At 32.3% G+C, this 115,343-nt stretch carries 101 protein-coding genes, 5 tRNA genes, 1 riboswitch and 4 other annotated features (2 of these 111 cut by a window edge); of the genes, 17 read left to right on the forward strand and 89 right to left on the reverse strand.

Annotation, left to right across the window (positions count from 1 at the left end; genetic code table 11):
- The 6 genes from bsdE14_RS00555 to bsdE14_RS00580 form a co-directional block, all read right to left on the reverse strand.
- Window positions 1-36 carry the 5' portion of a 2-thiouracil desulfurase family protein gene (locus tag bsdE14_RS00555; RefSeq protein ID WP_264847966.1) on the reverse strand. The gene continues 438 nt to the left of window position 1, outside the view, so 36 of the gene's 474 nt are visible here — the first part of the coding sequence; it begins with the start codon at window positions 34-36; the stop codon falls past the left edge of the window.
- A gap of 33 nt (window positions 37-69) precedes the next feature.
- The gene (locus tag bsdE14_RS00560; protein ID WP_264852192.1) at window positions 70-2,430 is read right to left on the reverse strand and encodes an endonuclease MutS2; all 2,361 of its coding nucleotides are present in this window, start codon (window positions 2,428-2,430) and stop codon (window positions 70-72) included.
- 1 nt (window position 2,431) lies between these two features.
- Complete coding sequence (locus tag bsdE14_RS00565; RefSeq protein WP_264847967.1) at window positions 2,432-4,789, reverse strand: U32 family peptidase; 2,358 nt, start codon at window positions 4,787-4,789, stop codon at window positions 2,432-2,434.
- 181 nt (window positions 4,790-4,970) lie between these two features.
- On the reverse strand, window positions 4,971-5,963 hold the full coding sequence (locus bsdE14_RS00570; protein WP_264847968.1) for a glycosyltransferase family 4 protein: 993 nt from the start codon (window positions 5,961-5,963) through the stop codon (window positions 4,971-4,973).
- 16 nt (window positions 5,964-5,979) lie between these two features.
- Entirely contained in the window at window positions 5,980-7,560 is a 1,581-nt protein-coding gene (locus bsdE14_RS00575; RefSeq protein WP_264847969.1) for a YncE family protein, read from the reverse strand.
- Between the two features lie 96 nt (window positions 7,561-7,656).
- A complete protein-coding gene (locus bsdE14_RS00580) occupies window positions 7,657-9,195 on the reverse strand; it encodes a hypothetical protein (RefSeq protein ID WP_264847970.1) in 1,539 nt (512 codons plus the stop codon).
- 165 nt (window positions 9,196-9,360) lie between these two features.
- Here bsdE14_RS00580 and bsdE14_RS00585 point away from each other — a divergent pair, with 165 nt between their 5' ends.
- A complete protein-coding gene (locus tag bsdE14_RS00585) occupies window positions 9,361-10,137 on the forward strand; it encodes a hypothetical protein (RefSeq protein ID WP_264847971.1) in 777 nt (258 codons plus the stop codon).
- 197 nt (window positions 10,138-10,334) lie between these two features.
- Here bsdE14_RS00585 and bsdE14_RS00590 read toward each other — a convergent pair whose 3' ends face one another.
- The 10 genes from bsdE14_RS00590 to ytxC all read right to left on the reverse strand — a co-directional run bounded on the left by bsdE14_RS00590 (window position 10,335) and on the right by ytxC (window position 19,972).
- Window positions 10,335-10,931, reverse strand: a complete 597-nt coding sequence (locus tag bsdE14_RS00590) for a cell division protein ZapA (protein WP_264847973.1) — start codon at window positions 10,929-10,931, stop codon at window positions 10,335-10,337.
- An 85-nt stretch (window positions 10,932-11,016) separates the two neighbouring features.
- The gene (gene pheT / locus bsdE14_RS00595) at window positions 11,017-13,395 is read right to left on the reverse strand and encodes a phenylalanine--tRNA ligase subunit beta (RefSeq protein ID WP_264847975.1); all 2,379 of its coding nucleotides are present in this window, start codon (window positions 13,393-13,395) and stop codon (window positions 11,017-11,019) included.
- A 43-nt stretch (window positions 13,396-13,438) separates the two neighbouring features.
- Window positions 13,439-14,458, reverse strand: a complete 1,020-nt coding sequence (gene pheS / locus bsdE14_RS00600) for a phenylalanine--tRNA ligase subunit alpha (protein WP_264847976.1) — start codon at window positions 14,456-14,458, stop codon at window positions 13,439-13,441.
- Window positions 14,459-14,510: 52 nt separating this feature from the next.
- Window positions 14,511-14,722, reverse strand: a binding site (T-box leader).
- A 29-nt stretch (window positions 14,723-14,751) separates the two neighbouring features.
- Window positions 14,752-15,546 carry a TrmH family RNA methyltransferase gene (locus tag bsdE14_RS00605; protein WP_264847977.1) on the reverse strand — a complete coding sequence of 265 codons (795 nt, stop codon included), beginning with the start codon at window positions 15,544-15,546 and terminating at the stop codon, window positions 14,752-14,754.
- 12 nt (window positions 15,547-15,558) lie between these two features.
- Window positions 15,559-16,221: a potassium channel family protein gene (locus tag bsdE14_RS00610; RefSeq protein WP_264847978.1), complete on the reverse strand. Its 663-nt coding sequence runs from the start codon at window positions 16,219-16,221 to the stop codon at window positions 15,559-15,561.
- Between the two features lie 11 nt (window positions 16,222-16,232).
- Window positions 16,233-17,579, reverse strand: coding sequence for a TrkH family potassium uptake protein (locus bsdE14_RS00615; RefSeq protein ID WP_264847979.1), 1,347 nt, complete (start codon window positions 17,577-17,579; stop codon window positions 16,233-16,235).
- A 102-nt stretch (window positions 17,580-17,681) separates the two neighbouring features.
- Window positions 17,682-18,041 carry a 50S ribosomal protein L20 gene (gene rplT, locus bsdE14_RS00620; RefSeq protein WP_264847980.1) on the reverse strand — a complete coding sequence of 120 codons (360 nt, stop codon included), beginning with the start codon at window positions 18,039-18,041 and terminating at the stop codon, window positions 17,682-17,684.
- 34 nt (window positions 18,042-18,075) lie between these two features.
- A complete protein-coding gene (gene rpmI / locus bsdE14_RS00625; RefSeq protein ID WP_264847981.1) occupies window positions 18,076-18,273 on the reverse strand; it encodes a 50S ribosomal protein L35 in 198 nt (65 codons plus the stop codon).
- A gap of 19 nt (window positions 18,274-18,292) precedes the next feature.
- The gene (infC, locus tag bsdE14_RS00630; protein WP_264847982.1) at window positions 18,293-18,814 is read right to left on the reverse strand and encodes a translation initiation factor IF-3; all 522 of its coding nucleotides are present in this window, start codon (window positions 18,812-18,814) and stop codon (window positions 18,293-18,295) included.
- A gap of 44 nt (window positions 18,815-18,858) precedes the next feature.
- Window positions 18,859-18,970 (reverse strand) — a sequence feature (ribosomal protein L20 leader region).
- A gap of 102 nt (window positions 18,971-19,072) precedes the next feature.
- The gene (gene ytxC, locus bsdE14_RS00635; RefSeq protein ID WP_264847984.1) at window positions 19,073-19,972 is read right to left on the reverse strand and encodes a putative sporulation protein YtxC; all 900 of its coding nucleotides are present in this window, start codon (window positions 19,970-19,972) and stop codon (window positions 19,073-19,075) included.
- A gap of 154 nt (window positions 19,973-20,126) precedes the next feature.
- On the opposite strand from ytxC, the gene bsdE14_RS00640 reads away from it, so the two are divergent.
- Window positions 20,127-20,825 carry a DUF6873 family GME fold protein gene (locus tag bsdE14_RS00640; protein WP_264847985.1) on the forward strand — a complete coding sequence of 233 codons (699 nt, stop codon included), beginning with the start codon at window positions 20,127-20,129 and terminating at the stop codon, window positions 20,823-20,825.
- Window positions 20,826-20,927: 102 nt separating this feature from the next.
- Here bsdE14_RS00640 and bsdE14_RS00645 read toward each other — a convergent pair.
- From bsdE14_RS00645 to bsdE14_RS00730, 18 genes are all read right to left on the reverse strand, one after another.
- Window positions 20,928-21,001 (reverse strand) — tRNA-Cys (locus bsdE14_RS00645).
- 5 nt (window positions 21,002-21,006) lie between these two features.
- A tRNA-Gly gene (locus tag bsdE14_RS00650) sits at window positions 21,007-21,082 on the reverse strand.
- 7 nt (window positions 21,083-21,089) lie between these two features.
- Window positions 21,090-21,165, reverse strand: a tRNA-Phe gene (locus bsdE14_RS00655).
- Between the two features lie 33 nt (window positions 21,166-21,198).
- A tRNA-Asp gene (locus bsdE14_RS00660) sits at window positions 21,199-21,275 on the reverse strand.
- Between the two features lie 6 nt (window positions 21,276-21,281).
- Window positions 21,282-21,357: transfer RNA gene (locus bsdE14_RS00665), tRNA-Val, on the reverse strand.
- Between the two features lie 226 nt (window positions 21,358-21,583).
- Complete coding sequence (gene hslO, locus bsdE14_RS00670; protein ID WP_264847986.1) at window positions 21,584-22,468, reverse strand: Hsp33 family molecular chaperone HslO; 885 nt, start codon at window positions 22,466-22,468, stop codon at window positions 21,584-21,586.
- A 35-nt stretch (window positions 22,469-22,503) separates the two neighbouring features.
- Window positions 22,504-23,241: a class I SAM-dependent DNA methyltransferase gene (locus tag bsdE14_RS00675; RefSeq protein WP_264847987.1), complete on the reverse strand. Its 738-nt coding sequence runs from the start codon at window positions 23,239-23,241 to the stop codon at window positions 22,504-22,506.
- An 89-nt stretch (window positions 23,242-23,330) separates the two neighbouring features.
- Entirely contained in the window at window positions 23,331-23,618 is a 288-nt protein-coding gene (locus bsdE14_RS00680) for an alpha/beta-type small acid-soluble spore protein (RefSeq protein WP_264847988.1), read from the reverse strand.
- Window positions 23,619-23,735: 117 nt separating this feature from the next.
- On the reverse strand, window positions 23,736-25,400 hold the full coding sequence (locus bsdE14_RS00685) for a peptide ABC transporter substrate-binding protein (protein WP_264847989.1): 1,665 nt from the start codon (window positions 25,398-25,400) through the stop codon (window positions 23,736-23,738).
- 63 nt (window positions 25,401-25,463) lie between these two features.
- A complete protein-coding gene (locus bsdE14_RS00690) occupies window positions 25,464-26,441 on the reverse strand; it encodes an ABC transporter ATP-binding protein (RefSeq protein WP_264847990.1) in 978 nt (325 codons plus the stop codon).
- Window positions 26,434-27,450 (reverse strand): ABC transporter ATP-binding protein, encoded by a 1,017-nt coding sequence (locus bsdE14_RS00695; protein ID WP_264847991.1) that lies wholly within the window; start codon window positions 27,448-27,450, stop codon window positions 26,434-26,436. The genes bsdE14_RS00690 and bsdE14_RS00695 overlap by 8 nt, the downstream gene beginning before the upstream one ends.
- Before the next feature lie 9 nt (window positions 27,451-27,459).
- Window positions 27,460-28,380 carry an ABC transporter permease gene (locus bsdE14_RS00700; RefSeq protein ID WP_264847992.1) on the reverse strand — a complete coding sequence of 307 codons (921 nt, stop codon included), beginning with the start codon at window positions 28,378-28,380 and terminating at the stop codon, window positions 27,460-27,462.
- A gap of 8 nt (window positions 28,381-28,388) precedes the next feature.
- Window positions 28,389-29,309: an ABC transporter permease gene (locus bsdE14_RS00705; protein ID WP_264847993.1), complete on the reverse strand. Its 921-nt coding sequence runs from the start codon at window positions 29,307-29,309 to the stop codon at window positions 28,389-28,391.
- 176 nt (window positions 29,310-29,485) lie between these two features.
- Window positions 29,486-30,442 carry an ABC transporter ATP-binding protein gene (locus bsdE14_RS00710; RefSeq protein ID WP_264847994.1) on the reverse strand — a complete coding sequence of 319 codons (957 nt, stop codon included), beginning with the start codon at window positions 30,440-30,442 and terminating at the stop codon, window positions 29,486-29,488.
- Window positions 30,442-31,461 (reverse strand): ABC transporter ATP-binding protein, encoded by a 1,020-nt coding sequence (locus bsdE14_RS00715; protein ID WP_264847995.1) that lies wholly within the window; start codon window positions 31,459-31,461, stop codon window positions 30,442-30,444. Before bsdE14_RS00715 ends, bsdE14_RS00710 begins: the two co-directional genes overlap by 1 nt.
- A 19-nt stretch (window positions 31,462-31,480) precedes the next feature.
- Complete coding sequence (locus bsdE14_RS00720) at window positions 31,481-32,401, reverse strand: ABC transporter permease (RefSeq protein ID WP_264847996.1); 921 nt, start codon at window positions 32,399-32,401, stop codon at window positions 31,481-31,483.
- An 11-nt stretch (window positions 32,402-32,412) separates the two neighbouring features.
- On the reverse strand, window positions 32,413-33,345 hold the full coding sequence (locus bsdE14_RS00725) for an ABC transporter permease (RefSeq protein ID WP_264847997.1): 933 nt from the start codon (window positions 33,343-33,345) through the stop codon (window positions 32,413-32,415).
- A gap of 79 nt (window positions 33,346-33,424) precedes the next feature.
- Window positions 33,425-35,143, reverse strand: coding sequence for a peptide ABC transporter substrate-binding protein (locus tag bsdE14_RS00730; RefSeq protein ID WP_264847998.1), 1,719 nt, complete (start codon window positions 35,141-35,143; stop codon window positions 33,425-33,427).
- An 822-nt stretch (window positions 35,144-35,965) separates the two neighbouring features.
- On the opposite strand from bsdE14_RS00730, the gene bsdE14_RS00735 reads away from it, so the two are divergent.
- From bsdE14_RS00735 to dapB, 3 genes are all read left to right on the forward strand, one after another.
- Entirely contained in the window at window positions 35,966-36,961 is a 996-nt protein-coding gene (locus tag bsdE14_RS00735) for an aspartate-semialdehyde dehydrogenase (RefSeq protein WP_264847999.1), read from the forward strand.
- A gap of 109 nt (window positions 36,962-37,070) precedes the next feature.
- Window positions 37,071-37,958 carry a 4-hydroxy-tetrahydrodipicolinate synthase gene (gene dapA / locus bsdE14_RS00740; protein ID WP_264848000.1) on the forward strand — a complete coding sequence of 296 codons (888 nt, stop codon included), beginning with the start codon at window positions 37,071-37,073 and terminating at the stop codon, window positions 37,956-37,958.
- A 115-nt stretch (window positions 37,959-38,073) separates the two neighbouring features.
- Window positions 38,074-38,835, forward strand: a complete 762-nt coding sequence (dapB, locus tag bsdE14_RS00745; protein WP_264848001.1) for a 4-hydroxy-tetrahydrodipicolinate reductase — start codon at window positions 38,074-38,076, stop codon at window positions 38,833-38,835.
- Window positions 38,836-38,887: 52 nt separating this feature from the next.
- On the opposite strand, the gene bsdE14_RS00750 is transcribed toward dapB, so the two are convergent.
- Both bsdE14_RS00750 and bsdE14_RS00755 read right to left on the reverse strand, forming a co-directional pair.
- Window positions 38,888-40,039, reverse strand: a complete 1,152-nt coding sequence (locus bsdE14_RS00750; protein ID WP_264852193.1) for a pyridoxal phosphate-dependent aminotransferase — start codon at window positions 40,037-40,039, stop codon at window positions 38,888-38,890.
- A 19-nt stretch (window positions 40,040-40,058) separates the two neighbouring features.
- Complete coding sequence (locus bsdE14_RS00755; RefSeq protein ID WP_264848002.1) at window positions 40,059-40,598, reverse strand: cob(I)yrinic acid a,c-diamide adenosyltransferase; 540 nt, start codon at window positions 40,596-40,598, stop codon at window positions 40,059-40,061.
- 207 nt (window positions 40,599-40,805) lie between these two features.
- On the opposite strand from bsdE14_RS00755, the gene dapD reads away from it, so the two are divergent.
- Window positions 40,806-41,516: a 2,3,4,5-tetrahydropyridine-2,6-dicarboxylate N-acetyltransferase gene (gene dapD / locus bsdE14_RS00760; protein WP_264848003.1), complete on the forward strand. Its 711-nt coding sequence runs from the start codon at window positions 40,806-40,808 to the stop codon at window positions 41,514-41,516.
- 43 nt (window positions 41,517-41,559) lie between these two features.
- Here the strand turns inward: dapD and bsdE14_RS00765 are convergent, their stop codons facing one another.
- A complete protein-coding gene (locus tag bsdE14_RS00765) occupies window positions 41,560-42,222 on the reverse strand; it encodes a single-stranded DNA-binding protein (protein WP_264852194.1) in 663 nt (220 codons plus the stop codon).
- 166 nt (window positions 42,223-42,388) lie between these two features.
- Window positions 42,389-43,150, reverse strand: coding sequence for a polysaccharide deacetylase family sporulation protein PdaB (gene pdaB / locus bsdE14_RS00770; protein WP_264848004.1), 762 nt, complete (start codon window positions 43,148-43,150; stop codon window positions 42,389-42,391).
- 189 nt (window positions 43,151-43,339) lie between these two features.
- Between pdaB and bsdE14_RS00775 the strand changes: the two genes are divergently transcribed.
- Both bsdE14_RS00775 and bsdE14_RS00780 read left to right on the forward strand, forming a co-directional pair.
- A complete protein-coding gene (locus tag bsdE14_RS00775; protein WP_264848005.1) occupies window positions 43,340-43,573 on the forward strand; it encodes an alpha/beta-type small acid-soluble spore protein in 234 nt (77 codons plus the stop codon).
- 80 nt (window positions 43,574-43,653) lie between these two features.
- On the forward strand, window positions 43,654-44,181 hold the full coding sequence (locus bsdE14_RS00780; RefSeq protein ID WP_264848006.1) for a DUF4364 family protein: 528 nt from the start codon (window positions 43,654-43,656) through the stop codon (window positions 44,179-44,181).
- Here bsdE14_RS00780 and bsdE14_RS00785 read toward each other — a convergent pair.
- Window positions 44,178-45,062 carry a YncE family protein gene (locus tag bsdE14_RS00785; RefSeq protein ID WP_264848007.1) on the reverse strand — a complete coding sequence of 295 codons (885 nt, stop codon included), beginning with the start codon at window positions 45,060-45,062 and terminating at the stop codon, window positions 44,178-44,180. The two genes, bsdE14_RS00780 and bsdE14_RS00785, sit on opposite strands and share 4 nt — an antisense overlap.
- Before the next feature lie 124 nt (window positions 45,063-45,186).
- Between bsdE14_RS00785 and bsdE14_RS00790 the strand changes: the two genes are divergently transcribed.
- Window positions 45,187-45,441 (forward strand): TIGR03905 family TSCPD domain-containing protein, encoded by a 255-nt coding sequence (locus bsdE14_RS00790; RefSeq protein WP_264848008.1) that lies wholly within the window; start codon window positions 45,187-45,189, stop codon window positions 45,439-45,441.
- Between the two features lie 104 nt (window positions 45,442-45,545).
- On the opposite strand, the gene bsdE14_RS00795 is transcribed toward bsdE14_RS00790, so the two are convergent.
- The 3 genes from bsdE14_RS00795 to bsdE14_RS00805 all read right to left on the reverse strand — a co-directional run bounded on the left by bsdE14_RS00795 (window position 45,546) and on the right by bsdE14_RS00805 (window position 51,281).
- Window positions 45,546-46,865, reverse strand: a complete 1,320-nt coding sequence (locus bsdE14_RS00795; RefSeq protein ID WP_264848009.1) for a bifunctional folylpolyglutamate synthase/dihydrofolate synthase — start codon at window positions 46,863-46,865, stop codon at window positions 45,546-45,548.
- 138 nt (window positions 46,866-47,003) lie between these two features.
- The gene (locus tag bsdE14_RS00800) at window positions 47,004-49,646 is read right to left on the reverse strand and encodes a valine--tRNA ligase (RefSeq protein ID WP_264848010.1); all 2,643 of its coding nucleotides are present in this window, start codon (window positions 49,644-49,646) and stop codon (window positions 47,004-47,006) included.
- A gap of 111 nt (window positions 49,647-49,757) precedes the next feature.
- Window positions 49,758-49,979: a binding site (T-box leader), on the reverse strand.
- 102 nt (window positions 49,980-50,081) lie between these two features.
- On the reverse strand, window positions 50,082-51,281 hold the full coding sequence (locus bsdE14_RS00805; RefSeq protein ID WP_264848012.1) for an acetate kinase: 1,200 nt from the start codon (window positions 51,279-51,281) through the stop codon (window positions 50,082-50,084).
- A 389-nt stretch (window positions 51,282-51,670) separates the two neighbouring features.
- Between bsdE14_RS00805 and bsdE14_RS00810 the strand changes: the two genes are divergently transcribed.
- A complete protein-coding gene (locus tag bsdE14_RS00810; RefSeq protein WP_264848013.1) occupies window positions 51,671-52,108 on the forward strand; it encodes a GtrA family protein in 438 nt (145 codons plus the stop codon).
- A gap of 128 nt (window positions 52,109-52,236) precedes the next feature.
- Here the strand turns inward: bsdE14_RS00810 and bsdE14_RS00815 are convergent, their stop codons facing one another.
- The 10 genes from bsdE14_RS00815 to bsdE14_RS00860 all read right to left on the reverse strand — a co-directional run bounded on the left by bsdE14_RS00815 (window position 52,237) and on the right by bsdE14_RS00860 (window position 63,596).
- A complete protein-coding gene (locus bsdE14_RS00815) occupies window positions 52,237-56,523 on the reverse strand; it encodes a 2-hydroxyacyl-CoA dehydratase (protein ID WP_264848014.1) in 4,287 nt (1,428 codons plus the stop codon).
- 261 nt (window positions 56,524-56,784) lie between these two features.
- Window positions 56,785-57,183: an ATP synthase F1 subunit epsilon gene (gene atpC / locus bsdE14_RS00820; protein ID WP_264848015.1), complete on the reverse strand. Its 399-nt coding sequence runs from the start codon at window positions 57,181-57,183 to the stop codon at window positions 56,785-56,787.
- A 15-nt stretch (window positions 57,184-57,198) separates the two neighbouring features.
- Window positions 57,199-58,599 (reverse strand): F0F1 ATP synthase subunit beta, encoded by a 1,401-nt coding sequence (atpD, locus tag bsdE14_RS00825; RefSeq protein WP_264848016.1) that lies wholly within the window; start codon window positions 58,597-58,599, stop codon window positions 57,199-57,201.
- Window positions 58,600-58,696: 97 nt separating this feature from the next.
- Complete coding sequence (gene atpG, locus bsdE14_RS00830; protein WP_264848017.1) at window positions 58,697-59,554, reverse strand: ATP synthase F1 subunit gamma; 858 nt, start codon at window positions 59,552-59,554, stop codon at window positions 58,697-58,699.
- Between the two features lie 23 nt (window positions 59,555-59,577).
- A complete protein-coding gene (gene atpA, locus bsdE14_RS00835; RefSeq protein ID WP_264848018.1) occupies window positions 59,578-61,092 on the reverse strand; it encodes a F0F1 ATP synthase subunit alpha in 1,515 nt (504 codons plus the stop codon).
- A gap of 10 nt (window positions 61,093-61,102) precedes the next feature.
- Window positions 61,103-61,642 carry a F0F1 ATP synthase subunit delta gene (locus bsdE14_RS00840; protein WP_264848019.1) on the reverse strand — a complete coding sequence of 180 codons (540 nt, stop codon included), beginning with the start codon at window positions 61,640-61,642 and terminating at the stop codon, window positions 61,103-61,105.
- Window positions 61,643-61,644: 2 nt separating this feature from the next.
- The gene (locus tag bsdE14_RS00845; protein WP_264848020.1) at window positions 61,645-62,124 is read right to left on the reverse strand and encodes a F0F1 ATP synthase subunit B; all 480 of its coding nucleotides are present in this window, start codon (window positions 62,122-62,124) and stop codon (window positions 61,645-61,647) included.
- 54 nt (window positions 62,125-62,178) lie between these two features.
- Entirely contained in the window at window positions 62,179-62,400 is a 222-nt protein-coding gene (atpE, locus tag bsdE14_RS00850) for an ATP synthase F0 subunit C (protein WP_264848021.1), read from the reverse strand.
- A gap of 126 nt (window positions 62,401-62,526) precedes the next feature.
- On the reverse strand, window positions 62,527-63,210 hold the full coding sequence (locus bsdE14_RS00855; RefSeq protein WP_264848022.1) for a F0F1 ATP synthase subunit A: 684 nt from the start codon (window positions 63,208-63,210) through the stop codon (window positions 62,527-62,529).
- Between the two features lie 17 nt (window positions 63,211-63,227).
- Complete coding sequence (locus bsdE14_RS00860) at window positions 63,228-63,596, reverse strand: ATP synthase subunit I (RefSeq protein WP_264848023.1); 369 nt, start codon at window positions 63,594-63,596, stop codon at window positions 63,228-63,230.
- Window positions 63,597-64,170: 574 nt separating this feature from the next.
- Between bsdE14_RS00860 and bsdE14_RS00865 the strand changes: the two genes are divergently transcribed.
- The gene (locus tag bsdE14_RS00865; RefSeq protein WP_264848024.1) at window positions 64,171-64,527 is read left to right on the forward strand and encodes a tetratricopeptide repeat protein; all 357 of its coding nucleotides are present in this window, start codon (window positions 64,171-64,173) and stop codon (window positions 64,525-64,527) included.
- A 26-nt stretch (window positions 64,528-64,553) separates the two neighbouring features.
- Here the strand turns inward: bsdE14_RS00865 and bsdE14_RS00870 are convergent, their stop codons facing one another.
- The 14 genes from bsdE14_RS00870 to bsdE14_RS00935 all read right to left on the reverse strand — a co-directional run bounded on the left by bsdE14_RS00870 (window position 64,554) and on the right by bsdE14_RS00935 (window position 83,923).
- Window positions 64,554-65,477, reverse strand: a complete 924-nt coding sequence (locus bsdE14_RS00870; RefSeq protein WP_264848025.1) for a polysaccharide deacetylase family protein — start codon at window positions 65,475-65,477, stop codon at window positions 64,554-64,556.
- A gap of 88 nt (window positions 65,478-65,565) precedes the next feature.
- Window positions 65,566-66,735, reverse strand: coding sequence for a transglutaminase-like domain-containing protein (locus bsdE14_RS00875; RefSeq protein ID WP_264848026.1), 1,170 nt, complete (start codon window positions 66,733-66,735; stop codon window positions 65,566-65,568).
- Between the two features lie 58 nt (window positions 66,736-66,793).
- Window positions 66,794-69,709 carry an ATP-binding protein gene (locus bsdE14_RS00880; protein WP_264848027.1) on the reverse strand — a complete coding sequence of 972 codons (2,916 nt, stop codon included), beginning with the start codon at window positions 69,707-69,709 and terminating at the stop codon, window positions 66,794-66,796.
- A gap of 1 nt (window position 69,710) precedes the next feature.
- Window positions 69,711-71,054: a metallophosphoesterase family protein gene (locus bsdE14_RS00885; protein WP_264848028.1), complete on the reverse strand. Its 1,344-nt coding sequence runs from the start codon at window positions 71,052-71,054 to the stop codon at window positions 69,711-69,713.
- Between the two features lie 134 nt (window positions 71,055-71,188).
- Window positions 71,189-72,574 carry an alkaline phosphatase family protein gene (locus bsdE14_RS00890; RefSeq protein WP_264848029.1) on the reverse strand — a complete coding sequence of 462 codons (1,386 nt, stop codon included), beginning with the start codon at window positions 72,572-72,574 and terminating at the stop codon, window positions 71,189-71,191.
- A 123-nt stretch (window positions 72,575-72,697) separates the two neighbouring features.
- Window positions 72,698-73,936 carry a dihydroorotase gene (locus tag bsdE14_RS00895; RefSeq protein ID WP_264848031.1) on the reverse strand — a complete coding sequence of 413 codons (1,239 nt, stop codon included), beginning with the start codon at window positions 73,934-73,936 and terminating at the stop codon, window positions 72,698-72,700.
- 98 nt (window positions 73,937-74,034) lie between these two features.
- Entirely contained in the window at window positions 74,035-75,114 is a 1,080-nt protein-coding gene (locus tag bsdE14_RS00900; RefSeq protein WP_264848032.1) for a 4Fe-4S dicluster-binding protein, read from the reverse strand.
- Window positions 75,115-75,198: 84 nt separating this feature from the next.
- Window positions 75,199-76,533, reverse strand: a complete 1,335-nt coding sequence (gene ssnA / locus bsdE14_RS00905) for a putative aminohydrolase SsnA (protein WP_264848033.1) — start codon at window positions 76,531-76,533, stop codon at window positions 75,199-75,201.
- A gap of 4 nt (window positions 76,534-76,537) precedes the next feature.
- Window positions 76,538-77,539 carry an ornithine carbamoyltransferase gene (locus tag bsdE14_RS00910; protein ID WP_264848034.1) on the reverse strand — a complete coding sequence of 334 codons (1,002 nt, stop codon included), beginning with the start codon at window positions 77,537-77,539 and terminating at the stop codon, window positions 76,538-76,540.
- Between the two features lie 40 nt (window positions 77,540-77,579).
- Window positions 77,580-78,779: a YgeY family selenium metabolism-linked hydrolase gene (locus tag bsdE14_RS00915; RefSeq protein WP_264848036.1), complete on the reverse strand. Its 1,200-nt coding sequence runs from the start codon at window positions 78,777-78,779 to the stop codon at window positions 77,580-77,582.
- A 64-nt stretch (window positions 78,780-78,843) separates the two neighbouring features.
- Window positions 78,844-80,283 carry a sigma-54 interaction domain-containing protein gene (locus bsdE14_RS00920; RefSeq protein WP_264848037.1) on the reverse strand — a complete coding sequence of 480 codons (1,440 nt, stop codon included), beginning with the start codon at window positions 80,281-80,283 and terminating at the stop codon, window positions 78,844-78,846.
- Window positions 80,284-80,466: 183 nt separating this feature from the next.
- Window positions 80,467-81,822: a PLP-dependent cysteine synthase family protein gene (locus bsdE14_RS00925; RefSeq protein WP_264848038.1), complete on the reverse strand. Its 1,356-nt coding sequence runs from the start codon at window positions 81,820-81,822 to the stop codon at window positions 80,467-80,469.
- 21 nt (window positions 81,823-81,843) lie between these two features.
- Window positions 81,844-83,085 carry a threonine synthase gene (locus bsdE14_RS00930; RefSeq protein ID WP_264848039.1) on the reverse strand — a complete coding sequence of 414 codons (1,242 nt, stop codon included), beginning with the start codon at window positions 83,083-83,085 and terminating at the stop codon, window positions 81,844-81,846.
- A 112-nt stretch (window positions 83,086-83,197) separates the two neighbouring features.
- Window positions 83,198-83,923 (reverse strand): M48 family metallopeptidase, encoded by a 726-nt coding sequence (locus tag bsdE14_RS00935; protein ID WP_264848040.1) that lies wholly within the window; start codon window positions 83,921-83,923, stop codon window positions 83,198-83,200.
- A gap of 260 nt (window positions 83,924-84,183) precedes the next feature.
- Between bsdE14_RS00935 and gltX the strand changes: the two genes are divergently transcribed.
- Window positions 84,184-85,647, forward strand: a complete 1,464-nt coding sequence (gene gltX / locus bsdE14_RS00940) for a glutamate--tRNA ligase (protein WP_264848041.1) — start codon at window positions 84,184-84,186, stop codon at window positions 85,645-85,647.
- A gap of 72 nt (window positions 85,648-85,719) precedes the next feature.
- On the opposite strand, the gene bsdE14_RS00945 is transcribed toward gltX, so the two are convergent.
- On the reverse strand, window positions 85,720-86,184 hold the full coding sequence (locus bsdE14_RS00945; RefSeq protein WP_264848042.1) for a pyridoxamine 5'-phosphate oxidase family protein: 465 nt from the start codon (window positions 86,182-86,184) through the stop codon (window positions 85,720-85,722).
- 179 nt (window positions 86,185-86,363) lie between these two features.
- Window positions 86,364-86,566, forward strand: a binding site (T-box leader).
- Window positions 86,567-86,619: 53 nt separating this feature from the next.
- Here bsdE14_RS00945 and proS point away from each other — a divergent pair.
- Together proS and bsdE14_RS00955 are read left to right on the forward strand one after the other, a co-directional pair.
- Window positions 86,620-88,056, forward strand: a complete 1,437-nt coding sequence (gene proS / locus bsdE14_RS00950; protein WP_264848043.1) for a proline--tRNA ligase — start codon at window positions 86,620-86,622, stop codon at window positions 88,054-88,056.
- Window positions 88,057-88,195: 139 nt separating this feature from the next.
- Window positions 88,196-88,744: a TetR/AcrR family transcriptional regulator gene (locus bsdE14_RS00955; RefSeq protein ID WP_264848044.1), complete on the forward strand. Its 549-nt coding sequence runs from the start codon at window positions 88,196-88,198 to the stop codon at window positions 88,742-88,744.
- A gap of 237 nt (window positions 88,745-88,981) precedes the next feature.
- On the opposite strand, the gene bsdE14_RS00960 is transcribed toward bsdE14_RS00955, so the two are convergent.
- A complete protein-coding gene (locus bsdE14_RS00960; protein WP_264848045.1) occupies window positions 88,982-89,485 on the reverse strand; it encodes a hypothetical protein in 504 nt (167 codons plus the stop codon).
- A 196-nt stretch (window positions 89,486-89,681) separates the two neighbouring features.
- Here bsdE14_RS00960 and bsdE14_RS00965 point away from each other — a divergent pair, with 196 nt between their 5' ends.
- A complete protein-coding gene (locus bsdE14_RS00965; protein ID WP_264848046.1) occupies window positions 89,682-91,001 on the forward strand; it encodes a helix-turn-helix transcriptional regulator in 1,320 nt (439 codons plus the stop codon).
- A 10-nt stretch (window positions 91,002-91,011) separates the two neighbouring features.
- Here the strand turns inward: bsdE14_RS00965 and bsdE14_RS00970 are convergent, their stop codons facing one another.
- The 21 genes from bsdE14_RS00970 to bsdE14_RS01065 all read right to left on the reverse strand — a co-directional run bounded on the left by bsdE14_RS00970 (window position 91,012) and on the right by bsdE14_RS01065 (window position 113,785).
- The gene (locus bsdE14_RS00970) at window positions 91,012-91,578 is read right to left on the reverse strand and encodes a nucleotidyltransferase family protein (RefSeq protein WP_264848047.1); all 567 of its coding nucleotides are present in this window, start codon (window positions 91,576-91,578) and stop codon (window positions 91,012-91,014) included.
- A gap of 5 nt (window positions 91,579-91,583) precedes the next feature.
- Window positions 91,584-93,281, reverse strand: a complete 1,698-nt coding sequence (gene ade / locus bsdE14_RS00975; protein ID WP_264848048.1) for an adenine deaminase — start codon at window positions 93,279-93,281, stop codon at window positions 91,584-91,586.
- Entirely contained in the window at window positions 93,274-94,230 is a 957-nt protein-coding gene (locus bsdE14_RS22340) for a xanthine dehydrogenase family protein molybdopterin-binding subunit (RefSeq protein ID WP_309298104.1), read from the reverse strand. Before bsdE14_RS22340 ends, ade begins: the two co-directional genes overlap by 8 nt.
- 15 nt (window positions 94,231-94,245) lie before the next feature.
- Window positions 94,246-95,496, reverse strand: coding sequence for a xanthine dehydrogenase family protein molybdopterin-binding subunit (locus bsdE14_RS22345; protein ID WP_309298105.1), 1,251 nt, complete (start codon window positions 95,494-95,496; stop codon window positions 94,246-94,248).
- Between the two features lies 1 nt (window position 95,497).
- Complete coding sequence (locus tag bsdE14_RS00985; RefSeq protein ID WP_264848049.1) at window positions 95,498-95,968, reverse strand: (2Fe-2S)-binding protein; 471 nt, start codon at window positions 95,966-95,968, stop codon at window positions 95,498-95,500.
- Window positions 95,961-96,836 carry an FAD binding domain-containing protein gene (locus bsdE14_RS00990; RefSeq protein WP_264848050.1) on the reverse strand — a complete coding sequence of 292 codons (876 nt, stop codon included), beginning with the start codon at window positions 96,834-96,836 and terminating at the stop codon, window positions 95,961-95,963. The genes bsdE14_RS00985 and bsdE14_RS00990 overlap by 8 nt, the downstream gene beginning before the upstream one ends.
- An 11-nt stretch (window positions 96,837-96,847) precedes the next feature.
- Window positions 96,848-98,188, reverse strand: coding sequence for a 5'-deoxyadenosine deaminase (locus bsdE14_RS00995; RefSeq protein ID WP_264848051.1), 1,341 nt, complete (start codon window positions 98,186-98,188; stop codon window positions 96,848-96,850).
- A 37-nt stretch (window positions 98,189-98,225) separates the two neighbouring features.
- Window positions 98,226-99,059 carry an FAD binding domain-containing protein gene (locus bsdE14_RS01000; protein ID WP_264848052.1) on the reverse strand — a complete coding sequence of 278 codons (834 nt, stop codon included), beginning with the start codon at window positions 99,057-99,059 and terminating at the stop codon, window positions 98,226-98,228.
- A gap of 4 nt (window positions 99,060-99,063) precedes the next feature.
- Entirely contained in the window at window positions 99,064-99,534 is a 471-nt protein-coding gene (locus bsdE14_RS01005) for a (2Fe-2S)-binding protein (RefSeq protein ID WP_264848053.1), read from the reverse strand.
- Window positions 99,535-99,555: 21 nt separating this feature from the next.
- A complete protein-coding gene (locus bsdE14_RS01010; RefSeq protein WP_264848054.1) occupies window positions 99,556-100,032 on the reverse strand; it encodes a (2Fe-2S)-binding protein in 477 nt (158 codons plus the stop codon).
- Between the two features lies 1 nt (window position 100,033).
- A complete protein-coding gene (locus tag bsdE14_RS01015) occupies window positions 100,034-100,870 on the reverse strand; it encodes an FAD binding domain-containing protein (RefSeq protein WP_264848055.1) in 837 nt (278 codons plus the stop codon).
- On the reverse strand, window positions 100,845-103,100 hold the full coding sequence (locus tag bsdE14_RS01020) for a xanthine dehydrogenase family protein molybdopterin-binding subunit (RefSeq protein ID WP_264848056.1): 2,256 nt from the start codon (window positions 103,098-103,100) through the stop codon (window positions 100,845-100,847). The genes bsdE14_RS01015 and bsdE14_RS01020 overlap by 26 nt, the downstream gene beginning before the upstream one ends.
- 29 nt (window positions 103,101-103,129) lie before the next feature.
- Window positions 103,130-105,376, reverse strand: coding sequence for a xanthine dehydrogenase family protein molybdopterin-binding subunit (locus bsdE14_RS01025; protein ID WP_264848057.1), 2,247 nt, complete (start codon window positions 105,374-105,376; stop codon window positions 103,130-103,132).
- A 135-nt stretch (window positions 105,377-105,511) separates the two neighbouring features.
- The gene (locus tag bsdE14_RS01030; RefSeq protein WP_264848058.1) at window positions 105,512-106,186 is read right to left on the reverse strand and encodes a ribonuclease H-like domain-containing protein; all 675 of its coding nucleotides are present in this window, start codon (window positions 106,184-106,186) and stop codon (window positions 105,512-105,514) included.
- Window positions 106,187-106,200: 14 nt separating this feature from the next.
- Window positions 106,201-106,929 (reverse strand): HAD-IB family hydrolase, encoded by a 729-nt coding sequence (locus bsdE14_RS01035; protein ID WP_264848059.1) that lies wholly within the window; start codon window positions 106,927-106,929, stop codon window positions 106,201-106,203.
- 191 nt (window positions 106,930-107,120) lie between these two features.
- Window positions 107,121-107,942 carry a MetQ/NlpA family ABC transporter substrate-binding protein gene (locus bsdE14_RS01040; RefSeq protein WP_264848061.1) on the reverse strand — a complete coding sequence of 274 codons (822 nt, stop codon included), beginning with the start codon at window positions 107,940-107,942 and terminating at the stop codon, window positions 107,121-107,123.
- Between the two features lie 18 nt (window positions 107,943-107,960).
- Entirely contained in the window at window positions 107,961-108,617 is a 657-nt protein-coding gene (locus bsdE14_RS01045; protein ID WP_264848062.1) for a methionine ABC transporter permease, read from the reverse strand.
- Entirely contained in the window at window positions 108,607-109,575 is a 969-nt protein-coding gene (locus bsdE14_RS01050) for a methionine ABC transporter ATP-binding protein (protein WP_264848064.1), read from the reverse strand. The genes bsdE14_RS01045 and bsdE14_RS01050 overlap by 11 nt, the downstream gene beginning before the upstream one ends.
- Window positions 109,576-109,723: 148 nt before the next feature.
- Window positions 109,724-109,831: riboswitch (SAM riboswitch) on the reverse strand.
- Between the two features lie 117 nt (window positions 109,832-109,948).
- A complete protein-coding gene (gene pflA, locus bsdE14_RS01055; protein ID WP_264848065.1) occupies window positions 109,949-110,674 on the reverse strand; it encodes a pyruvate formate-lyase-activating protein in 726 nt (241 codons plus the stop codon).
- 132 nt (window positions 110,675-110,806) lie between these two features.
- Window positions 110,807-113,029 (reverse strand): formate C-acetyltransferase, encoded by a 2,223-nt coding sequence (gene pflB / locus bsdE14_RS01060; protein ID WP_264848066.1) that lies wholly within the window; start codon window positions 113,027-113,029, stop codon window positions 110,807-110,809.
- A 381-nt stretch (window positions 113,030-113,410) separates the two neighbouring features.
- The gene (locus bsdE14_RS01065) at window positions 113,411-113,785 is read right to left on the reverse strand and encodes a PilZ domain-containing protein (protein WP_264848067.1); all 375 of its coding nucleotides are present in this window, start codon (window positions 113,783-113,785) and stop codon (window positions 113,411-113,413) included.
- Between the two features lie 150 nt (window positions 113,786-113,935).
- Between bsdE14_RS01065 and bsdE14_RS01070 the strand changes: the two genes are divergently transcribed.
- Both bsdE14_RS01070 and feoB read left to right on the forward strand, forming a co-directional pair.
- A complete protein-coding gene (locus tag bsdE14_RS01070; protein WP_264852195.1) occupies window positions 113,936-114,175 on the forward strand; it encodes a FeoA family protein in 240 nt (79 codons plus the stop codon).
- 1 nt (window position 114,176) lies between these two features.
- Window positions 114,177-115,343 carry the 5' portion of a ferrous iron transport protein B gene (gene feoB, locus bsdE14_RS01075; protein ID WP_264848068.1) on the forward strand. Its footprint extends 606 nt past the window's final position, so the window shows 1,167 of its 1,773 coding nt (coding positions 1-1,167); its start codon is at window positions 114,177-114,179; its stop codon lies off the right edge, out of view.

Below are 115,343 nucleotides of genomic sequence, written 5' to 3' on the forward strand. Positions count from 1 at the left end.
ATTTACACCGCATAAGCATGCACTGACTATTATCAATATACCACCTACTTACTTTAATTAAAATACAAACTATTTAAGTTCAACAACTGTTACCCCAGATCCGCCTTCCCCATATTCTCCAAGCCTGTAATTCTTAACATGTGGATGTTTTTTCAACATATCGTTTATTGCTTTTCTTAATATGCCAGTTCCCTTTCCATGTACAATAGTAACTTCACCTAGGCCTGCTAGATATGCATCATCCAGGTATTTATCTACTGTATAAATAGCCTCTTCAGAATCCATTCCTCTTAAATCTACAGAAGAAGCAACTGAAGCAACTCTTAACTTAAGTTCTCGCTTCTTAATTTTCTTTTTTTCCTCATTTGATACTTTAGAAGCTCTTAAATCCTTTATCTTAACACTTATTTTCATAATTCCAGCTTGAACTTGTACTTCCCCTTTATTATCTGGCTTTGATAAAACTATAACCTTTTGATTTAAGGATGGAAGAAAAACCTCATCTCCCTCATTTACTTTTTTAAGCTCTTCTCCTTGATTTAAGTTCTCGCTACTGATTACATCCTCAGCCTTATCTAATCTATCTTTCAGCCTTTTTCTTTCTTCCTCAAGTTTTTGTCTTGCTTCAGAAGAATATCCTAATCGTTCAAGCTCTCTCATATTTTTTAAAATTGTGTCAGCTTCTTCTTTTGCATCTTTAATAAGCCTCTTAGCCTCTCTTTGCGCATTAATAAGTGCATTTTCTCTTGACTTCTCCAGATTATACAGCTTTTCTTCATACTTACCCTTATACTTTTCAGCTTCAAGTTTTAGTATCTCAACTGCTCGTGCATCATTTTCTGCTTTTATACTCTTTTCTTGAAGACTCTGAATTAATTCTTCAAACTTTAAGGTATCTGTTGATATATTTTCTCTAGCAGCATCAATAATATAATCGGCAAGTCCTAATCTTTTTGATATTTCAAAAGCATTTGATTTACCTGGTACACCTATAAGCAATCTATATGTTGGTCTTAAGGTTTCTACATCAAATTCTACAGAAGCATTTTCTACTCCCGCAGTTCTTAATGCATACCCCTTAAGTTCACTATAATGTGTTGTAGCTACAATACGTGTACCCCTTTTTCTCAAGTTTTCCAGTATTGACATTGCAAGGGCTGCTCCCTCTGTAGGGTCTGTTCCTGCACCAAGTTCATCAAATAAAACTAAGGAATTATTATCAGCTTCATTAATTATATTTACAATATTAGTCATGTGAGAAGAAAATGTGGATAAACTTTGCTCTATACTTTGCTCATCTCCAATATCCGCAAAAACTTCATTAAATAAACTCACAGTAGAATTTTCCCTGGCAGGAATCATAATTCCACTCATTGCCATTAGGTGAAGCAGCCCAATAGTTTTAAGCGTAACAGTCTTTCCACCAGTATTCGGTCCAGTGATAACTAGTGAGGTAAATTCTCTACCAAGATAAATACTTGACGGAACAACAACCTTTGGATCAATAAGAGGATGCTTTCCCTCTATAATATCTATAATTCCATCTTCATTTACATATGGGCAAACTGCATTTATTTCGCTGGCATATTTTGCTTTTGAAAAAATAAAATCCAGCTCCCATAATATATTTCCGTTATTTTTTACAGCTATTATGCTATCATATACCCTTGATGATAATTCTGATAATATTCTTTCAACTTCAGCCTTTTCCTTTAGCATTAGCTCTTTTATTTCATTATTCAAATTTACTAGACTCATAGGTTCAATAAATAATGTAGCTCCAGTAGCACTTTGATCATGTACAAGTCCTGGCACAGATCCTTTATGTTCTGCTTTAACAGGAATTACATATCTATCTCCTCTAATAGTGTACAAATTATCTTGAAGATATTTAGAATTCGATCTTATCAAAGAATTAACCTTATCTTTTATGGATGCATTTTTATCTTTCAAACTTCTTCTAATGTTACTCAAAGTTGTACTTGCTTTATCTGATATCTCATCTTCGCTTACAATTGCAAGCAATATATCATCTTCTAGCTTTTTTAATGGAATTAAGCCTTCACAAATATCTTCAATCACTCTAAAGTTCTCTTCTTCTTCTTTTCTATTTACATAGTCCTTGAATCTTCTAGCACATCTTAGCATTTGAGCAATTCTCAATAATTGACCTGGCATAAGACTTGAGCCTTTCTCAACTCTTGAAATTGCCTCTCTCACGTCATATATTCCTTCAAATGGAGGACTTCCTTTTTTGATTAGGAGCATAAATGCTTCCTTGGTTTCTTCTAGATGTTCTCTAACTTCGAAAATATTATCATAAGGCTCAAGCCTATCAATTAATTCTTTTGCTGCCCCTGTATTTGCGTAATTTTTGATTTTTTCTTTTATTTTATTAAATTCTAATACCCTTAACGCCTTTTCATTCACTTTATTCAACTCCTCTTTTGAAATGGCCTCTGGTGTAACTACTAAATTCACCCTGCCACTTACCACTTATAAATGCATTTAATATTTCTATGCATTCATTATAACTCTCATTGATAAAATCAATTCTAAATGACTCTATACCTAAGTTCTTTATTTCATCTAAGTTTGATATTAAATTTGTTGCATTCACATTATAAATATAGCTTCTGCAAAATTTATCGGTCTTAATAACAAATTCTTCATTTTTTCTATCTCTTAAAAAATATTCTCCACTTTCGCAAATACTCTTGCAGGTTACTCCATTGGATTTTCCTCCAATCATACTTCCAATAGGGCAATACTCAGAAACCATTAATTCTGTTCTCCCATATATTATATATTGAACAGGCAAATTATTATTTTCCATTAGTTCTTTTAGCTCTTTTTTATTCAATTCTACACTTGGAACTACGGCATCTAAATAAGGTTCAAAAAAACTTGCGGCATAACTATTAAATATGTTCAGTTTATAATCACCAATTAACTTTGTTTTCCCTTGAAATTTTCTTATTATTCCAAGGTTAGATGTGATTATGCCTTTTATATAAGGAAGAATATCATTAATTCTTCTGCATACTAAATCAAATTCTTTTTTTATTATGCTAGGAACCTTAATATAAAAATCAACATTTTCTATTTGTTTTATATCCTCTAATTCTGGATAATTTCCTCTCATAAACGGATTAAAAGATATACTTTTAACACTCTTATCTAAAGCAGCCTTCATTTGTTCCTTATTGCTTACATTAACTAAAAGCTTAGGACAATTAAAATCCCTAGTAAGTTTTTGAGGCTTAAATTTAAAATCTATTTTCCCCACAACATCTCTTTTATACCTACTATTAATGTAGCTTTGAATCTTATCAATTAATTCTCTTCTAATGGAATTAATATCTGCAATAGGTAAGAATCCATTCTCAAAATACTCAAACTTAACATTATCAAATTTGAATGATGTGTCTCCACTTTTCTTAATATTTTCTGCTAGCTTTTCCATTGTAAGGGGTTTATTAATTGCATTCTCTACTACTTCTCCTTGTACATTGAAGCTAATGCCATCAAAAATTGTGCTTAATTCAATAGGTTCACTAATTTTAAATTTAACACTTGCAGTTAAGTTAATCTTTTTGTTATATGCATTTTTATAGCTTTCTTTAAGATTTAATAACAAAGAATTATCAGCAGTTTTGTATAGATTATCTCCCTGCTTATATTTTGTTGGAATAAGTTGTACTATTTCACCCTTTGAAGCTGACTCAACTTCTTTATTATCTTTTATAATTCTTGAAATTGTGAAGCCTTCTTCCCTTACTCTAATTCCATCTCTTACCGCTATACTTTCTTCAAGTATAATTGAAGCATCTTTATTTGCCTTTCCAATTAATATCCCAGTATTTTTAGGATATCTGTAAGCCATCATATCCTTTCCGCTATTTCCAAACAGGTATGCTTTAGAAAAACCTTCTCTATTAAAAAGCTGTAAAAGCTTTTTATTTTCAGATATATAATCAAACTCTTTACCTGAATATACGCTATCAATTGCCTTTCTATAACTTTCCACTACTCCAGCCACATATTCTGGACGTTTCATTCTTCCTTCTATTTTTAATGAAGATGTGCCAGAATTTATTATTTCTTCTATATGTTCTAAAGTACAAATGTCCTTAGGACTTAAAGCATATCCTTGTTTTTCTATACCTTTTTTTCGTTCTATTAAAGTATACGGTAGTCTACAAGGCTGCGCACACCTTCCTCTATTGCCACTCCTGCCCCCAATCATACTGCTCATAAGACACTGTCCTGAATAACATATACATAGAGCGCCGTGTACAAAAATCTCAGTTTCTATTCCAAGCTCTTTAGATATAAACTCAATTTCATTTAAGGACAATTCCCTGGACAATACAATTCTTTTGAATCCAAAATCCCGCAGTAAAATAGCACCTTCTCCATTATGTATAGTCATCTGAGTAGAAGCATGTATCTCAAAGTCAGGAAAATTCCTCCTTATAATATTAGCTAAACCCAAGTCTTGGATTATAAGTGCATCTACTCCAATTTCATACAAAAATTTTACATACTTCACAACTTCATCTATTTCATTTTGCTTTATTAGGATATTTAAAGTTATATATATTTTTACACCATAACTATGACAATAGTTAATTGCTTTTATCATATTTTCTTCATCGAAATTTGAAGCATATGCTCTAGCGGAGAATTTACTACCTCCCATATAAACTGCATCTGCTCCCATTTGTACTGCTGCGTATAAGCTCTCAATGCTTCCCGCAGGCGCTAAAAGTTCTATCTTTTTCATAAGCATCTCCCCTAAAACATTCTAAATCTTATTATACATTATAAATTGCTGTTATAAAACTTTATTTCTAGTATTTGTTGATATAAAAATATTAGGCGATAATAATGCCTAAAGTTTTTATCAATGGATCTTTTTCTAGTCCATTTTTCATCTTAACATTATATCGCCAATTTTATTATATTTATTCATTCAATATTTTTTTATAGCTTTCATAAAGTTCTTTAATAGAATTCTCCCAGCTGTAATTTGATATTACATAATTTTTAAGTTTTGAGTCCTTTCTTTTGTTATAGCCTTTTTCAACTGCTTCAATTATGCTCTTTTCATCATAAGGATTACAAAATAGAGCGTAATCTCTAAAGTATTCCTTTGAACTTCCTTCTAATGTAGAAACAATATTACACCCGCAAGCTGCTGCCTCTAGTGAAGTCAACCCCGATGCTTCCACAAAACTTGGAAGTACATGAAGTTTTGCAAACCTATAAGCGTTGTAGATATTATAACTATCTATAAATCCAAGGTACAATACATTTTTAAATGCTTTGCACTGCTCTAAATAAGCTCTATCATTTACAACCCCTATCAATACAAGGTTTACCCCTAATTCATTACATGCCTTCGCCAGTCCAAGCTGGTTTTTTTGAGGATTAATTCTTCCAACGCTGAGTACATAATTATTTAAATTGTATCTATCCTTTAAATTATATAGTGGTGTTTCATCATGTTCTACTTCTACACCATTATATATAACTTTAATAGGAAGTCTTTGTCCATACCTAGAAATTATAATATTCTTTTCTGTTTCGCTGTTTGGGAATATCATTTTACTACCCTTTAATACTTCCTCTCTATAAGGCATGCACTTTTCCCAAAGCCTTAAATTTTCAAATTCTCTATTTTGCTCATAATACTTGGTTAAATCCCAATATATTGGAGTTATTACGATATTTTTTTTGTATCTATGCGCATCCCTATAGTACTTGTAAATCTCTCCTGTTCTTGATAGATTAAACAGATGCACTATATCATAAGGTGAATAATCAGTAATATCTCCTATATTTATCTGTACCTCTGCTCCAAGTTTAGTTAAGTACTTTGCCGTTTTAAGTACAATCTTTGAATCACCCGCAAAATTTTTCTTATAGTCCTCTCTAGTGCAAAGTAATACTTTCATATGAAATCCCCCTATATTAATCATTATCTTCTATTGAAATTGAAAATAAATTTAAAGGAAAAGGAGTATTATTAAAATCTAAAAATGCTTCAAAAATTTCCTCTTCACTTGGTTCAATATATTCCTCGCATTCTATTAATTTCGAATTACAATTATATACTGGAATTTGTACCTCTTGCTCACCTATGGCTCTTATCAATAAAAAAAATCCAGCACTGAACTTTATAAAATTTTTATATATTTTGGGACTGTTTAAAAGTTCTCCCTTGGATTTGATGATAATTTCATAATCGTTTACATTTTGTGTTTCAGACATATGCATCACTAAGTCTTTTTTTTCATCCAAGAAGGCTTCGATACAGCGCGTTGACATATTATTTCCCTTCAGCGTAATGCTATATGGAATTCGCAGGGTAAATTTAACTCTGCAGTTTTCATGGTTATCCTTCAAAATGTCCATTTTCAAAGAACCCTCAATAATGAAGGCATTTTTGAAAATTATATTTTCAAAGCTATACTCGCTAGCTCCATCCTTAATTTCGCATGTAACATCTGTAACACACATTTTCTGCTTATAGCTTGCAAAAATTCTTTTAACAAGAATGGACATTGGCTTTAAATCATAACTAGAGGTTTTTGAAAGACACAAAAAATCTTTGGAAGAATAATCATGTTCAATGAAAGCACTTATTATGCATCTTGACTTTATATTCTTGCTCCCAACAATGGTAGTTCTGCTACTCTTACAATTATGCAAATCTATTATTTCAATTAGTTCATTATCGTTATCATCTTCTTCAACAATATAAAGCTTTGTATTATCATTATTTATTTCAACCATTTCTGGAATTTTATTACCAATCTCTATGGACTTAAATACTCGCATTGTTATTATATTAATCATTTCTATACGTTTTAGACTTCTATTGACTGCATACAATATATTCCCTCTAGAAGCTAAGCTAGTTATTGCCGAACCTTTTGGAAATTCCAACAGTTTAACCTCATAGTTACGTAAATCAACTATTGTTATACCTGAACCCCTACCTTCATTTTCTATACCTTCATTTGCAATAAATACATAATCAAACTCCTCTAAACCTAGAATGCTCCTCGGTCTAAGTCCTAAATTATTAATTGATATAATTAGTTCAAGGTTATTCTTATTATAAATATTAAGCTGATTTAATATAGAATCAATTGCAAACAATTTTGTTCCTTGTTTTTCTACAAAAATATATTCTATTCCCAAACCACTATTAACGGTATTAATTATCTTTTTATTCTTAAGGTTGTAAAGAATTATATTCATTCCGTCAGATATATACATTAAACTATTTTCTTCATCTATGTCCATAACTCCATTATTTGAAATATTTATAATATCTTTATTAAAGGTTAAAAGATCAATAATTTCTACTTGCTCTCTTCTATCACAAGCTACATAAAGCTTGTTTTCCATTGACTTTTTTATATTGAAAGGCCTGTCTGCAACTTTTATAGATTGAATTTGCATTCCAGTATTGGCATCAATAACCTTTACAGCGTTTTCTTCTACACAACTTATGAAAATATATTCATTTTTCATTTCGTTCATTATTTATTCAACCTTTCAGCTTATAGCTTTTAATAAAAAAATATGCGTCTCATATAGATAATATGCAATATAAAATAAGTGACCTGGAATTTCAGGTCACTTATCTTCACATTTATCACTTTTTTTTAACAATCTACCAAAAATTGATTTATTACGTTCCTCACTTAATTTATCTAGTAATAATCGGTTTTCAATTTTTAATTCATCCACTTTTTTCTTCAGTATTTCATTATCAGAATTGTATACATATAGCTTTTCCCTGTTAGCTTGCAATATATCATTAAGAGACTCTACCTCACTTCTCAGTGAGGTAACTATATATCTTTCATCTTTTAGCTGGAGCATTGCAGTATCAAGCTGCTTCTTGGTTTCTTGCTGAAGTTTAATAAAAAACTCAATTTTTTCCTCCATAATCCTCTTTTGCTCTGCTATTTTATTTTCTTTCTCTATCAATTCATCAACGGTTCTTTCCTTTACCTGTAACTGCATTTGAAGTGTTGCAATTCTTTTCTGAAGCATTCTTATATAATTATCATCTTCCTGCTTATTAATTTTTATATCAGAATAAGTATCTTCTTTATATACTGAAAGTTCTTCCACTCCTATCAATTTTTCCTGAATTTTTACTTTTTCTTTACTACATATATACTTAGGCATAAAGAGTTTTAAATCCGGATAATTTGTCCCAAATACAACCTTGATTTTTGTATTATTATCGGGTATTATTGACGTCTTGTACCTATAAATATTAATTTTTGAAAGTTCTTCATTAATGGCTTGTGGAATATTCCACTTTTCATCAAAGTATGTATATTTAATTGTATTATTTCCTTCAAGCCACTGTGCCCATAAAGTTTTATTGTATATAAAAAAATTTGCTTCTCTAATTTTTTCTTTAGTTTCATATATTGTTTCGCTATTTATTTCCCCTTGATAATCTACAAATGCTCTTTCTAAAACAACTGATGAATCATCCTCTGAAACATTCAGAATGTTAAATTCATTATCTCTTTCTAAAGTAAAAATTTCTATGTTCCCACCAGTAATTCCATAAAGTTTTTTAGGCTCACTCCAGGTTCCATTAATGTAGCCACAATTCATAACTGCTGCTTCAATACCATCCTTAGTTAAAAAGAATAAATATAAAACACTTTCTGAAGCAATTTCTACTGTAAAATGCCTTTCTGTAAAAGGCAGCAATTCAATGTTATAAATATTAGTACTTGTCCCTTCTTCACCACTCCATACATAATGTATTAGCTTTGCTTTTTTTGTCTGTCCATTTTTACAAAATAAAAATACAATATGAATTTCCTTGCCCAATAATTTCAAGTCTATTTCTTTAATATTAAATAAACTCTTATCATAGCTGTAGATAGTTTTCCCTGCCCACTTCTTATCTTTATAAATACAGTATTTTAATTCTCCATTTAAAGTTGTATATACTATGTGAAAGTTACATTCATTATCTAGCTCGATACAAAATTCTTCAACATTTGAATCCAATCTCATTTCTTTAGTCCATTTATTTTCACTATACATTATTCTATAAATAAACGTTCCATACTGATCTATATAAAATTGCCATAAATTATTTTGAAAATCTCGAACAATGCATTCTTCTTTACTCCCCATTTCTTCACCCCCTTCTTAAATTATATTTATTTTTAAAAATATATATACTTAATATATACTTATATCCACTACATTTTCTATCACATATTTTCTTTCTTTGCATAAACTGTATATTGAAAGCTAATTTAATAATGTGTACAAAGTATAATTAGAGGAGGATATAAAATGTCCATTAATCACAACAAATTCATATCACGTCCTGGTATTGTTAACAAACAAGGATATTTGCCTGATCCAACAGAGCTAGTTTGTATTGAAGTTCCTAAAATTTTTGATCAAGTACTGATTAAGAGATGTCTCATATATGGTGAAGGACCAGATACAGATACCACTGACGAAGAACTAAGAAGTAATGCTCTTAATAGTCCTAAAAGATATTTAGGTTGCAGAGATTTTAGTGTAAAAATAACATCTGTAGATAAAACTCCTTTAAAAAAGGACCCAAACTATAAAAAAGTAATTGCAGGATTTGTAATAAGCTTCTATATGGATTATATAGATGGAGCTGGAGTAAACCAATCCGAGCTATTTGAAATAAACAGAACTGAGATTATTCCTAAAATGTACTGTCCTGATTCAGTAGCGCAAATTTCAGCTAGCTTCTTACCAGTACAGCAGGCTCTAGATCTCAATCCTGAGATAGTCAAACTTGAAATGGTAGCTGAATGTTTAGATGGAAAGATAGCAACCAATTCCCTTAGTCAAGAAGTTATAGATTTGACACTTGGCTTCCATCTTATAGTAAAATGTGAGCTTATTGCACAAGTGCTAATCCCTTCTTATGAATACATTCCTTCTCCTACTTTATTTGAAGCAGAGGTTGAAGAAGCACCAAGTGAGAGATTTGAAAAACAACCTATTCCAAAATTTTATCCTGATTTGAATTTAAAGCCTCTATTTCCTGAATGCACTGACTGCGCTGATTTTGATGATAAAGAATAAATAATCTTTATTTGCATTCTTTCTTATACTTCTAATTAATATTATTCTATGTAAATTAACATAGTAATCTTATTTCACTTTAAAGATTAAATCTAATTCATAAAAAAACACTATCATATTTGATAGTGTTTTTTTACTTATTTCATTTTTGACTTCTCAAATTAAACAAAAAGCTGAAAATAGTAATTATAAAAAATTTAATCCTCACTTAGTAGCGAATTCTCTAGACTTTTTTTGGCCTTTACTAAATCAATCTGATTATCAATTAGCTTATGCTGCAAATCTATCAACTTATATTTAGTAGATTGAAGCTGGAATTTCAAATCTTTATTCTCTGATTTTAGCTTATTTTTCTCATCTAAAGATAAAGCTTCGGTTTGTTTGATTTTTTCTAACTCCCCATTGAGCCTTTCGATTTCAAGATCCTTTTCCCTTAATAAATCATTATTGCTGGCTTTAATAAGTCTTTCATCTAATTCTTTATTTTTCTGTTCACTTTCTGCAAGCTGTTTCATTAATTCTGCTGTTTCTTTTTTATAATTTCCCTCACTTTTTTCTAAAGCTTCAAGTTCCTTGTCAAGCTTTTCAAATTCCTCATAGCACTTAAACAACTCATCTACTGCATTTAATGCAGTTAAAACAGCTGCCGAAGTAGTACTGAGCTTATTGTTACCTTCCATAAAATGATTTATTTTTTTGTCAACATAGTTTGCAACCCTTTGTAAATATTCCTCTTTTTCCTCACCTTTAAGATGATAATCAATTCCATTTATATTAACCGTAACCACGTTCATGGCATCACCCTCTTAGATAGAATAAAACTTTAATAATTTTATTTTAACATATTTTTCATATGCAGAAAACAAAATTATTATTATTCTATCTTAATTGAGCACCTAATTGGTATTCTAATGAACGTAAAATCTTTTCATGTACTTTATTTACTTCTTCATCAGTAAGAGTTTTATGCTCAAGTCTGTAAACCAATGAATATGCTATGCTTTTTTTATCGGCTGGAATTTGTGATCCTTTGTAAACATCGAATAGCTTGAAGCTTTCAAGCATACTTCCACCTTGTTTTTTGATTATATCTTGTATTTGTTGTACAAGTACATTTTCATCAACAATAATAGCCATATCCCTTGTCACAGCTGGGAATTTTGGTAATGAGCTATACTTTTTATCTAAGTTCGCAGCATTAAATAATACATCTAAATTTATTTCTGCCACAAAGCATCGAGAATCAATTCCATAATTATCACTAACATCTGGATGAACCTCGCCTAGTATTCCTACTAATTCCTTTCTTATATATAATGCTGCAGTTTTTCCAGGATGATAGCTCACATTGCTGCTTTCTCTTTGGAAAGAAACATTGTTTATTCCTAGAATATCTATTATATTTTCTACAATTCCCTTTAAATCAAGATAATCAACATTTCCATACATTCCTATTGTAGCTATATTTCTCTCCTCTGGAAGTTTGCTGCTGTCATTACTGGGAATGTATACTTTTCCAATTTCAAATAATCTTGCTTCTTCATTATTTCTTGAGTAATTTCTAGCTAAAGCTTCCATCATTGAAGGCAAGGAAGTTGTTCTCATAATGCTATAATCTTCACCTAGTGGGTTTCTAATAACTACTGCATTTCTTAACGTAGAATCTTTTGGCAAAAGAATTTTATCAAAAACCTTTGGGCTAACAAAAGAATAGCTAATTGATTGATTTAGTCCATTGCCTATTAAAGCTGATACAAGTTTATCTTCTAAATGCTGCTTCTTATTCTTGCCGCCTCTTGTACTGCTTCCACTGAGTAAAGTAATAGGGATATTATCATATCCATAAATTCTTGCTACTTCTTCAGCCACATCTTCTTTTATGTTGATATCACTTCTAAAAGTTGGCACTGTAATTATAAGCATATTTTCTTGAATCTCAGTTATTAATTCTAACCTATCCAAATATTCTTTCATATCATTTGCTGATATTTCTGTACCTAGGAATCTGTTAATCCACTTATAGTCTACTTCTAAGGTATGTGATTCTATTTTTTCATTATAAATGTCTATGGTTCCTTCCATAACTTCACCTGCACCTAATTGTTGTACTAGGTAACATGCTCTATCCATGGCAAGCTCTACAAGATTTGGATCTAAGTCCTTTTCAAATCTCGAGGAGGCTTCAGTTCTTAATCCTAATCTTTTTGAAGATATTCTTATATTAGTTCCATCAAAATTAGCAACTTCAAATATTACAGCCTTTGTATCTTCTTTTACCTCTGAATTTAGGCCACCCATAATACCTGCTAAACCAACAGTTCTTTCTCCATCCTTAATGTTAAGCACATTGGAATCTAAAGTTCTTTCAATTTCATCAAGAGTTATGAATTTCTCTCCATCCTTTGCTCTTTCAACAACTATGGTTGAACTAGTTATTTCTCTTGAATCAAAGGCATGCATTGGCTGCCCAAGTTCTAGCATTACAAAGTTAGTTATATCAACAATATTATTAATTGGTCTTACTCCTGCATCCATAAGTTTTTCCTGCATCCAAGCTGGTGATGGAGCTATGGTAATATTTTTTACTCCTCTAGCCATATATCTTCTGCATAGATTATCTCTTACTTCTATCTTTAAGCTTTCTTTAATATTGTCCTTGCTTAAAGGAGTAAATACTGATTCTGGAACTCTGTATGGCACTCCCAAAGTAGCTGCAGTTTCTCTAGCCATACCAACCACACTTAAACAATCTGGTCTATTTGATGTAATTTCAAAATCAATTACAGCACTATCAAGTCCAAGCACCTCTTTAATATCTTTGCCTAATGGAGTATCTTGAGGTAGTATCATTAGCCCATGAACAGGCTCATCTCCTGCAATACCAAGTTCCTCTTCAGAGCACATCATTCCATTTGATACTATGCCTCTTAATTTTCCTTTTTTAATTTTAACTCCACCTGGCAGTGATGAACCATGTAGAGCTACAGGAACTATATCCCCTTCTTTCATATTGTTTGCTCCTGTAACAATTTGAATTAGTTCCTCAGAGCCGACATTTAACTGACAAATTACTAATTTCTCAGCATCTGGATGGGGTTCAATTTTCATTAGTTTTCCTGTTACTACATTTTGAATTTCATCTCCCGAGGTAATAACTTCTTCTACTTTAGAACCTGACAAGGTCAATTTGTCTCCTAATTCCTTAGGTGCTATATCAATATTAACATAATCTTTAAGCCATTTTACTGGAACCTTCATTTTTATTCCTCCTACATATTAGTTTAAATTAAAACTTAAATTTCTAAAATTGATTCAAAAATCTCATATCACTTTCATATAAAAGTCTTATATCGTCAATTCCATACTTTAACATTACTATTCTATCCAGGCCAAATCCAAATGCAAAGCCACTATAAACTTCAGGATCTATACCACAATTTCTAAGAACCTGAGGATGAACCATTCCTCCACCAAGAAGTTCAATCCATCCACTTCCTTTACAAACTTTACAACCCTCACCATTGCATACGAAGCAAGTAGCATCCATTTCACAAGATGGCTCAGTGAAAGGAAAATGGTGTGGTCTAAATTTAGTTTGAACTTTTTCTCCAAACATCTTTCTAGCAAAAAGATCAAGAGTACCCTTTAAATCTGAAAAAGTTATACCCTTGTCAACTACCAGCCCTTCTATTTGGTAGAATATTGGTGAATGTGTTGCGTCAACTGCATCAGACCTATAAACCTTACCAGGTCCTAAAATTCTTATTGGTGGTTTTTCCTTTTCCATAGTTCTTATTTGAAGAGGTGAAGTTTGAGTCCTTAAAACTACATTGTCATTTATATAGAAAGTATCCTGTTCTCCTCTAGCAGGATGATTTTTAGGTATATTAAGTGCTTCAAAATTATAATAATCAAGTTCTACTTCTGGTCCTTCAACTATTGCGAACCCCATGGATATAAAAATATCCTTGATTTCTTCTAAGCATAAATCAATAGGGTGTCTCTTTCCAATAACCTGCTTTTTACCTGGCATAGAAATATCAATAATTTCACTCTGCAGCTTCATTTCTTTTTCCTTTTTCTTTATTGCTTCTGCAGCTTCATCTATATGATTCTCTAAAGCTATTCTAACATCATTAGCAATCTTACCAACTATTGGCCTTTCCTCTGCTGATAATGCCCCCATACCTCTTAGGATTTGTGTTAATTCACCCTTTTTACCCAGATACTTAACCCTAATATTTTCTATTTCTGTTTTAGTAAGCACAGATTTAAGCTCTTCTAAGGCACTACTTTTTATTATTTCTAACTTTTCCTTCATTTAATTTTCTCCTCTCTTTAATATAAATTTAAACGACAAAAAATCCGTCCCTAAAAGGGACGGATTGTATCCGCGGTACCACCCTAATTGACAACAAGTGTCCTCTTAGTTGAAACTATCGGTTCTACCCGCTAACTGCTACTATCTTCACAATTAGAACTCCAGAGTGAACTTCAATACAAAAATACTTAAAAAGGCTTTCAGTCCATGACCTTTTCTCCCTGGAAGTTTTTTAATATCTACTCTCTCTTTCATAGTTTAAGTTTATAAAGTTTTATAGCCTATATTATAGTTTACTTGCTCGAAGTTGTCAATCTTTGTCTTACAGCTTCGAACATCATAATTGATGCTGCCACACCGGCATTTAGGGATTCTGCATTTCCAGGCATAGGTATCTTAACCCTTATATCTCCTAAAGCCATCAGTTCATCACTTATACCATTTCCTTCGTTACCAACAGTTAAAATAAATCTATCTGTAAATTTAACATTATAAAAATTTTCTGATTCCTCAAGTGTGCTGACTATAAGTTTGAATCCCTTATCCTTTAATTCTTTCACTGTGCTCATATCTATACTCTCAATTATAGGAATATGAAATATAGAGCCCATTGTAGACCTTAAGGTTTTCTCATTATATACGTCCGCTGTTCCTTTTGTAGCAATTACACCCAGAGCTCCTGCCGCATCTGCAGTCCTAATAATGGTCCCCAGATTTCCAGGATCTTGTATCTTATCAACAAGTATGTAAAATCCTTCACTATTGACTATGTGATTTTTTTTAATCTTTACAACAGCTGCTATTCCCTGAGGATTTTCCGTGCTGCTCAATATTTTTAAAATCTGATCAGTAACCCAATATACCCTTGTTTCCTTTTGAGTATATGAAGCAACCTTATATTTTTCCCATCTTTCCTTTTCTTTCTCAGAAATAAATACGGCTTTAACTTCAAAGTCTGACTGCAATGCTTCAACTACAAACCTAAATCCCTCAGCAATAAACTCAGAATTTTCAAGCCTATACCTCTTTTCTTTAAGTTTTTTCGCTTCTTTTATTAGCGAATTGTCTTTACTTTGAATTGTATCCAATATATTCACCCTTTATCTTGATATCAAGTTTTCAAATTTACTTAATTCATCAGCTCCACCGATAGCAATAATAACATCTTTTACTTCAACCATATCATCAGCTCTAGGAGCTATATTTATATTATGCTCTTTCTTAATAGCTATTACACTTATTCCATAATTAGCTCTCATATCTATTTCCTTTATAGTCTTTCCATACCATTCCTTAGGGCATTCAATTTCAGCTATATTATAATCAGGAGAAAGTTCAATATAATCTAGAATATTTGAAGATACAATACTATGAGCAACCCTAATTCCCATATCTCTTTCTGCAAATATAACTCTATCTGCTCCCACTTTATATAGCACCTTGCCATGAAGCTCATCTCTTGCCTTTGCAATTACATATTTTACTCCTAGATCCTTCACTATTATTGTAGCCATAATACTTGCTTGTATATCACTTCCGATTCCAATTACAGCCACATCAAAATTACTTATTCCTAAATCTCTTAAGCTTTTTTCATCTGAAGTATTCACTTGAGCAGCATGAGTAACATAATCAGCAATTTCATTAACCGCTTCTTCCTCAGAATCGATTGCAAGCACATCATATCCTAGATCAAATAAAGTTCTAGCAACAGATGCCCCAAAATTGCCTAAGCCAATCACAACAAATTGTCTATATTTCACAGAAAACACCCCTATCCTACTAAAATTCTATCTTCTGGGTATCTAATAGAATTTTTACTACTATTTTTAGCTAGTGCTAATGCTATTGTCATTGGACCAACTCTACCACAATACATAGTAAATGATATTAATATCTTTCCAATAAAAGTTAGCTTAGTTGTGAGTCCAAGAGTAAGTCCAACTGTGCCAAATGCAGAAGTTGCCTCATAAATTATATATTCTAAACTTGCGCCTACTTCAGTTATGGATAAAATCATTGTTACAACAAGAACCAGAGCAAAACTTATCATAGTTATTGCCATAGCTCTATATATTAAATCCTTGCCAACTCTTCTTTCAAATATTTCTGTATCATCTCTTCCTTTTATAACAGAAACAACTGTCATAATTAGAAGTCCTATAGTAGCTGTTTTAATACCACCTGCTGTAGAACCAGGCGAGCCTCCTATAAACATTAATATTACAGTTAAAAATCTTCCAGCTCCAGTCATATCCGATGTAGATATCGAATTATACCCAGCAGTTCTTGGCGTAACTGCTGCAAAAAACGATGATAAAACTTTTCCTTTTACACTCATATTCTTTATTGTCCCTGGATTATTTAACTCAAATAAAAGCATAAAAATTGATCCCCCAATAACTAATATTGCAGTTACAGCAAGTACAACTTTTGAATGAAGTGATAATTTTTTTGTTTTTCTATAATTATAGATTTCATACCAAACAGAAAATCCCAACCCACCAAAAATAATCAAAACCGCAATTGTTAATATTATTATTGGATTATCAGAATAAGGCGTTAAACTTCTAAAGTTTCCAATCAAATCAAAACCTGCATTACAAAATGCGGATATAGAGTGGAATACACTATAATATGTCCCTTTTAAGAGCCCGAATTCAGGTATAAAAGTTATTGACATTATCAGTGCACCTATACCCTCTATTAAAAAGGTAAAAATCAATACAAGTTTAGCCATTTTTACTATACCTTGAATTGAAAAAGAGTTCATAGCTTCTTGCATTACCAGTCTTTCCTTTAGTGTTATTCTCTTTCCAATCACTAGTGATATTAAAGTGGCAAAAGTCATGAATCCCAATCCACCAATTTGTATAAGGATTATTATTACTGTCTTACCAAAGTATGTCCAATGGGTTCCCGTATCCAAAGTAACAAGTCCAGTAACACAAACTGCGGATGTGGATGTAAAAAGGCAATCTATGAAAGGTGTAGATATACCATCCTGAGCTGCAATAGGAAGTTTAAGCAAAAAAGCTCCAGCTAAAATTACTACTGCAAAACCAATAGCTAATATCTGTACAGGAGAAAAGCTCATTAATTTATTAAATTTAATTTGCATATACTTCACCTCATATTCTATTATATTCCTTCAAGAATTAATTTATGGGCGAAATTTGTAGAATATAAAAATAAAAATGCAGCATAAAACTGCACTTTTATATTAAGCGTTTATTTGTTTTTTAGCTATTTCTACTAATTCTGCAAAAGCTTTTGGATCATTTATAGCTATTTCAGAAAGCATCTTTCTGTTGATGTCAATTCCTGCTAGCTTTATTCCATTCATGAATCTAGAATATGAAAGTCCATTTTGTCTTGCACCTGCATTTATTCTAGCTATCCATAGTTTTCTAAAGTCTCTTTTCTTTAACTTTCTTCCTACATATGCGTTTCTTAAAGCTCTAACTACAGTTTCATTAGCTGTTTTAAATAACTTGCTTTTTCCACCATAGTATCCTTTTGCAAGCTTTAATACTTTTTTATGATATTTACGAGCATTCATAGCTCTTTTTACTCTTGCCATTTAAAAAAACCTCCTTTTTAAGCACCTTTATCTATTATAGGTATGGTAATAATTTCTTCATTGTTTTTTCTTGAGTAACAGAAACATAAGATGTTTTTCTAAGATTTCTCTTTCTCTTTGAACTCTTCTTAGTTAATATATGGCTCTTGAAAGCGTTAGCTCTCTTAAACTTACCTGTTCCTGTTTTCTTAATTCTTTTTGCAGTACCTCTGTGAGTCTTCATTTTTGGCATAATAAATTCCTCCTCTCGATTATGCTCTTTTAGGAGCTAATATCAATATCATATTCTTTCCTTCTAATTTAGCTTGTTTTTCTACAACACATATGTCTTGTATTTTAGCTACAAAAGAATCTAATATTTTGTTTCCAATGTGAGAATGTTCAGCTTCTCTACCTCTAAATCTTACAGTGACTTTAACTTTGTCTCCATCCTGTAAAAACTTTCTAGCATTATTAGCTTTTATAGTTATGTCATGATCTTCTATGCTAGGGCTAAGTCTGATTTCTTTGATACTTACAACTTTTTGCTTCTTTTTTGCTTCTTTATCCTTTTTTGATTGCTCATAAATGAATTTACCATAATTCATTATTCTGCAAACTGGCGGATTAGCTGTAGGTGCAATAAGAACTAAATCTAATTCGCTCTCTTCAGCCATTTTCAAAGCTTCTTTAGTTGAGAGAACTCCAAGTGGTGCGTTGTCTTCACCAATTACTCTTACCTCTTTCTCTCTAATTTCTTCATTTAAAAGGTAATCTTTGCTAATAATTTTCACCTCCAGAAAGGATTTATCACAAGGTAGTATATAAACCTTTATAAATAATTAAAAAAGGACGGCAAACGCCGTCCTTATATTAAACACGAAAAAGTTTAATTGCTAACCTTACTAGCATTGCTGTAAGGTGAGAAACGGCTGTTTCTTCTTAACACAAGTAGTATTTTACCACTCAAACATTTCTATGTCAATAATTTTTTCTAAAATATTCATTTTTATGACACTATATCTGTGTTAATTTATAAACTGGCTAATTTCCTATACCTTTAACGTATTTTTTATACCCTCACATATCTTACATGAAGAACAAAATGTTACCCTGTCCAGGAAAACATTTTTTATTGTATCAAGAAGTTCCTTATTGTCACAGTTTTCTTCACAGTGAATAATAACCCTTTGAGGAGCATTTGTTATGAGCCCGCTGATTAGCATATCTTCAACACTTACAGTTCCAGTGTACCTAGCTTCTGACAATTCACTAAATAATTGTTCAAGTATATCATTACCATTTTCATCTTGGATCAAATATTCTCCATTTCCCTTTACAATAATATTAACCTCATCTATTTTACTTTCTTGAATTTCAACAAAGTATTTTAATAATTTTATAAATTCATTGTATTCTTTTTCTACCATATAATTCTCTACTATTTTATCAATTATACACTCTAAATCTTTTCTTAGTTCCTTCATTCTAAATGTGATAAATCCCTTTATATTAATTTCTTTATTTTCTTCTATACAATTAATTATTTTTTTAAGAATTGCATTTTTCTTATTCATGCAGAACACTAAGTTTTCATCCATGAATAAACCTTCATCCTTTAATGATCTAGCACTAATTTCCTTTATATCCTTCATTTCATCATATTTAAGAAAAAAATAAGTATCTGCTATAAAACTTTGTAAATCCCTTTTGCAGTACTCTTCAACAACAACATTATATAGTATATTCGAAATATATATATTAAACATATTTATTATTTTTTCATTTATATCATCAGCTTCACAATACAATTTCAAGAAGTGAGTATTTTCGCTTTTGCTTTCAGATAACCCAATTAATATGTTCTTCGATGCGAAATATTCTTTCATTTCTGAAACGTCCTCAATTATGTCTATAATGCCGCTATCATATGCAATAGTTAAAAGTAGCATATCTCACACTCCCTTCTACAAATAGTATGTGTTTAAACTTTGTGTATATGCAATATAATTAAAGCAATTATCGACAACATGGGAAAACCTATCCAAATTCATTGACACAATAGGACTCTATATATAAAATTTAAAAATATAGGAGCTGATTATTTTGAAAACTCTTTTAACTGATTACAGAATTTCAATAGAGGAAGAAAATACACTTAAAAATTTAAATTTTAATATTTTAAAAGTACCTCCATGTAAAAATCTGTATACTGCAGTATGCGGACATCCTGATATGCTTTTAAACATTGTTGAAGATAACACCATTGTACTTCATAAAGATATTGATAAAAACTTTAGCGATTATCTATCTTCAAAGTATAAAAATGTTATTTTTTCAAGTAAAAGTTTATCTAATAATTATCCAGATGATATTATGCTAAATGCCTTGAACCTAACTGAGATTTTTCTTCATTTATTAAAATATACAGATGCAAATTTACTTAATCTTGTTTCAAATAAAAAAATGATAAATATAAAGCAAGGCTACTCAAAATGTTCCACTGCTATAATCAATCATAATGCAATTATTACTAGCGATACTGGCATTGCAAAAGCATTATATACTGAAAAACTTGATGTATTATTACTTCCACCTGGCGATATCTTGCTTCCAGGGCTTGATTATGGTTTTATTGGGGGATGCTGTGGACTAGTTGAAGATAATTTACTGGCATTTTACGGTAATCTTCAATTTTATAAATACGGTTATGAAGTAATAAGTTTTCTTAAAAAACATAAAGTGGAGCCTTTATTTCTTAGAAATGGAAAGTTAATAGATAGAGGAAGCATCTTCAAACTATAATTATTCAATCTATTTTCAAGAAACTGCTTTATTAAAATGAACAAAAGCATAAAAATAGCTTAGATATTATTAATTAATATCTAAGCTATTACAGACACATTTTGGAGGCGCCACCCAGATTTGAACTGGGGATAAAGGTTTTGCAGACCTCTGCCTTACCACTTGGCTATAGCGCCATATTTGGAGCGGGAGACGGGACTCGAACCCGCGACATTCACCTTGGCAAGGTGACGCTCTACCAACTGAGCCACTCCCGCATAATTTTGGTGGCCAGACCAGGAATCGAACCAGGGACACGAGGATTTTCAGTCCTCTGCTCTACCGACTGAGCTATCTGGCCATAAAATTTATCTTAAATAGTGTATTATATAATTGGCGACTCAGAAGGGGCTCGAACCCTCGACCTCCGGCGTGACAGGCCGGCACTCTAACCAACTGAGCTACTGAGCCGCAATATGGTGGGCACAACAGGGATCGAACCTGTGACCCTCTGCTTGTAAGGCAGATGCTCTCCCAGCTGAGCTATGCGCCCATATCACTTAACACATGTTTTATTATATATTACATCTTTTTGCCTGTCAACCCTTTTTTACTTTAATTATATATTTTAGAAAGTATTCTCAAGCGGGTGACGCACTATTATATTATAAGAATTTTATTTTAATGTCAATCATTTTTAAGTCTATTAAGCTTGATTATGTGAAGATATAGCAAGACTGCTTAATATTAAGCAGTCTTGCTCAGAATAACTCATTGTTTTATCTTGAAGACTTTTCTAAAAGTTTTCCTATCTCTTCATTAGTAAATTTATAGGCTTTATTACAAAAGTGACATTTTAGTTCCTCTTCTTTACCTTCATTATATAATGCATCTAGTTCTTTTTTTCCTATACTAATTAAAGCTCTTTCAACCTTATCTCTAGAGCAATCACATGAAAACTTTGGAGTCATACTACCGACAATGTTATAATCCATACCCTCAAATATGAAATCTACTATCTGCTCAATACTCATTCCCTTAACAATTAAATCCGTTATAGAAGGTATTTCCTCAAGTCTATATGTAAGCAAATCGGCAACAAGTTCATCTGCGCCAGGCATCATCTGAATGATAAAACCTCCTGCAGCTTTTATGCTTAAATCTTTTTCTACAAGCACTCCAAGTCCAACAGCAGATGGAGTTTGCTCAGATGCAGTAAAATAATATGCTAAGTCATCTCCTATTTCACCAGACTGTATAGGGACTTGACCTACATATGGTTCTTTAAGTCCCATATCCCTAATAACTAGGAGACTTCCGTTTATTCCAATTGCTCCTCCTACATCTAGCTTGCCTTTGCTATTTAAAGGCAAGTCCACATTAGGATTACCAATATAACCTTTTACTCTAGCATCAGAATAAGATGTTGCTACAACTGTCCCAGCTTCTCCTCCTCCTGACATTTGAATGGTTATTACATCCTCTTCTGATTTAAGCATTGCTCCCATAATGCTGCCTGCAGTTATTAATCTTCCAAGTGCAGCGGCAGCAGTTGGTGCACAATTATGTATCTTTGTTGCTTCGTTTACCAAATCTGTAGTTATAGCTGCAATAATTCTTATATCTCCATTGTGAGCTGTCGCTCTTATTAATTTATCACTCATAATATCCTCCTACTCCATCTTCATTTGCTAATTTTTTATTTTTTTAAAACATAAACAATTCTTTCAGTATTCTCTTTAACATCCTTATACTCATAATTATCTAGTCTTTTAATAACACTAAATCCAACTTTTTTAAGATAATATTCAATTGTTTCTTCTTTATAGGCTCTCTCTTCATGCTCTTCATCGAACCTTTTATATAGTTCATCCTGCTTAATAAAAAAAGTTAGATACATATTTACTATGTCATCTTCAAGACTATTCTCCCATACATAGACAACATCATCACTATTATAAGTAAATATATTGTCTCCAAGAACTTCTGTAAGTTTATAATAGGAATTTATATCAAATATGAATATACCGTTTTCCTTAAGATGCTTATATACTCCAGAAAAATATAGTTCTAGCTGTTCCTCATCAATAATGTAATTTGTAGAATCCAAACAACATGTAATCAAATCAAACTTTCTATTTAACTGCAAAGATGTTATGTCCTGACAAATAAACTTAGCTTTTTTACGCTCACCTCTAAGTTTAGCTTCAGCTTCAGTTAGCATTTCCATAGACAAATCAACTGCCCAGGTATTTTTAAAATTGCAGGATAACTCTTTAGTAAGATTTCCAGTCCCGCATGCTATATCTAAATAATCTTCAAAATTAACATTTAGTTGCTTTGTTAATTCAAGTATAACATTAGCCCATCTTTTATAATCTATATCTGTATTTATAAGTTCATCGTATATTTTAGCAAAATCCTTATAGCGATTCAATTAAAATACTTCCTCTCTTTGTATTTCTTCTATAATTATTCCTATTCAAGCTAATATTATATATTTTTATCATAATAGTCAATATGAAATTATTTTTCTATATCATCTGTATTTTGTAGAGATAGCTGCGCTCCATCCATTATCTCCTTATTTTTAGGAAGGTGCATATCCTTTTTTCTCTTTGTCATAATTCCTCCTATTCTTCCAGTTTCTTCTGCAGTTAAACCACTCCATCCATATTTATCAACTTTATCTCTAAGACCTAATTCATCTGCTATTTCATATTTTATTTTTTCCCTTACTTTTTCTATTTCTGTTAATTCTTTGTTAGATTTTAACTTTGCTTTTATAACTTTTTTTAATGGTGTCTTTCCCATAAAAAACCCTCCTAATAATACTATCTGATATTTTTAACCTTAGGAGTGTTTATTATTCATAATTTAAGCATAAATAAAAGCCAGAGAAACATTTCTCTAGCTTCTACTTTATTTTATTTATTTAGCAGCAGTTTTACCTTCTATATAAGCTTTATCAAAATATATCATACCATTTGATACTCTTACTGTGCCTTTTAAGTATGGCTTAATACATACATCATCAACATAAAATGCTAGTGGTATTATTGCCATATCATCCATAAGTATCTTTTCAGCATCATGAATCATCTGCATTCTCTTTTCTGGATCCTTCTCCTTCTTTGCATTTAATACCAATTCGTCGTACTTCGGATTACTGTAATGTGCGTCATTATTTCCATCCTTAGTAACTAATATATCCATAAATGTCATTGGATCAAAGTAGTCTCCTACCCACCCATTTCTAGATAATTCAAAGTTACCTTCTTTTCTTTGAGGTACAAATACCTTCCAGTCTACTTCATTTAGTTTTATATTTATATTAAGATTCTTCTTCCACATATCCTGTACTGCTTGAGCAATTTTTGCATGGGTTTCACTCTTGTTATAAGCATATTCAAATACTGGGAAGCCCTTTCCGTCAGGATATCCAGCTTCGGCCAGAAGCTTTTTAGCTTGCTCAACATCAGCCTTATCAGTATAGAAGTCGCCCCCTACTTCTCTAAACGCCTTTCCTTCTTTAGCGTCATTAATACCATAAGGTACCCATCCTGTAGCTGCTTTTCTTCCATCTTTCCATACTGCTTCGATTAACGCTGATCTATCAATTGCTAGTGCCAAAGCTTTTCTAACCTTTGGATTGTCAAGAGGAGCTTTCATATCATTAGCACAAATATAGTAAGTTCCTATATTGGGTGTAGTTACCATCTTCTTATCTTGCACTAATTTAGGTATCTCATTGTTTGGTACTATGTCTATATAATCTGCCTCACCAGTTTCAAAAGCTGACAATGCTGAACTGTTTATAGCTATCATTGTAAACTTCATTTTCTCTATCTTTACATTTGCCTTATTCCAATAATTATCATTTTTAACAAATTCCATTTTTGAATCATGTTCCCAAACTGTCATCTTAAATGGACCATTTCCTAAATAAGTTTGAGGGTTAAGAGTCCATTTATCTGGGTCTTTTTCAACTATATCCTGTCTTACAGGCATAAGTGTTGGAAGTCCACATAATTGAAGGAAGTATGGAGTTGGATTTTCTAATTCAACTTGTAAAGTATAATCATCAGTTGCCTTTACCCCAACATCTTCTGCTTTAGCCTCTTTAGAATTGTATTTTGCACCATTCTTCAAATAGTACAATTGATTAGCATAATCTGATGCAGTAGCAGGATTTAAAACTCTCTTCCATGAATATTCAAAATCTTTTGCAGTTACTGCCTTTCCATCAGACCACTTAGCGTCTTTTCTTAAATGAAAAACATATTTAGTAGGATTTGCCTGATCAAAGTCAACTTTTTCAGCTACGGCACATTCAAGCTTGTTTTCAGCGTTAAATTTCATAAGTCCTTCAAAGTTTTGATTTGCAACTGTTGCAGCAGTTATAGTTGTTGATAATCCTGGATCGATAGTATCTGGTTCCTGTCCAAGATTATATACAAGTGATTGCTCTTCTTTTGGCTTATCTGCACTTGGTGAAGCTGGATCTTTTTTGCCTCCACAACCTGCAAATAGACTCGCTGTTATAGCAATAGTAGTAAGCATAGCTAACAGTTTTGATAAATGCCTTTTAGTCACTTTTATTCCCCCTACTTTGTTTTTTTTATTTTTTCAAAGCATAGCTTTGAAATAAATCAATTATTATTGTACCAAGTGGCAGGCTACAAAATGATTACCACCAATATCCTTTAATTCTGGATCAACTTCCTTACATACTTCCTTAGCATATCTGCATCTTCCTCTAAATCTGCATCCTGGAGGTGGATCAATAGGACTTGGTACGTCGCCCTCCAGTACTATTCTCCTTCTAGCCTCAGCCTCATCAGGATCGGGAAGTGGGATAGCTGATAAAAGAGCCTGTGTATATGGATGCATAGGTCTCGTATATAACTCATTACTTTCCGCTATTTCAACCATCTTTCCAAGATACATAACCCCAACTCTGTCAGAAATATGTTTAACCATGGACAAGTCATGTGCTATAAAAAGGTATGTCAATCCAAGGGCCTGTTGTAAATCTTCTAGCATATTAACTACCTGTGCTTGTATTGATACATCCAAAGCCGAAATAGGTTCGTCACAAACTATAAATTCCGGTTGTACAGCCAATGCTCTTGCAATCCCAATTCTCTGTCTTTGCCCTCCAGAAAACTCATGAGGATATCTATTCATGTGTTCCATATTTAAGCCTACAACATCCAGTAAGTTTTGAATTCTTTCCCTTCTCTCATTTCCTGACATTAGTTTATGAATATCTATTGATTCACCAATTATATCTCCTACAGTCATTCTAGGGTCTAAGGAAGCATATGGATCTTGAAATATTATCTGCATCTTTCTTCGATAATTAATAAGCTGTTTTTCCTGAAGATTCTCTATATGTTCTCCCCTATAGAGTATTTCTCCAGCTGTTGGTTCATATAACTTTAATAGAGTTCTTCCACAAGTTGTCTTTCCACATCCAGATTCTCCTACAAGCCCTAGTGTTTCTCCCCTTTTAATATCAAAGGAAACATCATCTACTGCCTTTACATAACTAGTTTTCTTTTCAAACATCCTTTTTTTTACTGGAAAGTATTTTTTTAAGTTTTTTACAGATAATAAATATTCTTCACTCATGCCTTTCTCTCCTTATCACTTTTGCTTGGACTACAGGTGCTCCAGGATGATTTAGCCAACAAGCTGCACTATGAGTATTGCTTAATTTAAACTCTTCAGGCATTTTATTCAAACAAATATTCATAGTATATGCACACCTAGGCGCAAACGGGCATCCCATTGGAGGTTTTAAAAGATCTGGCGGCTGCCCTTCTATAGGTTTCAGCCTCTCTTTGATTAATGTATTAGGATTTGGTACACTCTCAAGCAACCCCCATGTATACGGATGTCTTGGATTGTAGAAAATATCTCTTTTATCACCTTTTTCTACAATTCTTCCTCCATACATAACATTTATCTTATTACATACATCAGCTACCACGCCTAAGTCATGAGTAATCAAAATGATGGATGTATTTAATTTTTCTTTAATGTCTTTTAAAAGTTCAAGTATTTGAGCTTGAATTGTAACATCTAGGGCAGTGGTAGGCTCATCTGCAATTAAAAGTTTAGGTTGACATGATAATGCCATAGCTATCATAACCCTCTGCCTCATTCCACCTGAAAACTCATGAGGATATTGTTTTAATCTTTTTTCAGGACTAGGTATACCTACCAATTTAAGCATATCAATCGACACACCTCTTGCTTCTTCTTTAGATAAACCCTTATGTAATCTTAATGCTTCAAGCATTTGAGTTTCAACCTTTAATACAGGATTTAAAGAAGTCATAGGATCCTGAAAAATCATTGCAATTTTGTTTCCTCTTATCTTCTTCATTTCTTTTTCCTTCAGAGCTGTTATTTCCTCTCCATCAAACAATATACTTCCCTCTGTAATCTTCCCCGTATCAGTAAGAAGCTTCATCATAGACATCATAGTTACAGACTTGCCGCTTCCCGACTCTCCTACTATACCTACTGCTTCTCCCTTTTGTAGTGTAAAGGATATGTCTCTTACTGCTTTAACTTCACCAACATGTGTAAAGAAAGAAGTACTTAAATTTCTTATTTCCAATAAATTATCCATATATCCCACCTACTTTCTCATCTTTGGATCTAAGGCATCTCTAAGCCCATCTCCAAACAAATTAAAAGCTACCATAGTAATACATATCGCTAGTGCAGGTATAAATATCTGATAAGGATAGCTTCTATAGGTCGATAGTGCATCATTACAAAGTGTTCCTAGACTTGACATAGGTGATGCAACACCCAATCCAATAAAACTTAAGAAAGCTTCTGTAAATATTGCCTCTGGTATTGACAACGTCAATGTTACTACTATTTGACCCATACAGTTTGGAATTAGATGTCTTAAAATAATTCTTTTTTTAGATGCGCCTGAAGCTTTAGCAGCTAGCACAAATTCTTGTTCCTTAAGGGATAGCACTTGACCTCTAACTATTCTTGCCATGCCAACCCAATAAATAATTCCTAGTGTAATAAATACATTTATAAGCCCTTTTCCCAAAACCACCATTAGTAAGATAACGTATAACATCATAGGTACACTGTAAAGTACGTCAACTATACGCATCATAACGTTATCAACGTTGCCTCCGTAATAGCCTGCAACTCCGCCGTATATTACACCAATTGTAAGATTAATAAAAGCAGCCACTAACCCTACTGACAAAGATATTCTTGCTCCATACATAACCCTAACAAAAATATCTCTTCCTAAATCATCAGTTCCAAACCAATGAATTTTATCTGGCCATTTATTAGCATTTAATAGTTCATTAGTAGCGTAATCAAATTTAGATATAAACGGCCCAACTACTGCCATAACTAAAACTAATATAATAACTACCAAAGAAATCATTGCAACTTTATTTTCTTTTAATCTCCTCTTAGCATCTTGCCAATAAGTTTCACTAGGTCTCACAATTTCATTTGCTTTTTTATCTTTGCCCTCTACAAAAGCAAAGTCTGTTTTATTATAAGAACCTTCCATTGTACTCCCTACCCTTCCAATTTTATTCTTGGATCTACTAAAGCATATAGAATATCAACTACTAAATTACAGATAACCAAGAACAAGCTGTAAAATACAGTAACACCTAAAATAGCTGTATAATCTCTATTTCCTATGCTATCTACAAAGAATCTTCCAAGGCCAGGAATAGTAAATACTCTTTCAATAACAAAACTTCCAGTCAAAACCCCTGCTACCAACGGTCCTAAATAAGTTACTACAGGTAAAATTGCATTTTTCAAAGCATGCCTTAGAATTACGCTTCCTTCAGAAAGTCCTTTAGACTTGGCAGTTCTTATGTAGTCCTGTCTTACTACATCAAGAAGACTTGACCTCACAATTCTTGAAATGAATGCCATAGAAAAACCAGATAGAGCAATTGCAGGAAGCACATAATGTCTTGGACTAGTTAGTCCAAATACCGGAAACCATCTTAACTTCTCAGCAAAGACATATATAAATAGGGTAGCAATTACAAAGCTCGGAATAGTAACCCCAAGGGTACTAAGAAGCATAGTTGCATTATCCTGCCATTTTCCCTGCCTAAGAGCGGCTATTATTCCTAATACTAAACCTATTGTGAGCGCTAGAATTATTGCTACGGTACCTAATCTTGCAGAAACAGGAAAACCTCTATTTATAATATCATTAACACTAACTCCTCTCTGTTGAAAAGAGGGGCCTAAATCTAGCTTCGCTAGATTTTTAATATAATCTCCGTATTGCCACCATATAGGCTTATTTAGATTATATCTTTCTTCTATGTTCTTTTTCACCTCTGGAGGAAGAGGCTTTTCCCTATCAAAAGGTCCTCCTGGAATGGCATGGGAAAGTATAAAGGTTACAGTTACTACAACCCACAAAGTTATTAAACTAGCTCCCAGCCTTTTGAGTATGTATTTAAGCATCTCACCAACTCCTTTTCTAATAGTAATAATTTATTTACATTCTGTTAACATACTCATATATATGAATAAAAAAATTACTATATGCTAGGTTTCACACTTTATGAAATGTAAAATAGTTGTATCAAAGTTATTTCAAAAAATAAAAAAAGACGGTGGGAGATAATTCTCCCAACCGTCTAGTAGAGATGACAAGCCACAAAATGTTCTTTTTCTACTTCCTTAAATACAGGTGACTGTTCGCTGCAAATAGGTTTTGCATATTTACATCTAGCCGCAAATCTACATCCTGGTTTAGGATTGATAGGACTAGGAACTTCACCTTCCAGCATGATTCTTTGTCTATTCTTTTCCACTTCTGGATCTGGAATAGGAATCGCTGAAAGTAGCGCCTGTGTATAAGGATGTAAAGGTTTAGAATATAAATCGTGGCTGCTTGCTAACTCAACCATAGTGCCCAAATACATAACTCCAACTCTATCAGAGATATGCTTAACCATTGAAAGGTCATGGGCAATAAATAAGTAGGTTAATCCAAGTTCCCTTTGAAGTTTAATCAAAAGGTTAACTACTTGAGCTTGAATAGAAACGTCAAGTGCTGATATAGGTTCATCACAAACTATAAAATCAGGTTCGATAGCTAGTGCTCTTGCTATACCTATTCTTTGTCTTTGTCCTCCAGAAAACTCATGAGGAAATCTGGAAGCATGTTCTTTGTTAAGTCCAACAAGCTCTAGTAGCTTAAATATTCTATCAGTTCTTTCTTGTCCTTTATGCAAATTGTGTATATCAATACCTTCTCCAATTATATCTCCAACTGTCATTCTAGGATTTAAGGATGCATAAGGATCCTGGAATATAATTTGAGCTCTTCTTGCAAATTTTTTCTTATCATGCTTGTTTAAGCTATGAATTTCTACTCCATCAAAAGTTACTGTACCACCAGTTGCAGAATATAATCCCATAACTGTTCTTCCGCAAGTAGTCTTACCGCAGCCTGATTCACCAACAAGGCCTAAAGTTTCTCCTTTTTTTATATCAAAACTTACATCATCAACTGCTTTTAGTACAGCATCTTTTCCTACTTTAAAATACTTTTTAAGATTTCTAACTTCAATTAAATTTTCGCTAGCCATTATTTTGCACCTCCAATGCCTTCTGGTAACTCAACCTTTGGTGCCAGTGGATGCTTTAACCAACATTGAACTTCATGACTATCACTCAATTTAGTTACCTCTGGCATAGCCTCTTTACAAATAGGCATAGCATAATCACATCTTGAAGCAAATGGACATCCAACAGGAGGCTTTAACAAGTCTGGTGGCGTACCTTTAATTGAATACAATTCATGTTTATGGCCAGTATCCAATCTAGGAACGGACTTTAATAGTGCCCAAGTATATGGATGTTGAGGATTATAGAATATTTCATCTGTAGTTCCTCTTTCAATAATCATACCAGCATACATAACTTGTATTCTATGAGCAACGTCAGCAACAACTCCAAGGTCATGAGTTATAAGTATTACTGCAGTACCTAATTTTTCTTGAAGGTCAGCTATTAGCTCCATTATTTGAGCTTGAATAGTAACATCAAGTGCTGTTGTAGGCTCATCTGCTATAAGAATCTTAGGGTTACATGCTAGCGCTATAGCTACCATAGCTCTTTGTCTCATACCACCTGAAAATTCATGTGGATACTGATTAATTCTTTTATCTGCATTAGGAATATTAACAAGCTGAAGCATTTTAACTGCTTCCTTTAAAGCTTCTTGCTTATTCATTCCTCTGTGAATTACTAAACTTTCTGCAATTTGCTTTCCAATGGTCATTGTTGGATTAAGAGAAGTCATAGGGTCTTGGAATATCATACTAATATCCGCACCTCTTATTTCTCTTAACTCTTTTTCATCAAGTTTTGTTATATCTTTACCATCAAATAAAATTTGAGATTCTTTTTTTATTTCTCCAGGAGGAGTTTGTATAAGTCTCATAATTGACTTAGCTGTAACTGATTTTCCACAACCTGATTCACCAACTACTGCTAATGTTTCACCTTTATTTAAATGAAAACTTACTCCTCTAACGGATTGAACTTCCCCAGCATAAGTATGATATGATACTCTTAAGTCTTTTACTTCTAAAATCTTTTCCATGATTTATCCTCCCCCACAACTATTGACGTAATCTTGGATCTAGAGCGTCTCTTAATCCATCACCTAGTAAGTTAAATGATAACATTGTCAAACTGATAAATAGTGCTGGGAAAAATAATTGATATGGATAGAACATTATATTTTGTTGTCCTGCAGAAGCTAAGGCACCCCAGCTTGTTTCTGGAGACTTAACTCCAAGCCCTATAAAGCTAAGCCAAGCTTCAGCAAATATATATTGAGGTACGTCAAATGTAATTGAAACAATCATAACTCCTATGGTATTTGGAATTAAGTGTCTCATTATTATTCTTGAAGGATTAGCTCCTAGTGCTTGAGCAGCTAAAACATATTCCTGCTCCTTTATTTGTAAGAGCTGTCCTCTAACAAGTCTTGCCATTCCACACCAACCTTCAAATGCCAAAGCAATAATTACAGAGCCTATACCTGCATTTGGGAATAGTAAGGAAATCAAAATAACAACTATTAAGTATGGAATACTACCTAATATTTCTACAATTCTCATCATAATATCATCAACGAAGCCGCCAAAATATCCAGCAATACCACCATAGAGTACACCTATTGTAGTATCACAAAAAGCACCTACTAAACCAATTATCATGGAGATTCTTCCACCTCTCCATACTCTGGCAAACATGTCTCGACCTAAAAGATCTGTTCCAAACCAATGTGTTCCATTTGGGCTAGCATTAACCGCATTGGTATCTATAGCATCATAAGGAAACTTAGTTATAAACGGTCCTATTATTGTCATGATACCAATTAAAATTAATATAATAAGTGAAGCTATCGCTACCTTATTTTGCTTTAATCTTCTCCAGGCATCTTGCCAATAGGTCATATTAGGTCTTAATATTTTTTCAGCATCAGAATTTTCACAACCAACTATCTGAAACTTATCTCTTGATAATTCTGCCATCGCTTTACCCCCTATCTCTTTTCGCCTGTTATTCTAATTCTTGGATCAACTAAGCCGTAAACTATGTCAACAATTATTAGAGAAGATATATATAGGAAGGCAAAGAAAATAGTTTGTCCCATAATCATAGTAAAATCTCTATCATTAACACTGCCTACAAAGAATTGTCCAAGTCCTGGTATTGCAAATATTGTTTCTATAACAAAGGCACCAGTGATAACACCTGCGATTTGAGGTCCTAAAATAGTAATAGCAGGTAATATAGCATTTCTAATTATATGCTTCCAAACCAAGGAAATATTAGAAACTCCCTTTGATCTAGCAGTTAATATATAGTCTTGTCCAATAACATCAAGACAATTTGCTCTCATATATCTTGAATAAGTTGCTATTGAACCAAAACTTAATGCTATGGTAGGTAATATTGTATACTTGAATGAGCCCCAACCTGTTGTTGGCAACCATTCCAATTTTACAGTAAATCCGTATTGTAATAATGCAGCTATAACGAAACTAGGTATTGAAACACCTAACAGCGCTATAAAAATAACTAAATAATCAGGCCATCTGCCTCTATTAAAGGCAGCTATAATTCCAAGAGTACATCCTATAACAAATCCCATAAATACACCCTGTAAGCCTAATCTTGCAGAAGCAGGAAAATATGTTGCTATACTTTCTTTAACATCTCTTCCTGGGTAAACCATAGATTGTCCAAGATCACCATGTAGAATATTAACTAAGTATGTTTTATATTGTGTAGTTAAAGGTTGATTTAAACCATATTTTTCATAAAAGTTTATTCTTGCTTGCTCTGGCAGCTTTCTAGCTTGAGCTGTCAGTGGATCTCCAGGTATTGAATGCATTAGTACAAATGTTACAGTTATTATTACCCAGAGAGTCAGTAACATATAGCCAATTCTCTTAGCTAAGAATTTTAGCATTTGTCATCCCTCCAAAATATAAATGGTTGCAACAGGACTGTGCCTGTTGCAACTAATTTGTATTTTTCTCTATATATTATTATTTAGCTGGTCTTCCTTGAGTATATGCATACTTGAACTCTTGCAATTGTCCAAAGTTAACAAACATTGCGTTCTTTACATACTTGTATTCATAATATGCATACTTTCTGTAAATTACTGGAGTAATAACTGATTGGTCAACTAAGAAGAACTTTTCAGCATCAGCAAATGCTTGAGTTCTAACCTTTGGATCTATTGAGTTAGAAGCTTTTTCTATGAATGCATCATAGTCTTTGCTTTCCCAACCAGTAGGAACCATGTTAGCACCAGTCATCCACATATCCATAAATGTCATTGGGTCATTGTAGTCAGCACCCCAAGCCATACCACCAAGTTGGTATTCCATCTTGTCAGTCATGTTTTGGAATATATTCCACTCAACATACTTAATAGTCATCTTAATGCCTAGAGCTTTTTGGTATGTTTGTTGATAGTATTCAGAAATTTCTTTTGATTGAGCATCTGTACCTGATGATAAGTACTCAACAGATATCTTGCTAGGATCATCTCCTAAGCCAAGTTCTTTAAGACCTTCTATAAATAGAGCTTTTGGATCTTTGTTTGCATCTGCAAGCTTCTTTATTGGTTCTTCAACCTTAGATCTGAATTCTTCTCCACCTATTAGAATTTCGTTTGGTACCCATCCATAAGCTGGTTTTCCAAGACCTTTGTAAAGAGTCTTAACTATATCTTCTCTGTTAAGTGCAAGTGAGAACGCCTGTCTTACCTTAACATTACTGAATATGTTCTTTTGTCCATTGTATTCTGGCTTAGTGTTATAGAATTGGTATACGCTGGAACCATCAAATCCTTCAAGTTTAGTAAACTTGCCAGCTTGATCATACTTTTGCATCCACTCTGTTTTTCTTACACCACCGATATCAGTAGATCCATTATAAAGTTCTTTCATTCTAGCTTCTTCATCTTTTATAATTTTGAAGTTAACTGTATTTAACTTAACATTCTTTGCATCCCAGTAATCAGCATTCTTTTCAAGAGTGAACTTGTTTTGGTGAACCCATTCTTTGATTTTGAATGGTCCGTTGAATACTAGAGTATTAGCTTCAGTACCATATTTATCTCCAGCTTTTTCAACTACATCTTGTCTTTGTGGTAAGTAAACTTTAAAGTTTGTAGTATCTAGGAAATATGCTGTTGGTTTAGCAAGTGTGATAACAAGAGTCTTGTCATCAGTAGCCTTAACTCCAACTGCATCTTTTAGTGCAGCTGCCTTTGCATCATCCTTAGCTGAGTTATACTCTTGTGCTCCCTTTATTGGATATAGGAAGAAAGCATATTGAGCAGCAGTTTTTGGATCCAATGTTCTCTTTATGCTGTATTCATAATCCTTTGCGGATACAGCCTTTCCATCTGACCACTTCATATCTCTGATTTTGAATGTCCAAGTTAATCCATCATCAGATTTTGTCCAGCTTTCAGCTCCTGCTGGCTTTGTAACTTCTTTACCCTTATCATCTTTTTCAAGTCTAGTAAGGCCTTCAGTTACTTCTTGAAGAATTTGTGAAGAATATAAATCCTTCGCCTTTGAAATATCAAGTGTTTGAGGTTCAGCTTTAAGGAACGCATTTACATATTGATCCTTGTCGATTTCAGTTTTGCTAGTATCAGAAGCAGCTTTTTTTCCGCAACCAGCTAAAACTGTTGTAGCTACTACTGCTGTTGCTAGCACTGTAGCCATTATCTTTTTGCTATTCATCTAAATTCCCCCTTTTATGTTTTTAATAAGTTTTTCACTTATTATATATATTAAGCAATCTTACGACTGCTCATATACGCTGATATGTATATAATAATTCAACTAAAAATTAAAAAATCCTTCTAAAATTAACAGAAAATTTTAATTTTTATTTTATTTTATAAATAGTTTGAATATTTGTCAATATGTGAACATTTAAATATGTATTTTATTGCAATTGAACAACTATTTTCAATTTGAAATTTTAATAATGAATGTTCAGCAATATAGAATATTGCATGCAATATTACAAAATAGTTTCACTATTGAATTTGATTCACTTCAAATTTTCATTTTTATCATATTATCATAGAATTATTTCCTTGTCAACGAAGGATTTCATGTTTTTTATATCCACCAGTCGAGTCTTTATATTTCAAATATTCCAACCAATGAATTATTGCCTTCGTTTTTTTAGGAGTGTTAATATATTTTATTTTTCATAAATATATTTTATACACTATTAATTACATAATACTTCCTTATTAATATAACTATAATCATAAAATAATATCCACAATAAATATGAAACATTATTTTATTAAAATTTCTATGATAATTGTATGTAATTTTTTTATCTTTAGTTATATAATATAGTAAAGATTTTTTTGGAGGCTAAAGTCCCAAATGGATTTTTTCGGGGTTAAAGGTCTAAATGACCTTTAACGGGTAGTTTATCTAATGATAATTAGATAAACTACCCCAGAGACTTGCCTATGGGAACCGACATGAATAAGTTATCCAGTGTTTCCGAGGCCAAATAATTTTAAAGGAGGAATAAATATGAAATACAATGTTGCAGTAGTTGGAGCTACAGGGATGGTTGGAAGAAAGTTCATAGAAGTACTTGAACAAAGAAACTTTCCTGTAAATAACCTTTATTTTTTTGCTTCAAAACGTTCAGCAGGAAAAAAGCTTACTTTTAAGGATCAGGAAATCGTTGTTGAAGAGCTTATTGAGGATAATATTTCAAATAAACAAATTGACTTTGCTCTTTTTTCCGCAGGAGGTGACACAAGTTTAACTTTTGCGCCTATATTTGCAAAATATAACGCAGTAGTAATTGATAATAGCAGCGCATGGAGAATGAATTCTGAAGTCCCTTTGGTAGTGCCAGAAGTTAATCCTGAGGATATAAAGTGGCATAAAGGAATAATTGCCAATCCAAATTGTTCCACAATTCAAGCTGTAGTTGCACTAAAACCATTAATTGATAAATATGGAATTAAGAGAATTATTTACTCCACATATCAAGCAGTATCCGGGTCAGGTCTTGGTGGTTACTCAGACTTAAAAGAAGGATTAAACGGTGCTTCCCCTAAAAAATACCCTCATCCTATAGCAAATAATATTCTTCCACATATAGATGTATTTTTAGAAAATGGCTATACGAAGGAAGAAATTAAAATGATTGAAGAAACCAAAAAAATAATGCATGACGATAAATTAAGAATAACAGCTACAACAGTAAGAGTTCCAGTTTACTACGGACATAGTGAAAGTATTAACATAGAACTTAAAAATCCTTTTGAAATTGAAGACATATTTGAACTATATAAGAATTCAAAAGGCATTATTTTACAAGATGATGTGAAGAACAATGTTTATCCAATGCCTATAAATGCTGAAGGACACGATGAAGTATATATAGGAAGAATAAGAAGAGATTATAGCATCGATAATGGATTAAACCTCTGGGTTGTAGCAGACAATATTCGAAAAGGTGCTGCTTCAAATGCAATACAAATTGCAGAAAGTATTATAAACGAAAGTAAATAACAAAAAGTTTAAAAATTCATATATTGTAGTATATTGAGACATTTATTTTAATATTAAGTATTAACACTTGCGATCCTATAAAATAGGCTCAGCAAAAGGAGGTATATTTATGAGTATTTTCAAAGGTTCTGGGGTAGCAATAGTAACCCCTTTTAACGAAAGAGGAGTAGATTTTGAAAAACTTGGAGAACTAATTGAATGGCATATTTCAAACAAAACTGATGCTATAATAATTTGCGGTACTACTGGTGAAGCATCCACTATGACAGAAGATGAAAGAAAAGAAACAATAAAATTCACTGTAGGTAAGGTTAATAAAAGAATTCCTGTTATAGCAGGTACTGGGTCTAACAACACTGCAGCATCCATCAAAATGAGTCAATGGGCAGAAAGTATTGGTGTTGATGCACTACTAGTTATAACTCCTTATTATAATAAAACTACACAAAAAGGACTTGTAGAACATTTTAAAGCTATTGCAACCAGCGTATCCTTACCTATCATAGCATATAATGTACCTTCAAGAACTGGTATGAATCTTTTGCCTAAGACCCTAAAAGAACTATGCCAATTTGACAACATAGTAGCTGTTAAAGAAGCCAGTGGAAACATAAGTCAAATAGCTCAAATAAAAGCTCTTTGCGGAGATAGAATGGATATATACTCTGGAAATGATGACCAGACAGTTGCTATAATGGCAGTTGGAGGTATAGGAGTAATTTCAGTTCTTGCAAACATTATACCTAAGGAAATCCACCATATGTGTGATAGTTTTCTAAAGGGTGATTTAAAATCTGCTCTTAAAATTCAGCTAGATACCTTAGCCTTAAATGATGCTGTTTTTATTGAAACAAATCCAATTCCTATAAAGACAGCAATGAATTTACTAGGTATGAAAGTAGGCAGCTTAAGACTCCCTCTTTGTGATATGACAGAAGGTAACCTTTCTATATTGAAGAAAGAATTAAATTCTTATGGCTTGCAGCTAGGCGAATAGCTCCAAAATATCTATTTTCTAAGCATATTATTAACAATTGTATTTTCTTAAATTACAAATAGATAATACAATTGTTAAACATTTTATGCTTAAAACATTACAAGGAGGTAAATCTATGATAAATATATTATTAAATGGTTGCGGTGGTAAAATGGGCGCAATGATATCTCAAACTATAAAAAACTTTCCAGATCTTAGAATAGCTGTTGGTGTAGATAAAAACCCTGTAAGTATGGAATATACCACCTTTACTTCAATAAAAGAAGTAACTGAAAAAGTTGATGTAATTCTAGATTTTTCAAGACCAGAATCTTTAGCTGATTTGCTAAGCTATGCCAAAGAGAATAATGTTCCTTTAGTACTATGTACTACAGGTTATACCGAAGAACAGCTTAACATAATAAATAGTGCATCTAAGCATCAAGCTATATTTAGATCCTCAAACATGTCCTTAGGAATCAATCTTATAAATAATTTATTAAAGAAAATTTCTCCCGTTCTTTATAAGGATTTTGATATAGAAATAATTGAAAAACATCACAATCAAAAAGTTGATGCTCCAAGTGGAACTGCAATCTTATTAGCTAATTCCATTAAGGATTCAATACCTGAATCCACTAAATTCGTATATGGCAGAGATGGAATAGGTAAGAGACAGCCTTTGGATATTGGAATTCACGCAATAAGAGGTGGAAGTATTGTAGGAGATCATGAGGTAATCTATGCTGGCCAAGGAGAAATAATTGAACTTAGCCATTATGCTATGTCTAGGGAAGTTTTCGCAGTAGGTGCTCTTAAAGCTTGTCAATTTATTAACAAAAAAACAGAAGGACTCTATTCAATGGATAACATTATTGAAAGTTATATGCACATCTAAGTACAAAACCCCGGAAGTTTTATAAACTTTCCGGGGTTTTGTACTTAGAGATTTATAGTTTATCATTAATAAATTTTTCAATTCTATCCAATGCATCTTTCAGCTGCTCCATGCTATAGGAATAAGAAATTCTTGCAAATCCTTCTCCTCCTGGTCCAAATGCCGATCCAGGTACTATAGCAACTTTTGCATCATTTAAAAGTCTCTCACAAAACTCCTCACTACTGAATCCAAATTTCTTTACAGAAGGGAATATATAGAAGGCACCTTTAGGCATAACAACATCAAAACCAATTAGTTTTAATCTATTATATACGTAGTCTCTTCTTTTTTGGAATTCACATCTCATTTTTTCCACTTCATCTAAACAATTTTTTAATCCTTCAAGTGCACCATATTGAGAAATTGAAGGTGCACAAGACACTGCATATTGATGAACCTTCAGCACACTTTTCATTATTTCTTTATTTGCACAAAGATATCCAAGTCTTAAGCCTGTCATTGAGAACATTTTAGAAAAACCGCCTACAAAAATAACTTTATCCCTTATATCTGAGAATTGCGAAATAGAATAATATTCTTCTTCAAAACAAAGAGAACTATATATCTCATCTGTTACAACCATTATATTTTTATTTAATATAATGCTATGCAATTTATCTCTATCGTCCTTTGACAGTGTAGCACCAGTAGGATTTGAAGGATAAGACAAAACCATAATTTTAGGTTTTTCATTATCAATTATATTTTCTAGAGAAGAAATATCCATAGTGAAGTCCTGGTTTAATGGATAATTTACTACATTTCCTCCCAATAATTTTATGCAACTGTCATAGGCAGGGTAAGCAACATTAGGAATTAGCACCTTATCTCCAGCATTGACTAATGCTGTAAATACAGCTAATAAAGCCTCACTTCCTCCTATGGTTAAACATATTTCCTCAGGCGAGTATTTTATTTTAAAAGATAAAAGATACTGAGCAATATGCTCTCTTAATTGAAAAAGACCAATGTTTGAGGTATATTCAGTTTTATCCTCATTAATAGCATCTATCATTGCCTTTTTAATTCTATCAGGAACCTTAAAATCTGGTTGGCCCAAGGTTAATGAAATAGCTTCTGGCACTAAAGCTACTTTATTATAAAATTTTCTTATCCCTGATATTTCAATTTTATTTACGTTATTTGATATGCAATCTATGATGAATCACCTCTTAAACTAGTTAATATTCTATTCCTTCCCTAGCAGGGACTCCTATATCAAAATAATGTTTAATATCCTTCATCTCTGTAATAAGATCAGCCTTCGCTGCTATTTCAGAAGGAACGTTTCTTCCAGTAAGTATTAGTTCCATGTTCTCTGGTTTTAAATCTATAAGCTGCAGTAATTGCTCTTCTGTTATTAAATTATTATGTAAAGCTCCCATTACCTCATCCATTATAAGTATGTCACATTTTCTTTCCTTAAGTACGGTACAGCAAAAATCATACGCTTTTTGTATTTCTAATTTTAGCTCTGCTTTTTCTTCATCATTTAGAGTCCAGAAAAATCCTCTCTTTTTCTCAAATCTAAATATATTAAAATATGGTGCTAGCTTCTCTGCACTTTTTAGTTCACCAGTGCTGGATCCCTTTAAAAATTGAACCATATATACATTATACTCATTTCCTGCTGCTCTGACTGCTAGCCCCACTGCTGCAGTGGTCTTTCCTTTCCCGTTGCCAGTATATATTTGAACATACCCTTTTTTAAGCTCAGTCATAATATATTACCTCACTCTCTATATTAGTAAAATGCCATTTTCAAGACAGCTTAATTATATACTTATTTAATGCTTTTTAAAAGCTTATGTTTTATTTAGATTTCCCCCTTTAATTTATTTCCATTATTTATTATAATTATAAAGTATAAGTTTTACTATTATTTATGTAGACAACAATCTAAATAATCAAACCTAGGAGGAATAGAAATGAGTTATAATTTGACCGATCCATATGAAATAGCACGATTCATAAAAGAAGCACAAAAAACCACTCCTGTAAAAGCATACGTAGAGGGTAATCTACAAGATTGTGATTTTCGCAATATAAACGCATTTGGCGAAGGCAACTTCTATGTTTTATTTGGAGAGCATCAAGAAATTATTAGCTTTTTAGAAGAGAATAAATCAAAAGTAAATAAATATAAATTAGAAAATGACAGAAGAAACTCAGCCATTCCACTTGCGGATTACTCCAATTTTAATGCAAGAATAGAACCAGGCGCTATTATAAGGGATAAAGTAATAATAGACAATAATGCAGTTATAATGATGGGTGCTGTGATAAACATAGGTGCAGAAATTGGCGAAGGTGCCATGATTGACATGAACGCTGTAGTAGGTGCAAGAGGTAAAATTGGCAAGAGAGTCCATCTTGGTGCTGGAGCTGTAGTAGCTGGTGTTTTAGAACCACCAAGTAAAGATCCATGTATTATTGAAGATGATGTGCTTATAGGAGCTAATGCCGTTATCCTAGAAGGTGTTAAAGTTGGCAAAGGTTCTGTTGTTGCTGCTGGTGCTGTAGTAGTAGAGGATGTGCCATCAGGTGTAGTAGTAGCAGGAACACCTGCAAAAATAATTAAAATAGTAGATGATAAAACAAAAGATAAAACTCAAATTTTAGATGACCTAAGAAAATAGAAGCAATGAGCAAATGTCTGCTCATTGCTTTTATAATTTACAATTATTCCAAAGGCATATCTTCAGAGGAAATGGTTGTTCCATCTTCTTTATTTGCCTTTTCCATTTTAGATATGGAAACCTCATATGCTATTTTCTTAATTGTTTCTGTATCAGATATTTTTTTCTCATATTCTCTGCTTTGTAGTCTCCCCCAAATTTTGATATTATCTCCTACTTTTAAGGTTTGGCAAAATCTTGAGTTTCTTCCCCAAGCAATAGTAGGGATGTAGTCAGATTTATTATAAGCTCTATTTACTGCTAATAGCATATCTGCAATTTCTCTACCAAAAGGGGTAGTCCTATATACAGGCTGCTTGCATATATAACCATCAAGGAATATTTGATTAGGATTCTTACTCTTTTCAATGCAAAACTCTACATTCCTTGCAAAAACCGAAAGTATTAATCTATTGGCCCCATCTTGAAATTTATTATAAGACCTTAACTGTCCTTCAACAATTACATCTGTACCTATCTTCAAGTCCATACCAGTTATAAGTCTTTCAGATACAGTAATAGTTAGATTATCCTTTGCATCGCTTAGCCTTTGTACTTCAAGCTTAAAAGTATAAAAACCCTCACCATACATCTCATGGCTAAATTCTAGTTCACCTGCAATTTTTCCTTCTAAATAGATCTTATTGTTTAACATTAAATTGTCCATCATAACCCCTCTTTCCCTTAGTTTCAATTATCATACAAAATATAATTATTCAAATAAAGTTTAAAATATTACCTTTTATATATATAATTTTTAGGATTATTTTAAACGATTAAAGAAATAGTATGCTTCCATTATAATACATTAATTATATATATTTCAACAATATCTATTTTTGTATTTGTTTGCCAGATAAATCAATTTTATAGTTCTCCTTGTAAATTAAGTCTCCCGCCTTAACAAAGCTATATCCTTGTGATTTTAAATTTTCTATTATTTTAGGAAGTGTCTCAGGAGTGTACTTTGCATTATTATGAAATAAAATAATAGAACCAGGCTTTACTGCTTTCATAACTCTATTATATTCAATATCAGCGCCATTTTCTTTCCAGTCAATACTGTCAACATCCCACTGAATACAATAATGATTTGTGCTTTCTGCAGCATCAATTACTAAATTGTTATAAGCCCCCTCAGGGCATCTAAACAATTTTGTATCTTCTCCAATAATTTTCATTAACTTGGCATCACAGGTATTTATATCTTGTATTATCCCATCTCTTGACATTTTAGTCATGTCAGGGTGCTTATTGCTGTGATTTCCTATCTCATGCCCTCGTTTTTTTATTTCACTTACTTTATCCTCGTTCTGGTCTATCCATCCCCCTACAATAAAAAAAGTGGCCTTTACATCATATTTGTCCAAAATATCTAGAAGCTTATCAGTATTATCATTTCCCCAGCTTACGTCAAAAGTAATAGCAACTTTTTTATCTTTAGAATCTACACAATAAATTGGAAGTTTTCTGCTTTCAATTTTAAAAACACCAGTATATTTATAGTTAATTCCTATAGACACAACTGTGCTTACAAGCAGAAGAGTCAATGCTAATAATATTTTTTTCACACTGTTTCTATCTGTGTTTTTCATATTTCTCCTCCTTTTTTATTTCTATATAATTGTATTCTTTCAATATGATTATATGATTTTTTATTTACAATATATAACACTTATTAATGATGGTGGATATGTTATCCTTATATGGCTTTGATTCCACAGTATAAACTTTCAACGGGGACACAAAATATATATACAAATACATATAAAGGAGGAATAAAAATGGCTCAAGGAAGAACAGGAAGCGGAAGAACTCAGCTTGTTCCAGAGGTACATTCCTTATTAGATAATATGAAATATGAAATAGCTGAAGATATGGATTTAGGCGTTCATCAAGGGTCTGAGGATTATTGGGGAAGCGTTAGTTCTAAAAATTGTGGTAAAGTTGGCGGAGAGATGGTAAAAAGACTTATCTCTATGGCAGAAAACGAAATGCTAAACGGAAAAACACCATAAATAACATAAAAAGCACCGATTTACTTCGGTGCTTTTTATGTTATAATAAAGTATAGCTAAATTTTAAAGGGGGATAAGACATGTTTGAAGATACTTTAGAATTAGCTGAGCATAAGCTTCTTTTATTATACATCTTCAATAAGATAAAGTTTCCTATCTCAAAAAATCAAATTACACAGATTATTTTGGAAAATAATTTTATTAATTATTTTACTTTGCAGCAGTATATTAGCGAGCTATTGTCCTCCGGTTTTTTAGTTCAAATTATGGATGATAATAAGCACAGACTGAATATCACTGATAAAGGAAACAAAGTTCTTTCATTATTTGAGAGCAGGCTTTCTCAGAATAAGAAAGATGCTATAGATGCATATTTAAAAAATCATTTACAGAACATCAAAAAAGAAGTTACTGTTTCAGCTGACTATACAATAGAAGGTTCAAACAATTTTATAGTAAATCTACGTGCATTTGAAAACAATGTAATTTTAATAGATTTAAAACTCAATGTGGCCTCAAATAAACAGGCAAGAGAGCTCTGTGATAAATGGAAGAGTAATTCTTCCGATCTCTATAATAAAATTGTTCAACTTTTAATAGCCGACTAAATAAGAGTCATTCCTGTAGGTTCGCCGCCTATGGATATGGCTTTTTTGTTTTTCTTTAATATATCTATTCTTAGCAATAGATTATTATAATTATCCCCTATATATAGATAATTCTCATGTTTTATAATTCCTCTAGGCATTCCTCCTACATAAAATTTACCTTTTTCTTTTTTTACTTCTAAATCAATTACGCTTATTGTACCTTCTCCAAAATTAGATACATATCCTTCATTACCTTCTGAACAAATGTATACAGGTGAATTTCCAACACAAATTCTGCCACAAACTTCATAAGTTTTTAAGTCAATTATAGAAATACTTCCATTATTATTGGAACCTAAATTACTTTCACAAACTAAAATCCATTTATTATCCGATGTAAATATTGCATTTGTTGGATAAGGTCCAACTTTAATATTTTTTATAACATTCATACTTATTGTATCAATTACTGTAACACTATCGCTTTCCATGTTTGAAATAACAATAAGATCATTACTTTTATTCTTACTAATACTATGGGGTAGATTACCACAAGGAATTTCCTCAACAATTTTATTCTTAATTAAATTAAAAACAATTACATTATTAAGTTCTCCACATATTACATATGCATCGCTCTGATTTACAGCTACATCATTACAATGAGATCCAATATAAAAGCATTCAATTTCTTTTTGTGTCTTTATATTGATTTTTGAAAGACTATTTCCATAACTATTTGCTACTAAAAGTTCATCATTATAAACGCTAATACCATGTGGCCCTGTTCTTATTAGCTTATTTGCACTAACTGGTATTCTATTTTCTTCCTTAAATACTGTTAAATCTACCTTCGATATACAATCTGAAGATGTATTACAAACATAAAGGCAGTTCAATTCAATCACCCCCATAATACTATATAATATGAAATATTTCCTAATCTGTTAATGGACATGTTTGACAATATTAACTTTTTCAATATATAATTTATATGATAATTTGTAGCAAGAGAGGTATAAGATGTATAGTTATAAACCAACCGGTGTATGTGCAAAAGCAATAAATTTTGAGGTGATTGACAATAAGATTTGTAATGTATCATTTGTAAATGGCTGTAATGGAAATCTTCAAGGAATGTCCAGATTACTTGAGGGAGTGGAAGTTGAAGAAGCTATATCAAAATTAAAAGGCATTAAATGTCAAGGAGACACCTCTTGCCCAGACCAATTTGCTAGAGCTTTAGAAGCATTAATAATTAATAAAACAAATGGGTAATTAAAACGGGTTCTGTTTAATATAATATTAAACAGAACCCGTTAGTTTATTTTTATTTCTACAAAGTAGTTTTATTACTTATATAGTGCTAATTAGAAGAGTATTTATTTTTTTTTGAAGTAATCACCCTTCTTAATTATTCCTCTCATTCCTCCAATCATGTATAAAGAACCACATACTAATAATATGTCCTCCGTTTCACAGCTGTTCATCCCAATTTTAAGTGCTTCACTATAATCTTCTACTACTTCAACATTATTATTATACCTTTTTATCACTTCAGCCAGCTCTGCCCCTAATTCTGCTCTATTAGAATTTGGAGTAACAGCAACAATTTTTTTTGCTTTAGGAACAATAGTTTGAACCATTTGCTCCACCTGCTTATCCGCTAAAATTCCTAAAATAAGCACCAAATTATTATAAGAAAAATAAGTTGTAACACTTTCAGTAAGTTTTCTAATTCCATCTATATTATGAGCACCATCAATAATAACTAATGGATTTATAGACATAATCTCCATTCTACCTGGCCATTTAACTTTTTCGAGAGCTGAGGATATGTGATTCCTATCAATCTGTACACCTTTGGATATCAGATATTCAACAGCATATATTACAGTAGCACAATTCAGCAGCTGATGTTTTCCTAATAGAGCTAGATTTAAGCTATAATCATGCTTCACAGTTTTAATTACAATTTTTTGATGATATTCACCCTTTGAATTCATTGTAATTTCTTTTAGGTTTACACAATCATGTGGCACAAGTATCATATCAGATTTTTTTTCAATGCACTTTTCCCTTATAACTTGTAAACTTTCCTCAGTCTGAGGATATAATATTAATGGTATCTCATCTTTTATAATTCCAGCCTTTTCATAAGCAATTTTTTCTAATGTATCTCCCAATATAGCCATATGGTCGTAGCTTATGGAAGTAATAATACTTAATATTGGGGTAATTACATTTGTTGAATCTAGTCTTCCTCCAAGTCCAACTTCAATGATAGCATAATCAACTTTCATTTTATAAAAGTATAAGAACATAGCACAGGTTATTATTTCAAACTCGGTAGGTTGATCAAATCCAAGATTTATTACATCATCAACAGCCTTGGATACCTCTGTTACCACCGAGGTCAAATGCTCCTTTGGAATATTTTCGCCATTAATCTGTATTCTTTCCTCAAATTCCTCTATAAATGGAGAAATATACATTCCAGTTTTAAAGCCTGCTTCTCTTAGGATAGCCTCAAGCATTGCTGTAGTTGAACCTTTTCCATTTGTACCACCAATATGTATGCACTTTAATTTCTTATGAGGATTTCCTAAAAGCTCTAGTATTTTTTCAGTTCTGCTGAGACCATAATTACTTCCAAACTTTGCGGTATTCTTTATATAAGCCATTGCCTCATCATAATTCATATTTGTCACCTTTTATTTCATTTATATTACTCATTTAAGAGTTAAATCAGTCAATTTCCTTAAAAATCTCTACTTAAAATATTTAAACAAAGATGAAGGTGTAAATCTAGAATTTATACCTTCATCTGTTGTTAATAATTATAAGCTTTCAATTCTTTGAATCACAGCATTTAACATTTCTTTATACTTTTCGCCTTTTGCCTTTTCTTCCTGAACAACTGCTTCAGGAGCTTTACTTACAAACTTTTCATTTGAAAGCTTCTTTTCTACTCTTTCAATTTCTGATATTAATTTAGTTTTTTCTTTATTCAGTCTTTCAATTTCTTTTTCCCTATCTATTAAATCAAGAAGAGGAATAAATATTTCTGCTCCTTTAGCTATAATGGATACAGCATTTTCTGGAACCTGCTCCTTTGATGTAATAAATTCTACTGCAGCAGCAGATGCAAGCTTTTCAAAATAAACTGTTCCTCCTTCAATCGCCTCTTTTGCTTCAGTTGATACATATACCATCAATTTTGCTTTTCTTGAAGGTGGCACATTCATTTCAGCTCTTACGTTTCTTATAGCTCTTATTGCATCAATAATATATTCCATGTTAATTTCTGATTCTTTATTATTAAGAGCCTCATTGTACTCAGGCCATTTTGATATTGTAATAGAATCATACTCAGTAGCTAAGTGAGTGTATATTTCCTCAGTTATAAATGGCATAATTGGGTGTAAAAGCTGAAGACTTGTAGTTAGTACCTTATAAAGCACATTAAAGGTTACTCCCTTCTGAGCTTCATCTTCACCATATAGTACAGGTTTTGCCAATTCTATATACCAGTCACAAAATTCAGTCCAGATAAAGTCATATAACTTCTGTGAAGCTATACCTATTTCATACTTTTCAAGATTATCTGTAACTTCCTTAACAATAGTATTTAATCTTGAAAGTATCCATTTATCAGCTTCTGTATAACTAGTACTATCTTTATATTTGTTCATAATCTCTCTGTCTAGATTCATCATAACAAATCTAGATGCATTCCAAATTTTATTTGCAAAGTTTCTAGCTGCTTCAACTTTTTCCATTTGGAATCTTATATCATTACCTGGTGCGTTTCCTGTAATTAGCATGAATCTTAATGCATCAGCTCCATATTGTTCAATTACGTCTAATGGGTCTACTCCATTTCCTAATGATTTGGACATTTTTCTTCCTTCAGCATCTCTAACAAGTCCATGAATTAAAACAGTATCAAATGGAACTTCATTCATATTATGAATTCCAGAGAATATCATTCTCGCAACCCAAAAGAATATAATGTCATATCCAGTTACAAGTGTACTTGTTGGATAAAAATACTTTAAGTCCTCTGTATTGTCAGGCCAACCTAGTGTTGAGAATGGCCATAATGCTGAACTAAACCAAGTATCTAGTACATCTTTATCCTGTACTAAATTTGAACTATTACATTTAGTACAAGTTTTTGGTTCCTCTACAGTTACTATCATTTCACCGCAGTCCTTACAATACCATACTGGGATTCTGTGTCCCCACCACAGCTGTCTTGATATACACCAATCCTGAATATTTTCCATCCAGTTAAAGTATGTCTTTTCAAACCTTTCAGGTACAAATTTTACCTTTTTATCCTTTACAGCATCTATTGCAGGCTTTGCAAGACTCTCCATCTTTACATACCATTGTTTTGATATCATTGGTTCTACAGTTGTATTACAACGATCATGACATCCAACATTATGAACATGTTCCTTAATCTTTACTAGATAGCCCTGCTCCTCTAAATCCTTAACAATAGCTTTTCTAGCTTCATATCTATCCATTCCAGCGTATTTTCCACCATTGCTGCTAATAGTTCCATCTTCATTTAGCATTACTATTTCAGGAAGATTGTGTCTTTTTCCTACTTGATAATCATTTGGGTCATGAGCAGGTGTTATCTTTACAGCACCTGTTCCAAATTCTAAATCTACATAATCATCAGCAATTATTGGTATTTCTCTGCCCACTAAAGGAAGCATTAAAGTTTTTCCTACTAAATGGGTATATCTTTCATCCTTTGGATTTACAGCTACAGCAGTATCTCCAAGCATTGTTTCTGGTCTTGTAGTAGCAATTTCTAAAGATTCATTACTTCCTACAACCGGATATTTGATATGCCAAAAATGTCCTGCCATCTCGCTATACTCAATTTCGGCATCAGAAAGAGCAGTTTTACATTTTGGACACCAATTTGTTATCCTATTACCTTGGTAAATAAGACCTTCATTATAAAGTTTAACAAATACAGTTTTAACAGCTTTATTCAAGTTTTCGTCCATAGTAAAGCTTTCTCTTGTAAAGTCAGCAGATACTCCCATCTTTTTAAGTTGTTGCCTTATTCTCTCCCTATATTCATCGGTCCATTCCCAAACTTTTTCAAGGAAAGCTTCCCTTCCCATTTCCTTTTTCTTAAGCCCTTGTTTTAACAATTCATTTTCTACCTTTACTTCAGTAGCTATGCTAGCGTGATCTTCGCCTGGTAACCAGAGAGTACTAAAACCTTGCATTCTCTTAAATCTTATTAATATGTCTTGAAGGGTATTGTCAATAGCGTGACCTAAGTGAAGCTTTCCAGTTATATTTGGAGGTGGCATCACAATAGTGTAAGGCTTTTTACTTTTATCAACTTCAGGAGTAAAATATCTTTTTTCTTCCCAAGTTTTATAAATTTTGTCTTCAAATTCTTTTGGATTATAAGTAGTTGAAATGTTTTTTAATTCATCCATTTAAATTCCTCCAATAAAATATATTTTTATAAGAAATTAAAAACTATAAATAACACGAATAAATTTAGCTGCATTATTCAAAGCTTATTAACATAAAAAAAGCCTTCATCCTAAAAGGACGAAGACATACTCGCGGTACCACCTTTTTTCCTACAGACAAAGTCGATAGGCTCTTAAAAATTTAACGGTTAAGCAAACCGTCTTTGCTTACTAATCTCAGCAAAGAAGCTCCAAAGCTACCTTCAAGAAAATTTGTATAGAAAGCCTTACAGCCCATGAGCTTTCCTCTCTTAATACTCCTTAATCCTTACTCCTCTTTATCAAAGCTTTTATGTTATTTATTTATATTATAACCATAACGTAAAATCTGTCAATAGTATTTCTTAAATTTATTAATAAACACCTGCATAAAACTATGTGCAGGTGTTTAAATGGTTATTTATTAAATTCAACTATTTCCTTTGTATCTCTAGCTATCATTAGTTCTTCATTGGTTGGAATAACAAGTATTTTAACATCAGAATCTATAGAACTTATATCAGCAGCTTCTCCATGTATATTATTTTTCTCTTTATCAATTTTAATTCCTAGGAATTCTAAACCTTCACAGCAGGCTTCTCTTGAACTGGCAGAATTTTCTCCAATTCCAGCTGTGAATATGATGCAATCTACACCACCAAGAGCTCCAGCATAGGCACTAATGCAAGTCTTTATCCTATAATGGAATACATCTAGTGCAAGCTTAGCTCTTTTGTTTGTATCAGCTGCTGCTCCAAGATCTCTAAAATCACTGCTTAATCCTGATATTCCAAGTACTCCTGACCTTTTATTTATTATATTAGAAACTTCATTAGCAGATAAATCCATTTCCTCCATCATATAAGTAATAATTGCTGGGTCAATATCTCCTGACCTTGTTCCCATGGCTAGTCCAGCAAGTGGAGTAAAACCCATACTTGTATCAATAGATTTACCTCCTTTTATCGCTGCAATACTTGCTCCATTTCCTAAATGGCATGATATTATTTTTAAATCTTTTATATCCATGTTAAGCATTTTTGCAGCCATCTGTGATACATATTTATGAGAAGTTCCATGAAATCCATACTTTCTAATTTTATTTTTTTCATATAATTCATAAGGAAGTGGATATATAAATGCATGTTCAGGCATTGTTTGATGGAACGCTGTATCAAATACCGCTACCATTGGAGTACTAGGCATAAGAGCTTTACAAGCATTGATCCCAATAATGTTTGGCGGATTATGCAGTGGAGCAAGCTTTGAGCAATCTTCAAGAGCCTTCATAACTTTTTCATCAATTAGTACTGAACTTGAATAAGCTTCTCCGCCATGAACAACTCTATGTCCAACTGATGATATCTCATCTACTGATTTAATTACTCCGTTCATCTCATCTACTAAGGTGTCAAGCACTAGCTTTATTGCATCCTGGTGGTCCTTCATTTCTTTCTTTACAATATACTTTTCTCTTCCAGCTACCTTTTGTGTTAAAACAGAACCGTCCATTCCTATTCTCTCAACTAATCCTTGTGCTAAGCACATTTCATTTTTCATATCAATAAGCTGATATTTCAATGAAGAGCTGCCACAATTTATTACTAATATTTTCATAAAAACTTCTCCCTTCAAATACACTAATTCTAATGCTTGGACAAATATGCACATAATAACTTTTATAAAGCTATTCTTATGCTTTATTTAAATATATAGCTATTTGTATATCATATATGTTCATTCGCATATCCTACAATACTTATATTATATAACTTAAGTCATATTTGCAAGAAATAATTCAAAAAAAGCATCAAAAAAACTTGAATTGTACAGTAACTAATAATTAATAGTGTATACAATTTGTATAATTTACTTCTTTTTTAATCAGTAATCACATAAAATTCACATACTTCTTTGACACTAATTCTATAATTTATAGCTATAATTCTTAATAAAGAGAATGTAATACTTTAAAAACAAGTAACAAAAATGAAAGGGTGAACCATATGCGAGTTTCATCGAATCAGTTAACTAAAGTATTTAATTGTATTATCTTTGGAAAACTAAAACATATATCCCGCTTTTCAATTGTAGGGGTAATTAATACTGTTGTTGATTTTCTAATGTTTACATTAAGTCAGTCGGTTTTAGGACTCGGCTACAGCCTTTGTCAAATCATTGGCTACAGTTTTGGAGTAATGAATAGCTTTATGCTAAATAAAAAATGGACTTTTGATGACAAGAGAGCTAATAAAAAGAGCATGCATGAGCTAATTCAGTTTGTAATAGTTAACTTGGTTTCACTTTCTATAACAATAATAGCTATGAAGGTGCTAATAACAAATTTCAATATAGGAATATACTTATCAAAAATTTTAGTTACAACTTTAGCACAAGCTACAAATTATCTTGGATACAAGTTATGGGTATTTAGCGAAAAGTAAAAACTATAGTTTTAGTTATTATAAATTTTAAGCAAATAATTCACTAAAACCATTTTTATTACCATTCCTTCTAAATGAAAAATCCATGGACTATTTTAACATCCATGGATTTACATTTATAATTATATTTACATTTCAAAACCTAACTTTTTATCACTTGCAGCTTCTTCAATTGCTGAAATAACCTCATCATTTGGAAGATTTTTAAATGCAACTGAAAGCATAAGTTTAATTCTATTAAGCTGGTTTACTTCGCTGGCACCTGGATCATAATCTATTGCAGTAATATTAGAACCTGGATATCTATATTTCAGTTCTTTAATCATACCCTTGCCAGTTACATGATTTGGCAGACACGCAAAAGGCTGCATGCATATAATATTTTTCACTCCGCTTTCGATAAGTTCCACCATTTCAGCGGTTAAGAACCATCCTTCACCAGTTTGATTTCCCAGTGAAAGAATAGGTTTTGCTCCTTCAGCAAGATCAGCAATTGTTTTAGGTGCTTCGAATCTATTGGACTTTTCCAATGCTTTCTTCATCTCTCTTCTGTACCACTCTATACCAATAATTGAAGCATTACTTAACACCTGACGCATTTTAGTACCTGAGAGATAATCATGCTTAAAGTTAGAATCGTAAGCGCAATACAGTAAAAAGTCTATAAGATCTGGCATAACAGCTTCAGCGCCTTCATTTTCAACAACCTCAATAACATTGTTATTTGCTGTTGGATGGAACTTTACTAATATTTCTCCAACCAATCCTACTCTTGGCTTTTTAATATCTAAAATTTCTAAGTTATCAAAGTCTTCTACAATCTTTCTGATATTTTCCTTGAAAGACTTTTTATCTCCTGATCTAACCGATTTTTTACACTTATCTACCCAAGACTCATATAGTAAATTGGCTGAACCTTTTATTTTTTCATAAGGCCTAACTTTAAGCAATACTCGCATTAATAGGTCTCCGTAAACAAGCCCCATCATTGCTTTATTTAGTAGTCCTGGTGTAATTGAAAATCCAGGATTTTTCTCCATTCCTACTGCATTTAAAGAAATAACCGGTATATTTTCGTACCCTGCATCTTTCAAAGCCTTTCTCAAAAATCCAATATAGTTTGTAGCTCTACATCCTCCACCAGTCTGAGATATCATAACTGAAAGATTGTTTACATCATATTTTCCAGACTTAACAGCTTCTATAATTTGACCAACTACCATTATAGATGGATAGCAAGCATCATTATTGACGTATTTAAGTCCTTCCTCAACAGCTCCTTTATCTACTGAAGATAACACTTCAAAATTATATCCCGAAACCCTAAAGGCTTCCTCTAAAAATTGAAAATGTATTGGAGACATTTGAGGAACTATTATAGTATGCTTCTCTCTCATCTTTGCAGTAAATACTACTTTTTCAGGAGGGTAAGATATCCTCTTTGGTCTAAATCCATTTCTATCTCTCTCTTCCATAGCAGCCTTTAGTGATCTTATACGAATACGTGCTGCACCTAAGTTATTACCTTCATCAATTTTTAGTACGGTATATATTTTCTCATAATAGGACAATATCTCTTGAACCTGGTCAGTAGTAACTGCATCTAGACCGCAGCCAAATGAATTTAATTGCACTAATTCTAGGTTATTCTCTTTAGCCACAAAACTTGCAGCAGCGTATAATCTAGAATGGTACATCCATTGATCCACTATTCTAAGTGGTCTTTCAATTTCACCTAAATGATCTATGGAATCCTCTGTTAGCACTGCCATGCCAAAGCTTGTAATTATATTAGGAATTCCATGATTAATTTCTGGATCTATATGATAAGGACGACCAGCAAGAACTATTCCTTTTTTTCCTGTATCCTTAAGATATTTTAATACTTCTTCACCTTTTTTTCTTATATCATTTCTCGATGTTTCTAGTTCCTGCCATGCCTTTTCTGCAGCAATACTTACTTCTTCTTTTGGTATTCCAAGTGCAGAAAACTCTTCTTTAAGTCTTTTTAATAAGCGTTTTTTATCATCAAAAGGTAAAAAAGGATTCATATAGTTTATTTCATCGCTTTTTAAAATATCAACATTATTTTTAATTGTCTCAGCGTAAGAAGTAACAATTGGACAATTATAGTGATTGTCTGAATTTTGTTGTTCTACTCTCTCAAAAGGTATACAAGGGTAGAAAATAAATTTAATACCCCTATTTATTAAACTCATAATATGTCCATGAACCAATTTTGCTGGATAACATACTGATTCAGACGGAATTGTTTCAATACCCATCTCATAAATTGCCTTAGAAGATCTTGGTGACAATTCGACTCTGTAGCCTAGCTCAGTAAAGAAAGTATGCCAAAATGGATAATTTTCATATACATTTAATACTCTAGGAATCCCAACTACTCCTCTTTTAGCTTCTTCCTTCTTTAGAGCTTTATAACCAAATATCCTTTTATATTTATAATCATATAAATTAGGCATATCTTCAGTTTTCTTTTCGATTCCAGAGCCTCTTTCACATCTATTTCCGGATATAAACTCTTTTCCGTCCCCAAAAGTATTCACTGTAAGAAGACAATTATTACCGCAAAGTCCACATCTTCTTAAGGTTACATTAGTTTCAAATTCATCAATTTCATACTCTTTAAGAAGTGTACTTGTATATCCAGCTTCATATCTTTCTTTTGAAATTAACGCTGCACCAAAGGCTCCCATTAATCCTGCTATATCAGGTCTAACAGGCTGCCTTTCAGAAACAAGCTCAAAGGCTCTTAAAACTGCATCATTGTAGAAAGTTCCCCCTTGAACAATTATCTTATCACCCATCTCTTCTGGGTTTCTAACCTTAATAACTTTATAAAGTGCATTTTTTATAACAGAATAGGAAAGTCCAGCAGATATATCTCCAACACTTGCCCCTTCCTTTTGTGCTTGTTTTACTCTAGAATTCATAAACACTGTACATCGTGAACCTAAATCAACTGGCTTTTCTGATGTCAGCGCTTGCTCAGCAAAATCACTAACTTTTAAGTTCAATGAATTTGCAAAAGTTTCAATAAATGAACCACAACCTGAAGAACAAGCTTCATTTAATAATATACTATCAATTACGCCGTTCTTGACCCTTAAGCACTTCATATCCTGTCCACCAATATCCAAGATGAAGTCAACTCCAGGAAGGAAAAAATCAGCAGCTTTATAGTGAGCTATGGTTTCTATCTCACCAATATCAATAGATAGTGCAGTTTTCAAAAGAGCTTCTCCATAGCCAGTTACTGTGGAATTTACTATTTTAGCATCCTTAGGTAAAACACTATAAATGTTTTTTAATATTTTTACTGCAGATTTTAATGGACTACCTTCATTGCTCCCATAATAGGAATACAAAAGTGTTCCATTATCATCAATTAACACTGCTTTAGTTGTGGTAGAACCCGCATCAATTCCAAAATAGCAATTACCACTAAATTTACTTAAGTCACCTTTCAAAATGGTGTTTTTACTATGTCTCTCCTTAAACTCAATAAATTCGTCCTTATTAATAAAGAGAGGTCTTAATCTTGGAACTTCATAATTTTCAGCAGCCTTTAAATTAGGAATTCTATCAATTATATTTTTAAAAGATATTTTATTTTGATTTCTTGATGCTAGAGCAGCACCCATTGCAACAAAAAGCTGAGAATTTTCTGGAAAGATTACCTCTGATTCCCCTAGTTTAAGAGTATCAATAAATCTATTTCTAAGCTCTGATAAAAAGTATAATGGTCCTCCTAAAAAGGCCACTTGTCCTCTTATAGGTTTACCACATGCTAGTCCACTAATAGTTTGATTAACAACAGCTTGAAATACTGATGCTGCAATATCTTCCTTTAATGCACCTTCATTTATTAGCGGTTGTATATCAGTTTTAGCAAAAACACCACATCTAGATGCTATTGGATAAATTGTTTTAAAGTTTTTAGCAAGTTCATTTAATCCTATGGCGTCCGTCTGAAGAAGAGATGCCATCTGATCTATAAACGCACCAGTACCTCCAGCGCAGGTTCCATTCATTCTTTGATCTACTCCACCTTCAAAATAGGTAATCTTTGCATCCTCTCCTCCAAGTTCAATTGCTACATCAGTGTGAGGAATAAAATTTTCAATAGTAGTTGTTCCTGCGATTACCTCCTGAATAAATGGTACATCCAGCCACTCTGAAACTGCAAGTCCTCCAGAGCCTGTAATCATCATTGTAATGTTTTTATCTGTAAAATTACTATACGCATCTGTAAGCAAATTTATAATTGTATTTTTTATATCAGAAAAATGTCTTTCATATCTGCTATATAAAATTACATGATTTTCATTTAAGACAACTAGTTTTACTGTTGTAGACCCAACATCTAATCCTACATTTAATACTCTATCCATATAAAATATAGCCCCAAAAGCTATATAATTACCCCCCTCTCAAAATGAACAATACCTATGCTGTTTATTATAAGTAATAAGCAACTAGATAATATATGCTATACATTGCAAAAAAATATGTTCCAATTTGTATTAATAAAAAGATACTTATAATTAAAATATATTAATTATTATATAACTTTAATACCTTTTATTCAACTTTTAAATATGTATAAGAATATTAAAAGGTCTAAATGATTCATAGATCATTTAGACCTTTACCTAGTGTTTTGCCAAAATTCTCATCATTGATCTTCTGAGTTTTAGTTCAGCTCTTTTATTTTCGTGACCACTACTTTTTTCCAAAATTTCTTCGGCTTTTTTCATAGATGCTTCAGCTCTTTCAATATCTATTTCTTCTGGCCATTCAGCAGTTTCACAGAGCATTTCGATTTCATTTTCTTTAACTTTTAGTACTCCACTAGAAGAAAAAACCTTTTTTTCATTGCTATTTTCTTCAATAAATGTTGTTACTGTAGGAATTAAGGAACAAATCATAGCAACGTGATTTGGAAGTATGGAAATACGACCAAGTTCGTTTTCTGTCATTAGTTCTTTAATTTCTCCACTAAATAAAACTCTATCTGGTGTAAGTATACTAAGCTTTAAAGTATCTTTCATTTAAGATCTCCCCTTTTAGCTTTCCATCATAGCCTTAGCTTTTTCTCTTGCTTCATCTATAGTTCCAACAAAAAGGAAAGCTGCTTCTGGCAAATCATCATGCTTGCCTTCCATTATTTCTTTAAAACCCCTTATTGTTTCTTTTACAGTAACAAATTTGCCTGGAATACCGGTAAATTGTTCACCTACTGTAAATGGCTGCGAAAGAAATCTTTGAACTTTTCTAGCTCTTGATACTACTAGTTTATCCTCATCAGATAATTCATCTATACCTAGTATAGCAATTATATCCTGAAGTTCTTTGTATCTTTCAAGTATATGTTTTACATCATTAGCAATTTTATAATGCTCTTCACCAACTATTCTTGGATCAAGTATTCTTGATGTCGAATCCAATGGGTCTACTGCTGGATATATACCAAGTTCCACTATTGATCTTGATAGAACTGTTGTGGCATCAAGGTGAGCAAAAGTTGTAGCTGGTGCCGGGTCAGTTAAGTCATCAGCAGGAACATATACTGCCTGAACTGATGTAATTGATCCTTGTTTTGTTGAAGTAATTCTTTCCTGTAAGGCTCCCATTTCTGTAGCAAGTGTTGGTTGATAGCCAACTGCGCTAGGTATTCTACCTAATAGTGCAGAAACTTCTGAACCAGCTTGTGTAAATCTAAAAATATTATCTATAAATAAGAGTACATCTTGGCCTTGATCTCTAAAGTATTCAGCCATAGTTAAACCTGTAAGAGCAACTCTCATTCTTGCTCCTGGTGGTTCATTCATCTGACCAAATACCATAGCAGTCTTTTCGATAACTCCAGACTCCGTCATTTCACGATAAAGGTCATTTCCTTCTCTTGTTCTTTCACCTACACCAGTAAATACTGATATACCACCGTGCTCTTTTGCAATATTGTTAATTAATTCTTGTATAAGAACTGTTTTACCAACACCTGCACCACCAAATAGACCTATTTTTCCTCCCCTTTGATATGGAGCAATAAGATCTATTACTTTTATACCAGTTTCAAACATTTCTGGTTGAACTGACTGCTCTTCAAAACTTGGAGCAGTTCTATGAATAGGATATTTTAATTCAGCATTAACCTTTTCGCCTTCATCAATGGTTTCACCTAAAACATTAAATAGTCTTCCTAGAACATCTTTACCAACTGGTACTGATATTGGACTACCTGTATCTACAGCTTCCATTCCCCTTCTTAGACCATCGGTCCCTTCCATGGAAATAGTTCTAACAATATCATCACCTACGTGTTGTTCTACTTCTGCTACTAGAATTTTCCCATCTTGCATTGTTATCTCAATAGCATTATAAATACTAGGAAGGCTGTCTGAATCAAATTTTATATCCACTACAGGTCCTATAACCTGCACAACTTTACCAATGTTTTTGGACATCAGCTTTCCTCCTCTCAGTCGAAACACCGAGTAACCCATGCCTTTCAGTTTCCATTAGCGGGTTACCCGTAAAAGCCCATTTAGGACCTTTACTTCCTTACTTTTGTGCCTCTGCTCCGCCTACTATTTCTGAAATTTCTTGAGTTATGGCACCTTGTCTCATTCTATTATACTGCAACTTATATTTATCTAATAAGTCATTGGCATTTTTTGTTGCTCCATCCATTGCAGACATCCTAGTAGATTGCTCACTACTCTTAGAATGAATCATTAAATTTAATATCTTTTCTTTAATATAAATTGGAGCAGCATTATTTAAAATTGAATCTATGTCAGGTTCAAACTTTATATATTTTTCATAGTTGTATTCATCTTCACTTTTTGTTCCAAGAGGAAGTAACTTTTCAAAAACCACTTCTTGCTTAACAGGAGAAATAAATCTAGTATACACTAAAATAACTTCTCCAACTTCTCCATTTTCATAAAGCCCTAGAGCATCATTTGAAATATCTCTAGCTTCCTTAAGAGTTGGTAAATCTGAAATATCAACATACTTTTTATTTATATTAAATTTAAACCTTTCAAAATATGCAATACCTTTTTCCCCTGCTACATTTAGCAAGTAATTACCGTTTTGCACCTTCAATTGATCTATAGTTCTATTAACTATGTTACCGTTAAAGCCTCCACAGAGACCAGAATCTGAAGTAATTACTATATATAATTTTTTGCTGCTCTCGTTACCACTCTTGTAAATGTTATAACCTTCGTGGCTATCAACTAAATCTTTAATAATTCCTTCAAAAGAATCATAATAATTATTATTTATGTCTAGTTTTTCTCTGGACTTTCTTAATTTAGCGGTGGCAACAAGTCCCATGGCCTTAGTTATTTTTTTAGTATTAGTTACAGACTTAATTCTTCTTTTAATTCCTATAAGTCCTGACCCTGCCATACCTTACCTCCCGCAGCGGTTTTTTATTCCTCTGCTAAAAACACTTTTTTAAATTCTTTTATAGCTTCATTTAAAGAGTTCTTAATTTCTTCATCAAGACTTCCTTTTTCAAGTATAGCCTTTCCTAAATCTCTATTGTGTGTATCCATATATTCAAAGAAACTCTTTTCAAACTCTTTAATTCTATCTACATCTATATCAGTTAGAAAATCATTTACTGCAGCATATAAAATCATTACCTGCTTTTCTACTGGCATAGGCTCATATTGCCCTTGTTTAAGAACTTCTGATAATCTCTTACCTTTTTCAAGTCTTTTCTTAGCTTCTTTATCAAGATCTGATCCAAACTGAGAAAAGGCTGCAAGTTCTCTATATTGAGCAAGTTCCAATCTTAAGCTTCCTGCAACTTGTCTCATTGCTTTTATTTGAGCACTTCCACCAACTCTTGATACAGATATACCAGAGTTAACAGCTGGTCTCTGTCCTGAAAAGAACAATTCTGATTCAAGGAATATCTGACCATCTGTAATAGAAATAACGTTAGTAGGAATATAAGCTGTAACGTCACCTGCTAGTGTTTCTATTATTGGTAAAGCCGTTATAGAACCTCCACCTAATTCATCTGAAAGCTTTGCAGCTCTTTCGAGTAACCTTGAGTGAAGATAGAATACGTCTCCAGGATATGCTTCTCTTCCTGGTGGTCTCCTAAGTAGTAGAGCCATAGCTCTATAGGCTACTGCGTGCTTAGACAAATCATCATATACAATAAGAACATCTTTTCCTTGATGCATAAAGTATTCACCCATAGTACATCCAGAATATGGTGATAAGTACTGCAATGGTGCTGATTCAGAAGCTGATGCAGATACTATAATAGTATAATCCATTGCTCCCATTTCACCTAAAGTATTATAAATATGTGCTACTGTGGATTGCTTTTGTCCTATAGCTACATAAATACATATAACATCCTTGCCCTTTTGATTAATAATTGTATCAATTGCAAGAGCAGTTTTTCCTGTTTGTCTATCACCTATTATAAGTTCTCTTTGACCTTTTCCTATTGGAATAGCAGCGTCTATAACCTTTATTCCTGTTTGAAGAGGCTGTTTAACTGATTGTCTTTCTATAACTCCATGAGCCTTAACTTCTACTTCTCTTGTATGAGTAGTATTTATTGGCCCCTTTCCATCTATTGGCGCTCCTAGTGCATTTACAACTCTTCCTAGTAGTTCTTCACCAACTGGAACCTCTACAACTCTGCCAGTTCTCTTAACTATATCGCCTTCTTTAATTCCTTTTTCTTCACCGAATAAAACTGCACCAACGTTATCTTGTTCAAGGTTTAGAGCCATACCATAAACACCATTTGAAAATAGCAACAGCTCACCTTCCATGCAGTCATCAAGCCCATAAATTCTCGCGATACCGTCTCCAACTTGTATTATTGTACCTGAATCTACTGTTTCTAACTTCTTCTCATACTTTTCAATCTGCTGTTTTATAATTGAAGTAATTTCTTCAGGTCGAATGTTCATTGTTTCACCTCTATTCTCGTTTAAGAGTCAAACTTCTAATTTCCTCGAACTTTGACTTAATTGTTCCGTCAATAATATCATTCCCAATTCTTAGATAAACACCACCTATGATTGACTTGTCAATCTCTTCATTTAAAAGTACAGTCTTGCCATACTTTTTCTGAAGCTTATCTACTAATTGTTGTTTTTCTACCTCATTTAGCGGAACTACTGTCTTTACCTGGGCAATTACAGTTTCATGCTTTTCTAGGTAAATTTTCTTCATTTGGTCCAATATTTCATTGAGCTGAAAAATTCTATCTTTTTCTATAAGTAAAAGTAGAAAGGACAATAATTCTTCTTCAATTTTTCCTACAAATATTGTTTTAAATAGTTCCTTCTTTTTAGAAGTACTTAACTGTGGATGTTTTAAAAGCTGCTGTAATTCCTCATTTGTATTAATAAGATTTGCAATCTCTTCAACAAATTTTAAGTACTCATCAACTTTGCCTTTATTTTCAGCTACTTCATATAAGGCAAGGGCGTATCTTCTATCCAAATATTCATACATATTTAAATACCCACCTTAGCAATGAAATCCTCTATTAGTCTTCTATGCTGAGCTTCATCAATGGTAGTTTCAAGTGCTTTTGAAGATAACATAATAGCAAGCTCTATGGCCTGTGCTTTTATTTCTTCCTCAGCCTTTTGTTTTTCTCTTTCGGTTTCTTTTTTCGCCCTTTCCATTAACTGATCAGCTTCGCTTTTTGCATCACCTATAATATCTTCTGATACTTTTTCGGCTTTATGCTTGAATTCTTCTACTATGCCTTTACCTTCGCTTTTAGCATCCTTCAATTCCTTTTCTCTTTGAACTCTTAATAGTTCTGCTTTCTTTTCATCATCTTCGGATTTTTGAATTCTATCACTTATTTCATTTTCTCTGACTGTAATAACATTATTTACAGGCTTGAAAAGAAACTTAGTAACAATAAGAACTAAAATAATAAAGTTAATCATAGTAGCAACTACTGTCAAATAATTTATTTCCATCTACCTAAAAGCCCCCCCTTCAGGGTTAAATTTTTGGTGCGATTTGGCACTTAATTAAAGCTTTGCTAACATTAAGAATGCTATAATAAATCCATAAACTGCAGTAGCTTCTGAGAACGCACTACCAAGTGCTAATAAAGTTGTTATTTTACCACTAGCTTCTGGTTGTCTAGCTACACTTTCAACAGCCTTTGAAGTTGCAAGACCTGTTCCAATTCCAGCTCCTATACCTACTAGAACTGACATTCCTATACCTATTGCTATTATTCCTTGCATTTTAAAATCCTCCTTAAATTTAAAAAATATTAGTAATTTGAATATTAAATAATTGAGAAATTTTTTCTCATTATTGTTTATACTTTGTAAAAGTTGTTAAAAATATTAGTATTGAACAATTAATTATTAATGCTCAGATATGATTTTAATATTAACCATAGTAAGCATTGTGAATACTACCATTTGAATTCCACCATCAAATATATCAAAATATGCATGTACGGGAATTGGAATTCCAAGCTGTGCTACCCATCCTATATGGTTTAATGAAGTATATACTAGGCTCATTACTGCAGCTCCAGCCATCATGTTACCAAATAATCTTAGGCTAAGGGATAACGGAAGCAGGAACCTTTCTAGTACATTTATAGGTGCTAAAAAAACAAAAGGCTTTCCATAGGCAGTAAAATAGTGTAGTAATCCATTCTTCTTAATTGCATAAGCTTGAATTATTATGAATGTTGTTAGAGCCATACCTAATGATACACTGTAATCAACAGTAGGAGGTTCAAATCCCACTAACCCTGTAAGATTCATTAGTAGTAAGAATAACCCTAAAGCTCCTATATAAGGTGCAAAAAACAAGTATTCTTTTCCCATTATTTCTTTAACAACACCATTAATGCTAGATACAAACATCTCAAGTACTGTTTGTCTTTTACCTGGCACTTTATTAAGATTTCTAGTTGATATAATGATCACTATTGTTATAATCAACATAATAACCCATTGGATTACTAAATTGATTGATACTCCAAAAACATGACCAAATAATGTTATATCAAACAATGAATGAGAAGCATTATCCAAATTATCACTTCCTTCCTCTACTTATTTCTAACACTAATTCCATATAGCACCAAAGAAATGAAATGAGAACAAAAGCCAAGCACATACGCAAGTACATTCATTCTATTGTACTTATAGATTATTATTGCTATCAAACATATAATAAATACTCTTAAAAAGCCTATTAATGAAGTAAATATATTATGTTTGAAATGCTCATTTGATAGCAAATGGTTTATTATAATACCATTTATATTATAGTTCAAAGCACCTACTAATAAGCCTAAAGTGCACATGATCCCATAATTTAATCCATAAACTATGGTTACAAGAATAAACAAAGCACTTCCTACAATCACATCAAATAGTGCTACTTTCTTGAGCATGTTTTTTACTTCACTATCCAATTTTAAAATTCCTCCATTATATACCTACATAGGAAATATTATATACGGTAATAATTATAAATCAAGCTCATATTTTCGCTAATTTAGTCGTTTTTTATCACAAAATTCATATAATCATAATGTAATCTTTTCATTAGGTTAGTTTGGTGGTTATTAAGCTAAAATATACTAGGTAACTTACCATTATACCATTATAATATAATATTTTGTTAAATATCTCTGATGCACTGATACATTTTATAACATAAATTTTTAATTTTAAAATTAAATAGAACAGTCTATTTTGATGATAGAAAAAGATAAGTATATCTTTTATTGAATATTTGAGTATTTTTAACTCAATAACGTCTAAATTTCTACAATTTTGAATTCTTGCACTTTCTAAACGTTTCCACTATATATTTTTGTAAAATTATTTTTTGTTATACGCAATAAATTATTCATATAAGAATTTTCTGATTAACTGAATAATTAAATTACCTTTGGACAGTATTTAAATGGAATATTTTTCATAAATAAAAAATAAAATTGCAATATAAACTTATTAATTTAAATTTAACATGGGAGGAATTTCATGAGTTACTTTCAGAAAGCAAATGAGCTTTATAATACCAAAGACTATAAAAGAGCTATTGCTATGTATCAAAAGGCAATTGAAACTAAAGAAAATGAAGCAGCTGCCTTTTATAATGCTGCAGTATGTTTTATTAAACTAAGCCAATATGATAAAGCTATATCACTATTAAAATCTGCAATTTCTAAGAAAAAAGAGAGCAGATACTTTTTTAATCTTGGATACTGTTATACTATGATGAAAAACAATAAAAAAGCATTAATATATTTTAATACCGCTTGGGCGTTAGACAACTCCGATAAAGATTGTGAAAAAGCAATAAACCTAATTGTAAGTAATTATAAAAATGGTGCTTAAGCATTAATAAGTTTAAGCACCATCTATTACAATGTTCTAAATTCATATCCAAGGCTTTTTAGATATTCAATGATTTGAGGTAAAGCCTGAATTGTTGTGGTTTTTCCAGGAGCATCATGCATTAAAACAACTACATGTTCTTGATTTCCTACTGTGGTTTTAAGCCTAACTAAAAGCTTGTCCACTGGTACTAAAGTAGCTTCTGCATCACCATTTAATGCATTCCAATCTACATAATGATATCCGGCCTTTTCAACTGCTTCTCTATATGGAGCCCTTTTGTCGCCAAAAGAACCACCTGGAAATCTAATAATTTTTGTTGTGTATCCATCTAATATACTAGCTATTATTTCATTATTCTTATTTAAATCATCCAAAAAATTCTTCGGATCTGCATATATATATTTATAATCGTGGGAATAAGTATGGTTTCCTATTGAATGTCCCTCAGCCTTTTCTCTTTTTAACATTTCCTTATTTTCATTAGCCATTTTACCTATTACAAAAAATGTAGCCTTAATGTTGTACTTCTTTAACGTATCTAGAATTAGCGGAGTATTAGCTGATGGTCCATCATCAAAAGTTAAATATGCAGCTTTTTTCCCATCTTTATTGAATGGGTTTATAAATGAAGCCTGTACATTATTTTGTGGTGGATTATCATTCTTTGTTTCCTTAGCATTACTTATATTTTCGTTTTTCTGTACTAAATTATTTGAAGTAGTTTTTACATTTTCTTGATTTTCTATCTTTGGCTTTTCATTTGAATTTGTCTTAATTTCAACTTTTTTAGGCACATTAGCAGCGCTTACTACTACATTATTTTTATTTGAAAATTTGTTGCTAATAATATATGATAAACTAACCACTATAGCTAAAAAAATAATTCCGTATATTAACGCTTTTTTTGTGTTTGTTCTCCTAAAAATGCTAGTTCTTTTTTTTGACATAAATTCCACCTCTGTAGTTACTATACTCCTATTATAAACTATAATGGAAGAAAAAGCATCTAACTTTTACAATGTTTTTATATTTAAATTACCACTCTCCCGCAATTTTTGCATTTCTATGGTCCATGTCAAATCTTCTGCTATTAAAATAGTTACCTCCCTTATAAAAAGTTGTATCTACATTAATCCATCTGGACTCTTCTTGTATATAAACTTGATTCCAAGCGTGACTAACCCAGCTTACGCCATTAAACCCTTCTCCAGTTATAATTCTTACTTTTAAGCCATTTGCTCTACACATTGCTACATAAAGGCAAGAGTAATCAAAGCAAATTCCTTTTCTTGTATTAAAAGTTGGTATTGCCCCTGATTTTATGTTAAAATCATTATTTAAGACCTGCTCCGCTTTATCATGATCATAATCTACATTGCTTCCAACCCAATTATAAATAATTTTTGCTTTTCCTTTACCTGAAGTTTCTCCTGCAGTTAATTCCCTTGCCAAATTATCAATTTTGCTGTTAGACTTTACTCCTTCGTCCAGAGTTATTCCATTATAATATACTATAACTCTCTTTCCGTTACTTTCATTCTTTGGGTCAGAAACATCTACTTCCTTAACTACAACTTTAAAAGAATTATTTATAATATTTGGTAATTGTTTTGCAATCTTTGAATTTGAAACAGGAATAACAACTTCTTTACAAAGGTAATTGTATAAGGTCGATGTTTCTAAATATTGTGATATCCCTATATTAATATTTAGTATTGATATTGCATTCAGTAAAAAAGTTGCAAATAGAATATAGCATATAGACTTAGGAACCCTAAAAATAGCACCAATAAGTCTTTTACTAAAATCGCTTCTATGCTCTAAAACATTTTCTATATTATCTGCTAGCGGATAAAATGTAAATCTATTGACAAAATCCAATGCCAGACTTAAAAGCTTATAGAATAATAGAATTATAAGTGGTATTATTATAGCGTATGTCATAATTGGATTACTATCAAAATAATCCATTAGATTTTTAGGTGAAATATTAACAATATACTTATATAAAAAACTATCATGCTGTACAAATACTCTCCTATAAAAATAAATTCCTATAAATATGGCTGCAATAAATGATACATTACTACTCAATTCTTGAATTCCTTGCTTTAAATTATTAGAAGAAAACTTTACAATGAATCCTTTTAATACAGGTAAAATTAAAAGTAGCAATAATATCAGTGTAATTGGATTTATCCTCAAGAATCTCACCTCTTTAAATCTATAAATATATATTATTTTTTAATATAAGTATAATTTATTACTTATTCGATAAATATTCAATTAGTTTATTTGCGTCAGAAGAGGAAATTTTTCCTTTTTCAAGTTTATAATACTGAGCATTTGCATTGCATTTCATAATATTTGTTATCATCTGAGGATGACAAGTTAAAACGAAAATTTGATTAGTTTTTGAAAGTCTATCAAGAATTTTCATTACTTTATCTACATGCGGACTATCAAAATTAACAAATGGATCATCTAAAATTACAGGCAATGCAGTCCTTATTTCCTTTAGCTTAGAAAGCCTAACAGATAAGAAAAGCTGTTCTGCTGTTCCTCTACTTAAAAAGTCTGTTGATGATTCTATATTATCATCTTCAAGAGCAACTGCATAATCATTTTTAGTGATATCCTCAACTGGCATTATATTTACATATTCACCATTTGTAATTTCTTCAAACATTTCACTAGCACCTTTTAGCATAGTTTCCTTAGCGTTTTCTATAAAATTTTCTTGTACTCTATCTAATATATAAGCAGCAACATTATTTACTGCATATCTTTCAGCCAATATTTTTAATTCTGCTCTAGCTTGATCAATTTCCCTTTGTGCCATTTCTAATTTAGCTACTGTTGAGAGCCTTTTTATTTCCTCTCTCAGATATTGTCTTTTATCCTTTTCACTATCGAGTCTTAACTGAATTTCTTCAACCTTTATTCGAGCAGCTTCATAATCGCTCTGCAGCAGCTCTTTTGAACTTACTTCATTATATATTTTATTTATTAGTGTAGTATTTTCCACTGCCTCATCCGAGTTAAAATAGTAACTGTTCAATGCCATCCTTGCTTTATCTGTGCCAAAACTTTGATGTATTTCCCTTGTTATTATACTTAGCTTTCCTTTAGCCTCTATATATTTTATAAACATCTTGTATCCGTATATAAAGTTATCCAGCATAGTAACTATATCATCATCAAAGTTTTTTGAGCATAATATATTTTTTATAATGCTCTCTAAGCTTTGTTTTTCATTTAATATGTGGTCATACTTTTCTAAAAACTTGCAATCATCAATTAATTTTTCTATATCCGAGAGAAAATATTGGTTATATTCCATATATCTATAGTCCATATACTCCAATTCTTTATCCAATAAACCCTTCTTATTGGGTTTATCATCTTTACTTAAAATATTATCAAACTCCATACCTTTTAAATACTGCAAATTTAATACAATTGCCTCCATGGATTTAAACTCGTTTACCATTTCCTCTTGCAACTCTGCTAACTTTTTTCCTCTCTGAGACAAAATAACTATATCTTTTTTTAAAGATTGTATATTTTTAAGGTAGTCCCTTAACCCCTCTAAAGAAATATCTTCTTTCAGTTGAAGTTGTTTTGTATAGTAACATATCTCTTCATTAACTCTATCAAATTCAGTATCGATTTTTGATAACTTTAAATTCTTACTTTCTCTTACAATATTTAATTCTTTTAGTTCATTGATAAGCACTCTATTCTTTGCTTCATTTCCATTACTTGAAATATACCTTATAACCATATATAAGGCCGTACTTACAACCCCTACTAGACTAATGCTAAGTCCAGCTACACTATTAACTATACTTAAAAGTATACCTATCAATGCAATTCCTAAAGAAATTAATAGATACTTTTTTATAAAATCACCATTATTATTAAGCTTTATATCCTTAACTTGCTTTTCTAAAATAGTTCTTTTAAAATTAATATCTTCAATTTCGCTATCAAGCTGTTTTATTTCGTTACTTAATGAGTTATACATAGTAGACAATTTTAGAAGCTTATCCTGAGATAAATCATCACATTTTATATTTAATACACTATTTAGGTTTCCCTTGAATTCTTCATTAACAAGATTGCATTCACTTATAATTTTATTTTTTTCTTCCTCATATAACTCCTTAAGACTAAAATATTTTTGTAGTTTTTCTTTTACTCCTGGAAGTCTTTTTTCATAATTAAATATCTTATCGCTAACTTTTCTTAAAATGTCCGCCGCTGATATATCCTCTAAAATATTAGATTTGAAATAGTATACAACTTCATTGTATTTTTCTTTTATATTATAGTATCTATCTCTTAAATTTTCTAAACCTTCAACCGAATATGTTTTGTTAATTTTACAAAATTCTTCAGTATTATACTTCTTTAATTCGTCCACTTCTTCCTGTAATTCTATCTTAATTTGGTACTTATCAATACTGCTTTTTATTATATCTAAAAGAAATAGCTTATTTTCCCAAGTTTCTAATTCCATAGTTTCATTAATTATATTCTGCTCAGTTACTTCTAAATCCTTAACTTTTTCATAATATAAATTAATTTTTCGTTTTTCTTCCTGCTTTATCTTTATAGAATCGATAATTTTCTGATTATAAGGTTTAAATAGTTTAGTATTAACACTTCCATTTTTCCCCCCAATTTTTTCTGCATCTTTTTTTAATTCAGTAGTAATAGACGGAATTTGGACTATCTCTTCAAAGCCTGCCCCCATAAGTACAGTACGTAATCTTTCAGCCTCCTTTGAATTTACCTTTTGAAGTTCATCTAAGGTAATAGTAAAAAGCTGGCTATATGTATAGAAATCTATATTACCATAGAGTTCATTTATAGTAGTTTCACTGAAATTATTAAGCGCTGTAACCTTTGGTTCGCTGTATCCTTGCAACCTAACATTATATTTACACCCGTCTTCATTAAGAATATCTGAATCTATCATATATTGTACAGTAGGTTTAGGTAACTTAGAACCATTTGGTATACCATAGCCTAAATATCTTAATATTTCGAGAAAAGTGGACTTTCCGGCCCTATTGAAGCCACCAATTACAATTATATCTGAATTTAAATTATCCAAAGTTTGATTTTTGAACACTCCAAAATCCCCTATATAAAGCCTTTTAATTCTCAAATTAGTCACCTCTCTCTAAAAGTTTTTCAAAAGCTAACTGCCTTGCCTTTAATATAATTTCACTAAGCTCTTTTTCATCAATTTGAAGTTTTTGTTCGTTGTAATTTTCAACATCATCCGAATATTCGTAAACATCTCCCATAGCTTTTAATAAATCCATTTTCATTTTATCATCTCTAAAGCAGCACTGTACTACCTTGTCTACTTCACGAAAAATTTGATTTTCAGCTATGATTTTATCAATATTTAAATCAAAAGTGGAGGTTTTAAATTCTATAGAGTCTGACAAAATAAATGGTAAATTATTTAAAAGTTTATCATTTAAGCTTTTTGTTAATACTTGAACTATCTCATCCCTACTTTGCTTAATAATATCATTTATAGCACCCATACCACTAATAATCCATTGCACAACAAATCCTTTTAATGGAGGATTTTCTATAGTTCCATTTATTTTTGATATATTATTATATTCTTCTACTATACTCTCAGCTTTTTTAAGCATTATATCTTCAAGATCACTTAAATTTTCCGGAATATTTTCTTTATCTTCGTCTATTTTTATTTCAACCTTTTTCCATACCACTAAGGATGTAGTTATATATTGAAGATTTATTAAACTTTTATCTTCAACCTCAGCTAAAATTATTCCTCCCATACCCTCTTCACCTATGTCTCTACCTTGAGGTATTCCTGGATAAACTATGGTAGGTGTATCTTTATTGACTATATTAAACTTATGTATATGGCCAAGAGCCCAATAATCAATATTGACATTTTCTTTTAGTTCAATGCTAGTACTTGGAACATAGTTTTTATTGTTACTATTCAGTTGAGTGTGCAGTAGCCCGATATTATATACAGAATTATCAGGTACTACATATGTTTTATGCATTTTTCTTGATTCAGCTGCAGTTTTATAGGACTGTCCAACTATTCTGGCTGCTAATTCCCCATCTCTGTTGAAATAATCAATACTATTTGCATTATTACTATCAAAGGTAAAAACATTATCTGGCATATGAAATATATCTGTTTCCTTTGTAAGTGGATCATGATTACCATAGATAAGATAAACCTTTATATTATTTTCCCTTAATCTTTCACACTGTTCTATAAAAAACTTGCTGGCCCTCACCGACCTTGCTTCCTTATCATAAAGATCTCCTGAGATAATAATAAAGTCTACATTATTTTCAATAGCAAAACTACATATATATTCAAATGCATAATAAGTTGAATTATTTACTAAATCTAATATATCTTCCCGTGGATCACAACTTAGATGCAGTATACTACCCAGATGTATGTCAGCAGTATGTATAAATTTAAGCTTTCCCGCCATACAATCAGCTCCCTCTCTTCAATTTGTTAAAAACCAAATAGATGTTCCTATCCTTTTATTATATCAATAGTTTTTTTCATTGAATATAGTTACTAAAAAGTTAGCTGCAGATTAAGCAATCTGCAGCTAACTTTTTACTTTAATATTTGATTTAGTGCATATCCATCCACATCATTAAGTTCTACTCCAAGCAATTTTGCTAAGGTAGGTGCTTCATCTACCATATTCATGGATCTAAGATTGATACCCTTTTTAACTCCGCTTCCAGAAGCTATAAACATTGTTTGAAGTGCCGCTTTTGTTGGCAAGTAGCCATGAGTACCTGATGCTTTACTTACCTCGATTAAATTATCCCCTTGCCAATCATTTGAAAAATAATACCCTTCTTTAGCCTCAAGCATAAATTCAGCATTCCTATCTGCTCCAAGTTTGCATATATCTGAGTTATTAAAGACTCTTTCAACACCTGAATAATTAGACATTAGTAAATCATTCAAGATGGTTGTCACCTTTTTCTTTGTTTCAACATCATCCTTATCTTTTATATATACATAAGCCGAACCATCACAAGCATTTACATAAGCTTTCCAATCTAAAACATTTGAATTATTATCTACCTTTATCAGTCCTTGCCTTCGAAGTTCTGAATTTACATTTATTTTATTATTAATATTAGAAAAACCGTGATCACCAGTAATTACAAATGTTGTACTGCTCTCTATTCCTGCTTTTTTAACTGCATTAATTATCTTACCTAGTCTTTCATTCTGCCTTTTGAAAGCTTCTAAAACTTTTTCATTATGGATTCCGTAAGCATGTTTTTTAGAATCTAGCTCTGATAAGTGAATCAGCATTAATCCCGGTCTTTTCTGCTTTATAATAAATGCTGCTGAATCAGCAATAAAATTATCAAGCTCTGGCTGCTTTCTTCCTATAACACTTTTACCATACTTTTCTTTCATCATATTTACAAGAGGGGCAGTTCCATATTTCCTAAATAGATCAAATTGGTCCTCTTGAGCTTCATTTGACCATATTTCCGGAATATTATATTTAATATCAGCACCTGCAGTAACAGGCCAGCCTAAAGCAGCGACTTCCATGTTCTTATTTTTAGCAGCACCATAAAGTGTAGGTACCTTAACATCCTTACTGTACCAGTACCAATCCTGCTCTTTGACTCCTATCTGCTTTAGTTTATTGTTAATTATTCCATGTTTATAAGGATAAACACCTGTAACTATGGTTGTATGCGAAGGATATGTTAATGACGGATAAACACCTGTAACTTCTCTTACAATGCTGCCATTATCAATTAACTTTTTAAAATTAGAAAGTTTTGCAATTTGTTCAAAGTCATTTGAACTCAAAGCATCTATAGAAATAACTATAAGGTGTCTTTTCATAATAGTATTAGAATATACAGGTTCATTTTTTTTATCAGAATACATAGCGAAAGTCCACAGGCATGTCAATAAAACTAAACTTAATCTTGTCCGCCATTTTTTTATTGTATTCATATATCCCCCTATAACCTTTTCTTGAGTATAATTATTATACAATAAACTAATGAAACAAATAAGTAGTAATTTGAATAATTCTAATATTTATTTTTTATATTTTTTTAACATGTTTTAACTATATTAAAGCGCAATATTTGTATACAAAGGTTTACCAATAAGTTCAAAGCCTTCATAGGGAGAATAATCCGTACCTTCTATAATATCTCTCATATTCACTTTAAATTTTTCATTACTCCATATTACTAAATCCGCTTTCATACCAGGTTTTATATAGCCTCTATCCTTTAGGCCAAAAATCTTGGCTGGATTATAACTTAAAAGCTTCACATAGTCTTTTATGTCCAATCCATAATTAACAACTAAAAGATTATAAATTATACTGCTTCTAAGTTGTATTCCTGGCATTCCTTTTGCAGCTTTTTCAAGATTTAAACAATACTTTTCCTTATGTTCCTTGAATAAAAATGCACAATGGTCTGTTGATATTAAATCTACTGTACCATCTAAGCATGCCTTTATCAAAGGCTCTTTATGACTCACCTCTCTAAAAGGTGGCGATAATATATATTTTGTTCTTTCTTTTTGTTCAATGTTATATATGCTATCATCAAAAATTAAATACTGAGGACATGTTTCCATTATAATTGGCAGTCCATCTTCCTTAGCCCTTTTTATTAGTTCCATACTATCTTTAGAAGACACATGGCATATATACACTCTGCATCCTGTAAGTCTTGAAAAATTAATAACTGTATTTACCATATTTTCTTCAGCTTCCTTTGGCCTTGTCATAGGAAAGCTGGTGTTCTTGGAACTATATCTTATAATCGAATCTTCCTCACAATGTATTAAAGCGGTAATATTGAGCTTAGCACAATAATCAAACAAGGTTAATATTTCCTCATGCTTAAGCTTCATATCATAGGTAGTATATATTTTAATACTGTTAATACCGGCATCCTTTATTTCCCTAAGTTGTTCATAAGTATCCTTTCCAACTGATGTTACTGCTACATGAAACTCATATTTGCACCCTGAACTGTTTTTATATCTACTTTTTCTTTTTTCTAATGCATCTAAAAGTCTTTCACCTTTTTTTTGCTCAGCAAAGTCAAATATAGTAGTTGTTCCCCCTTTTAGGGCAGCTTTTGTTTCTGTATAAAAATCATCCGTATCTTTTTTAAAGCCTAAATCTTCAGGAAGCCCTGGATGGGTATGAGCATCTATTAAACCAGGAAAAACATAATTACCCTTTGCATCAACAATATCTTCACAATTACTTTCAATATTTTTGTCAACTTTTATTATTTCTGAATTATCAATAAGGATATCACCTTTAAGTATACAATCATAATTCACAATTATCCCATTTTTAATAAGCTTTTTAATAATAACACCACCTTGCAAAATAATTTAAGATTATTAAATAGAGGAGTAAATTTTACTCCTCTATAAGTCTACAATTTAATTGCTTTTTTAGGACATCTTGTAACACACAACCCACATCCAAAGCATTTTGAAATATCTATACATGCTTTAGGCTCTAACTTAATTGCCTGGTAAGCACAGCTCTCCACACACATGCCACAACTAATACACATTTCTTTATTCACTTCAGGGTATATTGGGGTGGTGCTAAAGGACCTATTTCTCATATTTTTTATTGCTAAACCAATGATGTCTTCAACACTCACATAGCCATGCTGATCCAGCCATTTATTCATTTCCTCCGCAACTTTACCATAAACTTTAGGCCCTCTTAGGATTGGCTCTGTACACATCTGTACTGCACTAGCACCAGCCATCATCATTTCTATGGCATCCTTGCCAGTGCTTATTCCTCCAACTCCAATGACCGGAACACTTACATTACTAGCTATTTCATAAACATGTCTTAAAGCTATAGGCTTTATAGCTTTACCAGATAACCATCCATAACCCATTTTGCTGCCCATAAATGGATTACCATTTTCAATATCAATGTGGAGGCAAGGGCCAACAGAATTGATAGCAACAAATCCATCAGCACCCTCACTTTCAAGAGCTTTAACGAATTCTCCTACATCCGGAATGCCTGGGCTTATCTTCATAAACACTGGAAGACCTGACTCCTTAGCAGCTTTTAATGATTTTATTATAGGATTTATATCCTTTCCTACATAGTGAGTTGATATTTCTAATGCATCTGCAAAGTTAGATACTTTTGGAACAAGGCTTGTAATTTCATTTGCTGTATAACCTAAGCTTACTATCAGAGGCAACCCCGGTACTCTGCACTTAACATATTCCTCTTGTATCCACTGCTCTGGAGGAAGTTCAGACCATAGTTCAGTATTCAAAAATCCTCCACTTATTTCCTCCATACATGGCCTAGGTACCTCTGCAGCCTTTACTGATATTGTCTTTGTCACAAGTCCTCCTGCCCCACCTTTTGCACATGCCAAAACACAATCTGCATCTCTAACTGGCGGACCAGCTGCAGGCATAACTGGATTTATAAATTCCATTCCACAAAAATTAACAGCTAAATTTGCCACCTTAACCCCTCCTTATCACTGGAAATACTGGGTAAACTATTCTTGTTGGTTTCCCCGTAGAAGTCCATTTGGACTTTTACCTCCTTAAAATCTCCTCCATAATTCTTTAGCTAATACTCTGCTCTTAGCAAAAACTTCCTCCTCATCCATACCGTCAATCACTCTGTCCCTCATTACAATTTTTCCATTAATAATTGTATGAGTTATTATATTTGAATTTATTCCAAAAACTATATGCCCGCAAATATTATCCTTTGTTAAAGGTGTTGGACTATTATAGTCAACTATAATTAAATCAGCCTTAGCACCTTTTTTTATTACGCCAAGTTCATTATTAAAGTATCTGGATGCTATTTTGCAATTATTAACTATACCTAAATCAATCACAGCTTTTGGGCCCATCACTCTAGGATCCTTCTTTTCATGTTTATGAAGCACATAACAAACCTCCATAGCTCTAAAAGGATTGTGACTAAATCCATCCGAACCAAGACCCACCATTACTCCATCTTTCGTGAGATCTAATGCATCACAAAAACCAACTGCATTATTCATATTGGATTCTGGATTATGCACAGTTACGCATTTTTTCAAAAACTTTTTCTCTTCATGTTTAATATGGATACAGTGAGCTAAAATTGAATTACTATTTAAAATATTGAAGGAATTTAATCTCTCAACTACTCCACAATTATATTTTTGAGCGCAGTAATTTAAGTCTTCTACTCCCTCTGCAGCATGTATGTGAAACCCAGATTTAAGTCTATTGCCTTCCACACTAGCTAATTTTAGGGTCTCATTACTCAAAGTAAAAGCTGCATGGAGTCCAAATAAACCTTTTATCATATCATCATTTCTAGATCTACATTTTGAAATAAACCTTGAATTTTCAGCAATTCCCTTAAGAGCTATTTCTTTACCATCTCTATCTGATACCTCGTAGCATAGAACTCCTCTCATCCCAGTAAAATCAAAGGCCTTCTCTATTATATCCAAACTCTTTTCAACACAATTTGGACTTGCATGATGATCAAAAATACATGTAACTCCATTTTTTATGCTCTCGATAATTGTTACAAGAGCTGAGTAGTATATATCTTCTAAAGTAAGTTTTTTATCAAGTCTCCACCAAAGCTGCTCTAGAATTTCTTTAAAGTTTTTGGGACTATTGCCCTTTAAGTCCATTCCTCTAGCAAAGGCACTATAAATATGAGTATGTGTACATATAAATCCAGGCATAATCAATTTACCATTTGCATTATATTTTTCATTGGCTTCAAAGAATTCATCTTTATAATCCGTCATATATCCAACATCTTGAATATTTCCTTGATTTATAACTAAAAAGCCATTCTCTATTAAACTAAAATTATCGTCAAAAACAACAATATTTGCATTGACTATTACCAGATCATACATTCACCTATCTTCCTCCCATAGTTAAAGCCATTACTGCCTTTGCAGTATGAATTCTATTCTCAGCTTCCTGTATTACTACAGAATGTCGACCATCTATTACTGAATTCTCAACCTCTTTACCTCTATCTGCTGGAAGAGCATGCATATATATTGAATGCTTCTGTGTGATAGACATTAACTTTTCATCACAAATCCAGTCCTTGTATTTTTCTAAGTTCATTTTCATTTGTGCCTTTCCCTCAGCTGTAGCTGGATCCTCAACCCCTAAGAAGCCTCCCCAATTTTTAGGTATAACTATATCAGCATCTCTAAATGCATCTTCCATGTTGTCTGCAAATTTCAAACTGCCTCCATTTAGTTCAGCGTTTTCCTTTGCTGTTTCTACAATATTACTCATTAACGGAAACTCTTTTGGTGCTGCTACAGTTACATCCATACCATATCTAGTGAACATAAGTATTTGTGATTGTGGCACAGATAATGGTTTAGCATGACTAGTTGCATAAGCCCAAGAAATAGCAACCTTTAATTTTCTTGGATTTCCAAATGTCTCATTAATAGTCATCATATCTGCTAAAACCTGCATTGGATGATATATATCATCTTGTAAGCTTAATATGGGAACATTAGCATACTTTGCAAGGGTTCTTAAATACTCATTTCCTATTCCGTAAAAACAATTTCTAACGCATATGGCATCTCCAAAACTGCTTAGCACTTCTGCGGTATCTTTAGCACTTTCACCATGGTTGATCTGCATTGTGCTAGTGTCTAGAAAATGTGCATGGCCGCCTAGCTGTGTAATACCTGCTTCCATTGAATTTCTTGTTCTAGTACTTTCTTCAAAAAACATTAAAAATGCAGTTTTATCTTTTAGTAAATTACAAGGCTCATTGAGTGCATGCTTCAGTTTTAAGTACTTTGCAACTTCGAAAACTGTATCAAGCTCACCTTTGCTCCAATCTTGACATGTTATTAAGTGCTTCTTTCTAAATTTTGTATCCATTTTTTATCCCCCTACTCTATATAAATAATTAGATTTCTTTCTATTTAAGATTGTTTAGTAATGTTTTCGGGAATGCAGCATAGAACTTGCAGGCTTCAACTAAATGCTGAACTGGAACCTGGTCTTTAGGACTGTGAGCATACACTTCATTAGCTGGTCCAAATCCAATAGTAGGAATACCAAACCTACCCATAATAGAAACGCCATTTGTACTAAAAGTCCATTTATCTACCTTTGGCTCTTCATTAAACATTTCTTTATAGGTTTCCACTGCTGATTCTATAAGCACATGCTTTTCATCGATTACCCAAGTGGGATAATATTTATCAGTAGGATAAACCAATCCAGTATAGCTAGGCTGAGCATAAGTTAACACCTCAACAATAGCATCTTCAGCACCTTTAATAGCTTTGATTTCTGCTACAGCTGATTCCAAAGTTTCTCCAGCAGTAAGTCTTCTATCTAGTTGTATGGTACATTCATCTGGCACTGCACATTGAGACGGAGATTTAAAAAATATTTGAGTGACTGTTACTGTTCCTTTCCCTAAAAAAGGATCTTCTTTTAAATTTTCATTTAATTTTTCTATTCCCTGTATTATTGGTACCATTTTATATATTGCATTTACCCCTCTCTCTGGTGCACTCCCATGACAGGATAATCCTTTTGTAGTAACAATCAATTCCATTCTTCCCCTATGTCCTCTATAAATATTTAAATTAGTTGGTTCTGTAATAACTACATAATTAGGTTTTATGTTGTCTTGTTCAATAATATACTGCCAGCAAAGGCCGTCACAGTCTTCCTCCATAACCGTGCCAGTTATGTATAAAGTATAATCATCTGTTAAACCAAGTTCCTTTATTATCTTTCCTGCATAAACCATAGATGCCATTCCACCCTCTTGGTCTGAGGCCCCTCTTCCATAAATTATTCCATCTCTTAGTTCTCCCTCAAAGGGATCAACTTCCCAAAGCGATGAGTCACCTACGTCAACAGTATCAATATGTGCATCCATTGCAATAACAGTTTTACCACTGCCTATTCTCCCAATAATATTGCCCATCTTATCTATGATCACTTCATCAAAGCCTACCTTGTCCATTTCGTATTTAATTCTTTCAATTACTTTTTTTTCATTACAGCTAGTGCTTGGTATACTCACCATATCCCTTAAGAAAGCCACCATGTCATCTTTATACTTCTCACTAAGCTCTGATATTTGATTCTTTAGCTCCATATATTTTCCCCCAAACATTTTTATTTACCACAATATAACAAAGCAAAACCCGTGCCAATTTTACTCATATCATATTTTTTAAATTATATTTTTCTAATTTTCTATAAAGTGTAGCCAAACTAATACCAAGAGCTTCACAGGCTTTTTTCTTATTATCTGTTCTGTTTCCATATAGTGCTAAGGCTTTAAGAATTGTTTGCTTTTCAATTCTTTCCAAGTTAAAATCATTTTTTACATTAATTTCTTCATTGCTTAACAGAAGCTTATCTGGAAGATGCTCTAGTCCTACAATTGAATCACCTTGAAGCATATTTACAATATATTCAATAGCATTTTGAAGTTCTCTAATGTTGCCAATCCAAGGATATTGAGCCAACCTTTCCATAGCCTCAGTGCTTATTTCTGGCCTTCTTTCATGGTATACACTGCAGTATCTATTCAAAAGATATTGTATTAGTACAGGGATATCTTCTTTCCTTTTTCTTAGGGGCGGCAGTTCTATAGGTATTACATTTAGTCTGTAATATAAATCCTCTCTAAACTTTCCACCTCTGACCATTGCTTCAAGGTTTTTGTTAGTAGCAGAAATTATCCTTATGTCAATTGATATAGGATTGTTACTTCCAATAGGAATTACTATCTTATCCTGGAGCACTCTCAAAAGTTTTACCTGAAGCTGCAAAGGCATATCTCCTATTTCGTCTAAAAATATAGTTCCCTTATTTGCCAGCTGAAATTTCCCAATCTTTCCGCTTTTATTAGCACCAGTAAAAGCTCCAGATGAATATCCGAAAAGCTCACTCTCTAAAAGAGCTTCTGGAATAGCTCCACAGTTTATAGCAATAAAAGGCCCTGTTCCCCTTGTACTTTCAAAATGTATAGCTCTGGATAAAAGCTCCTTTCCAGTTCCACTTTCACCCACCACTAACACATTTGCATTTCCTCTAGCTATCTTTTTCCCTTTTTCGATAACCCTCTTCATGACCTCACTATTTCCAATAATATTTGAAAAGTATACTACCCCTTTTCCTTGTTCTTTGTGGCATAAGGTTTTAGTATCTCTGCTATGTTCCTTAACTTTTACTGCTATTAGTTCTGAAATATGATCCAAGAAATCCGTATATTCTTTAAACTTATCTAAAATTACTTTTTTTTGATTCTCAGTAAAGCATATAAGTGATATAACTCCAATAACCTCCTCTTCTATTGATATGGGTGTAGTGCATTCAAATTTTTCTATACAGCTATTTTTCTTTGGACATTCCTTACAAAGCCTATTGAATCCTGGGTTTTCAACCACTAGCTTTTTACCAGTTTCTATAGTCCTCATTTGGATAAAGCTTTCTCTATCTTTTGCTGCAGCTTTAACTAGCTTATACCTTCCTGTTCCTGCAATTCTATTTAAATTCTTATCTACTATCTCAACATCTACTCTTAATACTTCAGCTATCAGTTCTGCCAGTTTTAGTACATATTCCTGTATGTCAATAAGACTGTAAAGCATATTCTTCTTCCTTTCTTATTACATTTATAAAAATCTATATTTATAGATATTAATCTATACCTAATATAATTCTCACTTTGCAAAAAATTTCTCATTATTAGAAAATGTAATTGTGCTTAACTTGAGGCAAAAGTTTTTGAATAATAAAAACTGCTGTGATTAAATACATCACAGCAGCTTTTATTATCTTAATTCTTTTATTTTTTTGTTGTAATACAAAACCTTTGAATATTCGTTTTCCCAAAAGTCTTCACTTTTCATAGAATCTAAGTACTCTTTTGTGTAGCCAAACTTTAACCAATCCTTTTCCTTTTGATTAAATAGCTTTTCCTTGTGATCTTTTCTTCTATAATCATATACATAATCATCCTGTTGATGTAAAAAGATATCTTTTGCCCATCTCTTTAATACAAAACCCTCTACCTCTAAATATCTTTCATTTAAATTTTCCATTACAGAATTATATCTGTCAAAACTATCTGTTGCAATCGTTACAACATTATCATCAGGACCTAATTTAAGATATTTAGCCATCTTTATTGCCCCAAGAATATTGCATATTCCTGATGGTCCAAAAAGTTCTTTCATGTATTCTGCAGTAGAACGTTCTATTCCAAGCTCAACTAAAGCTTCTGTTCCATCATGTATAACCTTAAGCCCCTGAACAGTTTCTTCATCTTTTATGAGCACAACAAAATCAGTATTAAGCACATTGTGAATCAAAGTGCACATTTTATCACCAATTCCCTCTATTCTGTGCTGTCCTCTACCACCATTTGCTAGAGTTGAACATTCATAAGGCTCCAGCGCCGCTATTTTGCATTCAGGAAATACCTTTTTAAGTTCATCTCCTGCTGCCAAAGTTCCAGCTGAACCTGGGGCTGAGCAATAACAGGCAACTCTTCCATTGCCTATACCTTTTACAGCCTCCACTGCTGAGTTACCTGTTACATATCTGTGAAAACGATAATTAGGGAAAAGTTCAAACTGTGCAAGTGCTCTATTCTTTGGATTTTCCTTTAACTTATAGGTTCTCTCTAGAGTGAGAATTACATCAGATTCAGAGCCAGGGGTTAAATCTAGTTTTGCTCCATATTTTTGTATTCTCTCATATCTTTCTTTACTCATATTATCTGGCATAATTACCACTGCTTCGTATCCCATTAAATTGCAAATATAAGATACGCCTATACCAAAATTACCAGTAGATGGACCTAATATAGTATGCTCACCTGGGTTAATATCACCATCAACACAGCCTTCAATTAATGTAGAATACGCTGGTCCTACCTTATGTGAACCTGATGGAAATCCCTTTCCAAGCATAACCACAATATTTGCATCCACACCTGTAAGTTCCTTAGGCAAAACTATTTTTCTTACATTGTTGTTATCATCTTTCCAAGTAATATTGAATAAATTTATTGGATCTAGCTCACTATCCTTAAGAGCCTTTAAGGCTTCCTTTCTTATTTCTGAATCTATTTTTTCTGGATTCAGCATTTCATCATAATTAGGACCAAATGGAATTTTTCTCATAATACCCCTCCATATTTTAATTTATTTTTCATTACTTTTAATATACTTACTTAGCTGCTCCAAGTCAGGTTTCATTTTATCAGGCTTAATTACAGCCTTCATTGCAGATTTTATATCCTTTAACCCATTTCCTGAAACTATTAGTGCTATACTCTCATTGCTGCAAATCTCCCCATTTTTAATAAGCTTCACAAGACCTGCAAATGCTGTAACTCCAGCAGGTTCTCCAAATACTCCGGTGAATCTAGCAAGGCACGTCATTGCATTAAGTATTTCCTCATCTGATACATCTATAGCAATACCCTTACTTTGAGTCAAACAATTTAATGCTTTATATCCATTTCTTGGTATTCCAACTGATATGCTATCTGCTATGGTATTAGGAGTTACATAATCGAAGCATTTTTTGCCACTTCTAAATGCTCTATTAACAGGGTTAGCTCCTTCAGCTTGTACAGAAACCATTTTAGGCACTTTCTTAATTAATCCTAGTGCATAAAATTCTTCAAACCCTTTCCATACTGCAGATATGGAACAGCCATCACCTACAGCCATTATTACTTTATCTGGCACATCAAAATTTAATTGCTCACATATTTCAAAAGCTGCAGTCTTTTTTCCCTCCACTAGATATGGATTTATTGCACAACTTCTGTTGTACCATCCAAATTTATCTACTGCTTTTGTACAAAAATCAAAAGCAGTATCATAATCTCCATCTACCAAAATCACATTACTTCCATATATTAAAAGTTGAGTTATTTTAGCCTCTGGAGCGTTAGCAGGAACGAAAATATAATTTTCTATTCCCATACAAGCTGCAAAGCCTGAAAGTGATGAAGCTGCATTTCCAGTAGAAGCAGCACAGATTATTTTTTTATTAAGTTCAATAGCCTTTGCAACTCCTATAGCTGACGCTCTGTCTTTAAAGGACGCTGTTGGATTTCTTCCATCATCCTTTATGTATATATTTCGTACACCTAAAAGCTTTTCTAATCTTTCTGCCTTGTATAATGGTGTCCACCCAACCTGTAAAGGTGAAATTCCTCTTTCACCTTCCAGAGGTAATATTGGCATATACCTCCATATATCTCTTCTATTATTATTTATAAGGTAATTTTTGGTCAGAGTTCTTTCAATAAAGGCATTATCATAAACAACATCTAAAGTTCCTATCGGTCCGCATTCATCACAGTGATACATAACATCTTCATCGAAGGTCTTTCCGCATTTTGAGCACCTTAAGTGCTTAATTTTCTTCACATTATCACCTCCCAACAATTAACAAAGCAAGTTTCATGCCACATTCCGCTTTTATCCATACTTGTTAATTTGATATTTAACTAGTTATAAAAAAAAGAATGCACAAGGCATTCTATATATGAAGGTGTATTCCATTACTTTTTAACCACTCTGCTTGCTCTTTGTATTCAGGCATATAAAAAGAAAGCTGCTTCCAAAAATCTTTTGAATGATCAAAGTGTATTAAATGGCACAATTCATGAATTACCACGTAGTCAATTACCTTTTCAGGTGCCATAATTATTCTCCAATTGAAATTTAAGTTTTTTCTTATAGAACAGCTTCCCCATCTTGTCTTCTGTTCTTTAATTCTAAATTGATTATATGAAACAGCCATTTTTTTGCTATAGAAAAGAAGTTTTTCATCAATTATTTTTTTAGCTTCGCTTTTAAACCACCCTTTTATCAAATTTTCTATTATCTCTCTTCTTTCCTCTTCTTTTAAACTTTCTGCAACTAATATTTGGAACTTGTTATTATAGAATTTTAATTTGCATTTTGATTCATTAGATTCAATTATTGCTAATTCATAACTTTTACCCCTATATAAAAGAGTTCCTTCATCAATCCATCTTTTCTTTATAACATTTACATTTAATTCTATTAACCTACTATAGTGTTCAAGTATCCACCTTGATTTTTTATGAACAAACTCATCTATAACAGCTTTATTTGTACCTTTTCTCGCGCTCACTTTAATTCCAATAGCACTTACATATATTCTCATATATTTTATCTTATTTTTATAATTTATTTCGTAGGGTATAACGCATTCTCCAATTTTTATTGTGTTTTTCATAAGCTAACCTTTCCTATATTCTGCAAATTCAAATTTCTCTCCTCATAATTATATATTTATAGTATAAATTTTGAAAGAAAAACTCTATGTACTTTTCGCTAATTCTATAAATCACTAGTACAGCCTTGACATAAAAAACACATTATTATATCATAATACTAGCGTACAATTCATTCCTTTCATCTATTGATGAGAGGATTTTATTTTATATAACATTTTAAAAAGTTAAATTAATTAATATAAATATGGGAGTGAAATATATGAAAACAAACAAGGTGCGTACAAGATTTGCCCCTAGTCCTACAGGCTACATGCATGTAGGAAACCTAAGGACTGCATTATATGCATATTTAATTGCTAAGCATGAAGATGGTACCTTTATTTTGAGAATTGAGGACACAGATCAAGAAAGATATGTTGAAGGTGCCATAGATGTTATTTATAACACCATGAAGCTTACTGGGCTTAACCATGATGAAGGACCCGATATTGGTGGCGATTATGGACCTTATGTACAAAGCGAAAGAAAAGGCATGTATTTAGAATATGCAAAACAGCTAGTAGGAAAAGGTGAAGCCTACTACTGCTTCTGTACAAAAGAGAGATTAGACTCTATAAAATCTAGCTCTGAAGATTCAAAAGGAATCTCAAAATATGATAAGCACTGTCTTCACTTGTCTAAAGAAGAAATAGAGGATAACTTAGCTAAAGGTATTCCATATGTTATAAGGCAGAACAATCCTACTGCTGGAACCACTACCTTTGACGATGTAATATATGGAACAATTTCAGTAGATAATTCAGATTTAGAGGATATGATACTAATAAAATCTGACGGATATCCAACTTATAACTTTGCTAATGTAGTTGATGACCATCTTATGGGAATAACTCATGTAGTAAGAGGAAGTGAGTATCTTTCTTCTTCACCAAAATATAATCGTCTATATGAAGCCTTTGGATGGGAAATTCCAGTATATGTACACTGTCCCCCAATAATGAAGGATGCTCAACACAAGCTTAGCAAAAGGAATGGAGATGCATCTTTTGAAGACCTGATGGAAAAAGGCTACCTAAAGGATGCAGTTATTAACTATATTGCTCTGCTAGGCTGGAATCCTGGAGATAATCAAGAAATTTTTACACTGCAAGAACTAGTTGAAAAATTCGATTATAAAAATATAAATAAGTCTCCTGCAATTTTTGACCCTGTTAAATTAAAATGGATGAATGGAGAATATATAAAGAAACTTTCACTAGAGGAATTTAATGCTATAGCAAAGCCTTACTATGAAGCAGTTATTAAAAATCCTAATATAAATTTATTAAAAATAAGCGAACTTTTGCATACAAGAACTGAAATATTGAGTGACATATCTGAAAAAGTTGACTTTTTTGATGAGCTTCCTAAATATTCAAACGAACTTTATGTACATAAAAAAATGAAGACAACTATAGAAAATTCTCTAGAAAATTTAGAAAAAGTACTTCCAGTACTAGAAGCAATTGAAAATTGGGAATTGAAAACAATTGAAGATACTGTACTAAACTTAGTTGTTACTTTAGGTATTAAAAATGGTCAGCTTTTATGGCCTATGAGAACAGCTCTTTCTGGAAAAGCTATGACCCCAGGTGGAGCATTTGAACTGGCTGATATATTAGGTAAAGAAGAATCAGTAAAAAGAATAAAATTCGGAATTGAACAACTTAAAAATAATAATTAGTTAATACCAAAAAACACCACTGCAAAATAACAGTGGTGTTTCATTGTTTATTATCTTATAACTTCGCCAAAATTATCTTCTTGCTTTGCCAGTTATTCTATCAATACCTATTTTAACTACAGAAGTGGCACCTGCCGCCCTCTCAATATATTCTAACCCTTCCTTTTTAAAATCAGGTGAATATTTTTCAATTAAAGCTGTTAATATTTCTATTTTCTCTTCTTTTTCTATTATAGTAGCTCTACCAAAAACTATAGCACTTTCATATTCTGTACTGAACTTATCAGGAAGTACCTTTGTTTTTCCAACAACACAAAAGCTCACCTTTTCATTATATTTTATGTTATCTAGTTTACTTCCTTCTACTGCACAGTGAAAGTATATAGCATCGTTATAATAGACATAACTTAATGGTGTAGCATAGGTATATCCATTTTCACCTATAGTTGCTAATATACCATATTCACCATTATTCAATATTTCTATACTCTCTTCCTCAGTTATTTCTCTTTGCTTTTTTCTCATTTCTCTAAACATAAAATTACCTCCAAATGTATATTTTACTAAAATAACATTTCAATTATCTATTCTATTATATTGAACTAAATAAAAACGGTCAATTCATACATTAATTTTACATTTCTTATTAATATAATTATATAATGTCTTGACATTACTATTTTTTTATTTTATTATTTTATTTAATAATATTATATTAATAAACTAAGACGAGGAATAGTAAGGATGTAGCTTTTTTCAGAGAAGAAATCAGTGGTGTGAGATTTCTAAAAGCGTATTTTGAACCCGCCTCAGAGTTCTGCAGTGAAACAAATTGCAGCGGCTAAAACCGTTATTTTACTTAAGAGGATACATTTGTATCAATTAGGGTGGCACCGCCGACTTAGCCTCGGTCCCTTTCGGGACTGGGGCTTTTTATATTTTCTTGAAACATATTTTGAAAGGAGAAAGTTCATGGGAAACGATAAAAAATTTGTTGAGGCAATTACATCTATGGATGAAGATTTTGCGCAATGGTATACTGATGTTGTTAAAAAGGCTGAACTTGTTGATTATGCTACTGTAAGAGGATGTATGGTTATTCGTCCTTATGGTTATGCCATTTGGGAAAATATTCAAAAAAACTTAGACCAGATGTTTAAGGAAACAGGGCACGAAAATGTATATATGCCTATGTTTATTCCAGAAAGTTTACTTGAAAAAGAAAAGGATCATGTAGAAGGATTTGCACCTGAGGTTGCTTGGGTTACACACGGAGGAAATCAAGAATTAACTGAAAGGTTATGTGTTCGTCCTACTTCTGAAACCTTATTCTGCGATCATTATTCAAAGATTATTCAATCTTATAAGGATTTGCCAAAACTATACAATCAATGGTGTTCTGTGGTTAGATGGGAAAAAACTACTCGCCCATTTTTAAGAACTCTTGAATTTTTATGGCAGGAAGGGCATACTGCCCATGCTACTGCTGAAGAGGCCCAAGAGGAAACAACTAGAATGTTAAATATATATGCCACTCTATGTGAAGAAATCCTTGCTATTCCAGTTGTTAAAGGAAGAAAGACGGAAAAAGAAAAATTTGCTGGAGCAGAAGCTACTTACACAATTGAGAGCTTAATGCATGATGGAAAAGCACTGCAATGCGGTACTTCACATAATTTTGGTGATGGTTTTGCCAAAGCCTTTAACATTCAATACACTGATAAAAATGGTAAACTCCAATATGTTCACCAAACCTCTTGGGGAATGACAACAAGGCTAATTGGAGCAATGATAATGGTACATGGAGATAACAGTGGTCTTGTTCTTCCTCCAAAAATCGCTCCAATTCAATTGGTAATAATACCAGTAGCTCAGCATAAGCCAGGAGTACTAGAAAAAGCTGGTGAACTTAAAGAAGAGCTAACTAAGATCGCAAGGGTTAAAATTGACGATAGTGACAAAATGCCTGGTTGGAAGTTTAGCGAATACGAAATGAAAGGTGTTCCTCTCCGCCTTGAAATCGGTCCTAAGGATATTGAGAAAAATCAAGCAGTACTTGTAAGAAGAGATAATAGAGAAAAAATCTTTGTTTCCTTAGATGAGCTAGAAGTGAAGGTCGCTGAAGTTTTAGAAGATATTCAAAATTCTTTGCTAGAAAAGGCTAGAACAGCTCAAAATGAAAAAACAAGTATAGCTGTTTCGTTAGATGAATTCAAGAGACTTTTAGATGAAAAGACAGGCTTTGTAAAAGCTATGTGGTGTGGAGATCGTGCATGCGAAGATGCAATTAAAGAACAAACTGGAGCAACATCACGTTGTATGCCATTTGAACAAGAAAAAGTAGATAGTAAATGCATCTGCTGCGGAAAACCTGCTGAGAAGCTAGTTTATTGGGGAAGAGCCTATTAATTTTATAATAAAAGCATTGATTTTTTCAATGCTTTTATTGTTTTGGTATAATAACATATTGTCAATATAATAACACTTTATTGACAATATGTTATTATAAGGTATATAATTTGAACAAGGTTCACGAAAGGATGATATAGTGCCTAAGTTAATAGAAAATGTAAAAGAAAAACTTATTATTGAAGGAAGAAAAACTCTTATTGAAAAAAACTATAAAGAACTTAATATTAGGGATATTGCAAAGCAATGTAGTATTGCAATAGGTACTTTTTATAATTACTTTCCTAATAAAGAAGAATTTGTATCCGAAATTTTTATGGATGATTGGAAAAACACATTAAGCTTAGTTGATACTCTAATTCCTTCAGATAAAAGTCTAAGGGACAAATTAAATGAAATATACATTTCACTCCAAAGTTTTTTAGATAAATATATATCAATTTTCTATGAAATTGCAAAAACTAAAGGCTACGGAGACGAATCTTCCTTTGGAATGCTGGAATTTTTTCAAAAGATGCGCATGCTTTTTGAACATGAAAAGAATAAAGGAGATTTAAGTTCTGAACTAAACTTAGATGAACTAACCCACTTTGTTGTTTCAAATTTAATGTATCTAATAAAAAATAAATATACCTCTTTCGAGAAGTTATACTCTCAAATGGGTCTGCCAAATAATTTAATGGGTTGAAAATAATTTGTATCAAGAGAATACTTTGAAATTTATTTATTTTTTTACTTCTTTTCAATTAAATTCTTGAAACTTATACTATAGTTGCATTACAATATAATTATAAATTAAAATATAAAAGATATCCATATTGGATATCTTTTATAATAACTTTACATATTATACTAAATTTATTTTATTGTAGATCCCCTATTATACAATATTTTCGCTTACATGACCTCTTGATTCTGGATCTATTTATGCAATATTAATTATTACGTGCCTTGGCTCTGGATCTATTAGCTCTGCTACTTGATTAACTACATGTCTTGGCTCCGGATCTATTAGCTCTGCTACTTGTTTAACTACATGTCTTGGCTCCGGATCTATTAGCTCTGCTACTTGTTTAACTATATGCCTTGGTTCTGGATCTATTAGATCTGCTACTTGTTTAACTACATGCCTTGGTTCTGGATCTATTAGATCTGCTACTTGTTTAACTACATGCCTTGGTTCTGGATCTATTAGATCTGCTACTTGTTTAACTACATGCCTTGGTTCTGGATCTATTAGATTTGCTACTTGTTTAACTACATGCCTTGGTTCTGGATCTATTAGATCTGCCACTTGTTTAGCTATATGTCTTGGTTCTGGATCTATTAAATCTGCAACTTTAAGAGAACCACTTTGGCGTACAAACCCAAAACCAAAAGACAACAATAACAACATTAGCGCTAGTAATTTAGTTAGTTTTTTTGACATTTTCTTCGCCTCCATAATATTTATTACACAGCATATTATCGCTAAGAATATTTTACCACTTTTACACCATTTAGTAAATATTGTATTTTACAATATTTTGTTATTTACTTATTTCTTAATTTATTTTTTATATATGTCTAATTTAATTTTATAAACAATTATTATATTATAATTAATTAGTAACAAGGAGTATGCTATGGAAAGCTTTGAAATTTTATCCCCAGGTGAAAAAATAAAAAGAATAAGAAAAAGCCTTAATTTAAAACAATTTCAGATTGTTGGAGAAGATGTAACCAGAAATTTAATAAGTGCTATAGAAAATGATAAAGCGAATTTAACACCAAAGGTTGCTAAGATTGTAGCAAGCAACATAAATCAGTTTTGTAAAGAGAATAATATACCTTTTCAAGTTTCAGAGGAATATTTACTAGAAGATACTGTGGATCAAGCAAACATAATAGCTGATAAATACATAGAGTTTATTAAACTAAATGAGAAGAATCCTAACTTTGATCTTTCTAATACTGTTAAAAATATAGAGGACTTCTTTCTAAAATATAATCTTCCAGAAAAAAAAGTTATAATATATGAGCTTTTTGGTAACATTCTAATTTCTATCTTTGACTATTATAAAGGGTACACTTATTATATAAAAGCTTTAGAAAACTGTTCTAAAATATCTGATATCTGTAAAGAAATTGAGATACTCTCAAATTTATCATATACCTGTATGAAACTAAATAGATACAACGAAGCTATAGATTATAATCAAATGGCTTTGCTTCATACTAACAATTTATCTACGAATTTATTATTTAATTTCAAATTCAATAACGCACTAGCTTATAAAAAACTTGGAAAGCTAGAATCTGCTTTAACTGAGCTTACAAATCTTGAGAATATTTTCAAAAACATAGGTGAAGATGATAAGTTTCAACTATTAACATTAAAGGCTAATTGTTATAAAGAATTAAAACAGTATAAGTCTGCAATTGATTTGCATACTTTTCTACTATCAGCAACTAATAATAACATTGAGCGCAGTTTAATTATAATATGCAATTTATTAGAAATATACTTATTACTTAAAGATAGAAAAAGCACAAAAAAGCTTTTAGACAAATGCTCTACTTACTTATCTTTATATAAGCAAACTGAAGATAGTGAATATACATGTCAGATATACAGAGAAATAGCAAATTCATATCTGCTAATTGAAGATATTGAACTTGCTAGATTGTACTTCGACGAAGCAGTTAAATTCGGTAAGAAGAGAAAGAATGAAAGAGTTCTATCAGATGTTTTAAGTAGTTTATTTGATATTTACAATGCAGACTCAAATACTAATGATATGGATAACCTAAAAAACGAAGTTCTAGAATTAATTTCTCTAAAAATTATCGGATTTGATGAACTTATTATTTTTAAGCTAATTGATTACTATAATAATATAAATGATACGGAAAGCCTAAGGAGCATAACAAATTTTATTATTGATGAAAAGAGTAATTTTTAAAAGCGTTGGTTTATACCAACGCTTTTTTTAGCATATTATTATATACTTCCGTATTATCAATATCTACAAAAATCTTGTCACTTTCTATTTCTAATCTTTCAACATCATCTTGATGATTATTAATTATTTCCCTAGCACCTTTATCTCCAGTATTATTTATTAACTCATGAAAGTATTTTCTACCAATAATTACAGGATTCCCTTTCATACCTCTATACATTGGTACAACTATATTTTTGCTGCTGTTAGTAAACGCTGTATACAATTTATCAATTATTTTAGTTTCTATAAATGGCATATCTCCAAGAAGAATCATAACTCCATCTCCATTAAAACCTTCCAACCCGCACTTTACTGAAGTACTCATTCCTTTTTCATAATTACAATTAAATACCTTAGTAATATCCGTTATTAAGTCATATTTTCCGTATACAACTATGAGCTCATCTAATTTTGACTTCTTTGCATTTTGTATTACTATATCTATCATTGGAATGTCATGTATTTTTAATTGAAGTTTATTTTCTCCCATTCTTGAGGACTTACCTGCCGCAAGAATTATTCCTCTTATATACATTTCACCTACTCCTTCGCAAATAAATCTATAAAACTAAATTTATCAAAATCAAATAGGCCCCTTGATGTTATCTTTAATTTAGGTATTACAGAAAGAGCCATAAAACCAAGAGTTAAAAATGGATCAAAATCCTTGCTTACTCCAAACTTTCTAGCTATATCGCTTAAATTTTTAACTTTCATATTTACTTCATATGGATTTTCAGAAGTAATTAAACCAGCTATTGGAAGACTTAGCGAGTCTAGTATTTTTCTCTGTGAGACTAACACAATTCCTCCACCAATTGCAATAAGAGTATTTACTGCTATTTCCATATCCTTATCATTATCACCAACTACTACAATATTATGTGAATCGTGAGATATTGTCTGTGCTAAAGAGCAATTTTTAAGACCTAGGCCTTCTAAAAAACCAATAGAGTATTTTCCAGTATTCTTGTGTCTTTCAAAAACACCTATCTTTAAAATATCCTCTCCATCTACTTTAGAGATATATCCACCATCAATATATATTTTTCTCTTTTCCACTAAAGTTTCTACAGAACGAGAAATTAGCTTAATCACGTTAACTTTTTCTCCCCTAGCTTCTATTCTAAAAAGGTCACTACTTATATACTGAGTATTCATTGTGGATTTCATATTTATATTGGTAAAATGCATTGGTTTATCATTTCTCTTACCATCTTTAAATACGTACTGTATTTCAAGATTTTTTAAATCTTGAAATACAACTATATCTGCTTTAAACCCTGGAGCAATAGCTCCTCTATCATTCAAGCCATAGCATTGTGCTGCATTAAACGCAGCTATAATATAGGCCTTTATTGGATCTAACCCTTCCTCAATTGCAAGTCTAATGCAATTATCTATAGAACCTTCTAATAATAAATCCTCAATATGCCTATCATCTGTACAAAATAAAAATCTATGATAGTTTTCATTTTTTACTGCTGGCAGTAGATCCTTTAGGTTTTTTGTAGCCGAGCCTTGTCTAAGCATTACAAACATGCCTCTTTCAACTTTTCTCAATGCCTCTTCAAAGCTAGAGCACTCATGATCAGTTTTTATTCTACAATTTAAATAAGCATTAAGTGCTTCCCCACTAATTTTAGGACAATGGCCATCAATATTCTTGTCCCTGCACAACTCTAATTTATCGACCATCTGAGTTTTAGCATTTGTTACTGCTTGAACATCCATAACTTCCCCTAAGCCAAGTACTCTATCATTTTGAATAAACCTGCTCAGCTGATAACTATTAAGAACAGCTCCAGAATCCTCAAACTCGGTTGCAGGAACACATGATGGAAGCATAAAAAATATATCCATTACACTTTTTTTGCTGTTCTCTAGCATAAAATCAATACCCTTATCACCCATAACATTAGCAATTTCATGTGGGTCAGCAACTACTGTTGTAACCCCGTGTTTTAAGGCTATCTGAGAAAATACTTCAGGAGTTACCATTGAGGACTCAATATGAACATGAGAGTCTATAAAGCCTGGTGCTGCAAACATTCCCTCACAATCTATTTCCTCTATTCCATCATAGCTTCCAATACCAGCAATCATATCATCACAAATTGCGATATCATTTTTTTCAATTATTTGGCTAAAAACATTAATAATCAATACATTTTTTAAAACTAAATGCGCCTTTTCTCTTCCCATGGCTATGTCTACAATTTTTTTAATTTCAGCCATTGTTTTTCTCCTTATTTTTTATTGCTAGCAGCACTTTATCACAGGTTGCAGGTAAATCTAAAATTCTTACACCTACTGCATCATATATAGCATTCAAAATTGCTGGTGCAGTTGAAATCATTGATGGCTCCCCTAGTCCCTTAGCTCCATAGGGCCCTGTTACCTCATCCTCTTCAATAAAATAAGTTTTTATTTTAGGAACATCTATACTGGTAGGAATTATATAATCAGCAAAGTTTGGATTTTTTATGCACCCCTCTTTGAATTCCACTTTTTCCATTAGTGCATACCCTAGTCCCATTGCGCATCCGCCCTCTATTTGTCCCTGAGCCATAATTGGATTTATTATCTTACCTGAATCATGGCAAGCTGTGATCTCTAAAGCATCCACTTTTCCTGTTTCATCATCAACTTCTACAACAGCTCGGTTTACTGAAAATGTATATGGCCAATAAGGATTTCCCTGTCCCGTTTCTAAATTAACAGAAGAAGTTTTTGCCTTAAAGTATCCTGCAGTTTTAACTTCCATTCCAACTTCATTTAGTCTCTTATATAGCCATCTTAAAATAGTGCTGTAGTTTTTTTCTTTTTTAATTTTATCTTCTTTTATGTACGGGTCAATAAATTGTCTCTTGAAATTTTTACATCCATCCATAACAGCATTCCCAGTATTATAAGTTTGTCTGCTAGCAGCTGCTGTTCCCGAATCTTCCATCTTAGTACTGTCACTGTTTTGTACTGCTATTAAATCTATAGGAATTTCAAGAGTTTCTGCAGCAATTTGCTTCATAACATTTTTAGCACCTTGCCCTACGTCCGTTGCTTCTACTGATACCATGATAAGCCCATCTTCTAATAACTCTATTGTTGCCCTAGATTCATCAGGAAATCCATTTCCATAACCTGTACCATAAATCATACAAGCATACCCAATACCCTTCTTTTTCATTGCTTACCCCCCCTACTATAATTCTACAGCTTCTCCTTTAGCCACTTCTTCAATACATTTTTTTATTCCCACACTGCTTTCGAGGCACTGACCAGTAGGTAAAATACTTCCAACTTTTACTGCATTCATATATCTAAATTTAAGAGGATGTATATTGGAAAGGCCCGCTAAAATATCCATTTGACTTTCATACGCTATTGCAGCTTGTGCAGCGCCAAATCCTCTCATTGCACCAGCAAAAGAATTATTTGTATAAACTGCAAAAGACTCTATATCTACATTTTCTACTTCATAGGGTCCAACTGCATGAACTGCTGCCTTTCTAAGCACATTCATTCCCCAAGAGCAGTAGGCACCTGTATCTCCATATATTCTTGCCTTTACAGCACAAAGCATTCCATCTTCTCTTACGCCTGTCTTATAATACATTTTAAAACTATGCCTCTTACAATGGGTTGCAGTAGATTCTTCTCTTGAATACACAATTTTTACTGGCCTCTTTGTATAATAGCAGGCTAATGCTGCGTGTGCTTGAAGAGTTATATCTTCCCTTGCTCCAAAAGCTCCTCCAATAGCAGTATTGATAATTCTAACTTTATCCTGAGAAACTCCCAAGCACCTAGCCACTTCTTCTCTATCATAGTGAGGGTACTGAGTTGCCACATATATTTCTATTATGCCATCTTTATTAATATTACTTACAGCAGCTTCTGGTTGAAGAAAAGCGTGGTCTATAGCTGGAGTGCAGTACCAATTTTCCGCCACATATTTGGCTTCCTTAAATCCCTTATCTATATCCCCTTTTTTAATTTTCAAATCATAAAGAATATTTGAATTTTCACCTATTATTGGAGCATCCTTAAGGAGTGCTTCATCAATATTAAAAATACCTCTATATTCCTGGTATTTTACATCTATTAGTGATAAAGCCTTCTTTAGAATACTTTTATTTTCCGCAACAACTAATACAATTGGATCTCCAACTCTCTTTACAATATCTTGAACTAAGAATGGCTGATCTTTTAAAACTACTCCATGTTTTTTTTCGCCAGGTATCATACTATAGTCAATAACATGTACTATGCCGTGTAAATTTTTAATTTTTGAGTAATCAATACTTAGTACTTTTCCAAAGGATATTTTACTTCTTAGAACACCTGCATAGAGCATGTTAGGGAATTCTATATCATCAGGATATATAGCCTTTCCTCTCACCTTATTGTAAGCATCTTCCTTTTTTATGCTCTTTCCAACAAACTCCAGCATACTACTTCCTCTCCTTCATGTATTCTTGAGCTAGCATGATTCCCTGTACTATTTTCTCATAACCAGTACACCTGCATAAGTTTCCTGATATTCCTGCTCTAACATCAATTTCTTCTAACCTTGAATACTTATCTAAAAGACTTTTAGCACTTAAAATCATACCTGGAATGCAATAGCCGCATTGCACTGCTCCCACTTCAATAAAAGCTCTTTGTATTGGTTCTAATTGATCCTTTCCAACACCTTCTATGGTGGTAATTTGGCTACCATGAGCACTTGCAGCTAAAACAAGACAGGAATTAACGGTTATTCCATCCATTATTACTGTACAAGCTCCACATTCACCTTCTCCACACCCCTCTTTAGTACCCTTAAACTTTAAAACATCTCTAATAAAATCTATAAGTCTTAAATCAGATTCTATCTCTCTTTCAAAAACAATTCCATTTACCTTAATAGATACTTTATTCATTATATAAGCCACCTCCAAGTTCAGTTCTTTCTAATGCATTTATCACAGCTTGCTTATATACTCCTTTAACAGCTTCTTTTTTAAATGGCATAGTAGCTCTACTTTTAATGCTTTCAAAGACTATATTTTCAAGCATAATTAGAACTTCTGAACTAAAGATGTAGGATATAGGCCTTCCCTTAAGAAATACTTCAACTTCACTTACTCTAAAAGGGAATCTTCCTACTGCACCAAGTGCTAATGTAATATTTTTTATTATATTGTTTTGAACTTCTATACTTACGGCTGCGCATAACCTTGATATAGCCAGTGCATTTCTCTTACCTAATTTATAAAAGCCTGTCACTGCGGACTTTTTATTAATGATTATTTCTGTTAATATTTCGTTTTCCTTTACTTTATTCTTTTCATATTCATTAAAATAATCCTTACATCTAACTAATCTCTTTCCTTTATCACTCTCTATGTGAAAAGCTGCATCCATAGCCAATAAGCAAGGTACTACATCAGCTGATGCAGCTGCATTTGCTACATTTCCTCCAAGTGTAGCTCTATTCCTTATTTGTGGGGACCCCATCATATTCGCACAATCAGCTAGTGCAGAGAATTTTTCATTTATTATACTTGAATTTTTAACATCTGTAAAAGATGTCATACACCCTATAATTATGTGATGCTCAAAGTTTTTAATGCCCTTAATACTATGAATTTTGCTTAAATCAATTAAATATTCAGCCTTGACTTCTCCTCTGTTCAGCCCTAATAGCAAATCCGTTCCTCCAGCTAAAAGCTTGATATTTTTCTTTTGACTTAACAACATCTTAGCTTCTTCAACTGTGTTAGGTAGCAAAACTTCATTTATAGACATATGAACCTCCCTTATATATTAATACTTATTTTAGCCCTGTTCCACACTTTCTCAATACTTCTATTGCACATTTTAATTATGTTTTCTTCATCAAAATTAAGCAGCTTTCTATCCTCCATTACAACTTTTCCATTAATAATAGTTGTTATAACATTCTCAGTCTTACCTGAAAATACTATTTGACTTTCCTCATTTTCATTGAAACTAGGTGCATTATGCACCTTATTAAGATCAAGTATAATAATATCTGCTTTTTTTCCTTCTTCTATAGAACCTATTTCCTTTTCCTTACCCATGACCTTAGCCCCTCCCATAGTTGCTAGATATAAAACTTGCTTACAATCCATAGCTTTAGGACCAATAGTGACTTTTTGAATTAATGAGCTTAATTTCATTTCCATAAATGCATCAAGATTGTTACTACAAGGAGCTCCATCTGAAGCTATTCCAACATTTACTCCACGTTCTAATAGCTCAGGAATTTTAGCAATTCCTGACGACAGCTTCAAGTTTGAGGATGGACAATGTACTACCTTTGCATTACTTTTACTTATAAGCTCTACCTCTTCATCATTAAGCCATATGCAATGAGCTAATATAAGATTCTCATTTAAAAGTCCTACTTTTTTTAAATAGTTAATGTTTCTCATATTCCTATCCTGCTGAACAAAAGCAATTTCTCCACGATTTTCAGATGCATGGGTATGCACTTTTACACCATACTCCTTTGAAAGCTTTGATACCTCTAACAAAAGCTCTTCTGAGCATGAAACTACAAATCTAGGAGTAAAAGCATATTCAATTCTTCCATCATCAGCCTTATGCCATTTTTTAAGCAGCTTTACACTTTCGGCTATGGAATCCTCTTTTCTTTCCATTAAACTTGCTGGAACCTCCGTTCCATAATCCATCATAACTTTTCCTGTAATTGCTCTAAGTCCACTGTCATAAATAGCTTTTATAGCATTGTCTGTATAATGAACAGTTTCCATATCTACAATAGAAGTGGTTCCACCTTTTATTAGTTCACTGATTCCAAGCATAGCAGAATAATATATGCTTTCTTCATCATGCGCTCCTTCTAGCGGCCATATTCTATACTTTAGCCAATCTAAAAGTTCCATGTCATCAGCTGTACCTCTAAAAAGAGTCTGGCATAGGTGTATATGAGGCTGAACAAATCCAGGCATAGCTATTTTTCCATCTGCATCTATTACCTTATCAAAAGCACCTTCTATTTCTGACTTGCTGATTTTTTCAATCCTAGTATCTGTAATTGCAATATATCCTTTGAACTTAGAAAACTTTTCATCCATAGTTAATATCAAGGCATTTTTTATTAATATTTTCATTCTTATTCTCCTTAATATATTTTATTGCACTACATATTCAAATTATATCTAGTAATCTTAAAATAAGATTTTTACTTACTTCAAGCCTGTAATTCGCACTTGACCTTATGTCGCTTATAGGAGAAATGCTTTCTTCAATTATTTTTTGAACTTTTGTTAAATTATTTTTATTTAATTCTTTTCCTATTAGAAATTGTTCAGCCTTTTGTATTCTAATAACCTTTGGAGCCACTGCTCCATATGCAATCCTTATATCTTCTATGATATTTTTACTAAGCTTAATTAAAACTCCAATGGAACTTATTGATATAACCATTGCATTTCTTAAACCAACTTTTTCAAAATAACAGTTAAAGGAGCTATATTTTTTATCAAGAACTATATATTCAATAAATTCATTTGCCTTTAACTCAGTCCTTCCTACTCCACTTATAAAATCAATAATTTTAACTATTCTTTCTCCATTTAAACTTTTTAAAATTAGCTCAGCATCCAACAGTATCAATGCCAATATACCGTCTGAACTTGGGGATGCATTTTGTATATTGCCACCTAATGTAGCTCTATTTCTTATCTGACTTGATCCTATAGTTTTTAAGGCCTTTACTAAAACTTTAAAATTATCATCCACCAATTTGTCTTCAATTATTGTACTTAAGCTTACATTACTTCCTATATAAACTTTGTTCTCTTTTTCAAAAACTTGCTTAATTTCCTGAACTTCATTTATATCTAATATAGGTTTGGGTTGAAGCTTCCCATTTCTTAATGCCACCATCACATCTGTGCATCCAGCAACTATTCTTCTCTTGTCATTATCTAAGTTTTCCAGTAGTTCACCAAAATTTTTTGCTACTATAATCTGCTCCATACCATCACCTCTCCTCTTTCATACGTTTAGCCGCTAATTGTACAGCTTCAATTATTTTTACATATCCAGTGCACCTACAAAAGTTTCCCTCTAGATTCTTCTTTATTTCCTCAACTGTGGGACTCAAATTTCTATTTAAAAGTACTCTTGTAGACATAACCATTCCTGGAATACAATATCCACATTGTACAGCCCCCGCATCTACAAAAGCATTTTCTATTATTTCAAGCTCTTCCATTTGGTTTTTACCTTCTATTGTATACAATTCCTTATTGTCAGCTTGATAGGCATATAAAAGGCATGATGCTACATTCTTATTGTCCATAATTATAGTGCAGGCCCCACATTCGCCTTCTCCACACCCTTCTTTAGTACCAGTTAGCCCTAAATCCTCTCTAATAACATCAAGTAATCTGTCATCATAGGAGACATCTACTTCTCGAGCTTCACCGTTTATTTTAAACTTAATTAGCATCCTCTTCACCCCTTTGTTCATCTATAAATTTAAACTATGAGATATGTCCTCTAATATTAAGCTATCTACACTTTCAATTATTTGTCTATACCCCGTACATCTGCATAAGTTCCCATCTATAGCTCTAATAATCTCTTCTCTTGAAGGCTGTATGCTTTCATAGAGCAATCCTAGAATTGCCATTATCATTCCTGGGGTGCAGTATCCACACTGAACTGCACCAGCACTCATCATTCTTTCTTGAAGAGTCATTAGTACTTTATCATTTACACCTTCAATGGTAATAACCTCTAACCCTTCAATTTGACCTGTCATTACCATGCAAGAGTTTACTGCCTTATTATTTAATAGCACAGTGCATGCACCGCATTCACCAACTTCACAACCCTTTTTTACACTTGTGAGCCCCATATCGTCTCTTAAAAAATCGACTAAAGGCTTTGTTTTTATTACATTCCTTTCAATTTCTTCTCCGTTTAACTTAAATTTTATAGCCAAGTTAATTCCTCCATTCTTCAAGTGTCTTTACAATTAGTCCTTTTAGTACTGATTCTTTATACTCTGTTGACCACCTTCTGCCGCTAAGCGACACTGCTTCTGCAGTTGAACACTCTGCAATAGCTTCAATAGCTTTTGAATCTAATCTTTCGCCCCTAAAATAACTTTCAGTATTCCAAAGCCTACCGTGCCTTGGCAGCATAGCTCCAGGGCAAATTCTTATATCTTCAATGATTCCATTTCTTTCTTTAAGCGCTATTGCAAGTGTTAATCTAGATATAGCTAAAGATTTTCTTCTTCCTACTTTAATTAACTTCCATCTGTATCCATCTATTGGTGTAACTTTAATAGATTTCAAAAGTTCATTTGAGTTTAAATCTAAACCTTTTGCTAAAAAAAAGTCTTTTAAAGCTATGCAACGTACCCCGTTAATGCTTTCAATATTAACTTTTGCATCATAGATTAATAGCGGAGGAATACTATCAGCACAAATTGCATTGTTCACTATATTTCCACCAATAGTACCTCTATTTCTTATTAAAGTTGACCCAACTAAGCTACAAGCCTTACTTAACATTGGAAGCCATTTTTTTATCAGTTCATTTTTTTCAATTTCTGAATGGGTGCAGCAAGCTCCAATAGTAATTTCATTTTTCAGTTCTTCAATCTTTAAAAGTTCTTCAAGATTTGAAATATCAATGAAGGGCTCTGCATACTGTTTTCCCTTTCTTTTATCAACCATTAGATCAGTGCCACCAGCTATCAATGTGCATTGGTCCTTATTTATATAATCAAATACTTCAACTAACCCTTTAGGCTTTACAAACATTGTATCCATGCTTACTCAACTCCTTACCAAGCACTATTTTTTCTAGACTAAACGGAAGATCAGTAATTCTCTTACCAGTTGCAAACCTTATAGCATTTCCAATGCATGCTGGCACCGGCGTTAACACTGGTTCACCAGTGCCTTTAGCTCCAAATGGCCCAAGCCTATCTATACTTTCCACGGCTTCACTATAAATCTCTGGCACATCCTGAGAGGTAGGAATTAAATATCCATCAAAATTATTGTTTTCTATCACACCATTGCTAATTTCCAGGTCCTCCATAAGTGCATAGCCAATTCCTGTTGCAACACCACCATTAATTTGTCCCCTTAAAGCTACTGGATTCAGTATTTTACCTATATCATGTATAGCAAAGTATTTATCTACAGCAGTCATACCAGTAACTAAATCTACAGTTAAATAGCATACATGTGCTCCATAATGATAGGAAACATATGGTATTCCAAGCCCAGTATGTTCATTCCAATCAATCTTAGGCATATCAAATCTCCCATATGCTCTTACTTCCTTTTTGTCACTTAAAAGCTTGCAGAACTCTAAAAGCGAAGTAAGAAGTTTTTTATTATTATAAAAGCTCCCATCTTCATAATTAACTTTCTGAATCTCAATACCAAAGTAAGCACTAACTTCAGCTTTAAGAAAGTTAATAAAGTTGTTGCATGCCACTTCAACAGCCTTACCACCAACAGTTGATCCTCTTGATGCAACTGTTGGGCCGGAGTTTAATATTTTAAAAGTATCATAATTATTAACTTCAATATTATTAGAAGACAGCTGTAATACTTCACTTGCTATTTGGGAAAATATAGTTCTTGAACCTTGTCCAAGTTCAGAAATTCCACATGTAACAAGTAATTTTTTAGTATCTCTAAGAAAATGAACTTCTGACTGTGCAAAATCCTCACCTTCAGCTCCTAAGCTTATACCATGATAGCCTAATGCTACACCAATGCCTTTTTTCACATATTTATTTTGTAAATTAAAGCTCCTAAATTCTTTTTTCTTTTCATCCCACTGTGAAACCTCTCTAATCCTTTTCAATATATACTCAATTGATGGCTCCCAATCGATTGTTTGATTAGTTGGTGTAGTCTTTCCCTTTCTCCACACATTCTTGAGCCTTAATTCAATAGGATCCATATTGAGCTTGTAGGACATTTCATCTATTATAGTGTCATAAAAATAGCAGGCCTGCAGTCCTCCAAAGCCTCTAAAAGCACCACAATATACGTTATTTGTGTAATAAACCTCATTCTCTATATCAGTCCAATCATATACATAAGGCCCTCCAGAATGTGTGGTGTTTCTGTACTGAACGAAATTACTAACAGAAGCATAGGCACCTCCGTCCATTCTATTTCTGACCTCAATGCCATTAAATTCTCCTTCTTTGCTTGAAACTAATGTAATCTTACTTTTTATGGGATGTCTTTTATAACTTGAAATAATGGACTCCTCTCTAGTAGCTACATATTTGCATGGTCTTCCTGTCTTGAAGGTACCAAGTGATACAAAGCCACAAGCTTCATATACTACATCATCTTTTCCCCCAAATGCTCCTCCAACTGTACTTTGAATTACTCTTACCTTTTCAGTAGATAAATTTAAAATCTTAGCAACTATATCCCTAGCTGTAAGTGGGCTTTGCATAGGAGCTCTAATCACCAATATGTCACCCTCATAAGAGCTTACTGCCCCCTCTGGCTCTATATACATATGTTCCTGATGCTTAGTACTAAGCTCCATACTTAAAACTACATCATCACTTTTCATGCTCTTTTTCTCAATATTCTTTTTAACAACTAGTCTATTTAATAACTTTTCAGATTTATCTACATCGTAAACTGGATTAAGTTCTTCATAGTATACTTTAACGAGCCCTGCTGCTCTATCAGCAATTTTCTTATTTTCAGCACATACGATAGCAATCGCATCTCCAATATATCTTACTGTTCCATTTGATAAAATTTGATTGTCGCATACTGGAAATCCATAGCTGTTATCTCCACAAAAATCATTTGCTGTATAAATACCAATTACCCCTTGAATTTCTGCTTCTTTAATATCAATAGACTTTATATTTCCATATGGAATGCTGCTTCTAACAACAGATATATAGAGCATATTATCCATAAAAATATCATCTACGTACTCAGCTTTACCTGTTATTTTTTCATAGCCATCAACTCTGTCATAGTTCTTTCCTACATATTTCATACTTTTTTCTCCTTCCTCGCTGATTCCACCTACCACTGATTATTTTCTCTAAGTAAAATTTTTTCCGCGGTAATTGGCAAGCTATAACTTCTATAGCCCACAGCATTATATATAGCATTTGATAAAGCTGGAGCTGGAGCATCTATACTTATCTCTCCTACACCTTTCATTCCAAAGGCTCCTGTAGTCTCATAGGGTTCTACATGAAGGCATTCTATTTCTGGAACATCTAAAATGCTTGGAATTATATAAGTAGATAGCTTATTATTTAATACTTTTGAATTTTCTAGCTTTAATCCTTCAAAAAGTGCATATCCTATTCCTTGAGCCGCACCTCCATGTATTTGACCTTGAAGAGATTGAGGATTTATTACTTTACCACATTCTGTTGCAGTTATATATTTTAATATGGCAACGCTTCCAGTTATCATATCAACTTCTACTAGGGCCATATGTGCTGAATGAGAATATATTATATGCGGAAGTCCATGTCCTATTTCGTGCCTGTCTTTTGCTATTGGATTATCAGCATAGCAAATAGCCATTCTTTTTGTGCTATCCATTAATTCATATACTTTTTCAAAGGAAACCTCTCCACTGTTCCCAATAATACTGCCATTACTTAAAATTAAATTTTCTATATTTTCTTTAAGAAAAATAGCAGCAGCCTCTAGCATATTTTCCTTTAAAATCTTTGAAGCTCCTTCTAATGCTTTAGCATAAATATAAGTGGTTCTTGAGGCAGATGCTGGACCGGAATCTAAAGTAAATTTAGAATCAGGGGTTGTATAACTAATCTTTGATCTATCTAAATTAAACAGTTCGGCGGCTATTTGTACATTTGCTGTAGTATTACCTTGCCCCATATCTGAAATGCCCCCATATACAATCAATGTACCATTTTCCTTAAGCTCCAGCTTCGCCTGAGCATAATCAGGAATATTAACTCCAAGCCCCCCGCCTTGATATGCTACAGCAATACCTAGTCCTCTCTTTTTGTTTTCCGAATTTGTCTTTAAATATTCTTTTTTATTTTTATACAAATCCGTATTCTCTAAAGCCTGTAAGCATTCTTTTAATCCGGTGCTATATATAAATGTATGTCCGATGCATGAGGTATCCCATTGATGAATAACATTTTTCTTTCTTATATCAAGTGTAGTTATATTTAGTTTTTCGGCAATTATATCCATTTGCGACTCAAAAGCAAAAGTAACCTGAGGCACACCAAATCCTCTGAACGCACCACCTATAGGATTATTTGTGTATACCGCATAACCATTTACTCTTGTGTTCTCAATTTTATATGGACCTGCAAAGTGCTCAACAGCCAGATTAAGTACTTCTGCTCCTAGACTTGCGTAAGCTCCTTTGTCAAAATATAGCTCAGCCTCACAGCCTGTAATAGTACCATCACTTTTAGCAGCAGTTTTATATTTCATAAATGCAGCATGTCTATGATAACTTGAATTTATGGATTCTGACCTTTCCAAAAAAATTCGTACTGGCCTTCTAAGCTTAATAACCGCCAGAGCGATTAAGAGCTGAATAGTTATTCCATCTTTTCTCCCAAACCCACCACCAAAAAACGGTGCAGCAACTCTTATTTGATCCTTAGGAATATCCAGTGCGTAGGATATTTCATCTATATCCCTATAAATAGTCTGAGTTCCAGCCCAAATTGCTAGTTTACCATCTTCATCAATCTTTCCAAATCCAGCTTCTGTTTCTAATGGCATATGATCTTGAAAAGGTACGTAATACTTATTTTCAATTACAATATCCGCTTCTTTAAACGCTCTTTCTACATCTCCTTTAGTAACTTCTATCTTGTGAAGAAGGTTACCATTTTCATGTATTAATGGAGCATTTTCTTTTAGCCCTTCAAAGGGAGTTGTAACAACTGTAAGCATTTCATATTGTATGCTTATATTTTTGATAGCTTCTTCAACAGCTCTTTTACTTTCTCCAACTACCAAACATATTGGATCACCAATACATCTTACTTTTTTTTCGACAAGTATTTCCTGATCCTTGTGTACAATACCATACCTATTTCTTCCAGGTATATCTTTAGCTGTAAAAATAGCAATTACACCCTTCACTGCCTTTGCCCTATCGAGGTCTATTTTTAAAATATTACCATGAGGCACTTCAGATCTTTTTACTCCAAGAATTAAAGTATCACTTTCCCTAATATCAGATGGATACTTATGAGTGCCTTCTGCTTTAAGCTTTCCCTCAGCTCGATTAAATTCTTTTCCTACATACTTCATTATTTCTCCTCCACTGCTTGGATTTTAAAAATAGAGCTAATATATACTTCTTTGCTTAATTTATATTAGTCTTAAGAAAATATATTACTAAATTTATTTGCATAATAAAAAAAGCTGTGATGCATCATTAATGCTTCACAACTTTTCCACTAGATCAATATTTTCTTTTAGCACCTTATTCCAATTCAAAAATATATGAAAAAGATTTACTACATCTTGTTCATTATACAAGAGAATTTTCTCCTTTTTTTCTTCTGGCATTCTTTTAAAATATTCTTTATCCTTTACAATCTTATTAAAAGTTTTAGCTAGATTAGAACCACTTATTAGTTCTCCTTCTCTTTCTATCCCAAATTCTTTTTCTAATGCTTTTAATCCAATACACTTTTTTGTAATCTTCTCATATTCCTTTTGTAAATCAATTCCTACATAGTAATCATCAAAATTTAAATCAATATCATACTTTTTAATTAAATAATTAATTACCGTAAAATCGTTATTCCCGGAAAATGTAACAATATACTTTTTTTCATTTTTAATAGCCATTTCTTTAAAATATTTTTCAGCAAGCTTTAAAATTTCTAAGGCATCTGTACCATTTTCAATCATATATTGAGTAACTTTAATCGTACTATTCTTTTCCTCAAAATAACAGCATCCAAAAACTCCTATACATACTGGTTTTTTATAAACATAATGCTCTAAATCAAAAAAAATAGCCTTTTTATAAATATTTATATCTAAATCTGCTTTTAATGCGTTAGAAGAATCTGTATTTTCAATTTTTATATCGTTGTATCTAATTATCACTGTACCACTCTTTTCTAATCAATATGAATACAATCAGAAGTTAGCTTATATATTACATCCTTACGTTCTACAATTATATTTGTTTTATTTCGAGCCGTTTCATTGGACATGACCTTTTGTAACAATTCTTTAGTAGGATTAACACAAATGGGATTCCCTACAAGTTCAAACATTGAATAATCTCCAGAAGTGTCACCATAAGCATAGCAATATTCTAAATCTAATTTATACTTTTCTGCAAATTTTAATACTGAATTTCGTTTACTACTGCTATCCCACATTGGAATAACCTCTCCAGTATATACCATATCCTTATTCATTTTGTAAATAGCACCCTCATAATCATGAAAACCATGCTTAAGAGCCATTTCCCTTACCAATTCTAACGGACTTCCAGATATAGTAATTATCTTGTGTCCCTGCTCTTTATGCCAACGTATTCTATCCCTTGTAAAAGTATATACTCTATCTCCCTTTTGTGCTACTACATTTTTTGCAATAAATTCAACTTGTGAGCTATGGAGGCCTTTAATTGCTTCAATATATATATCAGCCATCTTTAACAAATAATTGTCATAGTTTCCCTGTCTCTTATCCCACCTTTGATATTCTGGTCTCACTTCATTATACCAGCGTTCAGGTTCAATTATCTCATATTTTACTAATTTTTTAAATATTTCTGCTATAAGTCCTTCTCTATATAGAGTTCCATCAATATCAAAAAAAGCTCCTATATTGTCCATTGTACCCTCCTTCTATATATATCTTTAATACTATAATATTAGATTTATCTGTTAATGCCCATTGTTTCTATAATTCATTATAACCATTTTTGTTGAATCTTTGTAATATTTTTTGCATATCTTGTAATCTGCGCTTTTAGGAAATCCATAAAATAGCAACAAGGTCTAGATTAATTCTAGACCTTGACCTATTAAAATGCTGGAACTATATTTCCATTATATTTTTCTTCTATAAACTTTTTAACTTCAGGAGAGTTCAAAGCTTCTGATAGTGCTTTTATATACGGCTTATCCTTATCCTTTTTTCTAACAGCAAGTACATTTGCATATGGCGAATCTTTGGATTCAATAACTATAGCGTCTTTTGCCGGATTAAGCTTTGCTTCTAGAGCATAGTTTGTATTAATTACAGCTGCATCTAAGTCATTTAATACTCTAGGAAGCTGTGCTGCCTCTAATTCTTTAAATTTAATATTTTTTGTATTTTCAGTTATATCAAGAATAGTTACTAAATCTCCAGACTTTAATTTTATTAATCCTGCAGTTTCAAGTACTCTTAAAGCTCTTGCTTCATTTGTAGGATCATTTGGTACAGCAATAGTTGAACCTTCCTTTAAATCAGCAAGCTTAGTAACCTTCTTTGAATATAGCCCCATTGGCTCTATATGAACTTTAACAGTATAATCTAAATCTAATTTTTTTTCTTCTATACTCTTCTTTAAATATGGTATATGTTGAAAGAAGTTTGCATCCAAATCACCATCGTTAAGTGCTAAATTAGGCTGAACATAATCTGTGAATTCCTTAATTTCTAAAGTATATCCCTTCTTTTCAAGTATTGGCTTTATCTGTTCAAGAATTTCCTTATGTGGAACTGGAGTAGCTCCAACTTTTATAACCTTTTTATCATTCCCCACACTTGTCTTTGCAGAAGTGCTTTCGTTTTTAGCCGCACAACCGGCTAAACCTAAAGTTAAAACTATTGATAGAACTAAAGCTATTGATTTCTTCATTTTAATACCCCCTAGTGATTATTTATTTAATTTTTTATATAAAATATTACCTACGCTTTGAAACAGTTGTACTACAACTATTAATATAATAACAGTATAAATCATGATATCAGTCTTAAACCTTTGATAGCCATATCTTACAGCTATATCCCCTAAACCTCCTCCGCCTATTGTCCCAGCCATAGCTGAGTACCCTATAACACTTATTACAGTTAGAGTAATACCTAAAACTATAGAGGGTAGAGCTTCTCTTATCATTACTTTGAAAATTATCTGAGTTGTGCTAGCTCCGAAAGATTTTGCTGCTTCTATGATTCCCGGATCCACTTCTTTCAGTGCAGACTCTATTACTCTTGCTGCAAATGGAGCAGCCCCGATTGTTAGTGGAACTATAGCTGCATTTTTCCCTATGGAAGTACCGGCAATTAATTTAGTAAGCGGAAAAATTGCAATCATTAGTATGATAAAAGGGAATGAACGTAATAGGTTAATAATAAAATCTAAGGTACTATTTATAATTTTATTTGGCTTAAGCCCCTTTTTATCTGTAACTACCAATATAACTGCTGGTAAAAAGCCTAAAATTACAGCAAATACTGTTGAAACTATAACCATATATAGTGTATCCCCTAGCCCTGGCAGTAAAATTTCTTGAAATATTTCACTAAATGTCATTTTTTATTACCTCCCATCCTATGGACTTGCTGTTAAGGTATTCTATTATGGCGCTACTATTTTCCTCGGAAACATTAATAACTAAACTGCCTAAAACATCTTCTCTAAATTTTTCAAGTTTTCCCCATACAATAGAAAAGTCTATATCAAGACTTCTAGCCATGGAAGTGATTAAGCTGTTTTGACTAATCTCTTTTGAGAAGAAAACCTTTATGTTTATTCCACTGAATGGCAGCACTTCCTCTTCTCCCATAAGATCTTTTAGTTCATAGGTAGGCTTTAGAAATAATTTTTCTACTTCGCCTATTGCTTTTACTTCGCCACCTTCCATTAAAGCCACATTTGAGCATATTTCCTTTATTACTTCCATCTGATGAGTAACAATAATAATAGTTAATTTCAATTTTTCATTAATTTCTTTTAGAAGCTGAAGTATAGACTTTGTTGTTTTAGGATCTAATGCTGAAGTAGCTTCGTCACATAGCAAAACCTTTGGCTCAAGTGCTAAAGCTCTAGCTATCGCTACTCTTTGTTTTTGTCCTCCACTTAATTCACTAGGAAAGCTATTTCTTTTATCTTCAAGTCCAACTAACTGGAGTAAATTGCTCACCTTGTTATTTATTTCAGCTTTTCCATATCCCCAAACTTCAAGAGGAAGTGCAATATTTTCAAAGACATTTTTCCTCTTAAGCAAATTAAATCCTTGAAAAATCATCCCTAAATCTTTCCTAAGCAGTCTTATCTCCCTTGAACTAAGTGTTTTTACTTCCCTTCCCATAACTTCAATATTTCCACTATCATAAGCTTCAAGACCATTGAGACATCTAAGTAAAGTCGACTTACCAGCACCACTATGTCCAACTATTCCAAAAATCTCCCCTTCATTAACTTTTAATGTTACATCATGTAAGACTAGATTCTTACCAAAGGCTTTACTTACATTTTTAACTTCAAGCATTCAGTTACCTCCTTATAAAGCGCAATTATGTACGCAACCGGTTGCATAAATAAATACTAAAATGACACATCGATATGCTGTTCCTGCATATTTTTTCACAAAAGAAAAACCCGAGGAAAACCCTCGGGTAAAAATACGCCTAGTGTTCTCCTTATCTCTCAGCTTACGCTGCAGGAATTGGCACCTTTGTATTGCTAAAAGCAATACCGGTTGCCGGGCTTCATCGGGCCAGTCCCTCCACCTCTCGTGATAAGTACGATAAATATTAAATTTTGCTTTTGTAGTAATTTTTAATTAATAACCATGTATTGATTAATATTATACATAGTAGCTAGTTCAATGTCAATAGCTTTTTGAAAGTTTTTTATACATATCATGCAATTTTTATTTTTTCAATTATAATCTTTTCTAATTTTCTAGTTTGTTTTTTATCCATAGGTTCTACATCTTTAAGTCTGTATGGAATCCCTAGTTTCTCATATTTATGAATACCAAGAGTATGGTATGGAAGAAGCTCTATTTTCTCTACATTATTGATTTTTTTAATTATTTCTTCAAGTTTTTCAATATGCTCTTTTGAATCTGTTATTCCAGGAACAACAACGTGCCTTACCCATACTTTAGTACTAGCTCTTTCTAGAGCTTTCATAAATTCGTCTAGACCTCTTTTAGAGCGACCAGTTAGGCTTTTATACCCTTCATCATCCACGTGCTTTATGTCTAAAAGAACTAAGTCCGTATATTTTAAAATTTCATCATAATATTCGCTAAATCCATAACCAGCAGTATCTATTGTAGTGTGTATTCCCATCTTCTTACACAACTTTAACATTTCTAGTAAAAATTCAGGTTGAAGTAAGGGATCTCCTCCAGAGAAGGTCACTCCCCCTCCTGATCTCTCGAAGTATGGTTTAAATCTAAGAATCTTTTTTAATAGTTCCTCAGAAGTCATTTCAGTACCGCCTTCTGTTCCCCAAGTATCAGGATTATGGCAATATGCACACCTAAGTTTACAGCCTTGCAAAAACACTACAGTTCTAACTCCTGGTCCATCAACAAGCCCCATACTTTCTATTGAATGCACCCTTCCTTTTGTCATAAAAATCCCCTCCTTCTTCTAAATAATTAAAACACCACATGCCTAAGAAAATCTTAGGCATGCAGCATAGTTATTAATTTTGATTGATGTGTGTGTGCTATTTGTTTTATATTTTAAGTGTCTAGCACTTAATTACATTTTTTCGTGGAACGTTCTATTTATAACGTCAGCTTGTTGTGCCTTAGTTAATTTATTAAAGTTTACGGCATATCCTGATACTCTTATTGTTAGAGTTGGATACTTTTCTGGATGTTCCATTGCATCCATAAGTGTTTCTCTATTAAGAACATTTACATTTAAGTGGTGAGCATTTTGACCAAAGTATCCATCCATTATAGCTACTAGATTATTAATTCTTGCTTCTGATTCTTTTCCTAGTGCATCTGGAATTATAGAGAATGTATTGGAAACTCCATCTTCGCAGCATGAATATGGTACTTTTGCTACAGAGTTTAATGAAGCAAGAGCTCCTTCAATATCTCTTCCATGCATTGGGTTAGCTCCTGGTGCAAAAGGTTGACCAGCCTTTCTTCCATCTGGGGTAGATCCAGTTTTCTTACCATAAGTTACGTTTGATGTTATTGTCAACACTGATAATGTATGTTTTGCATTCCTATATGTTGGTGTCTTTTTAAGCTCGCTTGAGAACTTTTCAACTATTTCTACAGCTATACTATCAACTCTATCATCGTCATTACCATACTTAGGGAATTCTCCTACAACTTCAAAGTCTACAGTTATACCATTTTCTCTTATTGGCTTAACCTTTGCATATTTAATAGCGCTTAATGAGTCTGCAGCAACTGATAATCCTGCTACTCCGAATGCCATAAGTCTTCCTACTTTTGTATCATGCAATGCCATTTGTGCTGCTTCATAGGCATATTTATCATGCATGTAGTGGATTATATTCATTGTGTTTACATATAATTCACTAATGTATTCTAGCACCTTAAAGTAATTAGCTTTCACCTTTTCATAATCTAATACTTCATCTGTTATTGGCTCAATCCCTGGTACTACTTTTAATCCTTGTTTTTCATCAATACCACCATTTAAAGCAAGAAGTAAAGACTTACCAACATTGCATCTTGCACCAAAGAACTGCATTTGTTTTCCTACTTCCATTGCAGATACACAGCATGCTATAGCATAGTCATCACCGTAAATTGGCTTCATAATATCATCATTTTCATATTGAATTGAATCTGTAAGTATTGACATTTCAGCACAGTACTTTTTAAAGTTTTCTGGTAACTGTTGTGACCAAAGCACTGTCATATTTGGTTCTGGAGCAGTTCCAAGATTTATTAGTGTATGCAAATATCTATAAGAAGACTTCGTTACAAGTGGTCTTCCATCAACCCCTACTCCTCCTATGGATTCAGTAACCCAAGTTGGGTCTCCAGCAAATATCTCGTTATAGTCAGGAGTTCTTAAGTGTCTTACAAGTCTTAACTTAATAATAAATTGATCAACTATCTCTTGAGCTTCTTCTTCAGTTATTATACCTGCTTGTAAATCTCTTTCTATATATATATCAACAAAAGTACTTGTTCTACCCAATGACATTGCTGCTCCGTTATTTTCCTTTATTGCAGCTAAATATCCAAAGTAAACAAATTGTACTGCTTCTTTTGCATTTGACGCTGGCTGTGAAATATCAACTCCATAGGAAGCAGCCATGTTCTTTATCTTAGCAAGTGCTCTTATTTGTTCATTTAGCTCTTCTCTTAATCTTATAGTCTCTTCAACCATAGTTCCTTTTAGGTTCTTTAGATCTTTTTTCTTATCTTCAACTAATTTATCTATACCATATAGTGCTATTCTTCTATAGTCACCTATTATTCTTCCTCTTCCATAAGCATCTGGAAGTCCTGTTATAACCCCAGCTTTTCTAGCCACTCTTATATCATCAGTATAAGCATCGAAAACGCCTTGGTTATGAGTCTTTCTATACTTTGTAAATATTTCATGCATTTCATCGCTCACTTTGTATCCATAAGACTCAAGAGCTTGTTCAGCCATTCTTATTCCACCAAAAGGATTGGTTATTCTCTTTAGAGGAGCATCAGCTTGAAGCCCAACTATTGTTTCGTTATCTTTATCTATATATCCAGGTTTAAAAGCATCTACTCCAGAAATCGTTTCTGTATCAACGCCTAATATTCCCTTTTTAAGTTCTTCTATTATTAACTTACTGCATTCATCCCAAACTTTTTTAGTTTTTTCGGTTGGTCCTACTAAGAAACTCTTATCGCCTTCATATAGTTTATAATTCTTTTGAATAAAGTCTCTTACATTAATTTCATTCATCCAATTACCTTCGTTAAATCCATTCCATTGCTTATACATAACATCGACTCCTTATTTCATATTTAACATGTTTCTATTGTACTATATTTTTCTTTCTGTATCAATACCTAATTTTATAGAATTTTAGGCTTTTTTTGCGTTATAAATGTAACAGTTACATTTTCTGTTACATTTCTTTGTTTTTCTGTTATATACTTTATATAACATCTGTTTCATATTAATAATTATTGAATAACTCCTTTTTATGACATATAAGCAGCAAAATTATTCATCTAACAATATAGCCGGCAATTTCCATCTAATTATTAAAATCAAAAAGTTTTAAAAAACACACTTATAATCAATATTCTTTTTTTCTTATAACGAATCTTTAAAGTATGTAAACTTTTACAAAAGAAAAAGCTCAGGTTTTCGCCTGAGCTAATCTATCACTTTACTAACATATTCTCTTATGTACCTAATCTGATCTTCATTAAGACAATAAAATTGACACCCAACCTTGAAAAATCCTTCTATTTTTTGAATCCACTTAACTTCAGCCATACACCAGAATGAAGGATTGTTTTCTATTGTAAGAAGAAAAGAAATAAAATCATCTTCCCTAAGCTCAGCTCTACTTATAAAACTAATCCCAGTTTCAGATATATCTATGGTCTCTAGTATAGGAGATCCAAGGTTATATTTATTATAGATACTGTTATTATTCACCCTCGGATAATATAGCTTCAAATCGTATTTTGCTCTCTTCCCATGTCTTTTATCTATATTACTCATATGTTCTAACTTTATATCCACAATTCTTCCTCCCTTTTTACCCTCTAATATCATTATAATATATTTTTAAATAAAAAACTTCTATTTTTATTTATAGACTAATATATTGACAAAATTATTCGAGCGTGTTAAAATTTATTTGAGAATGATTTTCAGTACGAGGTGTTAATGATGAGCATTTGCGATGTAAAACCAGGAGAAACAGTTTATGTAAGCTACATTACAGGAGATGAAAAATTAGCAAAACGACTTTTAGCTTTAGGAGCAATAGAAGGCACCGAGATTGCGGTAAAAACAGCAGCTCCTTTAGGGGACCCCATAATAATAAACTTTAGAGGTTTTGATTTAGCTATAAGAAAAAAAGATGCTAAAAACATAAAGGTTTATAACCAAACTGTAGAGGAGGACTAATATGTTAACAGCCGCACTTCTTGGTAATCCCAACGTTGGGAAAACCACTTTATTCAATCAACTAACAGGTTCAAATCAGCATGTAGGAAATTGGGCTGGTGTAACAGTAGACAAAAAAGAAGGTTACATAGGAAAATCAATCAGGATAGTAGATTTACCAGGCATTTATGCTATGGATACCTACTCCAACGAGGAAAGGGTTTCTAAAGATTTTTTAATTAACGGTAACGTAGATGTCATAATTAATATTTTAGACGCTTCTAATTTAAATAGAAATCTTTACTTAACAATGCAGCTAAAACAATTTAACAAACCGATTATTTTAGTTTTAAATATGATTGATGCTGCAGAAGCAAAGGGACTTAAAATAGACTTTTTAGCACTAGAAAAAAACTTAGGTGTAAAAGTGGTTCCTATTATAGCCTCCAAGGCAGTAGGAATCGATGATATAAAAACCTTACTCGAAAGTAAGAATTTTTTTAATTCATTTATTGATAATAACTTTCAATTTCAAAATGAAAAAGAAACATATATTTATATAGAAAATGTACTAGGCAAATGCTTAGTCAATAAAACCGGCCAAAGCATTTCCATCTCAAAAAAAGTAGACAAAATCTTATTAAATAAATTTTTAGCATATCCGCTATTTATGATTATTATATATCTAATATTTCAATTTACCTTTTCATGGATAGGACAACCATTAGCCGACTTGTTAGATAATGGTGTTAATGATTACTTGATGCCCTTTTTGAGTTCATTATTATATAACAGCAGTCCATGGTTCAAATCACTGCTAGTAGATGGGGTTGTAGGCGGGGTCGGTTCAGTTATTGTTTTTTTACCTGTAATACTAACCTTGTTTTTATGTATATCTTTTTTAGAAGATAGTGGTTATATGGCAAGAGTAGCTTTTATAATGGATAAAATAATTAGAAAAATGGGCTTGTCAGGAAAAGCATTTATTCCCTTGATAATTGGTTTCGGCTGCTCTGTTCCTGGAGTAATGTCAGCCAGAACCTTAGAAAGTGAAAAGGATAGAAAACTCACAGCTCTGCTTGTTCCATTAATGTCATGTAATGCCAGACTTCCTGTATACGCATTATTTGCAGCTGCATTTTTTAAAGGTAAAGAAGTAACAGTTATCGGGTCTCTATATTTATTAGGA

It is taken from the genome of Clostridium omnivorum, assembly GCF_026012015.1.
Taxonomy (GTDB): domain Bacteria; phylum Bacillota; class Clostridia; order Clostridiales; family Clostridiaceae; genus Clostridium_AX; species Clostridium_AX omnivorum.

Excerpts from the sequence above, each read along its gene's own strand:
- bsdE14_RS00885 (WP_264848028.1), bottom strand. The coding sequence starts at position 71,054 with ATGGCGGGAAAGCTTAAATTTATACATACTGCTGACATACATCTGGGT.
- bsdE14_RS00580 (WP_264847970.1), bottom strand. The coding sequence starts at position 9,195 with ATGGGGAGTAAAGAAGAATGCATTGTTCGAGATTTTCAAAATAATTTA.
- bsdE14_RS01025 (WP_264848057.1), bottom strand. The coding sequence starts at position 105,376 with ATGAAGTATGTAGGAAAAGAATTTAATCGAGCTGAGGGAAAGCTTAAA.
- dapA (WP_264848000.1), top strand. The coding sequence starts at position 37,071 with ATGAGTATTTTCAAAGGTTCTGGGGTAGCAATAGTAACCCCTTTTAAC.
- atpA (WP_264848018.1), bottom strand. The coding sequence starts at position 61,092 with ATGAACATTCGACCTGAAGAAATTACTTCAATTATAAAACAGCAGATT.
- bsdE14_RS00795 (WP_264848009.1), bottom strand. The coding sequence starts at position 46,865 with ATGAATTATGATGAGGCAATGGCTTATATAAAGAATACCGCAAAGTTT.
- bsdE14_RS00985 (WP_264848049.1), bottom strand. The coding sequence starts at position 95,968 with ATGAATAAAGTATCTATTAAGGTAAATGGAATTGTTTTTGAAAGAGAG.
- bsdE14_RS00965 (WP_264848046.1), top strand. The coding sequence starts at position 89,682 with ATGGAAAGCTTTGAAATTTTATCCCCAGGTGAAAAAATAAAAAGAATA.
- bsdE14_RS00935 (WP_264848040.1), bottom strand. The coding sequence starts at position 83,923 with ATGAAAAACACAATAAAAATTGGAGAATGCGTTATACCCTACGAAATA.
- rplT (WP_264847980.1), bottom strand. The coding sequence starts at position 18,041 with ATGGCAAGAGTAAAAAGAGCTATGAATGCTCGTAAATATCATAAAAAA.
- bsdE14_RS00705 (WP_264847993.1), bottom strand. The coding sequence starts at position 29,309 with ATGCTTAAATACATACTCAAAAGGCTGGGAGCTAGTTTAATAACTTTG.
- bsdE14_RS01045 (WP_264848062.1), bottom strand. The coding sequence starts at position 108,617 with ATGACATTTAGTGAAATATTTCAAGAAATTTTACTGCCAGGGCTAGGG.
- bsdE14_RS00720 (WP_264847996.1), bottom strand. The coding sequence starts at position 32,401 with ATGGCAGAATTATCAAGAGATAAGTTTCAGATAGTTGGTTGTGAAAAT.
- atpG (WP_264848017.1), bottom strand. The coding sequence starts at position 59,554 with ATGGCAGGGTCAGGACTTATAGGAATTAAAAGAAGAATTAAGTCTGTA.
- bsdE14_RS00615 (WP_264847979.1), bottom strand. The coding sequence starts at position 17,579 with ATGCAAATTAAATTTAATAAATTAATGAGCTTTTCTCCTGTACAGATA.
- bsdE14_RS00815 (WP_264848014.1), bottom strand. The coding sequence starts at position 56,523 with ATGGATAGAGTATTAAATGTAGGATTAGATGTTGGGTCTACAACAGTA.
- bsdE14_RS22340 (WP_309298104.1), bottom strand. The coding sequence starts at position 94,230 with ATGAAAAAGAAGGGTATTGGGTATGCTTGTATGATTTATGGTACAGGT.
- bsdE14_RS00915 (WP_264848036.1), bottom strand. The coding sequence starts at position 78,779 with ATGGAGCTAAAGAATCAAATATCAGAGCTTAGTGAGAAGTATAAAGAT.
- bsdE14_RS00780 (WP_264848006.1), top strand. The coding sequence starts at position 43,654 with ATGTTTGAAGATACTTTAGAATTAGCTGAGCATAAGCTTCTTTTATTA.
- bsdE14_RS00715 (WP_264847995.1), bottom strand. The coding sequence starts at position 31,461 with ATGGAAAAGATTTTAGAAGTAAAAGACTTAAGAGTATCATATCATACT.
- bsdE14_RS00730 (WP_264847998.1), bottom strand. The coding sequence starts at position 35,143 with ATGAATAGCAAAAAGATAATGGCTACAGTGCTAGCAACAGCAGTAGTA.
- bsdE14_RS00925 (WP_264848038.1), bottom strand. The coding sequence starts at position 81,822 with ATGAGAAAAATTCCATTTGGTCCTAATTATGATGAAATGCTGAATCCA.
- ssnA (WP_264848033.1), bottom strand. The coding sequence starts at position 76,533 with ATGTATGATCTGGTAATAGTCAATGCAAATATTGTTGTTTTTGACGAT.
- bsdE14_RS00695 (WP_264847991.1), bottom strand. The coding sequence starts at position 27,450 with ATGGATAATTTATTGGAAATAAGAAATTTAAGTACTTCTTTCTTTACA.
- bsdE14_RS00945 (WP_264848042.1), bottom strand. The coding sequence starts at position 86,184 with ATGTTTAGAGAAATGAGAAAAAAGCAAAGAGAAATAACTGAGGAAGAG.
- bsdE14_RS00585 (WP_264847971.1), top strand. The coding sequence starts at position 9,361 with ATGTCCATTAATCACAACAAATTCATATCACGTCCTGGTATTGTTAAC.
- pflB (WP_264848066.1), bottom strand. The coding sequence starts at position 113,029 with ATGTATAAGCAATGGAATGGATTTAACGAAGGTAATTGGATGAATGAA.
- bsdE14_RS00960 (WP_264848045.1), bottom strand. The coding sequence starts at position 89,485 with ATGTCAAAAAAACTAACTAAATTACTAGCGCTAATGTTGTTATTGTTG.
- pheT (WP_264847975.1), bottom strand. The coding sequence starts at position 13,395 with ATGAAGGTTCCAGTAAAATGGCTTAAAGATTATGTTAATATTGATATA.
- bsdE14_RS22345 (WP_309298105.1), bottom strand. The coding sequence starts at position 95,496 with ATGCTGGAGTTTGTTGGAAAGAGCATAAAAAAGGAAGATGCTTACAAT.
- dapB (WP_264848001.1), top strand. The coding sequence starts at position 38,074 with ATGATAAATATATTATTAAATGGTTGCGGTGGTAAAATGGGCGCAATG.
- bsdE14_RS00810 (WP_264848013.1), top strand. The coding sequence starts at position 51,671 with ATGCGAGTTTCATCGAATCAGTTAACTAAAGTATTTAATTGTATTATC.
- dapD (WP_264848003.1), top strand. The coding sequence starts at position 40,806 with ATGAGTTATAATTTGACCGATCCATATGAAATAGCACGATTCATAAAA.
- pflA (WP_264848065.1), bottom strand. The coding sequence starts at position 110,674 with ATGACAAAAGGAAGGGTGCATTCAATAGAAAGTATGGGGCTTGTTGAT.
- bsdE14_RS00920 (WP_264848037.1), bottom strand. The coding sequence starts at position 80,283 with ATGCTTTACAGTCTTATTGACATACAGGAATATGTACTAAAACTGGCA.
- bsdE14_RS00565 (WP_264847967.1), bottom strand. The coding sequence starts at position 4,789 with ATGAAAAAGATAGAACTTTTAGCGCCTGCGGGAAGCATTGAGAGCTTA.
- ade (WP_264848048.1), bottom strand. The coding sequence starts at position 93,281 with ATGGCTGAAATTAAAAAAATTGTAGACATAGCCATGGGAAGAGAAAAG.
- bsdE14_RS01070 (WP_264852195.1), top strand. The coding sequence starts at position 113,936 with ATGAGCATTTGCGATGTAAAACCAGGAGAAACAGTTTATGTAAGCTAC.
- bsdE14_RS00970 (WP_264848047.1), bottom strand. The coding sequence starts at position 91,578 with ATGTATATAAGAGGAATAATTCTTGCGGCAGGTAAGTCCTCAAGAATG.
- bsdE14_RS00910 (WP_264848034.1), bottom strand. The coding sequence starts at position 77,539 with ATGGATACAAAATTTAGAAAGAAGCACTTAATAACATGTCAAGATTGG.
- bsdE14_RS00755 (WP_264848002.1), bottom strand. The coding sequence starts at position 40,598 with ATGACTGAGCTTAAAAAAGGGTATGTTCAAATATATACTGGCAACGGG.
- bsdE14_RS00870 (WP_264848025.1), bottom strand. The coding sequence starts at position 65,477 with ATGTCAAAAAAAAGAACTAGCATTTTTAGGAGAACAAACACAAAAAAA.
- atpD (WP_264848016.1), bottom strand. The coding sequence starts at position 58,599 with ATGTCCAAAAACATTGGTAAAGTTGTGCAGGTTATAGGACCTGTAGTG.
- bsdE14_RS00725 (WP_264847997.1), bottom strand. The coding sequence starts at position 33,345 with ATGCTAAAATTCTTAGCTAAGAGAATTGGCTATATGTTACTGACTCTC.
- bsdE14_RS00765 (WP_264852194.1), bottom strand. The coding sequence starts at position 42,222 with ATGGACAATTTAATGTTAAACAATAAGATCTATTTAGAAGGAAAAATT.
- bsdE14_RS00840 (WP_264848019.1), bottom strand. The coding sequence starts at position 61,642 with ATGTATGAATATTTGGATAGAAGATACGCCCTTGCCTTATATGAAGTA.
- bsdE14_RS01020 (WP_264848056.1), bottom strand. The coding sequence starts at position 103,100 with ATGAAATATGTAGGAAAGAACTATGACAGAGTTGATGGCTATGAAAAA.
- bsdE14_RS00590 (WP_264847973.1), bottom strand. The coding sequence starts at position 10,931 with ATGAACGTGGTTACGGTTAATATAAATGGAATTGATTATCATCTTAAA.
- bsdE14_RS00690 (WP_264847990.1), bottom strand. The coding sequence starts at position 26,441 with ATGAGTGAAGAATATTTATTATCTGTAAAAAACTTAAAAAAATACTTT.
- bsdE14_RS00790 (WP_264848008.1), top strand. The coding sequence starts at position 45,187 with ATGTATAGTTATAAACCAACCGGTGTATGTGCAAAAGCAATAAATTTT.
- bsdE14_RS00805 (WP_264848012.1), bottom strand. The coding sequence starts at position 51,281 with ATGAAAATATTAGTAATAAATTGTGGCAGCTCTTCATTGAAATATCAG.
- bsdE14_RS01040 (WP_264848061.1), bottom strand. The coding sequence starts at position 107,942 with ATGAAGAAATCAATAGCTTTAGTTCTATCAATAGTTTTAACTTTAGGT.
- bsdE14_RS00800 (WP_264848010.1), bottom strand. The coding sequence starts at position 49,646 with ATGGATGAATTAAAAAACATTTCAACTACTTATAATCCAAAAGAATTT.
- bsdE14_RS00710 (WP_264847994.1), bottom strand. The coding sequence starts at position 30,442 with ATGGCTAGCGAAAATTTAATTGAAGTTAGAAATCTTAAAAAGTATTTT.
- bsdE14_RS00700 (WP_264847992.1), bottom strand. The coding sequence starts at position 28,380 with ATGGAAGGTTCTTATAATAAAACAGACTTTGCTTTTGTAGAGGGCAAA.
- pheS (WP_264847976.1), bottom strand. The coding sequence starts at position 14,458 with ATGAAGGAAAAGTTAGAAATAATAAAAAGTAGTGCCTTAGAAGAGCTT.
- bsdE14_RS00995 (WP_264848051.1), bottom strand. The coding sequence starts at position 98,188 with ATGAAAATATTAATAAAAAATGCCTTGATATTAACTATGGATGAAAAG.
- rpmI (WP_264847981.1), bottom strand. The coding sequence starts at position 18,273 with ATGCCAAAAATGAAGACTCACAGAGGTACTGCAAAAAGAATTAAGAAA.
- gltX (WP_264848041.1), top strand. The coding sequence starts at position 84,184 with ATGAAAACAAACAAGGTGCGTACAAGATTTGCCCCTAGTCCTACAGGC.
- atpE (WP_264848021.1), bottom strand. The coding sequence starts at position 62,400 with ATGCAAGGAATAATAGCAATAGGTATAGGAATGTCAGTTCTAGTAGGT.
- bsdE14_RS01005 (WP_264848053.1), bottom strand. The coding sequence starts at position 99,534 with ATGCTAATTAAGTTTAAAATAAACGGTGAAGCTCGAGAAGTAGATGTC.
- bsdE14_RS00570 (WP_264847968.1), bottom strand. The coding sequence starts at position 5,963 with ATGAAAGTATTACTTTGCACTAGAGAGGACTATAAGAAAAATTTTGCG.
- bsdE14_RS00575 (WP_264847969.1), bottom strand. The coding sequence starts at position 7,560 with ATGAACGAAATGAAAAATGAATATATTTTCATAAGTTGTGTAGAAGAA.
- bsdE14_RS01050 (WP_264848064.1), bottom strand. The coding sequence starts at position 109,575 with ATGCTTGAAGTTAAAAATGTAAGTAAAGCCTTTGGTAAGAATCTAGTC.
- bsdE14_RS00735 (WP_264847999.1), top strand. The coding sequence starts at position 35,966 with ATGAAATACAATGTTGCAGTAGTTGGAGCTACAGGGATGGTTGGAAGA.
- bsdE14_RS00775 (WP_264848005.1), top strand. The coding sequence starts at position 43,340 with ATGGCTCAAGGAAGAACAGGAAGCGGAAGAACTCAGCTTGTTCCAGAG.
- atpC (WP_264848015.1), bottom strand. The coding sequence starts at position 57,183 with ATGAAAGATACTTTAAAGCTTAGTATACTTACACCAGATAGAGTTTTA.
- bsdE14_RS01035 (WP_264848059.1), bottom strand. The coding sequence starts at position 106,929 with ATGGACAATATAGGAGCTTTTTTTGATATTGATGGAACTCTATATAGA.
- hslO (WP_264847986.1), bottom strand. The coding sequence starts at position 22,468 with ATGAGTGATAAATTAATAAGAGCGACAGCTCACAATGGAGATATAAGA.
- pdaB (WP_264848004.1), bottom strand. The coding sequence starts at position 43,150 with ATGAAAAACACAGATAGAAACAGTGTGAAAAAAATATTATTAGCATTG.
- bsdE14_RS00890 (WP_264848029.1), bottom strand. The coding sequence starts at position 72,574 with ATGAATACAATAAAAAAATGGCGGACAAGATTAAGTTTAGTTTTATTG.
- bsdE14_RS00845 (WP_264848020.1), bottom strand. The coding sequence starts at position 62,124 with ATGGAAATAAATTATTTGACAGTAGTTGCTACTATGATTAACTTTATT.
- bsdE14_RS01000 (WP_264848052.1), bottom strand. The coding sequence starts at position 99,059 with ATGGAGCAGATTATAGTAGCAAAAAATTTTGGTGAACTACTGGAAAAC.
- bsdE14_RS00680 (WP_264847988.1), bottom strand. The coding sequence starts at position 23,618 with ATGGGAAAGACACCATTAAAAAAAGTTATAAAAGCAAAGTTAAAATCT.
- bsdE14_RS00990 (WP_264848050.1), bottom strand. The coding sequence starts at position 96,836 with ATGTCTATAAATGAAGTTTTGCTACCTAACACAGTTGAAGAAGCTAAG.
- bsdE14_RS01015 (WP_264848055.1), bottom strand. The coding sequence starts at position 100,870 with ATGGATACAATGTTTGTAAAGCCTAAAGGGTTAGTTGAAGTATTTGAT.
- ytxC (WP_264847984.1), bottom strand. The coding sequence starts at position 19,972 with ATGCTACTTTTAACTATTGCATATGATAGCGGCATTATAGACATAATT.
- bsdE14_RS00865 (WP_264848024.1), top strand. The coding sequence starts at position 64,171 with ATGAGTTACTTTCAGAAAGCAAATGAGCTTTATAATACCAAAGACTAT.
- proS (WP_264848043.1), top strand. The coding sequence starts at position 86,620 with ATGGGAAACGATAAAAAATTTGTTGAGGCAATTACATCTATGGATGAA.